General features: G+C 43.4%; 69 protein-coding genes. 31 read left to right on the forward strand and 38 right to left on the reverse strand.

Annotation, left to right across the window (positions count from 1 at the left end; genetic code table 11):
* Nucleotides 1-347 precede the first annotated feature (347 nt).
* The 4 genes from msrAB to JMW94_RS08905 all read right to left on the reverse strand — a co-directional run bounded on the left by msrAB (nucleotide 348) and on the right by JMW94_RS08905 (nucleotide 7,220).
* Nucleotides 348-2,162, reverse strand: coding sequence for a bifunctional peptide-methionine (S)-S-oxide reductase MsrA/peptide-methionine (R)-S-oxide reductase MsrB (gene msrAB, locus JMW94_RS08890; RefSeq protein ID WP_201604050.1), 1,815 nt, complete (start codon nucleotides 2,160-2,162; stop codon nucleotides 348-350).
* A 289-nt stretch (nucleotides 2,163-2,451) separates the two neighbouring features.
* Nucleotides 2,452-3,360, reverse strand: a complete 909-nt coding sequence (locus tag JMW94_RS08895; RefSeq protein WP_201604052.1) for an ATP-binding cassette domain-containing protein — start codon at nucleotides 3,358-3,360, stop codon at nucleotides 2,452-2,454.
* 75 nt (nucleotides 3,361-3,435) lie between these two features.
* Nucleotides 3,436-5,367 carry a glycine betaine ABC transporter substrate-binding protein gene (locus JMW94_RS08900; RefSeq protein ID WP_201604055.1) on the reverse strand — a complete coding sequence of 644 codons (1,932 nt, stop codon included), beginning with the start codon at nucleotides 5,365-5,367 and terminating at the stop codon, nucleotides 3,436-3,438.
* A gap of 368 nt (nucleotides 5,368-5,735) precedes the next feature.
* Nucleotides 5,736-7,220 carry a coniferyl aldehyde dehydrogenase gene (locus JMW94_RS08905; RefSeq protein ID WP_060490881.1) on the reverse strand — a complete coding sequence of 495 codons (1,485 nt, stop codon included), beginning with the start codon at nucleotides 7,218-7,220 and terminating at the stop codon, nucleotides 5,736-5,738.
* Between the two features lie 602 nt (nucleotides 7,221-7,822).
* On the opposite strand from JMW94_RS08905, the gene lipB reads away from it, so the two are divergent.
* The 3 genes from lipB (at nucleotide 7,823) to JMW94_RS08920 (ending at nucleotide 9,973) form a co-directional block, all read left to right on the forward strand.
* A complete protein-coding gene (gene lipB, locus JMW94_RS08910; RefSeq protein ID WP_201604057.1) occupies nucleotides 7,823-8,605 on the forward strand; it encodes a lipoyl(octanoyl) transferase LipB in 783 nt (260 codons plus the stop codon).
* A 208-nt stretch (nucleotides 8,606-8,813) separates the two neighbouring features.
* Nucleotides 8,814-9,344 carry an inorganic diphosphatase gene (locus JMW94_RS08915; protein WP_010198287.1) on the forward strand — a complete coding sequence of 177 codons (531 nt, stop codon included), beginning with the start codon at nucleotides 8,814-8,816 and terminating at the stop codon, nucleotides 9,342-9,344.
* A gap of 161 nt (nucleotides 9,345-9,505) precedes the next feature.
* A complete protein-coding gene (locus JMW94_RS08920; RefSeq protein ID WP_201604059.1) occupies nucleotides 9,506-9,973 on the forward strand; it encodes a hypothetical protein in 468 nt (155 codons plus the stop codon).
* Nucleotides 9,974-10,515: 542 nt separating this feature from the next.
* On the opposite strand, the gene JMW94_RS08925 is transcribed toward JMW94_RS08920, so the two are convergent.
* From JMW94_RS08925 to JMW94_RS08940, 4 genes are all read right to left on the reverse strand, one after another.
* A complete protein-coding gene (locus JMW94_RS08925) occupies nucleotides 10,516-11,262 on the reverse strand; it encodes an SDR family NAD(P)-dependent oxidoreductase (RefSeq protein ID WP_201604061.1) in 747 nt (248 codons plus the stop codon).
* 440 nt (nucleotides 11,263-11,702) lie between these two features.
* Complete coding sequence (locus JMW94_RS08930; protein WP_201604063.1) at nucleotides 11,703-13,148, reverse strand: dihydrolipoyl dehydrogenase family protein; 1,446 nt, start codon at nucleotides 13,146-13,148, stop codon at nucleotides 11,703-11,705.
* Nucleotides 13,149-13,810: 662 nt separating this feature from the next.
* Nucleotides 13,811-14,203: a Cu(I)-responsive transcriptional regulator gene (gene cueR / locus JMW94_RS08935; RefSeq protein WP_201604065.1), complete on the reverse strand. Its 393-nt coding sequence runs from the start codon at nucleotides 14,201-14,203 to the stop codon at nucleotides 13,811-13,813.
* Between the two features lie 65 nt (nucleotides 14,204-14,268).
* Nucleotides 14,269-16,746, reverse strand: a complete 2,478-nt coding sequence (locus JMW94_RS08940; RefSeq protein ID WP_201604067.1) for a heavy metal translocating P-type ATPase — start codon at nucleotides 16,744-16,746, stop codon at nucleotides 14,269-14,271.
* A 151-nt stretch (nucleotides 16,747-16,897) separates the two neighbouring features.
* Between JMW94_RS08940 and JMW94_RS08945 the strand changes: the two genes are divergently transcribed.
* A complete protein-coding gene (locus JMW94_RS08945; RefSeq protein WP_201538998.1) occupies nucleotides 16,898-17,092 on the forward strand; it encodes a heavy-metal-associated domain-containing protein in 195 nt (64 codons plus the stop codon).
* 141 nt (nucleotides 17,093-17,233) lie between these two features.
* On the opposite strand, the gene cadR is transcribed toward JMW94_RS08945, so the two are convergent.
* Nucleotides 17,234-17,644 (reverse strand): Cd(II)/Pb(II)-responsive transcriptional regulator, encoded by a 411-nt coding sequence (cadR, locus tag JMW94_RS08950; protein WP_060490874.1) that lies wholly within the window; start codon nucleotides 17,642-17,644, stop codon nucleotides 17,234-17,236.
* 152 nt (nucleotides 17,645-17,796) lie between these two features.
* Here cadR and JMW94_RS08955 point away from each other — a divergent pair, with 152 nt between their 5' ends.
* Nucleotides 17,797-19,950 carry a heavy metal translocating P-type ATPase gene (locus tag JMW94_RS08955; RefSeq protein WP_201604069.1) on the forward strand — a complete coding sequence of 718 codons (2,154 nt, stop codon included), beginning with the start codon at nucleotides 17,797-17,799 and terminating at the stop codon, nucleotides 19,948-19,950.
* 115 nt (nucleotides 19,951-20,065) lie between these two features.
* Here the strand turns inward: JMW94_RS08955 and JMW94_RS08960 are convergent, their stop codons facing one another.
* Entirely contained in the window at nucleotides 20,066-21,046 is a 981-nt protein-coding gene (locus tag JMW94_RS08960; protein ID WP_201604071.1) for a GlxA family transcriptional regulator, read from the reverse strand.
* A gap of 108 nt (nucleotides 21,047-21,154) precedes the next feature.
* Between JMW94_RS08960 and JMW94_RS08965 the strand changes: the two genes are divergently transcribed.
* From JMW94_RS08965 to JMW94_RS08980, 4 genes are all read left to right on the forward strand, one after another.
* Nucleotides 21,155-21,700 (forward strand): cysteine hydrolase family protein, encoded by a 546-nt coding sequence (locus tag JMW94_RS08965; protein ID WP_060490871.1) that lies wholly within the window; start codon nucleotides 21,155-21,157, stop codon nucleotides 21,698-21,700.
* Nucleotides 21,701-21,793: 93 nt separating this feature from the next.
* Entirely contained in the window at nucleotides 21,794-22,708 is a 915-nt protein-coding gene (locus JMW94_RS08970) for an MBL fold metallo-hydrolase (RefSeq protein ID WP_201604073.1), read from the forward strand.
* A gap of 92 nt (nucleotides 22,709-22,800) precedes the next feature.
* Nucleotides 22,801-23,868: an LLM class flavin-dependent oxidoreductase gene (locus tag JMW94_RS08975; protein ID WP_201604075.1), complete on the forward strand. Its 1,068-nt coding sequence runs from the start codon at nucleotides 22,801-22,803 to the stop codon at nucleotides 23,866-23,868.
* 262 nt (nucleotides 23,869-24,130) lie between these two features.
* Entirely contained in the window at nucleotides 24,131-24,409 is a 279-nt protein-coding gene (locus JMW94_RS08980) for a peptidylprolyl isomerase (protein ID WP_060490868.1), read from the forward strand.
* Between the two features lie 369 nt (nucleotides 24,410-24,778).
* On the opposite strand, the gene JMW94_RS08985 is transcribed toward JMW94_RS08980, so the two are convergent.
* Complete coding sequence (locus JMW94_RS08985) at nucleotides 24,779-25,666, reverse strand: SDR family NAD(P)-dependent oxidoreductase (RefSeq protein WP_045452162.1); 888 nt, start codon at nucleotides 25,664-25,666, stop codon at nucleotides 24,779-24,781.
* 189 nt (nucleotides 25,667-25,855) lie between these two features.
* On the opposite strand from JMW94_RS08985, the gene JMW94_RS08990 reads away from it, so the two are divergent.
* A complete protein-coding gene (locus JMW94_RS08990; protein WP_201604077.1) occupies nucleotides 25,856-26,245 on the forward strand; it encodes a DUF1622 domain-containing protein in 390 nt (129 codons plus the stop codon).
* A 51-nt stretch (nucleotides 26,246-26,296) separates the two neighbouring features.
* Here JMW94_RS08990 and dusB read toward each other — a convergent pair whose 3' ends face one another.
* From dusB to JMW94_RS09005, 3 genes are all read right to left on the reverse strand, one after another.
* Nucleotides 26,297-27,328, reverse strand: coding sequence for a tRNA dihydrouridine synthase DusB (dusB, locus tag JMW94_RS08995; protein WP_201604079.1), 1,032 nt, complete (start codon nucleotides 27,326-27,328; stop codon nucleotides 26,297-26,299).
* A 132-nt stretch (nucleotides 27,329-27,460) separates the two neighbouring features.
* A complete protein-coding gene (locus JMW94_RS09000) occupies nucleotides 27,461-29,506 on the reverse strand; it encodes a BCCT family transporter (RefSeq protein WP_201604081.1) in 2,046 nt (681 codons plus the stop codon).
* 319 nt (nucleotides 29,507-29,825) lie between these two features.
* Entirely contained in the window at nucleotides 29,826-30,266 is a 441-nt protein-coding gene (locus tag JMW94_RS09005; protein ID WP_045452152.1) for an HIT family protein, read from the reverse strand.
* Between the two features lie 258 nt (nucleotides 30,267-30,524).
* Between JMW94_RS09005 and JMW94_RS09010 the strand changes: the two genes are divergently transcribed.
* The 3 genes from JMW94_RS09010 to JMW94_RS09020 all read left to right on the forward strand — a co-directional run bounded on the left by JMW94_RS09010 (nucleotide 30,525) and on the right by JMW94_RS09020 (nucleotide 34,835).
* Entirely contained in the window at nucleotides 30,525-31,286 is a 762-nt protein-coding gene (locus tag JMW94_RS09010) for a hypothetical protein (protein WP_227685472.1), read from the forward strand.
* A 205-nt stretch (nucleotides 31,287-31,491) separates the two neighbouring features.
* Complete coding sequence (ilvD, locus tag JMW94_RS09015; protein ID WP_201604083.1) at nucleotides 31,492-33,378, forward strand: dihydroxy-acid dehydratase; 1,887 nt, start codon at nucleotides 31,492-31,494, stop codon at nucleotides 33,376-33,378.
* 209 nt (nucleotides 33,379-33,587) lie between these two features.
* Entirely contained in the window at nucleotides 33,588-34,835 is a 1,248-nt protein-coding gene (locus tag JMW94_RS09020) for a cation:proton antiporter (protein ID WP_201604085.1), read from the forward strand.
* Between the two features lie 18 nt (nucleotides 34,836-34,853).
* Here JMW94_RS09020 and JMW94_RS09025 read toward each other — a convergent pair whose 3' ends face one another.
* The 4 genes from JMW94_RS09025 to JMW94_RS09040 form a co-directional block, all read right to left on the reverse strand.
* Complete coding sequence (locus tag JMW94_RS09025; RefSeq protein ID WP_201604087.1) at nucleotides 34,854-36,269, reverse strand: serine hydrolase domain-containing protein; 1,416 nt, start codon at nucleotides 36,267-36,269, stop codon at nucleotides 34,854-34,856.
* A gap of 434 nt (nucleotides 36,270-36,703) precedes the next feature.
* Nucleotides 36,704-37,246: a beta-lactamase hydrolase domain-containing protein gene (locus tag JMW94_RS09030; protein WP_201604089.1), complete on the reverse strand. Its 543-nt coding sequence runs from the start codon at nucleotides 37,244-37,246 to the stop codon at nucleotides 36,704-36,706.
* A gap of 176 nt (nucleotides 37,247-37,422) precedes the next feature.
* Nucleotides 37,423-38,340, reverse strand: coding sequence for a MaoC family dehydratase (locus JMW94_RS09035; protein ID WP_201604091.1), 918 nt, complete (start codon nucleotides 38,338-38,340; stop codon nucleotides 37,423-37,425).
* A gap of 360 nt (nucleotides 38,341-38,700) precedes the next feature.
* The gene (locus JMW94_RS09040; protein WP_201501441.1) at nucleotides 38,701-40,101 is read right to left on the reverse strand and encodes a 3-oxoacyl-ACP reductase; all 1,401 of its coding nucleotides are present in this window, start codon (nucleotides 40,099-40,101) and stop codon (nucleotides 38,701-38,703) included.
* A gap of 577 nt (nucleotides 40,102-40,678) precedes the next feature.
* Here JMW94_RS09040 and JMW94_RS09045 point away from each other — a divergent pair.
* Both JMW94_RS09045 and ppk2 read left to right on the forward strand, forming a co-directional pair.
* Complete coding sequence (locus tag JMW94_RS09045; RefSeq protein ID WP_201604093.1) at nucleotides 40,679-42,220, forward strand: acetyl-CoA C-acetyltransferase; 1,542 nt, start codon at nucleotides 40,679-40,681, stop codon at nucleotides 42,218-42,220.
* 248 nt (nucleotides 42,221-42,468) lie between these two features.
* Entirely contained in the window at nucleotides 42,469-43,482 is a 1,014-nt protein-coding gene (gene ppk2 / locus JMW94_RS09050) for a polyphosphate kinase 2 (protein WP_228139068.1), read from the forward strand.
* 301 nt (nucleotides 43,483-43,783) lie between these two features.
* Here the strand turns inward: ppk2 and JMW94_RS09055 are convergent, their stop codons facing one another.
* From JMW94_RS09055 to rsmG, 10 genes are all read right to left on the reverse strand, one after another.
* Complete coding sequence (locus JMW94_RS09055; RefSeq protein WP_045446052.1) at nucleotides 43,784-44,131, reverse strand: PilZ domain-containing protein; 348 nt, start codon at nucleotides 44,129-44,131, stop codon at nucleotides 43,784-43,786.
* A gap of 55 nt (nucleotides 44,132-44,186) precedes the next feature.
* Entirely contained in the window at nucleotides 44,187-45,323 is a 1,137-nt protein-coding gene (locus JMW94_RS09060) for a DNA polymerase III subunit delta' (RefSeq protein WP_201604095.1), read from the reverse strand.
* Nucleotides 45,324-45,407: 84 nt separating this feature from the next.
* The gene (gene kdsB / locus JMW94_RS09065) at nucleotides 45,408-46,220 is read right to left on the reverse strand and encodes a 3-deoxy-manno-octulosonate cytidylyltransferase (protein WP_201604097.1); all 813 of its coding nucleotides are present in this window, start codon (nucleotides 46,218-46,220) and stop codon (nucleotides 45,408-45,410) included.
* Between the two features lie 37 nt (nucleotides 46,221-46,257).
* Nucleotides 46,258-47,409, reverse strand: coding sequence for a tetraacyldisaccharide 4'-kinase (lpxK, locus tag JMW94_RS09070; protein WP_201604099.1), 1,152 nt, complete (start codon nucleotides 47,407-47,409; stop codon nucleotides 46,258-46,260).
* An 86-nt stretch (nucleotides 47,410-47,495) separates the two neighbouring features.
* Nucleotides 47,496-49,283 carry a lipid A export permease/ATP-binding protein MsbA gene (gene msbA, locus JMW94_RS09075; protein WP_227685473.1) on the reverse strand — a complete coding sequence of 596 codons (1,788 nt, stop codon included), beginning with the start codon at nucleotides 49,281-49,283 and terminating at the stop codon, nucleotides 47,496-47,498.
* 94 nt (nucleotides 49,284-49,377) lie between these two features.
* A complete protein-coding gene (locus JMW94_RS09080) occupies nucleotides 49,378-49,809 on the reverse strand; it encodes an ExbD/TolR family protein (protein WP_201604101.1) in 432 nt (143 codons plus the stop codon).
* An 86-nt stretch (nucleotides 49,810-49,895) separates the two neighbouring features.
* Nucleotides 49,896-50,630, reverse strand: a complete 735-nt coding sequence (locus tag JMW94_RS09085) for a MotA/TolQ/ExbB proton channel family protein (RefSeq protein WP_201604103.1) — start codon at nucleotides 50,628-50,630, stop codon at nucleotides 49,896-49,898.
* 85 nt (nucleotides 50,631-50,715) lie between these two features.
* Nucleotides 50,716-51,861, reverse strand: coding sequence for a ParB/RepB/Spo0J family partition protein (locus JMW94_RS09090; protein WP_198330645.1), 1,146 nt, complete (start codon nucleotides 51,859-51,861; stop codon nucleotides 50,716-50,718).
* Between the two features lie 157 nt (nucleotides 51,862-52,018).
* The gene (locus JMW94_RS09095; RefSeq protein ID WP_198330644.1) at nucleotides 52,019-52,798 is read right to left on the reverse strand and encodes a ParA family protein; all 780 of its coding nucleotides are present in this window, start codon (nucleotides 52,796-52,798) and stop codon (nucleotides 52,019-52,021) included.
* A gap of 225 nt (nucleotides 52,799-53,023) precedes the next feature.
* On the reverse strand, nucleotides 53,024-53,740 hold the full coding sequence (gene rsmG, locus JMW94_RS09100; RefSeq protein WP_201604105.1) for a 16S rRNA (guanine(527)-N(7))-methyltransferase RsmG: 717 nt from the start codon (nucleotides 53,738-53,740) through the stop codon (nucleotides 53,024-53,026).
* Nucleotides 53,741-54,102: 362 nt separating this feature from the next.
* Here rsmG and JMW94_RS09105 point away from each other — a divergent pair, with 362 nt between their 5' ends.
* The 3 genes from JMW94_RS09105 (at nucleotide 54,103) to JMW94_RS09115 (ending at nucleotide 58,978) form a co-directional block, all read left to right on the forward strand.
* Nucleotides 54,103-56,958 (forward strand): ATP-binding protein, encoded by a 2,856-nt coding sequence (locus tag JMW94_RS09105; RefSeq protein WP_201604107.1) that lies wholly within the window; start codon nucleotides 54,103-54,105, stop codon nucleotides 56,956-56,958.
* A 165-nt stretch (nucleotides 56,959-57,123) separates the two neighbouring features.
* Nucleotides 57,124-58,242: a helix-turn-helix transcriptional regulator gene (locus JMW94_RS09110; RefSeq protein ID WP_201604109.1), complete on the forward strand. Its 1,119-nt coding sequence runs from the start codon at nucleotides 57,124-57,126 to the stop codon at nucleotides 58,240-58,242.
* Nucleotides 58,243-58,330: 88 nt separating this feature from the next.
* Nucleotides 58,331-58,978, forward strand: a complete 648-nt coding sequence (locus JMW94_RS09115; protein WP_201604111.1) for a TerD family protein — start codon at nucleotides 58,331-58,333, stop codon at nucleotides 58,976-58,978.
* A 114-nt stretch (nucleotides 58,979-59,092) separates the two neighbouring features.
* Here JMW94_RS09115 and JMW94_RS09120 read toward each other — a convergent pair whose 3' ends face one another.
* Entirely contained in the window at nucleotides 59,093-60,076 is a 984-nt protein-coding gene (locus JMW94_RS09120; protein WP_087814355.1) for an ion transporter, read from the reverse strand.
* 841 nt (nucleotides 60,077-60,917) lie between these two features.
* Between JMW94_RS09120 and JMW94_RS09125 the strand changes: the two genes are divergently transcribed.
* The gene (locus JMW94_RS09125; protein ID WP_201604145.1) at nucleotides 60,918-61,559 is read left to right on the forward strand and encodes an OmpW/AlkL family protein; all 642 of its coding nucleotides are present in this window, start codon (nucleotides 60,918-60,920) and stop codon (nucleotides 61,557-61,559) included.
* Between the two features lie 211 nt (nucleotides 61,560-61,770).
* On the opposite strand, the gene JMW94_RS09130 is transcribed toward JMW94_RS09125, so the two are convergent.
* A complete protein-coding gene (locus JMW94_RS09130) occupies nucleotides 61,771-63,504 on the reverse strand; it encodes a 2-oxo acid dehydrogenase subunit E2 (RefSeq protein ID WP_193012834.1) in 1,734 nt (577 codons plus the stop codon).
* A 25-nt stretch (nucleotides 63,505-63,529) separates the two neighbouring features.
* On the reverse strand, nucleotides 63,530-66,343 hold the full coding sequence (gene aceE, locus JMW94_RS09135; protein ID WP_198330638.1) for a pyruvate dehydrogenase (acetyl-transferring), homodimeric type: 2,814 nt from the start codon (nucleotides 66,341-66,343) through the stop codon (nucleotides 63,530-63,532).
* Between the two features lie 630 nt (nucleotides 66,344-66,973).
* On the opposite strand from aceE, the gene JMW94_RS09140 reads away from it, so the two are divergent.
* From JMW94_RS09140 to JMW94_RS09160, 5 genes are all read left to right on the forward strand, one after another.
* A complete protein-coding gene (locus tag JMW94_RS09140; RefSeq protein WP_201604113.1) occupies nucleotides 66,974-68,980 on the forward strand; it encodes a hypothetical protein in 2,007 nt (668 codons plus the stop codon).
* A 273-nt stretch (nucleotides 68,981-69,253) separates the two neighbouring features.
* Nucleotides 69,254-69,718, forward strand: coding sequence for a hypothetical protein (locus tag JMW94_RS09145; RefSeq protein WP_201604115.1), 465 nt, complete (start codon nucleotides 69,254-69,256; stop codon nucleotides 69,716-69,718).
* A gap of 51 nt (nucleotides 69,719-69,769) precedes the next feature.
* On the forward strand, nucleotides 69,770-71,803 hold the full coding sequence (locus JMW94_RS09150) for a DUF11 domain-containing protein (protein WP_201604117.1): 2,034 nt from the start codon (nucleotides 69,770-69,772) through the stop codon (nucleotides 71,801-71,803).
* A gap of 110 nt (nucleotides 71,804-71,913) precedes the next feature.
* Nucleotides 71,914-77,247, forward strand: coding sequence for an SdrD B-like domain-containing protein (locus JMW94_RS09155; protein WP_201604119.1), 5,334 nt, complete (start codon nucleotides 71,914-71,916; stop codon nucleotides 77,245-77,247).
* A 166-nt stretch (nucleotides 77,248-77,413) separates the two neighbouring features.
* Nucleotides 77,414-78,187, forward strand: a complete 774-nt coding sequence (locus JMW94_RS09160) for a hypothetical protein (protein WP_201604121.1) — start codon at nucleotides 77,414-77,416, stop codon at nucleotides 78,185-78,187.
* 141 nt (nucleotides 78,188-78,328) lie between these two features.
* Here JMW94_RS09160 and JMW94_RS09165 read toward each other — a convergent pair whose 3' ends face one another.
* From JMW94_RS09165 to glpK, 4 genes are all read right to left on the reverse strand, one after another.
* Nucleotides 78,329-79,021 (reverse strand): TetR/AcrR family transcriptional regulator, encoded by a 693-nt coding sequence (locus JMW94_RS09165; RefSeq protein WP_055124242.1) that lies wholly within the window; start codon nucleotides 79,019-79,021, stop codon nucleotides 78,329-78,331.
* Between the two features lie 238 nt (nucleotides 79,022-79,259).
* Nucleotides 79,260-80,288, reverse strand: coding sequence for an endonuclease/exonuclease/phosphatase family protein (locus JMW94_RS09170; RefSeq protein WP_201604124.1), 1,029 nt, complete (start codon nucleotides 80,286-80,288; stop codon nucleotides 79,260-79,262).
* A 248-nt stretch (nucleotides 80,289-80,536) separates the two neighbouring features.
* Entirely contained in the window at nucleotides 80,537-81,049 is a 513-nt protein-coding gene (locus tag JMW94_RS09175) for a hypothetical protein (RefSeq protein ID WP_045446919.1), read from the reverse strand.
* Between the two features lie 266 nt (nucleotides 81,050-81,315).
* A complete protein-coding gene (gene glpK, locus JMW94_RS09180) occupies nucleotides 81,316-82,908 on the reverse strand; it encodes a glycerol kinase GlpK (protein WP_201604126.1) in 1,593 nt (530 codons plus the stop codon).
* A gap of 620 nt (nucleotides 82,909-83,528) precedes the next feature.
* On the opposite strand from glpK, the gene JMW94_RS09185 reads away from it, so the two are divergent.
* The 5 genes from JMW94_RS09185 (at nucleotide 83,529) to JMW94_RS09205 (ending at nucleotide 90,091) form a co-directional block, all read left to right on the forward strand.
* The gene (locus tag JMW94_RS09185) at nucleotides 83,529-85,238 is read left to right on the forward strand and encodes a TolC family protein (protein WP_201604128.1); all 1,710 of its coding nucleotides are present in this window, start codon (nucleotides 83,529-83,531) and stop codon (nucleotides 85,236-85,238) included.
* Nucleotides 85,239-85,448: 210 nt separating this feature from the next.
* The gene (locus tag JMW94_RS09190; protein WP_201604130.1) at nucleotides 85,449-86,315 is read left to right on the forward strand and encodes a YihY/virulence factor BrkB family protein; all 867 of its coding nucleotides are present in this window, start codon (nucleotides 85,449-85,451) and stop codon (nucleotides 86,313-86,315) included.
* Between the two features lie 48 nt (nucleotides 86,316-86,363).
* Nucleotides 86,364-87,548 (forward strand): HlyD family secretion protein, encoded by a 1,185-nt coding sequence (locus JMW94_RS09195; RefSeq protein WP_087945569.1) that lies wholly within the window; start codon nucleotides 86,364-86,366, stop codon nucleotides 87,546-87,548.
* 3 nt (nucleotides 87,549-87,551) lie between these two features.
* Nucleotides 87,552-88,889, forward strand: a complete 1,338-nt coding sequence (locus JMW94_RS09200; protein ID WP_201604132.1) for an ABC transporter permease — start codon at nucleotides 87,552-87,554, stop codon at nucleotides 88,887-88,889.
* Complete coding sequence (locus JMW94_RS09205; RefSeq protein WP_201604134.1) at nucleotides 88,889-90,091, forward strand: ABC transporter permease; 1,203 nt, start codon at nucleotides 88,889-88,891, stop codon at nucleotides 90,089-90,091. The genes JMW94_RS09200 and JMW94_RS09205 overlap by 1 nt, the downstream gene beginning before the upstream one ends.
* 129 nt (nucleotides 90,092-90,220) lie before the next feature.
* Here the strand turns inward: JMW94_RS09205 and sthA are convergent, their stop codons facing one another.
* The 3 genes from sthA to JMW94_RS09220 all read right to left on the reverse strand — a co-directional run bounded on the left by sthA (nucleotide 90,221) and on the right by JMW94_RS09220 (nucleotide 93,403).
* Nucleotides 90,221-91,870 carry a Si-specific NAD(P)(+) transhydrogenase gene (gene sthA / locus JMW94_RS09210; RefSeq protein ID WP_045452107.1) on the reverse strand — a complete coding sequence of 550 codons (1,650 nt, stop codon included), beginning with the start codon at nucleotides 91,868-91,870 and terminating at the stop codon, nucleotides 90,221-90,223.
* An 81-nt stretch (nucleotides 91,871-91,951) separates the two neighbouring features.
* Complete coding sequence (locus JMW94_RS09215; RefSeq protein ID WP_045446913.1) at nucleotides 91,952-92,356, reverse strand: DUF4377 domain-containing protein; 405 nt, start codon at nucleotides 92,354-92,356, stop codon at nucleotides 91,952-91,954.
* Between the two features lie 150 nt (nucleotides 92,357-92,506).
* A complete protein-coding gene (locus JMW94_RS09220) occupies nucleotides 92,507-93,403 on the reverse strand; it encodes a pyruvate, water dikinase regulatory protein (RefSeq protein WP_045446910.1) in 897 nt (298 codons plus the stop codon).
* A gap of 593 nt (nucleotides 93,404-93,996) precedes the next feature.
* Between JMW94_RS09220 and ppsA the strand changes: the two genes are divergently transcribed.
* A complete protein-coding gene (gene ppsA / locus JMW94_RS09225; protein ID WP_201604137.1) occupies nucleotides 93,997-96,381 on the forward strand; it encodes a phosphoenolpyruvate synthase in 2,385 nt (794 codons plus the stop codon).
* Between the two features lie 129 nt (nucleotides 96,382-96,510).
* Nucleotides 96,511-97,398: an RDD family protein gene (locus JMW94_RS09230; RefSeq protein ID WP_201604138.1), complete on the forward strand. Its 888-nt coding sequence runs from the start codon at nucleotides 96,511-96,513 to the stop codon at nucleotides 97,396-97,398.
* The last annotated feature ends 64 nt before the right edge of the window (nucleotides 97,399-97,462 follow it).

Raw genomic sequence — 97,462 nt, forward strand, 5'->3', positions numbered from 1 at the left:
CGTAGTTTGAGCGTTTTCATGGGGTAATTATGATCTCAATGTATTTGGTTATCAAGGTATGTTCAATCTTAGGTGACAACGGTTGACGCCTGATATCCACGCCCTAGAAGGACGTGGTTTTACGGCGCTAGATGATAAAAGTATTAATAATAGAAAACGCTCAGCTTTTGAGTATAACGAAGTTTGGTTGGTTTTTCATAACTCAACGGCTATAACAGCAAAAATACAACGATAATAAAACGAACCATAATGCTGTGATAGTAATTATGCTCAAGGCATCAGTCATAAAAAAAACGCTAAGAATTATCTTAACGTCTCTATATAAAGTCGATTATCAGTATTAATAGTTAAGGTTTTGCAGGCTTAACCAACTTCACTAATGGCGCATAGCCTGACTGCGGCATCACATCGACTGGAATGAACTGTAGCGCACCGCCATTGATACAATAGCGCAGCCCGCCACGATCTTTTGGCCCATCAGGGAATACATGACCCAGATGTGAGTCTGCTACTCGCGAGCGAACTTCAGTGCGTACCATATTAAAAGCGGTGTCTTCATGCTGAGTAATGACTTGCATATCAATCGGCTTAGTAAAGCTTGGCCAACCACAGCCAGACTGGTACTTATCGGTTGATAAAAATAAAGGTTCACCGCTCACCACGTCGACATAGATACCCGGCGCAAATAAATTATCATATTCATGGCTAAAGGCGCGCTCAGTACCGGCATCTTGCGTGATATTGTATTGTGCTTTGGTCAAGGTGTTTTTGAGCGCGCCTTTATCAAATCCTGCATAACGCTTAGGGTCTAAAGTCTCAGCAACGGTACTTGCAGGTGCAAGCTTGGTACGCGCAGTGCCTTCTGGTTTATCATCGGCAAGGCTTAAATCAACGTGACAATAGCCATTTGGGTTTTTTGCCAGATAATCCTGATGGTACATTTCAGCTAAGTAGAAATTGTCTAGCGGCTCATTTTCTACCACAATTTTTTGTTTATACTGGCTTTGCACACGTTTGAGGGCAGCATCAATCACTGCTTTATCTTCTTTATCGGTGTAATAAACGCCTGAGCGGTACTGCACACCGCGATCATTGCCTTGTTTGTTGAGGCTGGTTGGATCAATCACGCGGAAGTAGTATTTTAAGATAGTATCAAGATCTGTTTTATCCGCATCGTAAGTGACTTTGACAGCTTCGGCATGACCTGAGCCACGAATCACTTGCTCGTAGCTTGGATTGGCGGTATCGCCGTTGGCATAGCCTGATACAGCGTCGACCACACCCTCGACGCGCTCCATATAAGCTTCTACGCCCCAGAAGCAGCCACCCGCCAAGTAGATTGAGCGTGTATTAATCGCTTTGCCTTTATCGTTATAATAAACGCCCTCTTTTTGTTTGATAGTTTCAATTTTATTGTTGTTGTCTAAGGTTTGCGCGTTTGCTGGTTTAGCACTACCTGTTTTAAGCTCAGCAAAATCATTATTGGCATTTTCAGCGAGAGCATAGGCTTGCTCTGCCGATATATTGCCTTTCACCAAATGCACCAAGTTGCCGCTTTTATCGAGTATCGCCCAGCTTGGATAAACTTGCACACCAAGCTTATTAATCAGCTCGCCTGAAGCGTCAGACAATACTGGTAGCTTTGGATAGTCTGCTTGGACGCCTGCATACCAAGTGCTAAAGTCGTTATCGGCTTTTTCGTTTAGATGACCGGGACTGACAACAGTCACGACATTTAAATCAGCGAACGTGGGATCGGTACGCCATTCTTCGGTTTCTGCCAACGTGCCCAAGCATAATGGGCACCAGCTTGCCCAAAATTTAATCAAGGTTGGTTTATTAGGATCAATGACTGCTGTGCCCGTGTCACCTAAGCCTTTTGTCAATTGCGGCAGCGCTCGCATTTGTCCAAGCATATCGGAAGGCAGCATGTCACGTGAGCTAGTCACTCCACTGTTTTGCTTGGCTGATTTGGTCGTGCTACTTGCATTGCTCTCCGCACTACTCATCTGTCCACAAGCGACCAATATGCCAGCACTCAGTACTGTCGTGACACCAACGGCACTGATGTTCTTTAGCCAACGTGATGAATCACGTGGTGAGTCTGTCGCTAACTTATTAGTATGACTACGATCATTATGGCGAATTTTCTTATGCGGCATGCGAGGTCCTTTTTACGAAGTCTTACGATCATAAACTGAGTTTTTATGCTCGCTCATGGTCTTCTTACGTGGTCAATGAGAGTGGATAAATCGAGACTTTAGCAAAGCTAACACAATATTAGAGTATCTTAATAGTATACATCGATGATGGAGTTTACTTTAATAGTAACTAAGGGGTTGCTACACTTTTTTAACAACAGTGTAAGAATAATGATATAGACAGAAACCTATCATTTTGCAGGTGTAACTTATAAAACAACATTTAAAAAAACGTCGTATTATTTTTAAATTAAATTTTGGCACGCATAAACTGGGCCACATAATCATCAGCTGGGTTGTGGCGCAATTCACTGGGTGTATCCGTTTGTACCAAACGCCCGCCATTTAAAATACTAATCCGCTGACCGACCTTAATCGCTTCATCGATATCATGAGTGATAAAGACGATGGTTTTGTTTAGCCGTGCTTGTAGCTCAAGTAGTTGGTCTTGTAATTGGGCACGAATGAGGGGATCAAGGGCAGAGAAAGCCTCGTCCATCAGCAATATCGGATTATCGGTTGCTAAGGCACGCGCCAGCCCGACACGCTGCTGCATCCCTCCTGACAGCTCATCAGGGTAACTTTTCTCCAAGTTTGATAGCCCAACTTCATTTAGCCAGTGCCGAGCAACCTCGTGGCGTTCTTTGATACTCATTTTTCGCACTCGCAAGCCGTAAGCGACGTTTTGCAGCACCGTCATATGTGGCACCAAACCAAAATGCTGAAAAACCATACTGATTGTCTGCTGGCGATAATGCTGTAGCGCTTTATCATTTAGCTCTAAAATATTAATAGCAGGCGATGATCTTCCATTTTCTAATAAATCAGCAGAGGGTTTGGCATTAGTGGAGGGCTTAGTAATAGTAGACGGCTTAGCATTAATAGAAGTATCAACCCATATTTTACCGCTAGTTGGGTCAATCAAACGATTAATATGGCGTATCAAGGTTGATTTTCCTGAACCTGACAAGCCCATAATACAATGCAGCTCACCTGCTTTAACGCTTAAATTGATGTCATAAAGCCCGACCGAATAGCCTGTTTGTTCCTTTACCTGAATGCTATCCATACCTTCTGCTAGTAATGCCAATGCAGACTTTGCTTGCGAGCAATTGGCATTATAAATCTTGCTGATATTTTCCAATTGAATATGATTCATGATGGCTCTCATTTTTATTTTTCTAGTTATCATTATGATTAGGGCGTGTTGAACATTCGACCATGGCACTGTTAATCAACCAATAGGATGCCTGCCAGCATCGATGGTTTTTTGCCGAGCACGCTTACCTTGACCGAACGCTTGGGTGATACGGTCAATGATAATGGCAACGATGACAATCGCCGTGCCTGCTTGTAAGCCCTGACCGATATTAAGCGTTTGAATCGATTGCAACACATCTTCGCCAAGCCCCGGTGCACCAATCATAGAAGCGAGCACCACCATAGAGAGCGACATCATCACCGCTTGATTCACGCCCGCCATAATACTGGGTAATGCTTGCGGCAATTTAATCCAAATGAGCAGCTGCAAGTGTGTGCTACCGAACGAGCGCCCTGCTTCGACCATCTCGTGATTGACTTGGGTAATCCCCAATGTCGTCAGCCGAATCAGTGGCGGCAAGGCATAAATAATAGTGGCAAATAGCGCAGGCACTTTGCCAATCCCAAATAGCATCAATACGGGTATCAAATAGACAAAACTTGGCATGGTCTGCATCACATCCAGTATCGGCGTCACAACCTTGCGAAGAATTTTACTGCCCGACATAGCAATGCCAATAGGAATACCAATCACGACGGTCACCAACACTGATACGATGAGCAGTGCCAAGGTATCAATCAATGCGCCCCATAATCCAAATGCGCCAATGAGAAACAGTCCGGCGCCACATGCCAGTGCAAACCAGATTTTACGGACGCCAAACCATGCCAATACGCTCACAAGCGCAATGATGAGCCAAGGCGGCATAGTGGTTAATAGACGCTCAATCGGTAGCAATAGATAGGTTAAAGCCATAGTACTGACGGTACGAAACACATCGCCATAATTTTGGACAACGCTTGCCAATGTGTTATTAAGCGGGGTTTCAAGCGACCATGAAGGAAAGCTCGATAATGAGGTCGATCGATTAGTGCTAGAGACGGTTGCATCCGCAGTGATAGCCTCGCCCGTTAAGCTGATGCCTAGCTTAGCCGCAAGGTTACTGGCTGCTTCATCAGACAACCATGCTTGCCAGACGCTCGGATATTTACGCAAAAATGCTAGTGCTTGCTCATCGCCACTACGTTTATTTTCACTCATCTCCAAGATAGCACCATTGAGCTCATCGGAGCTAAACTGAACTTTTTTAAAGACATCAGCAAGCTCTGGATTGGATTCAATGAAGGGGGTAGATACTGCGATACCTAAAGGTGAGACAGGGAATCCAGACACACAATCGGCGGTGCCATCCGCTCGTAATAAGTCTTGCCAACAGGCATCTTTATGAGCAGGAAACGCCAGAGGCGCAAAGTCATATTTTGCCATCAAGCCCGTAGGCTGCCAGTAATAAAACAGTAGTGGCTTATGTTGCTCAAACGCGGAAGCAATCTCGGCATCGAGAGCCGCGCCAGTTCCGGGGTGGGCATTGTTAAAAATACTATCTAAACCTGTATTCTTCAGCAAGCGAGTATTGAAAATCTCACACGTCCAACCAGACGGACAATTCATAAAGCGTGATTTGCTAGGGTCTTCAGGATCTTTAAACAGCTCAGCATATTTAGGCAAATCTTTATAACTGCGTAGACCTGGGTTTTCTTCTAATACATATTTGGGTACATACCAACCTTGAGTTGCACCGCCTTTGAGCGTATTACCGATGACTGCCACTTTATTCTGCTCGATGGCTTGTTCCATAATTGGCGAGCGTCCAACCCACTGCTCGCCAATCACTTGAATGTCGTTTTGTGACAATGCCGTTTCGAGTGCAGGACCAGCACCCGGCACCTCTTCAATTGTACAATCATAGCCATCTTCAGCGATGTACTTAAGCACCCCAGAGATAAATTGACCGCTCTCCCATGTCAGAGCGCCAAATTTGATTGGTGCATCACAAGCTGCTGATGCCGATACTGGCAGTAACAACACGCTCATGCATAGTAAACTTAACGCAATCCATTGGCGCATAAGGTATCCTATTTATAATTTTTATTATGGAAATGAACGCCCAAGTCAATAACATTATTGCTTTACGCCAAGCGTGTACTACTTATGACTCATTCAGTCGCTGATGGCTCATTCAGTCGTTGAAGACTAGACAACGTCTTCATCTAAAACTAATACTACTATCGTTTAGACTCACTACAAAGTGTAGCGATTTATAGACAAGATGACAAATGCTCATTAATTTTTTATCGCTTACTTTTATGCAAAAAAATAGCACCTATTAAGATAGATGCTATTTTTTGACTTTGCTTATATGATTACTCACAATGATTAAGTATTTTTGTTTGCTTGAAAGAAAGCTATGTCAACTTTGCTCGCTTTAGCATTTGTTATTTTAAAAACATTGCCATGGCTTTTTTAAACAACCCGCCATAAGGTGGCAACAACAAATTCAACCCATTTAACTTGGATTGTACAAATACTGGTTTCATATGGCTAAGACGCTCGAATCCCGCTTTACCATGGTAAGCACCGGTTCCTGAATCGCCAACCCCGCCAAACGGTAAGTCATGCTGGGCAACATGTATCAGCACTTCATTAATACATAGGCCACCAGAGACCGTATTGTTACGTACTTTCTCTAGGGCGTTGTAGTTATCACCAAAAACGTATAACGCCAGTGGGCGTGGTCGCTCGTTGACAAAATGAATGGCATCATCAAGCGTATCGTAATGCATCAATGGCAAAATCGGCGCAAAAATCTCGTCCTGCATCACATCACTATCAGGGGCAGGCTCACTCACGATGACAGGCGGCATTAGACGCGTTTCGATATTAGACTCAGCATCAGTGAGCTTATGAATCCCGTCGCTCGATAATGCATCTAGATAGCCTTTGACACGCTTAAATTGCTCGCCATTGATAATACGTGAGTAATCTGTATTGCTCTCAATATTTGGATAGTGCTTTTCCATCCACTCTTTTGCTAAACGGATAAACTCTTCATGATATTGGCGTTGAATCAGCACATAATCAGGGGCAATACAGGTCTGACCCGCATTTAGTGTTTTGCCCATCATCACACGATTGACGGCGTTTTCTAAGTTTGCGCCCTCTAACACGACGACCGGTGATTTACCGCCCAGCTCGAGCGTGACGGGTGTTAAGTTAGGAGCCGCCGCCGCCATGACTTTTTTGCCCACAGCTGTAGAGCCCGTATAAAGCAGATGATCAAAAGGCAGCTCACTAAAAGCAACCGCAATGTCTACCTCACCCAGTACTACACAAATCATGTCTGGTGAAAAATAACGAGCAATCGCACTGGCAAATGCTTGGGCGAACTGCGGTGCCGCTTCACTCATCTTGATCATAACTCTGTTGCCAGCAGTGAGCGCATCAATCATCGGTCCTACTGCTAAAAATAACGGATAGTTCCAAGGCACCATGATACCAACCACGCCCAATGGCTGAGGCTGAATTTCATTATGAGCTGGCATATACAGCGCTGAAATAGAAGCCCGCTGAACTTTCATCCATTTTTTACCGTGCTTTTTGGCATGACTGATACCAGTAAAGCTAGGAAACAACTCGGCAAACTGGGTCTCTGATTCGCTACGATAACCAAAGTCGGCACTGATCGCTTTGGCGAAACTGGCTTGGTTATCGCTAAGCATAATTTCCAGACTGTCTAGTTGGGTTTCACGAGTGGCCCAGTCATTGATTGGCTGCGTGCGACTGAGTGTTTGTAAGCGTGAAAATTGCGCTCGCATCTCATCAACCGTATTAGCAATACTAGGCGATTTTGGCACTGGTTGCTGCAACATATCCGTGTCGATTGAGGTCTGCTCATTCATGTTTTGATTATTATCTGTCATTTATCTTCCTTGTCATCTGCGTTGGAGTCAATATACTCTATTGGGTTAGAGACTCTGTATTTCTAGGGCTTGTCCTCATTTTAAAAATGGTGATAAACATGAGATAAATTGCCGTCAAACAAGAAAAGTAGCGCAAATAATATCGAGATATTAATAAGCTATTTGACGATGTTTGGCAAAATTTAGCTATTTTTAGCCCATTTAGAAAGTAATCGATTGAATTGAGGACACGCCCTAATCAGCGGGTTACATTGATGGCAACCCCGGAACATAAGTAATGCGATTCCATTCATTGCACTTTAATGTAGCGCATCAACGAATCAATGAACAGCACATTAAGTTGACTACTGCGTCTGTATGAAATAAGTGTCTATAAACACGCATCACAATGCTAGAAATTTCATATTAAGCACTGAGAACTTTTGCTTATTATGGCTACTCCGTTAGGGCGTTTATCAGTGTTTTGATTGTTGAGTTTTACAGCGTGACCAGAGATAATCTTGGGTACCAATCGCAAAAACTGCTACACTCACTATCGATATCACGACTGAATATCAGTGATACACCTCTTCGAACCAGACCACAATAAGACTGCGACTCTCATGCAAAACACTACGCAACAGCTTAATGACACACTGATCAGCAAATCTCTAACAACAGCCGATTACGTTCCCACTCTCGATGCGATGCTAGCACGTACACTTACGCGTATTGACTTAAAAAAACAGCAAGGACTGCGCACACCTGACGAATTATGGATTGTCGATCACAATGATGTCTATACTTTAGGGCAAGCAGGTAAAGAAGAGCACATCTTGCAACGTACCAATACGCCTATTATAAAAACGGATCGCGGCGGTCAAGTGACATGGCATGGTCACGGGCAGCTGGTTATTTATTGGTTGTTCGATTTGAATAGCTTGGGCTGGAGTGTGCGCAACTTGGTCTCGCATGCCGAGCAAGCAATCGAAGACGTCATCAATGACTGTTTGCAAAATCCTGCTTCATCAGACACAACAGCCATCAGCGCCCATGCGCGCCGTGACGCACCCGGTGTTTATCTATATGCTGATACATCTGTAGCGGATGATAAAATTATGCTTGGAAAAATGGCATCGTTAGGCTTCAAAATTAAACATGGATTTAGCTATCACGGTATCGCGCTTAATTTAAATTGTGACTTGTCCGCATTTAATGCGATTAATCCGTGCGGCTATGCGGGGATGCAAATGTTACGGTTATCCGACTTTACGGCTATGCAAAAAGAGTCAGATGAACAAACTGGTGAAGCCTTAAGCTATGAGCAAGTGACCCAAAAACTTATTGATAACATTGCTAAGCGTCATGCTGGACTCATTGAGCTACGCGCACTCGCACCCAAGTGAGGTCTTTGAGTCCGTTTTTGCATAATCTTTTTTTGCATAATATCGTGCACGCTTAGACTTAAGCATTGTGAGAAAATTTGAGTCAAACTTGTTATAATCGCAGGCGGCACATATTGGGCACAGTGATAATATCGCAGTGCCGCGACGTTATTCTTTTATCATCACTTATTATTCAAGCACTTAAAACAAAAGCAAATTGGAGTACTTTATGGCAGATTTTAACAAAATTTTGGACGCAGGCGATGTAGACGGCGGCATTATCAACGTAGTAGTAGAAATCCCAGCTGGTAGCAGCCATAAAATTGAGTGGAATCGCGAACTGGCAGTATTTGAGCTTGATCGTATTGATCCACAGATTTTTGCCAAGCCTTGTAACTATGGTTTTATCCCGCAAACGCTTGACGAAGATGGTGACGAGCTTGATGTATTATTACTGACTGAGCAGCCGCTACCAACTGGTATTTTCTTAAAAGCCAAAGTCATTGGTGTGATGAAGTTCGTTGATGATGGCGAAGTCGATGACAAGATCGTCGTCGTACCTGCTGACGACCGTGATACAGGCAATGCTTATAACAGCCTAGCGGATCTACCAAAGCAGCTAATCAACCAGTTAGAGTTCCATTTCAGCCACTATAAAGATCTGAAAAAACCAGGCACTACGGTCGTTGAATCTTGGGGCGATGTTGCAGAAGCAAAAGAAGTCATCAAAGAGTCTATCCAACGCTGGAAAGACCTATAGGCCATCAAAAATTGGCAGAAATGCTAATAAAGGATAGCTATTAAAATGCCGCAGTCATTATCGTGATTGCGGTATTTTTTTGATTGAATATTACTGCTGTAAAATGGTTATAATAATCAAAACTATCGATGCCTATTTTTCATATCGCCATAAGGACAGTCATGTTTAACCCCGACCCTAGCTCAAAATCAGTCAATCCAAAGCTGCCAAGAGACGTCATCATGATGATCGAAAAAAACAATTTAGTGATGGCGATCAAAACTTTGGCGGCAGACGAAGACATTAGTATGGATGATGCCAAGAATAGGATTGATGCCTATGAGACACAACTAAAGATGAAGCAGCAGCAAAAACTCAACACTATCGCCAGCAAGCAAGGCATTCCTAACCATGCTATAAGCTTTGATAGAGAGCAAGGTGCTGAGGATGAAACTGGACAGCTGATCAAAAATCGCGTCAAAACAACTAAGCAAAGTCGAGGATTCAAGAGCCTACAAAATGGTGTGGACAGCCAGCTTAATGATTTAGGCTATAAAAAACCGCTGATGCCTTATTGGCTGAAACGGCTATTGGTGATTGCCATCATTATGGCTGGATTATTTTGGATATTATGGCGGGTATTTGGTTAACTAGGACAGGATATCGTCGTGTTAAATTTTTTATAGTCTGTTATAAGTGGTCTGTTAATAGGTTTGAAGAGTAAGATAGCTGGTTCCCTTGGGGTATAGGCTAATAAAACCTACCAATATTGACCCATATGTATGAAAGAACCATCAAATCCAAAACAAATATAACAGCAAGGATTTTTTATAAAACTTTAATTGTCTTAACAATATTTTTGTTTGTCTTAATCGTATTCATCGTGATAAGTACGATTAAAAGTATAATTAAAACAGGCGCTACGTAAATGCTAACTATCACTAGAGTCACAAACATATAAGAAGCAATCATATTTTTTCAGATTAAAAGTATCTTGGTTAGACCGAGACGAGAACTTTAGCATATAAAATTCTTAACTCCTATTGAGCTTGAACACACTATCATAACCAGTAAGCAAGCCTCAAAAGAGTCAGTTTTTTATTTATTAAAGAGTGATGCCGTGCTCTAGATTACAAAAAAAAGGACAAACGACTGCTTGATAATCGTTTGTCCAATATTAGTTATACAACTTTTATCTTAATTTAATATCACCACCATCTGCCATCAGCGTTTGACCAGTCATATATTGACTATCCTCACTTAAAAGAAACGCCACTACTGGTGCGATATCTGTTTTGGGATCGCCAAAACGATTCATGGGATTCTTTTTAGCGATTTCTTCGTACTGGTCAGGATGGGCTTCCTTCCAGTTTGCAACACCTTCGGTTAATGCCAATGGACAAACAATATTGACACGAATGCTCTCTTTCGCCCATTCGTTTGCCGCAACTCGTGACAATCCTCGAATCGCTTCTTTAGCAGCAGCATAACTGCCTTGGTTTTCTTGACCATTAAGCGCGGCACCAGAGCCAAAGTTAACGATAGCACCTTTTGTTTTTTTAAGTTCTGGATAGGCCGCTTTCATAAAGTTCAAAGTTCCTTTTAAGCCGGTATCCATAGATAAAGACCAATCTTCTTCGGTAAGCTCCATTAAAGGTTTTTGTCTGGAGGCATGTGCATTATTTACCACACCCGTAAGTTTTCCAAACTTTGAAACAGCCATCTTTACCGCTTCTTCAGCAACTGAGGGTTTAGAGATGTCGCCCTTAAGAAATGCAATATGATCAGGATTACTGTCAACTTTCTGCTGACCGGCAGCGTCATCAAGATCTACCGCTATAACAGATGCGCCTCTTTGGGCTAGCACAGTGGTTATTGCACCACCAATTCCTGCCGCCCCACCAGTAACAATAATGACATGATCTTTTAAATTTTTCATAATAATCCTTTGTTGTTTAATTATAAATTTTTATTGAATTTAAACCAAAGCACCAAACGCTTGCTCTTATAGTAGGCTTAATTTATTACACACTTAAAAGTTGAAAGAACTTAAAGCAAGTTGCTTATGAACTTAATGGCCATAGTAAATCTAACTTTAATAATTTCTTAGTTTAGTAGCTTCCGCTTTTATATCTTTCTACTTTTTATATCTTTCTACGAAAGTACATGCACGCGGCGTTAAATAATTCACCACTCCTAGAACCATAACAGCGATCATACCGATGATGACTAAAGCTGAAACTAAAGAGACTTCGATCTTACCTACCACCTTTAGTTTACCGCGTTGAAAGCCTTATTTTAGTGAGTATTTGTTTGAGTGATATTGTTTGAGGTTATTGAGAGTATCGCTATTATTGCTATAGAAAAGTAAATAAAGAATTATTCTTTAACTTCTTTATTCTCTACACGCAAGTCTCTACAGATGCGTTGAGCGGCCATACCCAAGGCTTCTGTAAACGTCGGAAATGCCAATTCTAAATTGGCTATTTCGTTAATTTTCATTTTAGCCGCCAGACAAGTGGCTGCAACCTGAATCACCTCGGCAGAGTAAGAGCCGAGGACATGCGCGCCCAATAGCTCTTGTGTCTCTTTATCGATGATAATTTTACAGAATCCGTCGGTTCGCGCATCCATAACGGCGCGCGGTAGCGCAGTGTAATCTATGATCTCAACAATGCAGTCATGACCTTCTTCCGCTTGAGCTTGGGTCATACCTACGGAGGCATATTCTGGCTCGGTAAAGCTGCCGGTGGCAATCGCTCTTGGGGCGTATTTTTCTGCTGTATCAGAGATAGCATTTTGTGCGGCAACTTTGGCCTGATGAGCCGCGCTTTGGACAAACATGCTGATACCGTTTGCATCTCCTGCAACGTATACCCCTTCTGCATTGGTTTGCAAATAGTCATCGACTTCGATATACGGGCCGTCTACTTTAATATCAGTGGCCTCAAGATTGAGTCCCTCTAAATCTGCAGACCAACCCACCATCAAGAACACCGCATCGGTCATTAATGAGTCTATTTGGTCGTCATGCTTATAGGTGACTTTTAACTGACCGTTTTCTTTCGCGATGGATTCACACCCTGCACCAGTCAGGACGTTCATACCGCGTGAGGTAAAGGCTGCTTCAAGCTTACGCGATATATCAATGTCGCTTTGCGGGGTCAAGCGATCAGCGAATTCAATGATATCGACCTTTGCGCCAAAATCAAGGAGAATGGAGGCAAGCTGGCATCCGGTTGCCGATCCACCGACTATGGTTACCCTTTCTGGAAGCTCTGTCATTGACCATAGGTCATGAAAAGAAAGTACTAATTCGTTGCCCGGAATAGAGAGCTTTCTGGGTTTGCCGCCAACGGTTATAATGATTTGGTCAGCACTAAACTGGCGTCCGTCACCGATTTCTAAAGTTTTGTTATTCATAAAGTGGGCTGGACCAACCTCGTCTATGACCTCTATACCTTGATATTCAACTATTTTTGTCAAATGCCACACCTCATTGGCATGCGCGGCAACGCGATTGGCATTTTCGATTGCCGCCTTAAAATCGACAGCGGGCGTCTTCCCTATTAATCCAAATTGTGGGTAGAGCGCCGTATCAGTACGCAGACGTGCAGCTCGAGCAAGCGTTCGCACTGGTGCAGGACCTTCATTAAAGGCAGTACCACCCAGTTTATTGGCTTCAAGCAGGGTAACTTTTGCGCCAAGTTCATGCGCACGCAGGGCAGCCTGTACACCCGCTGGACCGCCACCAACTACGATGACTGTCTTTTTATTATTTTTATTTTCTGAATTGTTATTTTTTGATTGGTTATCTTGTTTCATATATTTCCCAGTTTAAGGCATTAATGAATATATATCGCCAGCTAACGCCTATTTCTTTCAAAACAAACATATCGAAGGGCATAATTTAAGTGTTTAATTGAAACATACAACAACCCTGATTTTTGTACCGTTAGTGAACGTTTCTGTTGGCGGACGTTTGCTGTATTTGCGGTAACTAAACTGACAGTGGTGTCGAGGTAGCAGGAACATTACTAGTTTTAATCTCAGCTAGAGTCGCCTCTATAATCGACAGACACGATAATAAAGAAAAGCGAGCGTAGCGCCAAAAATTTAGTCAAAGAAACACCCTACTTTTACCACTATAAACTATAGTAAATCATCTCCATATTGGAGTTTTGAGGAAGCTTTAAAGGATTCTTTTTATCAGTTGGTAGAATAACCTCTTATAGTGCACTTAAAGCTTCAGCAATAGTTCTATCCAAGGCTTCTTAAACTTGAAAAACTAACGCTCTGTACACTATAAAGTACACTGTGACTATTTCAGCGATTTGAAACGTTAATATCATTAGCCTATAGCTATAGATTCAAGTCCTCACTAGGGAACCATAGCCTTAATTTTTTCTGAAAGTATTCTTTTAGACACATGTTTTTTTAGACTGAAATATGCAGAAAAAAACAGATAACACTATATGTAATTTACTTTATTTGCCCTGTTCAAGATCTTCTAGTATGGCACAATTTGCGTTTATATCACCTGAGCAATGATCAGCAGAAATTTGTAATAAGCTTACCATATCTTGCAATTGAGCTATTTTCTGATTTAAGGTTTCTATGTGTTTCAGTGTCAATTGTTTAACATCAGCACTCTGCCGATCTTTATTTTTCCGTAAATCAAGCAACTCTTTCATCTGTTTGGAGGAAAAACCTAAATCACGAGCCTGTCTCAAAAAGCATAAGTCTTTTATATCTTGTTTAGAATAGATTCGATATCCTGAATTTGAGCGTTTTGCGGCATCAAGCAACCCGATTTGTTCATAATAGCGGATCATTTTGGGAGAGATTCCTGATTGCTCTGACGCTTGACCGATATTCATAACTTTCCTCCTGATATAAAAAGGGTTAAAGCCAAACGGCTACTTTGACCCTATCTTAATATAACCTAGGCTTTAATCGTTGGTACCTGAAAATACTTTAAGCGTAAGGCATTACCTAGCACAAAAACAGAGGATAGCGCCATTGCGCCTGCTGCAAAAATAGGTGACAACAAAATTCCAAATGCTGGATATAAAACCCCTGCGGCAATTGGAATTAAAGCAATGTTATAGAAAAATGCCCAAAATAGATTTTGTCGAATATTTTTGATGGTGGCCTTACTTAAAGCAATCGCATTAGGAACCCCTTGTAAACTACCTGACATCAACACCACATCTGCAGCTTCAATGGCCACATCTGTCCCTGTCCCAATCGCTAGACCGACATCAGCTTGAGCGAGAGCGGGCGCATCATTGATACCATCACCAACAAAAGCCACTCGTCCATATTGTTGTTGCAGTTGGCGTATTGCATCTACTTTTCCATCAGGCAACACTTCTGCGATCACTTGATCAATATGTAATTTTGCTGCAATCGCTTGCGCTGTATGCCGATTGTCCCCTGTAATCATTGCTACTTTTAATCCCAGTTGATGTAAACCTGCAATCGCGGCATAAGTGGTGTCTTTAATAGGATCTGCAACGGCAATAATAGCAGCCAATTTCTGATCAATCGCGACATATATGGGGGTTTTAGCTTCTTGTCCTAAGTGCGCGGCTTCGTCTTTAAAGGGAGTAACATCAAGTCCTAATTGCTGCATATAACGATCAGCACCAATATGAACGGCTTGACCTTCAACTTCTGCTTTGATTCCAAATCCCGTCACAGAATCAAAAGTGGTAATCGGTAATAAGCTAATATTCTGTTGCTCTGCGGCCTGAACAATGGCTAGGGCAATGGGATGTTCAGATTTTGCTTCAACCGATGCCACAATGCGCAAGACTTGGTTCTGTTCGAACCCTTGTTGGACATGAAAATCTGTTAAGGTTGGTTTGCCTTCAGTCAATGTACCAGTTTTATCGACCGCAATGACTTTCACTTCCTGTAAAGCTTGTAATGCTTCACCTTTGCGGAATAAGACGCCCATTTCTGCACCGCGACCTGTGCCAACCATAATGGAGGTAGGTGTTGCCAATCCCATTGCACAGGGACAAGCAATGATTAGGACGGCAACGGCGTTGACGAGACTAAACGTCAAAGCAGGGTCAGGACCAAAAATAAACCACACAGCAAAAGTCAGAGTGGCTAAGAGCATGACCATGGGGACAAACCACATAGTGACTTTATCGACCAATGCCTGGATCGGTAATTTAGACCCTTGAGCCTGTTCAACCATGCGAATGATTTGTGCCAATACTGACGATTCCCCGATAGCAGTCGCCCGAAAATTCAAGGTCCCATTCTGATTGACCGTGCCTCCGACCACTTGATCACCCACTTGTTTTTTGACAGGCACGGGTTCACCTGTAATCATGGATTCATCAATATAACTTTGACCTTCAACGACTTCACCATCGACTGGAACACGCTCACCGGGACGAATCTCAACAATCGTTTCTGTGGTCACTTCTGCAATCGGCACTTCAATCACTTGCCCATTGTGGTGAACACGTGCTGTTTTTGCTTGCATACCCACTAGGTGTTGAATGGCTTGAGAGGTACGTCCTTTGGCTTTTGCCTCAAAATAACGCCCTAATAAAATTAAGCTTACAATCACAGCGGCCGCTTCGTAATAAACATTCACAGTGCCTTCAGGTAGAACTTGTGGAATAAATGTTGCGACTAGCGAAAGACTATAAGCCGCCAGTGTTCCAACAGCCACCAATGAATTCATATCTGGAGCAAAGCGCCATAATGCTGGAATACCTTTTTGATAAAAACGTCGGCCTGGAAAGATGAGTACCAGCGTGGTCAAAACACATTGAATCAGCCAGCTTTGTTGCGTGCCGATATTGCCCATGACCCACATATGAAAAGCTGGAATCATATGTGACCCCATTTCTAGAATAAAAACAGGCACGGCTAGAATTAAAGAGATCATCAAATCTCGTTTCAACTGTTGCTGCTCCGTGGCTTTTTTATCCTGTTGAACACTTACACTCTGCTCAATCTGCTTAGCCGTGTATCCCGCTTTTTTAACGGCTTGAATCAAATCACTGCTCTGTACTTGAGCGTTGCCTTGTACCCATGCGCGTTCAGTAGCAAGGTTGACGTTTGCTTGTTGTACGCCCTCGACTTTTTTTAATGCTTTTTCTACCCGTCCAACACAGGAAGCACAAGTCATACCTTCTATCGACAACTCAATCGGCTGAGAGGTCAAGACCTTATAACCGGCTCGTTCTACGGCTTTGGTTACTGCAATTAGATCTAAAGGTTGAGACGAGGAAATCATGGCGTTTTCAGTCGCTAGATTCACCTCAGCATTTTCAACACCTTCAACTTTTTTTAATACTTTTTCCACTCGTCCCACACAGGAAGCACAGGTCATACCCTCAATTGGCAATGTTTCATTGTAAAGATAAGACTTATTATTTTCTGAGTTCATAACACCCTCTATCATGTTCAATCTGTTATCAACAGCATAGAGGTTGACATGATGGTAAGGTCAAGCCTGTTTTTTTAAAATGTGTTTGACCTTACCATCATGACAAGGCTTAAGCTTAGTGATGAAATAAAAACTTATTTGGAGAAAGGCTATGAAACTATGGATTGTAAATATGAAATGTGGCGGCTGTGCTCGTGGTGTGACAGCAACCATTCACGATATCGACTCAAACGCCAAGATTGACATTGATTTAGCAGCCAAAGTGATCAGTATCGAAACCATCGCAAGTGTTGAGCAGATGACGGCTGCTTTAGCAAAGGCTGGCTTCCCTGCACAAGTGCAATGAATCAGTCTGATAGACGCGCAGTCTATACGATTAACAGAAAGGATTATGGGCTGAATCATTTTGAATTTATTGACCACGCGCGTTTGGTGATATGTCTACTTTTACGTATGAAAAGTGGATAATGTTACCAAAATGAATACTTTATTTATGACAGGAGTTATCGGCAAGCGCATGCAATATTCCGCAGGATTCAGCTAGCGCTTCACTTGCGCATTTTTGCCGCAACGCTAGTAGATGTTGCTTTAATTGTACCAGCTCTTCCATACGTGTTTCTACCGCATCGATATGCTCATCCAATAGCACATTGACCTCACCGCAGTTTTCCTCAGGTTTATCTCTATACTGAAGCAGGGTTCGTACTTCATCCAAAGTCATATCGAGCGTACGGCAGTGCAGGATAAATTGTAGACGCTCAAAATGCGCCTCATTGTACAAACGATAATTGCCTTGGCTACGCGCAGGCTCCGGTAATAACCTCTCTTTCTCATAATAGCGAATGGTTTCGACCGTCGCCCCTGTGCGCGTGGCAAGCTCACCAATTTTGATTAGCATGTGTATCTCCTTAAATAGTATTTTCTATTATCTAAAACAATAAAGTAACTATAAGGTTTGCTGATAAAAAATCAAACCCCTTTGTCGTTAAAAGCCTTGACCCTGAAGCTACTATAGGGTCCATAATGTCTTTAATAAGAGGATAAATAACTATGCAATATCATATTGAAGGTATGGACTGTGCCAGTTGTGTTGGCAAAATTGAGCGGGCACTAACACGTATGCCTGGTGTCTCTGAGGTTCAGCTAAACTTTTCGACTCAAAAGCTAGAGTTAACTCTAGAACCTGATACAAGTACTGACGTTAAAGATATCGAAAAGACTATTAAGCGCCTAGGGTTTGGCGTATCAGCGTTAACGAGTCAACAAAATGAGATGGGTATTGATGGTGGTCAAGCAGCGGTAAACGATCAGCGCTGGTGGCAAACCATAAAAGGCAAACAGGTTATTGGTACTGGGCTTTTGATGAGTGCCGCATATATGTTGTCTTTAATTTTCCCTGAATATGGCGCATGGGCTTTTATTGCCGCTGTGGCTATCGGTGTCCTACCATTCGCCCGTAAAGCTTTTGCATTGGCGTTAGTAGGTTCGCCTTTTTCAATTGAAATGCTCATGTCTGTTGCGGCTATCGGCGCCCTTATCATTGGAGAGGCAGAAGAAGCTGCTGCCGTGGTGTTCCTATTTTCGGTTGGTGAGCTATTAGAAAGCGTCGCAGCTGATCGTGCGCGCGCTGGCATCAGAGCGTTATCATCACTAGTGCCAAAGACTGCTATTCTATTGGACGCGCAAGGACAACAATGTCAGGTGGCAGCGACTGCATTACAGATTAACGATAAGGTGCTTGTGCGTCCCGGTGATAGAGTTTCTGCTGACGGAGTGATTGTTCAAGGTGTTTCTAGCCTCGATGAGTCACCTGTAACTGGAGAATCTGTTCCTGTTGCCAAAACCATAGGCGCTGAGGTCTTTGCTGGATCTATCAACGTTGATGGGGTACTACAAATACGCGTAGAAAAAACAGCGGCAGATAATACGATTGCGCGTATTATCGAACTTGTAGAGCAAGCGCAAGCGTCTAAAGCACCGACTGCACGATTTATTGAAGCCTTTAGCCGCTACTATACGCCTATCGTGATGGCGATTGCGGCTTTAGTGATTATTATCCCACCTCTACTGATGGGAGCAGAATGGGGAATATGGCTATATCGTGGTTTGGCGCTATTATTGATAGCTTGTCCTTGTGCCCTTGTGCTGTCAACACCTGCCGCTATTGCCTCAGGTTTGGCGGTCGGCACGCGCCATGGACTGCTTATCAAAGGCGGTAATGTCATGGAGTTGGTGGGTCAGGTCAGTACCGTCGCTTTTGATAAAACGGGTACTTTGACTGAAGGAAAACCACGCGTAACCGATGTTATTGGTTTTAAAACAGCGCATACCGCTGCTGAGGGTCACGATAAACTACTGTCACTGTTTGCGAGTGTCGACTCCGTCTCTAGTCATCCACTTGCTAGGGCTATTGTGGATCATGCCAAAGCCGCTAAGGTAGTAATACCTGATGCCTCTAATGCCTTTGCTACGGCAGGCAAAGCCGTTCATGCCACTGTCGCTGGACGCTCTTTGGCCATCGGCTCACCAGTCTACGTCGCTGAGAAAGTGATGTTGCCAGCTGAGCAGCAGATTCAAATTGAGATGCTACAAAATGATGGTAAAACGGTTTCTATTTTGTTTGATGAGCATACGAGGGATGCGCTCGGATTGGTCGCTTTACGTGATGAGTTACGAGAAGATGCAAAGCAGGCCATTGCCCAGCTTAACAAGATGAACGTGCGCTCCGTCATGCTCACAGGTGACAACAGTCGTACGGCAAAAGCGCTTGCCAGTCAGTTAGATATAGAGTGGAAAGCTGAGCTGTTACCTGAGGACAAGCTGCGTCTACTCAGCGAGATGCAAAGCAGTAGTAAAATAGCGATGATTGGTGATGGTATCAATGATGCACCCGCTTTGGCAGCGGCAGACATTGGCATTGCGATGGGAAGTGGCACGGATGTGGCTATCGAAACGGCTGATATTGCCCTATTAAAAAGCCGCGTGATGGACGTTGCTAACCTTATTGCCTTATCCCGCGCCACCATGAGAAATATCCATCAAAATGTCATATTTGCACTTGGGTTAAAAGGCATATTTCTGATAACCACTGTGCTCGGCGTGACAGGACTTTGGATTGCTGTGCTAGCAGATACTGGTGCTACGGTACTGGTCACGCTGAATGCATTGCGTTTACTGCGTTTTAAAGGAGTGTCTTCCCGTTAATGACAGTTAAAAAATAAAACGGTTATGGCTACATCAGTGGCCGTTTTATTACATCTAACTCTTATCTATAAGCAGTCAATGTGCCTACCTTTAAAAAAATCATTACCTAAACCTATCACGCCTTATTCGTATTAAATCTGCGCCGATACTCACTTGGCGTCAAACCAACAAGGCGCTTAAATATTTTACGAAATGCACTGGCATCACTATAACCAACTTTCCACGCTATTTGCTCAACAGGAGACGACGAGAACTGTAGAAAGTCTTTTGCTTCTCCGATGCGTAATCGCTGACAATATTCTGTGGATGTCATCCCCGTTGCCTTATGAAAGCGCCGCAGAAAAGTACGCTCTTCTAACTGCGCGCAATTGGCTAAGGTAGATAAATCAATATCTTGTGCATTGGTTCTTTGTAACCAATGCTGCACTTTTAATATGGCTGTGTCTCCATGGGTGAGGTTGGGTGAGAAAGCACTGTAATAACATTGTTCACGCCTTGAAGGGTCGATTAACAACATACGAGCGGTCTCATTCATCACCTGAGAACCAAGAAAGCGATCCACCATCCTAAGCCCCAAATCTGTCCAAGCCATTGCGCCCCCAGCGGTCACAATATCACCATCCTCAATAATAATACGATCCACATCAAGATCCACATCAGGGAAACGCTGCTTAAAATCCTCTACATAGCCCCAATGTGTGGTTGCCTTGCGTTTGGAGAGTAGTCCTGTTTCGCCCAATAAAAAAGCACCGGCGCAGACAGACGACAGTATCACCCCTGTCGAATGCTGCTCTTTTAGCCATTCTAGCCAAGGTTCTGCCGCTTGCTTTGCAATCGGTGCTTCTAACGTGGGTGGAATGATGACGGCTATTAATTTTCCTATGCTATCAGGATTGCTCGAAAAAGTGCGCTTAGGCTGCTGCTCAGCACCCTTAATTTCCCAGTGGCTGACTTGTAAAGGCAGATCAATTGTATCTTGACGTTTGGCGGCGAGTTTACTGGCCACCATCAGTAAGTCAGTCAGCCCAAGGATGGCCGCCATTTGTGCTTTCTCATAGATGACCAGCCCAATTTCAATAGCATGTTTATGACTCATATGTCGTTATTAACCTCTTATGTGTCGATGTAGCCACTCGTTAGTGTAGCATAGTACTTGTAAAATATACGCCTATACAGTCACTTCCATAAACAAAAAGGAATTATCATGAACACACAAGCATTGATCGTTGTCGACATTCAAAATGAGTATTTTCCACAAGGTAACTTATCACTTGTAGGTATTAACGAAGCCGCTGATAATGCCGCTTTGGTGATTGCGTCTGCCAGAGAAAAAGGTCATACCGTCATTCATATCCGTCATGAAATGCCTGCTGACGCACCACTCTTTACGCCGGGCAGCGATGGTGTAGAGATTAATGAAAAGGTAAAACCAATAGAGAATGAAGCCGTCATCACTAAGCATTACCCCAATTCGTTCCGTGAAACCAATCTGAAAGAGCTATTGGATAAAGAAGGTATCAAAGAAGTGACTGTGATTGGCGCCATGAGCCACATGTGTGTCGATGCCACCGTTCGTGCGGCAGTAGATTTTGGTTATACAACCACTACGGTTCATGATGCCTGTGCCACGCTTGATCTTGAGTTTAATGGCACAAAAGTACCTGCTGCTCAGGCTCATGCCACTATCATGGCAGCGATTGAGTTTCTATATGGCGAAGTGATTGATACTCAAACGTGGATTGCGCGTTAATCCAGAGTTGTTAATCAAATCATGATTTAGTCATGAAATAGACTTTTAAACCCTATTCCGATTAAGAAGGATTTCCTCAATAAGGTAACTATTATGAATATCGTAAAATCACTGACTGGCACCACACTGTTAAGTGGCGTCATGTTGTTAACGGCATGTACCACCTTTGCCAGTCCAGCAGCAAATTCTAACGCGGTAAAACAGACAGCGACCAATACCGTTGAATTTCAGCAAATCCGTAATGCCACAATTAAGCTTGATTATGACGGCACCACGTTTTTAGTGGATCCGATGCTAGCGGTTAAAAACGCTTATCCAGGGTTTGATGGCACAGTAAATAACCAAATACGCTATCCAATGGTAGATCTGCCGATGTCTGTTGACGAAGTGCTTAAGGCTGATGCCATTATTTTGACCCACTTACATGACGATCATTGGGATGAAGCTGCACGTAACCTTGTGCCTCGTGACATGCCAATTTTCACCCAAGATGCAGCCGATGCGGCAATCGTACGTAAAGATGGTTTTACCGATGTCAGAGTATTAACCGAACAAGGCGTTGTGTTTAAAGGCGTTACAATTCATAAAACCATCGGACAGCATGGTACTGATGAGATGTACAAAGTGGCACCATTAGCTGAACTACTGGGCAAAACGATGGGGATTGTATTCCAGAAACCAAACTACAAGACCGTTTATGTCGCAGGGGATACCGTTTGGAATAAGGAAGTGGAAGATGCATTCACTCGCTATAAGCCTGATGCGGTCATCCTTAATACAGGCTATGCGAAGTTAACTACCTTTGTTGATGACTCTATCATTATGGGTAAAGAGGATGTATACCGTGCGTATAAATTCTCTCCTAATGCTCAGATCGTGAGCGTGCACATGGATACGGTCAATCATGCCACCCTCACCAAGGCAGAGCTGCGCCGCTTTATCGAAGAAAAGCACTTAGACAAGCAGCGTGCGCTTGTCCCTAATGATGGTCAAACCTATAAATTCTAGTGCCTGATGGTTGGGTCTTTAAATCTTCCCTGTGTGGCAATACCCAAAGTGTGTTGCTATGCATCGTTAATACGGTAAAAATGAGATCGTTTATGAATATGCCAAATCATTCAGGTAGCGCCCCTTTCGTTCTTTCGGTGCTCGACAATGCCTTCACCGGCGTTGGTCACACGGCAGAGGACACCTTTCAAGAGATGATTGCGCTTGCGAAATTGGCTGACAAAAGAGGCTTTCAGCGGTTTTGGATGTCTGAACATCATGCCATGCCTGGTGCTTCGGTGCCTTCACCGCAGATGATGGTGGCTCGGCTTACTGGGGAAACTGAGCGAATTAGACTTGGTGCAGGCGGCATCATGCTACCGAATCATGTGCCTTTGGTCATTGCTGAACAATTTGGCATGCTCGATGCGATGGCGCCAGGACGAATTGATCTTGGTTTGGGACGGGCACTGGGTACGGATGGTGCAACGGCTTCCGCTTTGCGTCGGCATAAGGCAGCAAACGATGAATTTCCTCAGCAAGTCGCAGAGTTGTTGGGCTTTTTAGAAAACAGTTTTCCAAAAGACCATCCTTATAATGAGGTTCATGCGGTGCCAGGTCCATGGCAAGCCGAGCAAAACCGAGTACCCCCATCGAAGACCGCTGCTGATGTTTGGATCTTAGGGTCATCGACTTACTCCGCGCATCTGGCAGCAAAGCTGGGTAGACCTTATGCATTTGCTCTACAGTTTGGCAATGCTGATGTCTTAAGTGCCATGCGCATTTACCGAGAGAATTTCCGTCCTTCAAAAATTCTAGCCAAGCCATACTGCTTAGTCAGCATTGGCGCGATTGCGGACGAAGATCCTGTAGAGGCACGTCGCCAGTCAACATCGTCTGCCATGGCAATGTTGAGAATGTTTCAGCGCAAGCCTTTTGCTTTACTGCCTCCTGATGAAGTAGCCGCTTTTCAAGGCAATATGCAAGAGCGCCAGATTATTGAACAGTATACCGATCAAACCCTGCATGGCACTGCTGCCGAGGTCGCAAAAGGTTTAGAGGATCTTCAGGAGCAGACAGGTGTCGATGAGGTAATGATGGTGGTTCAGGGCTATTCGCGCCGCGCCCAATCGCGCACTGTTGAGCTAATCGCAGATCATTATGGTATGCCAAGTCACTAGATCCTGTTGGGAATAACGATATTAAAAAGTTAGCAAAGCGCTTAATGCCTAACCATTAGGCTTGATTGGGCTCGTAAGCTACCCAAATGCATTGCACCGATGTAATGACAGCGACACTCAAAAGACACTGATTCTCATCCAAATAGTAGTCCCTGTGTAGATAATGGCTTTTGAAGAAGTAGCGCATACAAGTGAAGTTAGCAACCAAGATAAGCCGTGATATAATGCCCCGATAATTGATATTTTATGAAAGGTTTACATTATGGCTCGTACAGCTAGCGCATTACACATTTTAGTAAAACACAAAGAGCAGGCTGAAGACATTATTGCCAAGCTTCAAAAAGGCGCTAAGTTCGATGTGCTGGCGAAACGACATTCAACCTGCCCATCAGGTAAAAAAGGCGGTAGCTTAGGTGAGTTTCAACAAGGCGACATGGTACCAGCATTTGATAAAATCTGCTTCAGCGGCAAACTCTTCACCCCACATTTGGTAAAAACCAAATTTGGCTGGCATGTGGTTAAAGTACTTTACAGGACATAAGTGTTAAAGGCGGAGATTTAATGATTAGCCAACTGACATATCATTAAACATTATCCTGACTCATACAGGACCTAACATCATGGCAATCACGATTTGAGCTGCCATGATTGACTCATTTATGACCCAAAACGACTTATGATCTAATGTCCGTGTCATATCTAAATTTGAGTTGAATAAACTTTAGTTCCCCTAAAAGTGATGATGGTAGACAGTTATAAATAGGTTTTGAGCATAATAAAGCGTTAAGAACAAAAGGCTGCTACTGCCCTCTCTCCTCTTTTGTATCAACATTAATAATTTTTAAGGTATTAAAAAAGGACACCGCAGCGTCCTTTTTTATTCTAAATCAAGGCTCATACAAAGCCTATTCTAATGATGCTCGCCAGGAAGTATTCTGGCAAAGGCACGCTGAGCAAGGTTTGGCTTCTTATCGGTAGTCAGTCCAGCGCGAGTGCTTGGAAAAATACGATAACCCATCGACTGAATACCAACGTTGATTGCTGGTGCCAGTGAATAAGTAGCTGACGCAAATTTACCCATGTTGCTAGCAATACTGTTTGGTTTATGGACAATCGCTTTGGCAACCATCATCGCCGCTTCATCAGGCATAAGCGCAGGCATGTAGCGGTATAATTTAGTAGGCTCAATCATCGGCGTGCGTACCAATGGCATAAAAATATTGGTAATCGTCACATTATCGCCCTTCACTTCAGCAGCTAAGCAGCGGCTAAAAGCATCCAATGCCGATTTTGAGGCAACATAAGCGGCAAAACGCGGACTGTTTGCCAGTACACCAATCGATGAGATATTCACAATTTGACCAGTCTGACGTTCAATCATCGTCGGCAAAAACCCAAGAACTATTTTAACCGCGCCAAAGTAATTGATATCCATAGTACGCTCAAAATCATGAAAACGATCAATAGACTCGTGAACCGAGCGCCGAATTGAACGACCAGCGTTATTGACCAAGACATCAACATGTCCGAAATCTGCCAAAATTTGCGTGCTAACTTTTTCGATATCATCCATATTGGTCAAATCACAAGGGTAATAACTGGCATTGCCACCAAGCTCCTCGATACTTTCTTTAACGGCTTTTAGTTTGTCTTCGGTACGTGCTAATAAGATAACATGCGCACCGCATTCACTAAGTAAATACGCTGTACGCTCACCAATACCGCTTGATGCCCCTGTGATAATGATATGCTTATCTTTGACCGCTTTGTTGATTGCTTTTTTTGAGGGATTGGCCATAAAAAATCCTTTTTGTTGTTTCTATGCCTATGAATGTTCGATTACAGCATAGCAAAAAATTATGGCTTAAAGTGAACAAAACCGCCGTCTCAGCCAGATAATTTGACGATTATAAGAATCGATAAACGTATAATCGCAGTATTGCTTAGACTTACGCTTTTCACCGAGCATCGATAAGGAGTATCTATTTTGATTGCAACTCTAGCTCATTACATTGATTTAATTGCTAAGATAGTCGAGGTCATTGGCGTACTTATTATGTTTTTTGGATTGTTTTTTGCTTTTTATCGAGGGATTCGCCTAACCAGTGGTTTTAATCACGAGACCTATATCGAAATCAGACAAACCGTCGGTAAATCTATTTTGTTAGGATTAGAAGTCCTCATCGCCGCTGATATTATGGCGACTGTCGTCACAGAACCGACGTTACGCAGCGTCCTAGTACTAGGTTTTATCGTACTCATTCGGACTTTTTTGAGCTTGTCACTACAAGTAGAATTAGAAGGCAAATTTCCTTGGCAAAAAGAAAATACAGTGCTCAAAAAAGAACCACATACCGCTAAAGTGGACGAGCTTTAAAGCTTTTTTTGTCATTTAACAAACGCTTAGCATGAGCCGTTTGCTCACTTACTATTCGTGCGCCTGCAAAAAATCTTCGACCACGCGAAACTGTCCAGCGGTACTTTCTTCGCCATACATCGCTTGGCGAAAAGCATTAGAATTAGGAATGCCTGTGGTATACCAAGCAATGTGCTTGCGAGCGATACGGCAGCCAGAGTACTCACCATAAAAGTCATATAGCTCTTGCAAATGCGCCAGTACGATCTCTTTTATCTCACTGACGCTCGGTGCGTCCAAACTATCGCCAGTGCGTAAGAAGTGCTCGATATCACGGAATATCCACGGTTGTCCTTGAGCAGCACGCCCAATCATCACCGCGTCACAGCCTGTCAACTCATAGACACGCTGGGCTTTTTGCGCGCTATCGATATCGCCATTGGCAATGACGGGAATATTGATGCTTTCTTTAACTTCGCGTATCAGCTCATAACGCGCCTCGCCAGTGTACATATCCTCGCGCGTGCGTCCGTGAATGGCAATCGCCGCAATACCTGCTTGCTCAGCACGCTTCGCCACACGCAAGATATTCTCACGACCATTTTCATAACCCAATCGCGTTTTTAAGGTCACGGGGGCATTTACGCTATTTACCGCCGCATCTAACAAGCGCGCAACCAAATCTTCGTCTTGCAATAGTGCAGAACCCGCCAGCCTGCGGCAAACTTTTTTGGCAGGGCAGCCCATATTGATATCAATAATTTGCGCGCCATTATCAATCTGATAACGTGCCGCCTCTGCCAATTTATCAGGCTCAGCCCCTGCAATTTGCGCTGATATAGGCGCAATTTCATTGTCAAAATTGGCACGATACAAGGACTTTTTGCGCGCGTAAAGCGCCGTGTCAGCGATAATCATTTCACTCACCGCATGACCGGCACCAAAGGATTTACACAATCGCCGAAAAGGATTGTCCGTCACGCCCGCCATAGGAGCAACCATGAGGCGGTTTTCAATCGTCAAGCCACCAATGACCAATGGCTGCAATAAAGGATGATCAGATACTGGTAAAGACGACGGTAAATCAGGAGAATCAGTAGACATAAAAAGCGGCTTGCCATTAATTAAAATAAGATAATAAAAACAAGCCGTTATTCTAAGGAATCGCACACATATTGCAAGCTATTAACGTGAATAACTTGCATTAAGAAACACGACTTTTTCAACAGTACACCCTTACTTATCAAACACACTGCCCTGCTCTAGTGTGATGTCCTCATCATGCTCCTGCATACGCCACGGCAAACTATCTGGCGACACATTTAAGAAGTGTAGATATTTTTCGAACTGATCAATAATATCGTTAATCACCGACTCTGATTGATAGCCATATAAATCATAGGTTTGGCCGCCACGACGCAAATATACCTCAGCACGATGATGGTGCTCTTGTGGTAATTCATTGGCCATATCTTCGGTATAATAATCAGGAATTTCATGCTCTGACAAACGAACTTCATACCAGAACTCTACATTATCACCGCGTCTCAATTCCAATACAGCACGGTTATTGACCTCATCATAGTTTACATCAGGCAACCAGCCTGTTTCGGCAAACTTCTCTGCCACCTCATGCATCGATGATAAAACCGTACCTTTGATATAACCCAGCACTTTTTCGCGCGTTGGTTGATTGGTGATATAGTCAATACGATCACGCCATGCGTCAAGCTTAAGTAGATGTGGCGGCAGATGGTTGTCATTGGCTAGGCTTTGATTGCGATGTCCTTCAATACGTAGTGCACGCCACATACCAAATGTCGAAATTAATATAATGATTGCAAACGGTAAAGCACTAACGATAGCCGCTGTTTGTAGTGCACTTAGACCGCCTGCGATAAGTAGAACCGCTGCGACCGCCCCTTCAGTTACCACCCAAAACGAGCGCTGCCACCAAGGCGTATCACTACGTCCACCCGCAGCGAGCGAGTCAATCACTAATGACCCTGAATCCGATGACGTCACAAAAAAAGTAATAATTAACAGTACTGTCAATGATGAGACAATCTGCGTGAATGGTAAATTCTCTAGCAATTTAAATAACGCAATTGCTTGGTTGTTTTGCACTTCGCTAATCAGCGCGTCGTAACCATCGACCATAATCATATGCAGTGCCGTATCGCCAAACACCGAAAACCAAAAGAAGGTAAATAGCGTTGGTACTAACATGACGCCCAATACAAACTCACGAATGGTGCGACCGCGACTGATTTTGGCAATGAACAGACCCACAAAAGGCGCCCAAGCAATCGTCCATGCAAAAATAAATAGTGTCCAACTACCGATCCAATCACTCGATTGATACGCTTGCAAGCTAAAGGTACGCTCAACGATATTGCCCAGATAGCTGCCCGTGTTTTCCATAAAAGCATTGAGAATAAAGATCGACGGACCAACGATAAAGACAAATAACATGAGTGCCGTTGCCAATACCATGTTTAAAATAGACAAGCGCTTGACGCCTTTATCCATACCTGCCAACACAGATACCAAGGCAGCTGCTGTTACTAAGGCAATGATAATAACCTGCACGGTCGTATTAACTGGCACCATCTCTGGTAGCAAATAATTTAGACCTGCGTTAATTTGCGCCACCGATAGACCCAAGCTGGTGGCGATACCGAACATCGTGCCCACGATCGCAAACACATCAACAGTATGTCCGATAGGGCCATAGATTTTGTCACCGATTAATGGATATAGCGTTGAGCGTACCGACAATGGCAAGCCATGACGAAAAGAGAAATACGCCAGCGACAAACCTACTACGCCATAAATCGCCCAAATATGAAAACCCCAATGAAAATAGGCAATTTGCATGGCTTCTTTAGCAGCTTCAATCGTCTGCGGCGTGGAAAGTGGCGGACTGGCAAAATGCAATACAGGCTCTGCTACGCCATAAAACAATAGCGCGATACCGTAGCCTGCGGAAAAAAGCATGGCGAACCATTCCAGAAACTTATACTCAGCCTCCGCATGGTCAGGGCCCAATTTAATACTGCCATAAGGCGAAAATGCCAAGGCGATAATAAACATCAAAAATATGGCGACTGCCAACATATAAAACCAGCCGAAAGTGTCGGTGGTAAATGCCAGCACTTTGCTGAACAGCTCGCCAGCAGCGTCAGGGTTGATGGCTGTGCCGATCACCAATAACAGCATAATCGCTGCTGCCGGCAAAAAAACCGGCAACAAAATAGTGGAGCGAGGTAATTTACTCATAGAAAGTGATATCCCCAAAAAGTAGCAATGAAAAATAATCTTCGATATCAAGATTAATAATCAGAAGGAGCAGTGCCTTTTTTATAAAAAGTGACTCACAAAGGCGAAAATGCATCAGTTATTATTAAACAAATACAATTTTTATCACACTATGCTCAAAAACCCCAGACAAGCGCCCAACTTGTAACATGACTTTAACGATTGTTACATGACTATTACCAAGTAATAAAAAAGGCCGCTTGTTAGCGACCTTTTTATTTTATTCTGGAACAATTTACGTTTTGCTTGTTAATTCGACAGCCATCTCGTTTTTTTATTACTAAACAGTAATGGTGGCAGCAAGTTGCTTAGCCGTTTCAGCCAGTTCTGTGTGATCAGCTTGGGTCACTGCATGTCGACCGAGCTCATGAATACTCGATGGAATGAGATGCACGTGATAATGAAAAACGGTTTGACCCGCCTCGCTACCATTTAATTGCATCTGAATAATGCCTTCACGCGCAAATACTTGACGCTGTGCTTGCATGACTTTTTTAGCGGTCATTAACACCGCGGCGGCATACTCTGGTTCAAGATCCGCCAAATCAACGGCTTTTTGCTTAGGAATCACCAGCACATGCCCCTCTGCTTGTGGCATGATATCCATAAAGGCAAGGGTTTTATCATCTTCATAGACTTTGTGATAGGGAATGTCACCGTTTAGCATTTTGGCAAAGATATTGTTATCGTCATACGCGGCTTGCTCATTGGCTTGGGTCATTATTTTTTCCTTTACTTATTTGATTATTGGTTGCTCGACAGCTTTTAGAAGGGATGGAATAGCCTGTAATATAGTGGACGAAATGTCGTTTAAGCACAAGTTGCGATAGCACTCGTTATTAAAAATTAGCAATACATAAGCTAATCGCGGTAGCTCACCAATTTGGTTGGCGAGTTAGGCGCTTTAAATGTTATATTAACCCTCTACTTTAACAACACTACGTTTATGGATTCGTCTATTTTGCCGACTCAATCAAATATGAGTAACATTTATACAGAACCTGCTCAAGCAGCGCAAACGTCTGTCACAGCTGGCTCTGTATTCAATAATGAAAAACAACCAAGCAGCGCTGAGACTGAAAATGAGACTCAAGCCCCCACTCAAAGCATTGAACCTAACGCGCTCATTCTGGCCGAAGCACTAAGCGACAAGACGATTGGTTGGAAAATACACAATTGCAAAATCACTAAAAAGACGGTCACACAGGATTTACCACTACCGTTCTTATATCATTACGACAGTTTAAATGATGCGATTAAGCAAGCGAATCCGCTCACACCCGCCCTCCTGTCACAGTTCAATACGCCCATGAGCGCTCATGAAGCAGCCAAGCTGATTGGTATTAACGAAGCACTAATAAGCAGCCCTTGGCATGTCAAAATCATCGGGTCATTGGTAGTGTTTAGCGAAGCGCTGCAGTTAGCCGTACGCTTGCATTGGACCAATACGGGCAAAGACACCCAACAACTTTATACCCAGAATGAAGCAGACGCTATTACAGCCGCTTTTAAAGATTGGCAGTTTTTTGGTCGTATCGATGTACTCTACAAAAATAATAAGCAAACCTTAATCAGTATAGATGAACAAGCTGAAGGTAATGAGCAACTACTTCGTATTGAAGCAAACGCTGATTATCAATGCTTGCCAGCGACTCATGCGTTAGTGGTTATCGCTAAATTGGAAGCGGACAAAACAGAGCTACCTTGGTTTGAGGCGGCGATAGTAGAGCGCGTCGAATAACACCTTATCTTCCAAATACTTACGATGTTATGACTACTATTGACTTGGCATTATCAATGAGTAGTTTTCAGTGACTCATATCTAATGGTATGGTAACGACCTAGTATTATTCACTAGTCCTCGCATTTTATAAAAAGCACACTATCAATATTAAAATTGAGGGTGCACATTTTCACAAACCTCGCCTATTTGTAAGGAATATCACATGGATTATCGCTCAAAAACCTCTACTGGCGGCCGTAATATGGCAGGCGCGCGCGCATTATGGCGTGCGACTGGCATGACCGATGGCGACTTTGGTAAACCAATCATTGCGATTGCCAACTCGTTTACCCAGTTCGTACCCGGCCATGTGCATCTAAAAGACTTGGGGCAACTGGTCGCACGTGAGATTGAACAAGCAGGCGGCGTGGCTAAAGAGTTCAATACCATTGCGGTCGATGATGGTATTGCCATGGGTCATAGCGGTATGTTGTACTCACTGCCAAGTCGCGATTTGATTGCCGACTCTGTAGAATACATGGTCAATGCCCATTGCGCAGATGCCTTAGTTTGTATCTCCAACTGCGATAAAATAACGCCGGGTATGTTGATGGCAGCCATGCGCCTAAATATTCCAGTAGTGTTTATTTCAGGTGGCCCAATGGAAGCGGGCAAGATTTTAGCCAGTACAGTTGGTAAGAGCCATAATACCGATGGTAGTGACAGTAGTGCCATTCGTAAGCTTGATCTTGTTGATGCGATGATGGATGCCGCTGACGACAGCATTAGTGATGCAGATGTAGCCGCTATCGAAGCCTCAGCCTGCCCAACTTGTGGTTCATGCTCTGGTATGTTTACTGCTAACTCAATGAACTGCTTGACCGAAGCGTTGGGCTTAGCACTACCAGGTAATGGCTCACTACTAGCGACTCACTCGCTGCGTCGCGAGTTGTTTTTAGAAGCGGGTCGTACCATTGTATCGCTTGCCAAACGCCGTTATGAACAAGATGACGATTCAGTATTGCCACGCTCAATTGCTAGCAAAGCAGCTTTTGAAAACGCGATGACCTTAGATATCGCCATGGGCGGCTCAACCAATACTATTTTGCATCTGTTAGCGGCTGCCAACGAAGCAGAAGTCGATTTCAAAATGTCAGATATCGATCGTCTAAGCCGCGGTGTACCTTGCCTTGCAAAAGTCGCCCCTGCCTCGCAGAAATACCATATGGAAGATGTGCATCGTGCTGGCGGTGTCTTTGCGTTATTGGCCGAGCTTGATCGTGCTGGGTTACTGAAGACTGACGTACCGACCATCCATAGTCCAACGATGAAAGCCGCGATTGATAAGTGGGATATCATGAACCCTGATAATCAAGAGGCTCGCGCACGCTTCCTTGCAGCACCGGGTGGCATACGTACCACTGAGGCATTTTCACAATCAAAAGAATGGTCGAACCTCGACGTCAATCGCGAGTCAGGTTGTATCCGTAGTGCCCAACATGCCTATTCTACAGATGGTGGATTGGCCGTATTGTATGGCAATATCGCTGAGCGTGGCTGTGTAGTCAAAACCGCAGGTGTGGATGACAGCATTCTAGTATTTACTGGACGCGCGCGCCTATTTGAGTCACAAGATGATGCTGTCGCTGCGGTATTGGCTGATGAGATCGTGGCAGGTGATGTGGTCATTATCCGCTATGAAGGCCCTAAAGGTGGCCCTGGCATGCAAGAGATGCTATATCCGACCACTTACCTTAAGTCTAAAGGCTTGGGTAAAGAATGCGCCCTACTCACTGATGGTCGTTTCTCGGGTGGAACATCAGGTTTATCCATTGGTCATGCAAGCCCAGAAGCAGCGGAAGGTGGCGCCATTGGCTTGGTTGAAGAAGGCGATACCATCCATATCGACATTCCTAATCGTACGATCAACATGCAAGTCAGTGATGCCGATTTGGCCACTCGCCGCGAGGCGATGGAAGCTCGTGGCCGCGATGCGTGGAAGCCTATAAGCCGTGACCGTCATGTGACCCCTGCGCTACGTGCCTATGCTGCTATGACTACCAGTGCCGATACTGGTGCGGTACGTGACGTGAGTCAAGTTGAGCGTTAAGCCTTCAATTATTAATCGTTAAAGTATATTGGTAAAAATCTATTAAGCCTGCGCTATGCAGGCTTTTTTTTCACCAAAAAACAACGCATATGTCGTTTTGATAACGATTTTTTGCGGTAATCATTATTTTTTAGCGTCATTATAATGGACTAGTAAATATGACCTCACTCTAACTTTTTAAGATAAACATAACAGCGTGCACCTACCTTATGATTGAAAACTACAATTTATTTTTATTGGTCTGCGGTATCGCTTTTTTACTGGGGGCGTTATTCCCCATTATATTTAAGCGCACGCCTATCTCTTTGCCTATGTTGCAGGTCAGCTTTGGGCTGCTGATGGGGTACTGGTGGACGACCTTATCATTTTTAGACCCTATGAATAACGGCTTAATTATCGAAAAATTAACCGAAATTGTGGTGCTCGTATCCTTGGTTGGTGCTGGTATCAAAATTGATACGAAGCTGTCTTGGCAATTGTGGCGACCGACCGTGCGTCTGTTGCTTATTACCATGCCGATTGGCATCTTTGCGATGGCGGTGCTAGGCTACTATGCATTTGGTCTCAGTCTGGGAGCCGCTATATTGCTGGGCGCAGTACTGGCTCCAACCGATCCTGTATTGGCTTCTAGTATTCAAGTAGGGCCACCCAATACAGGTCGCGAAGACACACCTCGCTTTACATTAACGTCAGAAGCAGGATTGAATGACGGACTGGCTTTCCCATTTGTTTATTTGGCCATAAAAATAGCGGAAGCCTTTAGCCAAGGCAATTCCTTTACCCTCGAGATGCTCTGGTCATGGTTCACTCATGATGTCTTATGGAAAATTGGTGCTGGGCTGGTGGTGGGAATTGTCGTTGGTAAAATTATGGCCAAGCTGGTATTTTCAAAATACAGCCAAAACACCACTATTTCTCAAGGCTATGTGGTCATTGCACTAACGTTAGTGGCTTATGGACTTGCCGAATTTGTACATAGTTATGGCTTTATCGCCGTGTTTATCGCGGCATTTGCCTTTCGCCGCTCAGAGCATGAGCACAGCTATCACCACAAGCTCCATGATTTTGCAGAACAATCAGAAGGCTTACTCATGTCTCTAGTGCTGGTCACTTTCGGCATGTTTCTTGGTCAAGGATTGCAGTCGGGTGTTGAGCTGACATGGCGTGTTTACATCGTCAGCTTCACCTTCCTCTTGTTGATACGTCCCATTGGTGGGTTTATTGCTTTATCAGGACTAAACATGCCACACACTGAAAAATATGCCATTTCTGCTTTGGGCATCCGTGGCATTGGTACGCTATATTATTTATCTTATGCACTCAACCAAGGTTTTTTCGGTGATGAAGATGCGCTTAAGCTATGGGTTGTCTGTTCGATTGTCATTTTGGCGTCAATCTTTATTCATGGTCTTAGCGCCACAAGGTTGCTTAAAATGACGCCGAATAAATCACATTAACCATACTCATAGAGCTATCTAGCGTTTTGAAAGCTCCGAATCGATTAAGTTAAGTACCGCTTCCGTTAGTGCAAACTGACGGACATCATTCAGCATCGTGGTGTCAAAATTATGGATAAAGGCAAATGACAACTGACGCTCTGGGTCACACCAAGCCACCGAACCGTTATAGCCCATATGCCCAAACCCTTGCTTGTTTGCATCAACTTTTTCATTGTCTATATGCTGACAAAGACTAAATAGCCGATGATAACCCAAGCGCCAATCCATGTTTGCTGGCATGACGGCATCTATCCCTGTGACTTGTGGTTTGGATAGTTGCTCAAAAGTGGCGCTATTAATAAACGTGTGTCCTTGCCATGTTCCGCCGTTGGCTAACATGGCATAGATGGTGGCCAATGCCTGAGCTGAAGCGACACCATTTGCTGCTGGAATAATCGCCTGTAGTGTCTCACGACTGTGATAATCGATTGCTTGTTTGCCAGCAGGTATGAGTGCCGCCTTATAGTTTTTTAGATTAAGCTGACTGGTATTGAAGTACAAACTATTAATATGAGCCGTGTCTAGTATCGGTAAAGTGTTCTGCTCATCATCTGAACTTAGGTCTGCCGCTTGTATATCAACTAAGGCTAGCTGCTGCCAGCAAGCATAACTAGGCAAATTGGCATAAGTACGTAAAGTACTTTGTGAGTCGGCTTTTAGCGTTGGTTTATGACGTTTATTACGCAGTTGTGAGCCAGCCTCATTTGATACTTCGAAGTCTTTGGCCAGTCTTACGACTTGATTGACTTTATTTTCTGGTACACCAAAATAGCAACTATCGGCAATACCTAAAGGCTCAGTGAGATAATGGCGCAATGCCTCAGCTAAAGACATTTCCGTAACGGCTTCTATCAGACCGCCCAACACCCAACCATAGACCAGAGCACTATAAGCGCTGTCATATAGCTCGCCATGGTCTGGTGCTGTGATTGGCATGGCAGCAACTTTATTGAGCATTTGATCCCAATCAAGTAAAGTTTCGCTATCCGCATCGATACTCTGAATTGAGAATAAGTTGGCTTGATGCGACATCACGCTACGTAGCGTAATATTCCCTTTATTCTGTGCAGAAAATGCAGGCCAATAATGGGCAATAGGTTGGTCATAATCAAGCATCTGCTGCGAAACCAATATATGTACGAGCGTCGCCAATACACCTTTACCCGTCGAAAAGTTAATCGCCAAAGTATCAGGCTGCCACGGCATCTCTGGACGTGCCATCCCCACACTCGCCTGTGCAATGCATTCTCCTGCCTGACAAACAACCACGGCACCACCAGCTGGTGCATCATCAAGCTGTAAGTCGGTGAGTATTTGCTGCAAGCGTTGTTGCAACGTTATATTTATCTGATGATCAAAAATCTGCGTGGCTTTATTATTATTGTCAATCATGGCTACCCTGCTCCATTTCTATAAAACAGCTAAACGGTAAAAAACTATTTAGCCCCTAATATTAAGTGTTCATATGATAAAAAATACATTATTTGCTAAGGCGTAACTGTTCAATATCTCAATATTAGCAATTTATCTTTTCGTTTGCTTAGAGCATGTCCTCAATTCAATCGATTACTTTCTAAACGGGCTAAAAATAGCTAAATTTTGCCAAACATCGTCAAATAGCTTCTTAATATCTCGATATTATATGCGCTACTTTCCTTGTTTGACGCCAATTTATCTCATTTTTATCACCATTTTAAAATGAGGACACGCCCTAGAACTTTTATCCTCATTTTTAAAATAACAACGCGCCTTAATAAAAAAGGCAACCTAGTGGTCGCCTCTCTGTCATTCAACACTTCTCAATAATACGTTGTCATCTTTATGTCTTAGCGCGGTACCAACAGACGATTATGAACTTCTTGCTCAAGCTTCGTTAATCCATGACTGCGCCCACGTTCCATAGCGGTGTCCATTTTACGTCCACGTAGCCATCCTGCGCGTAGCGCCATTGCGGCACCCACTCTATTGCCTGAGCCACAATGCACTGCTGTTTTTTTGCCATGATGTTGACGCAATATGTTATCAAATGCCAATATATTAAGCTGCTTTAAGTCTGCAGCACCATTAATAGGCAGATGCTCATAGTGCATGCCAGCTCGCTCGACCGCGGCGGCTTCATCAAAGCTCAATTCATCATCTGGCTGTAAGTTAATCACTAACTCAACCCCAGCTTTCGCTAAGGCAACCACTTTTTCGTCATTGAGTGCACCGCATACAATAGTAGTGTCATCAGGACGAAAATAAGGCTCAAGAATAGTACTAAGATCAACATCATTGTCTAAAACGCTATTGCCAGCATTCGATACTGTGTCAATAGCTACTGAATGATTCAGTTGATCTGGGTTTGGTACGGCGGTATGTGAAGTCATAATTATAAATTTGTTCGTTATATTTACTATGGTCAATTCCAGTTAAAATAAGTACAAAGCAACCGCGTGTCGATGTATAAGCAATACTTCAAGCGAGGTTAACGCTATTACTTTTCTATCACGAATCGACCATATTGAGATATTTTTTAGTTAAATGACAGTCGTTCTACTGGCTTTTACTCATTGCCACTCTGTAATTTAACCGTACCTGCCAAATGCGGCTTGTCATTTTTAGAACTAAATAAGCCAAACTCACAGGTATCGTCTGTGTCTTCAAGTACAGCCACCGGATCAGCGATAAGCTCTACTTCGGCTGGTAAAAAGATAGGCAGTTTAAATGACACATCAACCGTACACGCATCTGGCAACTCGTCCATCATAGCAAGGCATTTGGCCTTTGACCACATGCCGTGAGCAATCGCTTTAGGAAAGCCAAACGCACGCGCAGATAATGGATGAAGATGAATGAGGTTAAAGTCACCTGAAACAAAAGCATAACGACGACCGATATCTTCTGGCACTTCAAAGATACTATGCACGCCTTCTGGGTTGACTAATGGCTTGACCGTTATTGGACGTGGAGTGCTTTTTTTGTCTTTGCTGCTGATGGGTTTTTTGCTGCGTGACAGATACGTCGAAGTACCTTCCCAAATCACCTTATCTTCTGACTTGACCGTCGTCACAAAATCAAACTGCTGACCCTGAGCATGGTCACGCAAATTATCAAAGGTGACTGACATAGCAACCGTTTCACGCTCACCGATAGGACGATACTGAGTCACACTATTATCGACGTGCACTAGACCCAACATAGCAAATGGAAATGGCTCTTTAACCATCATATTCATCTGCAGCGTTTGAGACAGCACTGAGAAGTAAGTAATGGGTACTTTGCCATTATCTGCAAAACCACAAATTTTACGATAATCGTTTAAGTTACTTTGGTCAATGTGCAAATCGTCCACATAGTAAGTCGCCTGCGGCAATTGGTCTTTACTGATTTTGCCGTTATTACCAATAGGCAATAAACTTTTAACGATATTGGCATAGGTCGTATGCGCTTTCGGCAACGCATCATAATGTTTGTCTGACATAATAAATCCTAAGTGGGGCTTGAGCAAATTTTCTTGGTGTATCTAAAGATGCTATGACATTATTGGTTACAGCCTATCATTGAGCAATGCCACCAGTATTATGCCTAAATTAGGCACAATTCATAGGCGTGGTTTTAGACAATGTAAGCAACTCTCACAGCAAAAAACAATTTGGCTACTGGTTCTCTGTGTTTTTATCATAAAAAAGCCACCCTTGGGCAGCTTTATTACGATTTATGAGCAATTTTTTCGTAAGCATATGTGAGGAAAATTAAAAATACTGATTAATATCAACCATTTATTATCATCTAAATCATCACTTATACTTACTTATAATTGACACTTACTTATAAAGTAATATTAAGCACCCAATAAGCTTTGACCACAAACGCGAACGATGTTGCCATTTAAGCCACCAGAAGCAGGTGATGCAAACCATGCGATGGTCTCAGCCACGTCTACTGGCAAGCCGCCTTGGCTCATAGAGTTCATACGGCGACCCGCTTCACGAATAGCAAATGGAATAGCTTCGGTCATTTGCGTTTCAATAAACCCTGGAGCAACGGCGTTGATTGTCATGCCTTTGGCGTTGTCTTCTAACTGCTTGGCAGTGGCATTCACCAAACCAATTACCCCTGCTTTAGAGGTGGCATAGTTGGTTTGACCCAAGTTGCCAGCGATACCTGAAATCGATGACACACAAACGATACGTGCATTGTCTTTTAATACATCGTTGTCTAGTAAATAGCGGTTCAGCCTAGCAATACTACCTAGGTTAATATTAATAACCATGTCCCACTTTTTCTCGTCCATGTTTGCCAATGTCTTATCACGAGTGACGCCAGCATTATGGATGATTGAATCTAAGCCGCCACGCTTTTGTGCAGCTTCGGCGATTTGTTTGCCAGCGTCATCACTGGTGATGTCGACGGTCAATACTGAGCCACTAATTTCGCTAGCGACTTTTTGTAGGTCTGCTTGCTGCTGCGGTACATCAAGGCAGATAACGTGAGCGCCTTCGCGAGCCAATACACGAGCGATTGCTTCACCAATACCGCGACTTGCGCCAGTTACCAGCATGGTTTTGCCGCCAAGAGGCTGTGTCCAATCGACATCAACATTACTGCCTTTACTAACGCGTACGACTTGTCCTGAGACATAAGCTGAACGAGCAGAGGTGAAAAAGCGTAAAGTTGAATCTAGGTTTTGCTCTGCGCCGTCTTCCACATAAATAAGCTGTGCAGTAATACCGCGTTTGAACTCTTTACCGACAGACTTCACAAAGCCTTCAAGCGCACGCTGAGCCAAAGCTGTATCAATGTCAGTGATATTTTCTGGTGGGCGGCCAATGATAATGACGCGACCAGACTTTTCTACACGACGAGCCACAGTATGGAAGAACTCATACACTTCTTTTAATTGATCGGCATTGCTAATATTGCTGGCATCAAACAACAAAACTTTAAATTTATCATCACCGCCAGTATTGGCTTTTGCTTCCACGCCTGCATCAGCAAGGGCATCTTTGATATCATCACTGCTGTTTACATAAACATCAGCATGTACGTCTGACAAAATTCGCGCCACAGACTCACTGACGCTTTTATCATCGCCATTAGCACGACCAACCAATACGCTACCACGTACTAAAGGCTCACCGCTTTCGAAGCGATCAAGGGTAACAGGTAACGGTAAACCCAAATTTTTGGCCACTTTTTTGCCAATAGAAGACTGAACAAAATCACCATAACGGTCTGACATAATATAATCCCTATAACGAACGGTTAGAATAATAGTAATAAATGTAATGTGCCTATTATATAGACTCAATAACCTCATAATTATTGATATTTAGTAAATGAGTCTAAAGCTGGCCTAACTATACACTGCCATCTTAAACAAGTCCAAAAACCGATAATGTCTACAACAATCTGTAAACAACTCAGTATACAAGACGGTCACTTTTTCTGGATTTAAAAATCACCACATTGTGCTAAAATCAGACCTATAAGTTATAGCAAATGCAATTATCGATAACAATATATTATCAAATCTATCGTTATGCAATGCCAATAATCGATACTAGCCAGTCTACGAAAGTCATATTGATGTCTTTCAAAGCTGATACCGACCTTAGATAAGCGTCACATAGTTTGCCAAAGATATACAGTAAGGTCGTAAAAACGTCTTATCATAAACAGTTATGCTGCGTAATAAGTGATAATATTTGCTTCTTGTTTATTTTCGATTATTGAATTATTTAATGTAATCATTTTTATTATTAGTTTTACTATTGTTACCCTCTTTTCTTCTGCCCATATTTTTTAAGGATAATATTATGAGTAATAAAAACAATCACCCTGATAGCCCTGTTGTTGAAAGCACAGTGGTAAAAGCCAGTGCGTCAAAATCTACTGATAATAAATCAGACAGCGCCAAAACAGAAACGGCTGTTAAAAAAGCTAAAAGCACGACAGCTACAGACACGTCTAATAAAGAGTCTTCTAGCACCACAGAAGCAAATGATAAATCACCAGCTTCTACTACGAAAAAGCCAGCATCTGCTGCCAAAAAAACCAGCAAAACCAAAGCCGTTGCTGGTCAAAATCGTGTGGCTATCTTAGGTGGCAACCGTATTCCGTTTGCACGCTCGAACGGTTCATACGCTGACGTTAGCAACACCGACATGTTGACAGCTGCATTAGATGGCTTGATTGAACGCTATAACCTACAAGACGAAGTGTTGGGTGAAGTGGTGTCTGGTGCCGTCATGAAACTAAGCCGTGACATCAACCTAACTCGCGAAGCCACGCTTAACACAGCGCTCAACCCACATACGCCAACTTATGATATCTCACAAGCTTGCGGTACTGGCTTGCAAGCGACTTTTGCTTCTGCCAATAAAATTGCACTTGGTCTTATCGATTCAGCGATTACTGGTGGCGTAGATACGACCTCTGATGCACCGATCGCGATTGGTGATGGTCTACGTAAAGTACTGATCAAACTGGGTGCGGCTAAAGACAACAAACAACGCCTAAAAGCGTTAATGGGGCTAAATCCAAAAGACTTAATCGATTCGCCACAAAACGGTGAACCACGCACTGGTCTATCAATGGGCGACCATCAAGCCATCACCACACTTGAGTGGAATATCAGCCGCGAAGCACAAGATGAGCTTGCTTTTAACAGTCATCAAAACCTAGCGCGCGCTTATGATGAAGGGTTCTTTGATGACCTTATTACTCCATACAAAGGTCTGACGCGCGATAACAACTTGCGCCCTGATACCACTTTGGAAAAACTGGCTAAATTAAAGCCTGTGTTTGGTAAAAAGAACGCCAACCCAACGATGACAGCAGCCAACTCTACACCGTTAACGGATGGTGCCTCTTGTGTCCTATTAGGAACCGATGAGTGGGCAAAAGAGCGTGGTCTTAAGCCATTGGCTTATATCGTTCATCAAGAAACGGCCGCCGTTGATTTCATTGGTAAATCTGGCACCACAGAAGGCCTATTAATGGCACCTGCTTATGCCGTACCGCGTATGCTTGAGCGTGCAGGTCTAACACTACAAGATTTCGATTTTTATGAAATCCATGAAGCCTTTGCATCACAAGTGTTATCAACACTAGCTGCTTGGGAAGATGAAAAATTCTGTGAAGAGCGTCTAGGACTAGATGCACCACTAGGCTCTATCGATCGTAGCAAGCTAAACGTTAATGGCTCGTCGTTAGCTGCGGGTCATCCATTTGCCGCAACGGGTGGTCGTATCCTAGCCACTGCAGCGAAGCTATTGGATCAAAAAGGCTCAGGTCGTGCACTAATTTCTATCTGTGCAGCTGGTGGTCAGGGCGTGACTTGTATCTTAGAGAAATAACTCTTTGACTGCTATTATTTGATTGGTATTATCAGTCAATAGTTAGCATGAATACTTTAAAGCACTCTTTAATCGATGGATTAGAGGGTGCTTTTTTATGCCCATTCACTACTCAAAACTGGATGTTAGTCATGGTCTGGCTAACAACACAATAATGAAACGTAGCCAACGCATAGCTCTATCGGTAGTTATGCTAAAGTAAGAGGATAACCAATAAAAATCATAACAACACTGATTAGGAGTTTTTTATGGGTAAGATACCTTCGTCCATCAATCCCAAATCCCTCACGCCACAAGAGCGTCAGGAACTTAGCTCACCTGAGCAACACAGTTTTATCGAACGTATGGATAAAGAGGTTTTTAATGATCAGTTGCGTCGTAAGATGCACGAAGACCTCATCGATACTTATGATGAAGAGCTAGAAAACGAGATAGATGATTATGTGCGTGACTTTCGTTTTGATGGGCGCGAAATGAGTGAGCAAGAAAGACTTGATCGTCGTATGTACTTTCAAGAGTTGGTAAGGCTACAGCGCGAGCTTATTAAGTTGCAAGACTGGGTCGTTGATCGTGGTGAGCGTATCGTCGTCATATTTGAGGGTCGTGACTCAGCGGGTAAAGGTGGCGCTATCAAGCGTATCACGCAGCGCTTAAACCCTCGTGTGTGTCGAGTGGCTGCCCTACCTGCACCGACGGAACGTGAGCAATCACAATGGTATTTTCAGCGTTATGTCGCCCACTTGCCTGCTGCTGGTGAAATTGTTCTGTTTGACCGCAGTTGGTATAACCGTGTGGGAGTTGAGCGTGTGATGGGTTTTTGTACCGATGCACAGTATGAAGAATTTTTTCAGTCGGTGCCTGAGTTTGAACGTATGCTAGTACGCTCAGGTATTCGCTTGGTGAAGTATTGGTTTTCGATCACTGATGATGAGCAGCATTCACGCTTTATGAGCCGTATTCATGACCCACTCAAGCAATGGAAGCTCTCAGCCATGGACTTACAGTCACGCCGCCGTTGGGAAGACTATACCAAGGCTAAAGAAACCATGTTTGAGCGAACGCATATTCCTGAAGCACCTTGGTGGGTGGTTGAAGGTAACAATAAAAAACGCGCAAGGCTAAACTGTATTGCTCATCTACTTGAACAAATTCCTTATAAGGAAGTGCCACGTGATGAAGTAGAATTACCCGATCGTAAACGTGATGACGAATACTACCGTGAGCCTATTCCAGATGATATGTATGTGCCACCGCGCTATTAAAAGATATGGTGGCTTTACTTAGGCTGTGTCCTCAATCCAATCGATTGTCCTTTAAATGGGCTAACAATGGCTAAATTTTGCCAAGGATAGTCAAACAGCTTATTGATATCTCGATATTATTTGCATTACCTTTATTGTTTGACGGCAATTTTTATCACCATTTTTAACATGAAGACACGCCCCAGTCTTATACTCATAAAAAAAAGCCGCCTTATCGATATATAAGGTGGCTTTTTTTATACTGTTTATTTAATAATAGTCGTCTAACACTCATCAAAACCATTACAAGTACAATAAATAATTACATGGTATACGTGGACTGCAAACCATCTATTTTACCCGCCAATAATCGCTCAACTTCGTTTTTGATTCTTTGACCTGCAATATCAGTTCCAATCTGTACCGCAAAACCTGCCGGTCGACCACCTTGAGTTTTGGCGTTAATCCAAACCACTTTGCCATTCATAGGCAAACGCTCGCTAGAATTGGGTAAAGTGATGGCGATAAATACCTCGTTACCTAGCTGCTGAGCGTCATTGGATGGCACAAATAATGCGCCATTACTGACAAAGGACAAGTAGCTGGCATATAACATTTCGATATTTTCAATGTGGCAGGTTAATATCCCGCCGCGTCCTGGCATGGCCATAGTCAGCTTCCTTCATTAAGTTTGGTATTTTTATTTGCTATCGAGGCAGATTTTCTTATAAACAAGCCAATTCTTGCATTAGCTTATCATAGGCAAATTTTTCTTGCACATTTTGTTGCAGAGCGATTTTTGTCTGCTGTAAGCTATTAGAAAAAAGTGCTAGGCCATTATTATCAGGTGGATACTGTTCTAAGGCAGCGGATAGATTGACGTCTTTTTGAAGCTCATTAAGCCCTAAGCAAACACGGCGCATATCAAGTAGCATCAGCTCAGACAGCTGAATAAATTCTGTGATACTCAGTTGGTTTTGCCAATAGTCACTGGCTGCCACACTACTACGTTTACCGCTCCGCAATGCCTGCCACGTCGTCAACCATAGTGCACGTTTGCTATACCATGGCGCTTGTGCCATGGCTATCGCTGCCAAAGGTGCGCCATTTGCCAATTGGATAAGCTGCTCAATCGCAGCCGTACCGACCGCTTCACGATTGACCGTAGAGCCAAGTGCCTGTGTCACATAGTCAACGGCGATCACAGGCTGAATGGTCTGTAATGGCAACTGCTGCACCCGACTTTTAATGGTGGGCAGTAATTGTGCTGGAGTATCGCTGATCAAAAATAAATGGACTTGAGCTTGTGGTTCTTCCAAGGTTTTGAGTAGCGCGTTGGCCGCGGCAATCGTCATTTGCTCTGCATGGTCTAACACACAGATACGCATTCCTTGACCACCTTGGTAGATAAAAGGCTGCAAGTTACGGATATCATCCACTTTAATCTTAAGAGCACTATTATTAGCTGTTTTGGATGATTTTTTATCCTTTGCAGCGTTACTTAATTTCTCTTTATTATCAGCATTGTCTGCACTGATTGGCATACTGATCAGTGGCAATACCTGTAAGCTTGGATGCGTGCCAGATCTTAGCCATTGGCAACTTTCGCACGCGCCGCAAGCCCCTGTGGGATGGCTATCACGCTCACGGCATAACAACCAAGCGACCAAACGCCATACAAAAGCCCGCTTGCCCATACCTTGCATACCAGCAGCTAATAGTGCATGTGGCAAATTTTGCTGTGATGTCAAAACTCGCTTGGTCAATTGCGACCACAGATTTTGCTGCCATGGCAATAACGCGGCGAAATAAATGTGGTCTGTAGTATCCATTGTGCCTGTATTTTGCGTCTTATCACTCATAGCTAACGTCCTATCACTTCGCTTGATTATTCAGGATATAGCGTATTTATGACGCTTTAGATAAAATATTTTTTCTTAGGCTATTTATCCAATGGGATTCTGAAATTCAGTCAAGCTCATGGCGTTTAAGCGGTCTAAATCTTCTTGGGTATCGACCCCTGCAGGTAGATGACAAGCGGCAACTGCAATAGCAATCTGCGCTCCATTTTCTAAAACGCGTAACTGCTCTAGGCTTTCAAGTGTCTCAAGTGGCGTTTGCGGCCAGTGCACAAACTGCTGTAATAAACGGACGCGATAAGCATATAACCCTAAATGACGATAAGCATTTTTTGGTGGGTTTCTATGATTATCATCGGACAATATGACATCACGATCACAAGGAATGGGTGCTCGGCTAAAATAAAGCGCACGTTGCAAGTCATTAGCGTGTTGACTGACAACCTTGACCACTGATGGACGCATAAAGGTCTCATAGTCGTCGATAGGCTCACACAAAGTCGCCATCACGCTATCACTGTCTGCGACCAAAAGCGCCTTTACCTGCTCCAATAATAACGGTGGCACTAACGGTTCATCGCCTTGCATGTTGACCACGATATCATGGTCAGCCCACCCTTTGATGGCGGCAACTTCTGCCAAACGGTCAGTGCCTGAAGCATGCTCGCTACTGGTCATCACCACATCAAACCCTGCATCCATGCATATCTTGGCGATATCATCATCATCCGTGGCAATACACATATCATCAGCGAAGTGCGCTGTTTGCGCCTTTTCAGCAACCCAAAGAATCATCGGCTTACCATGTATCTCTAGTAATGGTTTGCCGGGCAGCCGCGTGCTCTTAAAACGAGCAGGGATAACAATATGAGTTTTGGCGGGCATAATCACTGACGACATGGGGTTTCCTATAGCAATTTTTATACGGTTTAAAGCATCATCTATTATTTGCTTTGGTATTATTATTGGCACTGTTATTGGTATTGTCATTGTTTGCGATATCAATACCTAGCTTTTTTAGCTGTTGCTGCAGATTATCATAACAGCTATCAGAGAGTTCGGCGGTTACTGGCAGCACCCATAGTCTGTTTATCAGCGTTTGATACTCATTATTCAGCGCTTTATCAGTAGTGGCTTTCGATAGCAACGCTCTTATTTTTACCGCATCTTTACTGGTGACTACGATTGGATATTCGGTATACTGCAATAATTCCGCCAACTCAAAATCATGATGATCAGGATAAGGATGTCCAACGACATCGAAGCCTAGCGAACTTAAAGTATCAAAAAACCGCTGCGGATAACCAATACCGCTCACCGCATGCACTCTACAACCCTTTTTAGGCGCATCAATTTGAGAATAGGATAAAGTAGGTTGCCATAAGAGTTGCAGAGCATTCGCCTCTAAGTGCATTGTCAAACGATGGGCTCGGTACAGATTGCTATTATCTTTGTTATTGTCCACTGAATCTGTTGTTAGTGGTTCATGGTAGATGACAGTTGCACCTTGCAACCGCGACATGGGTTCACGTAAAAACCCTGTTGGCAGGAGTTGCTGATTACCAAAGCCCCGTGCTGAATCGACCACAATCCATTCAATGTCACGTTGCAGTGCATAATGCTGCAAGCCATCGTCGGCAATAATGAATTGCAAGTCAGGATGGGCAGCTAACAAGGTCATAATCGCTTGCTTACGATCAGGACATACTGCCATGGGTGCATTTGTCATATTGACAATCAAACAAGGCTCATCCCCTACCACGTTGGGCAAACTGGCGGCATCGACCAAAGCGGGCATTTGACTGGTGTCGCCACCGTAACCACGGCTGATAACCCCTACCTTTATTCCTCGTTCTTGTAGATAATCAACCAAGGCAATAATCAATGGTGTTTTGCCACTACCGCCCACGCTAATATTGCCGATCACCATAACGGGAACAGGCGCACGATAACTTGCTAACAGCCCAGCTTTATAAGCTTGACGACGCAGCGTGGTGATAAGTCCGTACAACCAACTAATAGGTAGCAATAGCCATAGCCAAGCGGCTTGACGTTGCCAGGCACGCGTCACTGTCGTTTCAATACTCATGATAATTTGACCACTTACCTATTCAGCTAAACTTTAACTTAGCACGATTTGAACGTCAAAGCTGCTCAAAGAATAGTCCGATAATTTTATTCAAAGTCGCGTTCATACATTTGCGCATAATGACCTTGCAATTGCATAAGCTCATCGTGCGTGCCTAACTCGACGATTTGACCGCTGTCTAACACGGCGATACGATCGGCTGATTCAATGGTGGTCAGTCGATGTGCAATGACTAATGTGGTACGATCTTTCATCACATTATCAAGCGCTTGCTGAATGTAATACTCTGATTCATTGTCTAACGCACTGGTTGCTTCATCTAAAATTAAAATCGGCGCATCTTTTAATAGCGCACGAGCAATCGATAAGCGCTGACGCTGCCCGCCAGACAGCTGCAGACCTTCAGCACCGATTTCACTTTGATAGCCGTTTGGCATTTTCATAATAAAATCATGAGCAAAGGCATCTTTTGCGGCACGCTCAACCTCAGCCTGGGTTTTATTGGCTAAGCCACCATAAGCAATATTGTTAAATACCGTGGTATTGAACAGGACTACTTGTTGATTGACCATCGCAATCTGCGCCCGTAAGCTCTCAAGCTTAATGTCTTCAATCGGTATACCATCCAAGGTAATTTGCCCAGAAGAGGTCGATAAGGTGCGCGTCAATAAATTTACTAAAGATGACTTACCAGCACCACTTCGCCCTACCAATGCAACCGTCTCACCCGCTCTTACATCTAACGTAAAGTCACGCAAAGCAACCGTTGAGTCAGGATAAATCAGGCTGACATTGTCCAGCTTGATTTCGCCCGTCAAAGCAGGGCTAAGCACACCAATATCTGTTTCTTCTGGCTCATCTAACAAGGCAAAAATCGACTCACCTGCCGCGATACCTTTTTGTAGTTTTTGATTGATGTCAGTCAATGAGCGTACCGGCTTGCTGAGCAAACCTGCAGCCGCGATATATGAGATAAACTCACCCGCTGAGATATTGTCTATCACCGATGGGCGTAGTGCGAGCCACACCACAACTGACATGGCGACAGCCATTAGCAGCTGTACTGCTGGCGTATTGATACTGTTGGTCACCACGACCTTCATGCCTTGGCGTAAGTTCTTTTTTGATGTTTTATCGAAGCGTGCGGCTTCGTATGCTTGACCGCCATAGTTTTTGACAACCTGATAGCCACCAATCACTTCATTGGTAATATGGCTGACATCACCCATCGTCTCCTGAATACCTTTGGACAATTTTAGATAACGCTTTGAGGCGATGCGAATAAGCCACAATATTGGCGGTAGCACAACGAATAAAATCAACGTCAAACGCCAATTGCTATAAAGCAAGAAACCTATCAAAGCGACGACTGTCAGACCATCCCGCAGTAGCGTCTTCATAGAGTCTGTACTAGCTGCGGTGACTTGCTCAACATCAAATATCAGCTTGGATGAAATGGTACCAGCAGGATTGGCTAAGTAAAAAGAGCTTGGCAGACGAAGCAATTTATTAAAGACTTCCACTCGCAGCTCATATACCAAATTACGTGAGACCAGAGCAGAATAATAATTACCCAAAAAGCTACCAACACCGCGGACAAAAAACAGACCAATGATCAATAATGGAAATAAATCCTGTTTGCTTTGATCGTTCTGATTAATGGCATCGGTGATGTATTGAAGTAATTTGGCAATCCAAATCTCTGTCGCCGCATTAATCGCAAAGCCCAACACAGTAAGCATTAATGCCCACCAGTATGGTTTTAGATAACTCAGCAAACGCAGCAAGGTCTTATGCTTAGGTATGTTTGACGGCTCTGCTGATAGTTTTTTAGCAGCAGTTTTTGCAGAGTAAGGTTGATATGCTTGGCTCATAAAAGCCTCAATTTAGGGGTCATAACATGAATGGACTGCGTTAAAATCACAGTTTTATAAGAACATCTATCAATGGCACTAAAGTAACTATAGGTTACTGCGGTAACGGCTGACCAAGTGGCACGACCGTACTGATATTAAGATTCAAAAATCCCAGTTTACCCGCAATGTCCATCACTCGTACAACCGATTGGTGGGTGGCATTGGCATCCGCAGCAATAACAAATAGCATTTCACGATTACCGCCAGCTTCTTGTTGTAGCATACTGGTCAACTCTGCCTCATTACTACTGGCAAGTGTAATACCGTTCACCAGATAACTGCCATCTTCTTGTACCGCCACTTCGATACTGTTTTTCTCTTCTGTCAGCGCGACACCTTCAGCTTCAGGAAGAATAATATTTAAACGACTAAAATGATTAAACGACGTTGCTAACAGCAAAAAAACAATCAAAAATAACAAGCAATCAATCATCGGGGTCAAGTTAATTTCGAGCGGCTCAACAGTTGGTTTTCTAAAGCGCATATCACTCTCTTTAATTTACTGGATACTCATGTGCTTGATAGATTATTATAGCGTGCTGAACAGTCACAAATACTAAGAAATAAATGCTAAGAAGTGACGGCAACACCATTATTTGAGCTTAATCCATCCACTGCATACTCGTGATCTACAACGTCAGCCGGTGGCGCACGATGTGCAGGCACATTCAAGCCAGCAGTAGACGTATTTTCCAGCAAATGATAATCATACAACTCTTGAATCATGAGCCCCGCTTGCGTCTCAAACTGGGCATTAATATCGATAATACGGCGCTGAAAATAACGATAGGCAACCAGTGCTGGAATAGCCACGATCATACCAGCAGCAGTCGTAATCAACGCTTGTGACACACCAGCAGCAAGCATCGTTGGGTCTTGCATCGCCCCATCGGTAATCGCCAAAAACGACGAAATAATGCCTAACACCGTGCCTAACAAACCGAGTAGTGGCGCAATCGCTCCTATGGTCCCAAGCATATTGATGTTTTTTTCTAACTGATGCACTTGTACGCTAGCGCGGTTTTGCATATGCATCGTCATCGAGTCTAAGCCATATTGACGATACAGTAGCCCTGTCGCTAAAATATCTCCCAAAGGTGTTTTTTCTTTGACATTCATCAACTGTGTACGACCAATATCCCCATTCTCACGTAAGCGCGTGATTAGCTGTTCGCGCAATCTACTCGGAGCAACTTTATTAAACTGTAAGGTATGACTACGCTCGATGATGATAACCAATGCCAATATTGAGCACACCACGATAGGTGTCATCAACCAACCACCCGCTTTTACCAACTCCCACATATTGACTCTCTTTTATATTTTTATAAAAATAGCGGTTATCAAAATATCTTAAATTTACAGCATCATGACAAACTCGTTAGCGATATCAAGCCTGTGCTTCTATGTGCTTAATCAAAGCTGCTAACTGATCTTGGTTATGGAAAAATATCTCAACACTACCTTGACCATCTTTTTTGTGTTTGAGTTTGACTTCAGCCCCTAACATATCTGTCAGTCTTTGCGTCAAGCGCTCAACCTCACGAGATTGCGTTTGCTCAGCACGATTGGCTTTAGGCGCAGGCTGCAAGATCGATTTAACCAACTTTTCAGCGTCGCGTACCGTCATACCGCCGTCGATAATTTTTTGCGCGATAATCGGCTGCTGCTCAGAGGATAATGCCAAGAGCGTGCGCGCATGACCCATATCTAGGGCGCTATTTGCCAAATGATCTTTGACCGTATCATGCAGCTGATTGAGGCGCAGCAGGTTTGATACGGTGGTGCGCGCCTTGCCAACGACTTCGGCAATCATCGCATGACTCATACCAAATTCAGTATGAAAACGTTGTAATGCGGCGGCCTGCTCAATCACAGACAAGTCTTCACGCTGGATATTTTCAATCAAGGCCAGTGCGATGGCAAGCTCATCCGATAAAGCACGTTCAATCGCTGGAATGACAGATTTACCTGCCATTTTTGCCGCTCGCCAGCGGCGCTCGCCAGCAATGATCTCATGGGTAACGAATGCTTCACTCTTGTCTTCATTAGCTAACAACGGACGGATAACGATCGGTTGCATGACACCGTGCTGCTCAATCGAAGACGCCAGCTCTGCAAGCGCTGTTTCACTCATATCACGGCGTGGCTGATACTTACCCGCTTGCAAACGCGTGACATCTATTTGCACCAAGCTGATCTGGTCTTCAGAGGCAATGGCATCTGTTCCATTAACACGACTTTTATTAGCCGTACCTTTGTTTATCGTGCGCGGCGACCGTGTGGTTCGACTGCTGGCAGTGGTGTCAGAGGCAATAGGTTTGGTCGTTGGTTTTTCACTGGTCTCATTACTATCAGATTTAGCAGGTGTGCTAATATTTAATCTATCAGCGTTAAGCGTTTCAGCTGGCAAAGTACTCTCACGCGCCGCCATGTCGTCTTGCAAGGCAGAGGCGGTGATTTGCTTTTCTTTTTTGATTGACCCCAATAAGGCATCTAAGCCTCGATTGGCAGCCAACCCTCTTTTCTTCGCCATGATTACCTATCCTCTAACGCTAAAATAAAAGCCAAATAATTATTAATACAGCTTACTCATTACTCATAAATACAATATTCAATGTTCAATATCTGTTTGCACGCTTTTTCTTGCAGTCTATCATTGGTGCTAAAAAACATGCATACATGCATGCATATTAGTCACTTTGTTTCATGACTTCAGCCGCCAATTTTTGATAAGCGCGCGCACCTTTTGACCATCTCTCATAAGCGATAACTGGCAAACCATGTGCTGGCGCTTCTGCCAAGCGAATATTTCTTGGAATATGAGTTTTATACATAATATCGCCAAAGTGTGCTTCCAGCTCGGCAGACACGTCGCGAGCTAGTGTATTGCGTGCATCAAACAATGTTCTCACCACGCCGCGGATATATAGCTTTGGATTCAATTCCGTCAAGCGCTCAATCGTCTGCGACAAATCAGCCAAGCCTTCTAGTGCATAGTATTCACACTGCATCGGAATAATGACGCTGTCTGTAGCAACTAACGCATTAATCGTCAGTAAATTCAAGCTGGGTGCACAGTCTATAACCACATAATCGTAAGCAGGTTTGTTAGCAGCTAGCTGATCATTGACCAATGCCACCATTGCTGTCTTAAACAGCTCATGACTATTGGTCTTGTTCATTAGGGTGATATCCATGCCTGCCAAATCACGATTGGCACCGATCACATCAAACCCCGCCGGACTGGTAACAATAGCATCAGACAGCGACACCCCATCCAATAATACGTCAGCGATAGTTAGCCCAAGCTCGTTTTTATCAACACCCGTACCACTGGTCGCATTACCCTGTGGGTCTAAGTCAATCAGCAGTACATGCTTGCGCTTCGCAGCCAAGCTGGCGGTCAAATTTACTGCCGTCGTGGTTTTGCCCACGCCGCCTTTTTGATTCGCAATTGCTATGATTTCCATACACTCACTCAATTTAATTAGGGTCTATTACTGTTATTTTACTTTTGGCTTACACAATCAATTTTTCGCTAAACTTTGCATAGCATCATACTCATAAGCGTAAATAATATGAGTATCTCTATATAATTAGCGCGATTTGCATCACTATATTTTGAATATTATGCCATTCAAATATCCACAAAATCATGTGATACCGACACGTATCACTTAAAAGGTGTTCATAGCTTAGACATTTTTATAGGACAATTCAATTAAATGACGACTATCATGTAAACGAGGCACTTTAAGCTTAATTGTCTTAATATGCCAGTCATTGTCTAGTGCTTGTAGCTCTTCATCGCTTGGCGCTTTGCCTTTCATCGCGCATAGGTAACCATTATCTGCTAAGCGCGGCTGAGCCACTTCGACAAAATCGATCAAACTGGCAAAGGCTCTAGAAGTCACAACGTCATAGCTGGCCTCATGCGCCTCGATACGAGAAGCAATTGGCTGCATATTATTCAAGCCAAGCTCGCTGCTGATTTGCTTAATAAAGCGAATTTTTTTCTGATTACTATCAAGTGCGGTGCATTGACGCTCTGGCTGACAAATCGCAATAATAACCGCTGGCATCCCTGCTCCTGTGCCAATATCTAACAGTGACCCTGACGGTAAATGCGTTATAATAGCCAAACAATCAATTATATGTTTGATTAAAGCCTCTTCTGGATCAGTGATGGCGGTCAGATTATACGCTTTATTCCACAACAAAAGCTGGTCTAAGTACAATAATAATGTGCGCTGCTGCGTCTCACTCAAGGATAACTTAAGCTCATTGATCGCTTGTGCCAAGGTATTCGCCAGCGCTGGCAACTGTGCGCCAAGCTTTACAAAGCCAGTCGGATCAATACGGATATTGCCCGTGTTAGCAGAGGATGAAGATGTTTTAGTAAAGTCTGACATACAACGAGTTATCCAGTTTTGACATGTGAACCGTCTATTTTATCATGCAGTCTGCCCATTGAATAGTTGCAGATTGCGCCAATGTGAGACATCTTATACTATCTGAGCCTATATTGAGGCGTTATTGTTCTTTAATCGCTTTAAATGGATGATGAATGATTGCTTATATAGGCGTTTTTAACAGAGCCTGCTAATGATACAAAACTGCTTTTAATGATTTATTCAAAACACCGTTTTATCTTGTAAGATGTTTTTATGAACGATGCAAATTAACTAGAAAAAACCAAGTATTAGCACTCATTAGTAAACTTAATAGCACTTAATAACCACGCCACTTTCCACAAACGATATAATTTATACCTATGACCAAACAGCCACACATCCCTACCTCTCAATTATCAAGAGACGCTAATAAAAAAGACGCTAATAATATGGCAACACCCATCATTGAATTAAAAAGCACCCAACCAGCAACAGCGAATGCACCGCATCCATGCTTTATTGATATCAAGCAGCGCTGCCTTGTCACCGCTGAGCAACTAAAACGCTATAGCGATCCTGATGAATTGCCCTCGGATACTCGCACGGCACCAGATCTAGACGTTGGCTTTGGTCAGCAGCGTGCACTAAAAGCCTTACAAACAGCTTTGGATATCAAAGCCAGTGGCTATCATGTGTTTGCTGCTGGTGAAAATGGCTTGGGCAAACGCACCGTCATCAGCCGCTTGCTAACGCGTATTGCCGCCGATGCACCCACACCTGACGACTGGGTATATGTGCATAATTTCACCGATCCACGTACCCCTTTAGCGCTGCGACTACCTGCGGGGCAAGCCTCCTTATTGCAGCAGCAAGTCAATCAATTATGGCAACAAGCCAAAAAACGATTGAGCCAACGCTTTCGTAGTGATCAATATCAAAGCAAAATCGAAGCCATCAAAAATGACACGCATCAAAAAGAAAGTCAGGCTTATGATGTGCTCAATGCGGAAGGCAAACAATATGATTTGGCGTTGACGTTTCGCGCATTTGATAATAAAGCGGTGTTTGTACATCCCAGTCAACTCGCGACAGAAACTAGTGGTGGTGATGATAAATTATCTGCTAGCCATAAAAATAAATCCGTGAGCGATAATAGTAGCAAAGCGAGCATTTCTAACACCGAGTATAACGATCCTACGAATGCAGAGCAGAATGAAAGCAATACTGAATACGGCAATAGTGAATACGAAGCTGAGTTAAATAACTTTGTTCAAAAAAACCATATGCAAAAACGCTTAAGTCAGTTGACCATCGCGTTAGAGCAGTTAGAGGACGAAGCCAATGATGCGATAGAAGCCCTGCATCGCAATATTGCACGTCGTGCACTGCAACCGTTATTTGCCCCTGTTTATGAGCAATTTGCCAGTCACCCATTGGTCATTGATTATCTCAAGACCGTATTTGCCGACATGGTTACGCATGTCGAGCGCATCGTCAATGGCGATGACGAAGAGTTTGTAACGGCAGTTTTGGCCACAACCCCAAGTCGCTATGCGGTCAACGTCATTGTCAGCCACACGCCGGACGACGGTGCACCCGTCATCTTTGAGGACTTGCCAACGCATTTGAACTTATTGGGTCATGTCGAGCAAATCACCCAATTGGGCACGGTCACCACTGATGTCAGTATGATTCGAGCAGGTGCTCTGCACCGTGCCAATGGTGGTTATTTACTATTAGAAGCGAGTCACTTACTTGAGCATCCGTATGCTTGGCAGGGTCTCAAGCGCGCGCTACAATCACGCAAAATCAAACTCTCAAGCCTTGAACAAATGCTGACCTTAACAGGCAGCTTATCGTTAGCACCTGCCCCCATTGACCTTGATGTTAAAGTGATTTTGCTTGGTGAAGCAGACTTATATTATGAGCTGTTAGAGCTTGAGCCTGAGTTTGATGCGGTCTTTAAAGTACGTGCGGATTTTCACGATGATGTGCCTCGCAGCAGTGAGCACGAATTGGCGTTAGTCGCAAAAATGGCTGACATCATTGACTATGCCAATCTCTATCCGTTTGATCGTAGCGCGCAAGCTGCCCTACTTGAGCATTTAAGCTTACAAGCAGAAGACCAAGACCGCTTAAGCTTGCACAGTGATTTATTAATCAAGCTATTGCATGAGTCTAACCGCCACGCGCATTTAAGCGGAAAAAACATTGTTAATGCCTATCATGTCACACAAGCCATCGATGATATGGACGAGCGTTCAGGATACCTGCGTGACCTCTATTGGGATGAGCTAAAAAACGGTCAGCAGCTTATTCAAACTCAAGGCAGCGCGGTCGGACAAGTCAATGCGCTGACAGTGGTCAGTTATGCCGATAGCGAGTTTGGTATGCCCGCCCGCCTGACTGCCGTCATTCAACCAAATATTGGTACGGGTGAAATTCTCGATATCGAGCGTGACGTGGATTTGGGCGGTAGTTTACACGCCAAAGGCATGCTGATTATGACCAGCTATTTGCGCGCCTTATTTAGCCAACATCATGCGCTCAACTTTAGTGCTTCACTCGCTTTTGAACAAAGCTACGCCCATATCGATGGTGACAGCGCCACCGTCAGCGAAGGCTGTGCGCTGCTATCTGCCTTAGCAAACGTCCCGATTGATCAATCATTTGCCATTACTGGCTCTATGAACCAATTGGGTGAAGTGCAAGCGGTTGGTGGCATCAATTCTAAAATCGCCGGATTCTTTGATGCATGCCGCGAGCAAGAATTGACTGGGCAGCAAGGCGTGGTCATTCCAATGGCCAATGTCAAACAGCTCATGCTGCGTGACGACATCATTGCTGCCGTCAAAGCGAACGAATTTCATATTTATGGTGTCTATACACTGAGCGAAGCATTGACGCTGATGACTGGTTTACCTATCGACACCATGAACAAAAAAGGTCGCTATCGTAAAGACACGTTGTTTGGTAAAGTCTTAAGTCGTCTGATGTTATGGGATGAAAATCAAGATAACAATGACGATGGTATGGATGATAAAAAGTCCAAAAAGAAAGATAAAAAAAAGCAGAAAGCAAAGCGTCAAAAAAAACGGGGCAAGCAAAAAAAAGAAAAATGTAAAGACAAGGCGGAGCACAACGAAGTCAGTATAAATGAGGATCAAGGCATCGACAAAAGCATCAATCAAGGTATCGATAACAATGACACTAAAACACCCATTGATGCCATATAAGCTGATTTATAGTGGAATTTAGCTGTATCAAAACCAATCAATAAGTCAGTGTGCTAATTGAAGACATGCCCTAGACGCTACGATGCTTTTCTGCGATGATGAATGGTTAATACTCCGCTAAGCTATACAAAAGCCAACTCGTAATTTCATAAAGGTTATCGCTCAATGACTGTACATTCTACTGACGCCGACCACTCCCATGCTCAAACGAGCTCTGTTGAGCAAGCTAATACTGTAGCGGCAGCGGACAGTCATGTCTCAGGAGATAACAACGATAATCGCCATGGCGCGGCGACGACGGCGCGCCAGTGGCAAGTACTATCGCAACTACAGCGCAACCGCTGGGTGGGCACAACCCATATCTACGAGCAGCTGATGATGGCAGGCTTTGACATCAGCTTGCGCACTGTTCAACGCGACTTAAATGCGCTGGCAAAACGCTTTCCCATAGAAAAAAACAACGCCAACCCACAAGGCTGGCGCTGGCGTGATGATGCACCACTACAAAGCTTACCGCACATGAATCTATCGCAAGCAGTCGCCTTTAACATGGTTGAAGCCAATCTAACTCAGCTACTACCACCTGTTATTTTAGATGAATTATTTCCATGGTTTGACTTGGCAAGGCGGCAGCTAAAAAACAGTAAAGTCACCCATTCATGGATCGACAGAGTGCGTATCGAGCCTGCCACTCAGCCACTAATCGCGCCGCATATTGACTTGGATAGCAAAGACAATATTTACCATGCGCTATTTTATCAATTACAAATCAAAGCCTGCTATACCCGCAGTAATAAATCACAGGCCAGTGAATATCTTTTAAATCCCATCGCTATTATCCAGCGCGGTGTGATTATTTATCTGCTGGCAACTCGTATTGATGATCCAAACTTTACCATTCGTACCTTTGCCCTACATCGATTTGCTAGCGTTGACATTCTCGAAAGCGCCGCACAAACACCTGAGAGTTTCCAACTCGATAATTATTTGGATGCAGGTGGTATGGGCTTTAGCCACCCCTTATTCGGTGATCTGCCTAATCATGGCAAAAACACCGCTATTGAGCTACAATTCACCAAACAAGCGGGCAAAAGCCTGACTGAGAGCAAGCTCAGTGACGATCAAACTGTTACGTTGGATGATGATACGCTGACCATTCAAGCCACTGTCAACCTAACTTCGCAACTGGTTTGGTGGTTACGTGGTTTTGGCAATGGTTTATTGAATGCCAAACCAGAATTGTTACATCAAGCCGTATTGGATAAGTTTTTTGATCATAAATAACAACTGCGAGTAATGACGCTAAAATTTAACCGTATTCAGACGATTACCACTATTTAAAAATGAAGAACGAAAGTAGATAAGGAATGTTATGCCGACCACTGCCTCATTGCCATTACTGTCAGACAGTTTAAGAGGACTGGGCTTAGACGCGGGAACCTTATTTTTTGCGCTAAACTATGAATTTACCAAGATTGAGCCAAAAGGCATGTTTAAGCGCTTTAAAAAAAACCGGAGCGCTATTGATATTGATTTGGCTTGCGTACTATATGACAACAATTGCACCATCAGTGATATCGTTTGGTTCAAACAATTGCGCGATAAAGCGGAATCAGTGAAACATCAAGGCGACAGTCTCAATGGCAAAGATCGCGGCGAACAAGCGATGTATTTGGCACCTCTTGATCAAGAGCAAATCAGGCTTTACTTAGATAAAATTCCAGCACACATCACCCACATTGCTATGATAGCCAACTCTTACCACGGTCATCCGTTTTCAAGAGTCAACAAAGGCGAGATTCATCTAAGCGATGATGAAGGCAATCGTTGTTTTGAAGTCAATCTAAAGCAACTACCACGTGATTGTACGACGCTGTGGGTGGCACATTTACGCCGAGAAGTGGATGATTGGCATCTCACGCTGCAAAATTTACCCCTTCCTGCCGAAGATTTAGCAACGGCGGCGCAGCAAGTCGCCCATGAATTGGCACGTGCGCTACCCATTCCACAAGCTATCTAAATACCGTAAAATATCCGTTTATTGCTAATAAAAAGGGTGCAACGTTCTGATAACGTTGCACCCTTTTCTTACATATCCATTTGTTTGAAACCTAAAGTAACCATTATAAAAGACTTACAGTGGCTCACCGCAATGTGGGCAAAAGTTCTTTTGTCGTTCTTCCACTTCTCTTTCGCGGCGCTCAAGCTCTTGTTCGCGTAATACCTGTAATACGATATTTTGCGCCTGCTCTTTATCCAGTCCCAGCTCACGGCGAATTTTATCGATCATCATCTGATTTTTCACCAAATCAAAATCACTGTCAATCAGCTGCGCTCGAAAGTCCTGTTCAAGCTCTTCACGGCGCTGAGCAAGCTCATTTGCCAAACCAGTCGCTAAAATACCTGCAGGTAATGCCGCCAGACCCACACCTAATATGGTAATAACCGCACCCAATATTTTACCCGCATTGGTAATCGGCGTAACATCGCCATAGCCCACCGTCGTTAGCGTCACTACCGCCCACCACATCGCTTTAGGTATCGACTCAAATTCTTCTGGCTGGGCGTGGTTTTCAACCAAGTAAATGCCACTAGAGGCCGTCACAATCATAATTATTAAAATAAAAATAACTGCTTGGAACGAGCCTTTTTCTTTGCTGATGACCACCAATAAGATGCGTAACGAAGCAAAATAGCGTGTCAGTTTGAGAATTCGGAATAAACGTAAAATACGTAAGAAGCGTAAATCAATCGTAACAAAGAAATTCAGGAAAGCTGGCGCAATGGCAACTAAATCAATCAACGCAGAAGGACTTTTCAACCACTCCCAACGCTGACGCCAAGTGGTGTCATCTGGCTTTTCCTCGGCCACACTCCACAAACGCAGCAAATACTCAATAGAAAACACCACGATAGAGAAATTTTCAAACCAGGTAAAATACTCCTGATAAGGGTAATACCAACTGTCAACCGACTCAGCAATGACCGCTGCTACATTGGTCATGATTAGAAATATTAAAAAGTAGTCAACGCAGCGGCTAAACAGCGTATCGTGCTCATCATTTTGCAGAATATCGTAAACGAAAAGACGCAAGCGCCGTATAGATTGGAATAGCATGCCGTCCCTATGCGGTGAAACACCGGTCTTATATTAGTATAATAAAGCAGTCATCACAGAATATGACATTAATGCTCGGTCACCATCAGTATTTCATAACCATCACTACTTAGCGATATAGTGCTCTCAGAGTATTACTAATGAAAGGACTGGCTTATTTAGTATGAATCATGATCGGTGATTATACTAAATTTAAATAATACATGTAGGCAAACAAAATTAGCACCAGCACAATGGCGATGATAGCGAAGCGTAAGAATCGTTCGTCAGCACGTAATTGCTCACTGATATCTTGAGCAGGCAGCAAAAATAAGTTGCATTCAGGACAGCAAGAGTCCATCCGATCTAATATCGTTACAGAACGTGCGTTTGTGCAGCGTAGAGGAGAATTACTACAATAGCCAAGCATAATATATTACCCCTCTTTTCCCACTCTCATTATTCATCCGAAAAGTAATGAGACTATCATTACCGGCTCTAAGTTTTTGACATTTTAATACTCTAAAAATATCAAGGAGAGTTTAGCATCATTGACTATCGACCAAATTCTAGCGCCGTGCCTCTGTATAACATCGTATAATAGAACCTAAGTCCTGCCTCACAAATACTAACTGTCCTAAGTAATGTTTAATTACCTCAACAAATATACCTTTAACGGTAAATTTATGCCATAAAAGCCATTAATATGCGTTTAAAACCTTACAGTAAATATGGTTTTGTATTATAATGGCGTTGTAATGTTACAGGTTAGTCAATAATCATAACATTGTGTATCGGTACCTAATGTCATCCCTCGTTAGATAGCCACCGATAATCTTCTATCACGTTAAGGAATCAAATGATGAAACTACAATCCCTAGTTTTAGCCACTGCTACTGCACTTACTATGACCACAGCATTTGCTGTACCAGCTGGTACTTGGTCTGTCGCTGCTGGTGCTCACATGGTTGACCCAAAGAGCGATAACGGTACACTTGCAGATGGTGCGTATTCTGTAGACGTAGACAGTGATATTCAACCAACCATTAGCGGCGAATATTTCGTTGCCAATAACATTGGTATTGAATTACTAGCGGCTACACCATTCCATCATGACATTACCTTAACTGCTGGCGATGCTACTATCGATGCTAAAACTCAGCATTTGCCACCGACTCTATCGGTACAATATCACTTCGATGGCTACAACATGCCTATGAATGTGAAGCCATTTGTTGGTGTTGGTGTGAACTATACGACTTTCTTTAAAGAAAAAATCTATAGCGATGCTTTCGAAAAATTAGAACTTGATGATAGCGTCGGCGTTGCTGGTCACATCGGTCTTGACATACCTTTTGCCCCAACTGAATACTTCCGTATTGATGCTCGCTATATGGACATCAAAACAGACGCCAGCGTAAAAGCTAATGGTGAGACCATTGAACTTGGTGAAGTTGACATCAGCCCTTGGGTATATGGCGTTGCTTTTGTTAAGACTTTCTAATATAACATAAAGTAATATGAATAAAAAAAGCTGGCTTAATCGCCGGCTTTTTTGTATCTAAAGTTTAAGCGGCAATGATTATAGATAAAAACGATTGTGCTAAAGTCATTAACCGCTAAAAATCTGGCGACCATTAGCAACAAATTTTAAGCATAAAAAAAGACCATCCTAAGACAGTCTTTTTTTCAGATCCTTTTAGTACAAACGATTCTTACAGCAAAATACGGCGCGGATCAGCCAGCAATGTTGCGATATAGCGGGTAAATACGGCAGCATCTGCCCCATTAATCACACGATGGTCATAAGATAGCGACAATGGCAACATGAGACGCGGCTCAAAGCTTTGCTTTTTAGAATCCCAACGTGGCTGCATGCTTGCCTCAGACACGCCTAAAATACCCACTTGAGGCCAATTTACTAATGGCGTAAAGGCAGTGCCACCCAAGTTGCCTTGGCTTGATATGGTAAAGCTTGCACCTTGCAAATCTTTAGTAGTGAGTTTTTTGTCACGTGCTTTTACCGCAAGCTCACCAATTTCAATGGCGATTTGCTTCAAGCCTTTATCCTGCACATTCTTGATAACAGGTACGATGAGTCCATCATCCGTTGCCACCGCGATACCCATATTGACGCTTTTACGTAAGATAACTTGCGTATTGTCGTCGCTTAAATGACTGTTAAAGCGTGGATGCTGCGTTAAAGCATAGGCCGTCGCTTTGACCACGAACGCTAAAATCGTGAAGCCGATACCTTCAGCTTTCATGCTACCTTTTAGCTCGCCGCGCAGTTTTTCTGTCTCAGTGATATCAGACAAATCAAACTGGGTCACTTGTGGCAACAAGGTATTGTAGTTGAGCTGCGGTATCGAGACTTTTTGTAGACGGCTAAGGTCTTGGGTTGCTGTTTCACCCCAAATCTCAACGTTGCTCATGTCAGGTAAGCTTGGCAGGCTAGCGCTGGCTACATTGCCACTGGCAGGTGCCGCTTTTTGAGTGCTTAAGCTTTCTTTAACATGCGCAAACAAGTCTTCTTTTAGAATGCGATCATTTAGTGCCGAACCATTCACTTGGGTGATATCGACACCTAACTGACGCGCCAGCTTACGTACGGCTGGACCTGCATATACGTCAACCAACTTTTCATTGACCTGTGCTTCAGTCAACTTATCAGCTTGCTTACTAGCGACCGCATTAGGCGTTGTAGATTTTTCTGCCTGTTTTGGCTCACCCGTTGTTTTAGCAGCAGCTTTTTCTTCTGCTTTGGCTGGTGCTGAAGGCTTTGGCTCAGCGCTATCTGATGTAGACTCACTTTCATCAGCAGCATCTGCACCACTACTTATGATAACGATAAAGTCTTGACCATTGGCAACCATATCACCAGTCTGAACTAAGATTTTTTCAATCTTACCAGCGACTGGTGCGGGTACTTCTACCGATGCTTTGTCAGATTCAATCAATAGGATTGATTGATCTGCAGTCACGATGTCACCAACACTGACCATGATTTCAGAAACTTGCGCTTCATCAACACCTAAATCTGGCAATGCATGAGTGGTCGATTTACCAGCGTTAGACGCAGGCTTGTCATTAGAGTCAGACGAGGCTGATTCAGTTGCCGCAGGCTCAGGTTTTGTTTCTGGTTTAGCAGCAGCGGCTTCTGTATCACTCGCTTGTTGATTGTCATCAGCAGCGCTATCGTCATCACTTTCCACACTGTCTTCTGCACTTTCAAGCTCGATAAGCACCATACCTTCACTGACTTGATCACCAACAGCAACACTGATTTTGGTGACTTTGCCAGCAGCGGAACTTGGTACTTCAACCGAGGCTTTGTCAGATTCTAATAGAATGATGTTGTCATCTTTTGCGATGACATCACCCACTTCTACCATAATTTCGCTGACTTCGGCGCTATCAACACCCAAATCGGGGGCTTTAATATCCATGATTTATCTCCTAGTCTTATGATTATTATTCTTTGACATCACCGTTATTAAGTAAAGTCGCATCCGCTTGATCTTCAGCTCGACCCTCATTGCTGATTTCATCATCATCTTCAGCGACAAATTCAGGGACAGGATTTGGATTGACATTACCAGGTGCTGGTGCATCGGGAGAATGATCATAATAAGGCTGTTGTTGCCATGCAGGTGGCTGATCCACATCAATGCCTAAACTTGAGATGGCATCTTTCACCAAACGCATCTCAACTTCACCCTCATCCGCTAGGCGTTTGAGCGTCGCAACCACGATATGAGCCGCATCAACGTTAAAGAAGCTACGCAGATTTTCACGAGTATCAGAACGACCGTAGCCATCTGTGCCTAGCGTAGTATAAGGACGATTATCTGGCAACCAAGCACGGATTTGCTCTGAATAATTACGCATATAATCTGTCGCAGCGACGACGATACCTTCATGCGGCGCTAACTGCTCAGTAACCCAAGGCACTCTCTCTTCATCCATTGGATGCAAGCGGTTGTAGTCATCACAGACCATGCCGTCACGAGTCAACTCGTTAAAGCTGGTCACGCTCCAAACGTTGGAGGTGATATTGAACTCATCTTTTAGAATCTGCGCCGCTTTTTGTACTTCACGTAAAATAACGCCAGAGCCTAATAGCTGCACTTGAGTTGAACCATTGTCTTCGAGCAAATACATACCGCGCTTGATACCTTCTTCGGCACCTTCTGGCATCTCAGGTTGCTCGTAGTTTTCGTTCATTAGCGTTAAGTAATAATAAACGCGTTCGCCTTCACCATACATACGGCGTAGACCGTCGTGCATGACGACTGCTAGCTCGTAACCGAAGCAAGGATCATAAGTCACACAGTTAGGCACAACGTTAAATAGAATCTGTGAATGACCATCTTGATGCTGCAAGCCTTCGCCGTTCAAGGTGGTACGACCAGCTGTTGCGCCTAGCAAGAAGCCCTGTGCTTGACAATCGCCTGCCGCCCAAGCCAAATCACCCACACGTTGGAAACCAAACATCGAGTAATAGATATACATCGGAATCATTGGTAGCGCGTTCACAGAGTAACTGGTTGCAAGCGCAATCCACGTACTCATTGCGCCTGCTTCGTTGATACCTTCTTCTAGCATGTGACCGTCGATGGCTTCTTTATAGCCCATTAAAGCTTCACTGTCTTCTGGCGTATATTTTTGACCAACAGCTGAGTAGATGCCCAATTGACGGAACATACCTTCTAAACCAAAAGTGCGTGCTTCATCAGGTACAATCGGCACGACGCGATCTTGGATGTCTTTATTTTTTAGCATGGCTGACAATAAGCGTACGAACACCATCGTTGTCGATTGCTCTTTACCATTGCTGCCTTTTAGCACTCGATCAAACATTGACAATTCAGGAATATTCAATGGGATATGACCACTGCGGCGATTTGGCAAATGACCACCTAGCGCTTCGCGGCGACCTTTAAGGTACTTCATCTCCGCTGAACCTTCTTCAGGGCGATAGAATGGTAGCGTCTCTAGCTGCTCGTCAGTAAATGGCAAATCAAAGCGATCACGGAAATACATCAACGCTTCTTGATCGAGTTTCTTAATCTGATGTGATTTATTGACCGCTTGTGTTTGAGCCGATAAGCCATAGCCTTTAACGGTTTTGACTAAAATAACGGTTGGCTGACCTTTGGTTTTCATCGCTTCACTGAATGCGGCATAAACTTTCATTGGATCATGACCACCACGATTCAAGCGCGAGATATCCTCATCAGATAGCGCATCAGCCATCTCTTCCAACTCAGGATATTTACCAAAGAACTCTTTGCGAGTGAACTCAGCTGTACGGGCTTCGTATAGCTGATACTCACCATCGACCACTTCTTCCATACGATGTTTGAGCACGCCCGTTTTATCATTGGCAAGCAAGCTGTCCCATTTACCACCCCAGATAACTTTAATCACCCGCCAGCCAGCGCCGCGGAATACAGACTCTAGCTCTTGGATAATTTTACCGTTACCACGGACTGGACCATCAAGACGCTGTAAATTACAGTTGACGACCCAGATTAGGTTATCTAGCTTTTCACGACCAGCGAGAGAAATAGCCCCTAAACTTTCTGGCTCATCCGTTTCACCATCACCCAAGAATGTCCAAATCTTACGACCTTCTTTCTCTAGCAGACCGCGGTTTTCCATATAGCGATGTACATGGGCATGGTAAATCGACATGATCGGACCAAGTCCCATCGATACGGTTGGGAACTGCCAATAATCTGGCATGAGATATGGATGCGGATAGCTTGATAAGCCTTTGCCGCCGACTTCACGACGGAAATTATCAAGCTGATCTTCGGTCAATCGACCTTCTAAATAAGAACGTGCATAAATACCGGGTGCTGAGTGACCTTGATAATAAATCATGTCACCACCGAAATGATCGCTGGCAGCACGGAAAAAATGGTTAAAACCTGTCTCATATAGCGTGGCACTAGAAGCGAATGTTGCTAAGTGACCACCCAAATCGTCGTCATTTTTGTTCGCGCGCATGACCATGGCCAATGCGTTATAGCGAATCAAAGCACGAATTTTGCGCTCAATGGTTAGGTCGCCAGGGTACATCGGTTCATCTTCAACGGCGATAGTATTGATATAAGCGGTATCGAGACGATTGAACGGCAAATCTTCTTGAACTGCCATATTGTATAAAGCTTTTAGCAGAAACTGAGCACGATCTTTGTCTGCATGTTTGATAACAGATTCAAACGCTTCCAGCCACTCTTGGGTTTCGGTGCTATCAGCATCCTTATAATAATTCATCACTATTGTCCTTTTTTATCAGTCAGTCCTGCCCGAAGACAGGATATTATTAAATCAAAGTGTTACTTCAATATTGTCGTGCGGGAATAATTTTCTCAATGACTTCCTTGTTAATTTTAAGAAGTGAGATTTATAGTAGGGTGCGGTTATGCAGCAGTATTTGACCGACTCATAATCTGGAGCAGCCTCACATAGCCAAAATAAAAACAGCGCTACTATCTATCGCATATGAACTGAGTATTTAAAAGTGGTTAGATAATAAAATGCTAACCCAACTTTTATAGTCAATTATCAAATGATAATAACTCTTTATTATAGGCTCTTATGCTGCAGTTGTTTATAGCTGTAAAGAAATGGTGATATGACAAGTATTTTTGAAATAAATAATGATTAGTTTTTTCAGAAATGTTTCAAAGAAATATAAGGATTGTTTGCTAACGAGCTAACATCTACAACTAGATACTGTAGCTGGTCATGAAATATCTGCCATTCATCTACTTCGTAGGACTTTTACGAAATTATTGCTTAATATGTTAAGTTACGTAATATATACATTAGTTTAGTTAGTGAAATAATTTAGAACTAGTTAAACGCTTATAGCAAGTTTTAGCTTCTTATAGGAATAATCATATGCATAAAATGCCATACGTTCTAAATTCAATAATTTCACAACTATTCAGTGAACATATATATCGGGTGCTGGCATTGATAGCTGCTACGGGCTTGATGTTGGCAAGTAATGTCGCATTTTCGGCTGAAGCTAGTCCCACCTGCCCCGCAGATCATGCAATGTATTATGTAGGGTCCAAAAATTTTAGCCCTGCACCTGCGGCAGCTAATAAATTGGCATTGAGTTGGACAGGAGGTGCGGGAAACACTAGCACTACCTATAACTTCAACAACAATCTCGAATTCAAACTGTCTTTTTCTGAGACTAATTTTTTAGCTGCTGGTTATCCAGAAGCCAGTAGTTTCGGTGGCGTAACTACAAATGCTATTAATATGCGCCATAGCAGCCAGTACCTTAATATAAATCACAAACTTACTGCTACTATTAACAAGCCAGTATCGAAGTATGGGTTTGTTGTGCAAGATTTAGACTCAAATGAAAATGGAAGATATACTGAATCAGTATCCCTCTTTAGCGCTGGCGGTGCTTTTAGTAACATTCTTACTGCAAACCACACATTATCAAATTCGAACCGCACCATTACAGGCAATCAATGGCCGAACTGTAGTCCTACTAATCCATGTAATTTCAATGTTGATTGGGGCTCTCAATCATTAAACACACCTTTTGTTATAACTCATGGGAACACTTATAGGTCTGCATCTACTACGACATCTACTGGCGACCATGTAGTGGGCTACTCAGACTTTTATTTTTGTCTAGCACCACCGAAACTCATTGTGAAAAAAGTATTAACTGGTACTCGTTTTAACGACAGTGATACTAAGCGTGACCAATTCAATATTAAAGTAGCTGGTGGAAAATTAACTCCTGATAGTCAAGGCTCTACAGCGTCTTTTACAACAACAGGGGCAGGTTCGACCATAACTAATGGAAGCACTGTTACCCCATTGGAATTAGCCCCAAGTACAACCTATACCATATCTGAGAATATAATAAATGGTGATGCTACTAACTATAATACTAACTATGTCTGTAGCAATGCAACGACTGGTAGCAACTCAAGCACGCCTTCTGGAAACACAAGCTCTTTTACGTTATCAAACTTAAACTATGGTGACGAGGTTACTTGTATTATTACCAACACACCAAAATCTTATAGCTTTTCAGGCATCGTGTTTAACGACAATGGTAAAATCACAAACCCCACTAAAGACGATGTATCCGATAAATATCTAAATAACCGTCTTTACTTCAACGGTAAATACGATTCACCAACTGAATCTGGTATTCCTTTTACTACGGGTCATACCATCACCCTAAACAAATGTGCAGATGATACGAGTACAAGTACGTTTACATCTCAAACTGTGAATATAAGTGATGATGGAACATATAGTTTCACTTTGACGCCTGCGCAGCTTGGAAGCAATACGAAGCTCTGTGCTACTCAGAATGAACCTAATAATTATACATACTCTGTGGATACTACAAGCAATTTGCGACAAATAAATATTACGACTAATACATTTAACTATCCTGATAATAACTTTGGTGATGTTATTCAAGATAATGCAGCTTTAGTGCTCTTCAAGAGTCAATATACTCACAACTGTAGCTTGACCGACCTCACGACCATTAATGTTAATTATACGGGTAGCGCCAGTACTGCTTATAGTACAAATTCCATATCTGAGATCATACCAGGACAATGTATCGCTTATAGGATTGAAGCGGTTAACCGTGGTAATGTGCCTTTGACAGATATCATTATTCGAGACACCTTACAGAAAAAAGGAGAAAATGGTGCTCTTGTAACGTCTACTTTAGCCACGCCTACACCTATCGGAGAAAACAGCGGTGTACCTTCTTTTTCTAATAGTTCAGTATCGATTGGTAATAATGGTCAAGTGCTAACTAATGGCTTCCCGCTAGGAATTACTAGCTCCGATCGCCGTCGAGCTATTCGCTTCAACACCAAATACGGCACTACTGTGAATCCTTAGTAACTATTCCCCCTTGCTATATTATCAACTCTAAAGAATATTTTTTACTGACAAAAGCCCTATCTCTATAGATAGGGCTTTTACCGTTTGTGTACTCCAAAATACCATTTGTCGTTTTTGTGGTGAATATTTGTATTGTTTGCGTGACAATCATATTAAGGAACAATTCTAACTTTATCAGCATCTCTTATTCATAGTTGATTGCAGTTTTTACGTTGCATGGGACGAAGTCAAGATTGACTTGATAATAATGGTTTAAGCAAGGAATACGATATGAAAGGTTTTAATTTTTTACGCAGTGCCATATTAGCAAGCTTAGCGTCGGTAATAGCACTAAGTGCTGCTCACGCCAATGATGCCTTAAAAATGGATCTAACAGCCAATCAAGTCACCAAAAACGCTGAAGGTAAGATCTCTTATCTACCAGTTCGTAATGCTCCAGCGGGTACGGTCATTCAGTACAAAGCAACCTATAGCAATATTATTAACAAAGATATCCAAGATCTGGCGGTCGTATTGCCTATCCCTGCCAATATGGCTTTCACTGGCGAAGCTAATCCTACTAGTGCTCAAGCCAGTATCGATGGCAGGAACTATGCCGATATGCCACTGATGCGTAAAGTCAATGGCAAAATGGTCAAAATTCCGTTTTCTGAATACCGTACCCTGCGCTGGAATATCAAGTTATTACCAGCACAGAAGTCTGCCGCCGTGGCACTTAACACGATTGTCAACTAGACCTCTCCTTCAACTCACAAAATCTTGCTCTTCTAATTTTAGGATATCTCTATGAAATCAAATAATTTTAATTATAGCCTGTTAGCCGTTGGTGTTGCTGCGGTAATGGGTATCTCTACTGGGGCTACGGCTGCCGTTAGTGGCACATCAACGAAATCTCCTACTATTGTTAACGTAGCTGAAGCTACCTATTCTGTTAACAACGTTGAACAGCCTAAAGTCAAATCTAATGCTGTTACTGTTAATATCTCAGAGCAGATTTCATTCTCACTTTTGGCGCAAAATTCTGGTAATGCGGATGATATAAATTCTGGTGGCAACGTAACTCCTGAAAAGGTGGTAGCGTTTGTACATAGATTAGAAAATACTGGTAACCGTACTGATGAATACACGGTCAATTTAAGCAATATCACTAATGGATCTGGTGATCAGGCTGATTACGACCTTGGTGCTTCTACAGTTTCATACCAGTTATTTGAAGCTGGTGGGACTGCGGCTACTGGTTCAGGGACATCTGGCACTGATATTCCTGTTAACTCAATACTTACTGGCACCAATAATGTCTTTACACTGACAGCTGGTCAGTATGTTGTATTCACTATCAATGCTAAGACGAAAGGCAATAAAGGCGGAGATACTCAAAAACTCACTTTGACCGCTACGAGTACGGCTCTATCAACGAATACACCAGCAGGCGTTAGTAAGACATTAACCAATACAGATACATCAAGTACAGTTTTGCCTGTTTTTGGTATCGTAAAGTCGATAACTGACACGCTTAACCTTAATGACTTAGATGATACCGCTACCTATAGTATCAAAGTCACTAACGATGGCCGTGCAACTTATGCTGCTGCTGCAACTGGTATCACCGTGCGTGATACATTACCTGCTGGTCTAATATTAGTAGCAAGTTCTGTAAAATCAACGGATGCTACTAGTGGTGCTTCTGTTGTAGAAACCACAACTGGTACTAATCAAGGCTTTGTGTATTCAGGTATTGATCTAGCTGTTGGGGTTAGTGTAACGATCACCTTTGATGTCCAACAAGACCCTAATGTAGCGCCTGTCAATGGTGTGATCAATCACGCGCGCGTTGAAGACACTTTAGATAGTGGTGTGACTATTATTGATAGTACCAATAAAGACGATGCTGCTGAAAATACGAAGACTTATTACCCTGCCGATGATGATACAGAGTATACCAATACTGCTGAGCCCGGTACTAAAGGTGGCGATTCAGCTGCGGCTCTAGAAGTCAATAAACGTAGTTTAACGATCTCTAATGGTGTCGATAATAAAGGCACTTCTAAAGAGATTGCTGTAGACGGTACTACTATCTTCACTAATACCCTTACTAATACAGGTGATGCACCTGAGGGCGGCACCAATCGTCCTATTACCATTAAAATTACTGATCCTGATGCTAAGACACCACTTGGCATCATAACTGACACAGCTGCCACTAATCGTCCTAGCTATAAATTAGCTGATGGCACAACAGGATATTTAGAACCTACTAGCACTGCTGGCGAATATCGTCTTCCAAGTTCAGTGATTATTGCATCAAAGGGCACTGTTGATATTATTTATACAGTCAAGTCTGATGGCACAGGTGCGCTAAATAAGACTGAAAATAATATCGTCACTATCACACCTGCTGGTAATGATCCTTCAGCGCCAGCCATTGCTACTAATACCACAACCATAAAAGGCTTAACGCTAGCTAAGTTACAAGTACTTGATGCTAATTGTGATGGTACTGCTGAGGGTACATTTGTAAATACTGCTATCGATGCTGAACCAAACCAATGCGTTATCTATAAGATTGATGCTACCAACACATCCACTACCGCACTAGGCTTTGATATTACAGGATTGACCATTTTAGATCCTAAATCTAAATTCGCAGCCGCGGCAGACTATGTAGCAGGATCTGCTACCACACCTGGAGTGCAAGCCACTAATATCACCACAGCAGCAAATGATGATGGTACTAATATCAATACAACAATCACTACTTTGTCACCTCAAAGTACTGCAACTCTCCAATTTAGAGTCAAGATAAAGGACGCTCCTAAATAATCTCAACCTTAATAAAAATAACTATTTATCGTTCCACTGATTCTACAAGTACATCAAGTGCTTGTAGAACTACCCTTACCCTCACTGATATTTTATTGGATAAGCGACATATGACTCTATCTACCATGACACCGTCTAATCGTACTGCATTGTGTTCAGCGAAGATCTCTGCGCTGTCATTGGCAATGTTGCTTATGCAATCAAATATCGCGATTGCAGCTGATGCAGCAAACCTTAATCTGCAAATCATCAACAATATTGCAAATGCTAGCTATAACGTCAATAACCAGACTGACGTCACAATATCTAGCACCTCAAACCAAGTACAAGTCAAAGCCTCAGACCTTCCTGAATACGGTATTGAACTTACTCAACAGCCGTTACTTACCGTTATGCCTAACGCCTTGGTTAACTGGGTAAATGTCCTAAGCAATACCAGCTATAGCAATCAGACTGTTGAGTTAACATTGGCTGTATCTCCAACGCTCTCAAACTTAAAAGTCTATCAAGATCTAAATAAAAACGGCGTCGTTGATAATGGTGATACTGAAGTTATTTTCGATAATTTAAGCGCACAAATCAAACTTGGACACAGTGAAAGTATCCAGTTTATCGTGCAAGCTTTATCAGATGCTAACGGCAAAAGTGGCGATACTGCAGATATTAAAATTGGCGCTGTCGTTCTAGAAGACCCATCCGTATCGAGTGTCAACGCGATTGATAGACTAATCATCGTTGAGCCTGAAATCAAATTTACAACGCCTAAGTTTGACGAAAACAAAACCACCTCACAAATCGAGGAAAACGTCTATATCGATGCCAGCTATGCGCAGTGTAACGTTCAGCTAGATAAGCCAGATCAAGTATGGGTCACGATTACCTCTTTGTTGACGGGTGACAAATACGCATTGAAAGCGATTGAGACGGGCAATAGTACTGGTAAATATCAGCTATCAGCACCAACACAAAACAATGCCAACGCTGTCAATGACAAATTTATTCAGACTCTAGCAAATGATACGTTGACTGCAAGTCTAGACGCCTGTATCGCGCCTTCTGTCGGCACTGGCGCTGAGCAGCTACCAAGCGAAGGTGACTTCACCGTACGTATCGATGACTTAGATACACAAATCAATATCGTCGATGATAGCCCAAGCTTAGTCGTCACCAAAGAAAGCGACGTTAAAAGCGCTGAATTTGGTGATTATGTTAGCTACACCATTAATATCACCAATAGTGGCAACTCTACCGCTTATGATGTGCAACTAAAAGACGCCCTACCACGTGGTTTTGCTTATGTAGATGGTAGTGTACGTGTCAACCAAACTACTGATATCAATATCGACCAAGCGCAAACCACTGAGTTTAAAGCTGATGGTAAATATCAGGTGCTAAATTTAGGTAATATGGCAAATGGCGAAAGTAAAAAAATCACGTATCGTGTCTTAATCGGTGCCTCATCATTAGGCGGTGATGGCATCAACCGCGCGACTGCTGTTGCTAGCAATGAACAAGGTAAAAGCTTAGTTTCAAGAGAAGCACAGTGGAAGATTGAAGTAGAGCGCGGCGTCATGAATACTGATGGCATCATCATCGGTAAGGTCTACCACGATATCAACCGTGACGGCATTCAACAAAAAGAAGATGGCGAACTTGGCGTTGCAGGCGTGCGTATCTACATGGAAAACGGTAACTTTGTCGTGACTGATCCTGAAGGTAAATATAACTTTTATGGTGTCAGTGCCAAAACTCACGTCTTAAAAGTTGACCGCACCACCATCCCTCACTCAACCGAGATGGTCACCCAAAGTAATCGCAATGCGGGCGATGCTGGCAGCCGTTTCGTTGACTTGAAATATGGCGAATTACATCGTGCCGATTTCGGTATCGTTGTCGGTATGGGCGATAGCACTGAGCGTTTGAATACGGAGCTTGTCGCTCGTAGCAAATCAGTGAGCGCTAAGAATGATAGCCTTGAGCAAGCAGTAAAAACTGAGCTAACCCTAGATCCTGACTACAATCGTGACTACGATGATAATGTAGACGCCAGTGGCTGCAACATCAATGGCGACTTAGATCTGGGCAGCAACTGTGACTCTGCTATCGTCAATGAGATGATCAATCCAGCCGCCAATCGTGTTGATATGACCGTAACTACGGTAGCACCGCCAGTAGAAAAAGAGCTGGAAGAATATCTCAAAGAAGTGGCTAACAATGACGTGGCTTTTATCAATTTAAACGAAGGTCAACAGCTCAGCACTTATAAACAAATGGTACAGGTGCAAGCGCCACTGGGTTCAATATTTACACTATATGCCAATGGAAAAGCAGTATCAGAACAACAAATCGGCAAAACTGCTGAGCAAGAAAAACAGAATGTGACTGCCTTTGATTACTATGCGGTCGACTTAAAACGCGGCAACAATATCTTGCGCGGTGTCGCTACTGACGTGAATGGCAAAATTATCTCTGAGCAAACCATTAAAGTATCAACGCCGAACAGTTTACAAGCCATTGACTATCGCACTCAAGCGCAGCTAGTACCGGCAGATGGTGTTAGCGATTATCAAGTCGTTATTAGCCTAAAAGACCGTGATGGCCGTCCTTATATCGCCTCAACACCTATCACTATCGATACCAATATCGGCCGTATCAATCTTAATGACAGCAGTAAAGATCAAGCTGGTACGCAAGTTATTGTCTCAGGTGGCGAGCTACTCATACCCGTGACTGCACCAAGTGTACCGGGTAAAGGTGAGTTGGTCATCGACACTGGTAGCAGTAAACAGATTATCCCGTTACAATTTACCGCGCAATTACGTCCTCTCATTGCCGTCGGCATCGTCGAAGGCGCGATCTCACTTAAAGACTTTGATGGCAGCAGCATTACTGACGCCCAAGGCGCTTTTGAGCAAGAGCTCAATGATTTCGCTGGTAACGATGACTATACCGCTTCTGGTCGCGCCGCGATGTTCCTTAAAGGCAAAGTACGTGGCGATTATTTGCTCACTTTGGCTTATGACAGCGACAAAAAAGGCGAGCGCCTGTTCCGTGATATCGAGCCTGGCGAATACTATCCTGTCTATGGTGATTCATCAGCCAAAGGCTTTGATGCGCAATCTACCAGCAAACTCTATATGCGCTTGGACAAGGGTCGCTCATTTGTTATGTATGGCGACTTAAAAACTCAAATCGATAACGATGAAGGTATTAAATTAGGTCAATATAACCGTACGTTGACTGGCCTAAAAGCCCAGTATGAAGATAGCAATACTCGCATTACCGCCTTTGTCGCGGAGACGAGTACCAGCCAGCGCGTCAATGAGACTCGTGGTCTTGGTATCTCAGGCCCTTATCCATTGGCTGAAAACTTTGATGCCGTATTAGAAAACTCAGAAACTGTCGAAGTGATCACTCGTGACGCCAACAATCCAGGCTTGATCATTAGCCGTGAGACCCTTACCCGCTTTGCCGATTATGAAATTGACCCTATCAGTCGCAGCTTATTTTTAAAAGCCCCTATCGCTAGCCAAGACATCGATGGCAACCCTATTTATCTACGAGTCACTGTAGAAGTAGATGAAGGCGGCGAAAAATACTTGGTCGGTGGCATTGCTGCCAAGCAGCAGTTGACTGATAAAGTCGCCATCGGTGGTAGCTATGTCAACAGTGATGACCCTCTTAACAAAGAAGAGCTGGCTAGCGTCAACAGCGTTATCAAGTTTAACGATAATCTAAAACTGGTCGCTGAATACGCGATGAATAAAGCTGAGAATCCAAATTTTCAGCCAAGCAATCAAATTAATGCGACAGAATTAGACGGTCAGGACGCAGAAGGTAATGCCTTGCGTATCGAGCTTGACTTTGATAACAAGAAAAACACTCGTGCCAAAGCTTATTATAACGATACTGACGAAGGTTTCGTGACTGGTGCCTCGCCGCAGACTGCTGGGCGCGCTGAATCAGGCGTCGAAGTCACTCATTTAATTAATGACAAAAAGACCGCGCTAAAACTAGAAGGCGTGCGCACTAAAGATCATACCACTGATGCTAGCCGCCAAGGTGTCTTAGCCAGTATTGAACAGCGTTTGAGCACCAACATCATTGGCGAGATTGGCTTACGTTATTATAAGCAAGATGCAACGGCAGCTTCACGCAATATCCAAGCGGTAACAGACGTCGTAGATGTGACTGACAACACTCTCTTTAATGACGATATTATCAATCAATCGGCGCTAAATAATGTCAGTGATTCTGAAAAAGATATTGGAGGTACTACCGCCCGCGCTCGTATCACGGCACGGTTACCCAAGCTCAATGACTCTTTAGTATTTGCAGAATATGAGCAAGATATTGATAACAGTAATCGTAATGCCACCTCCATCGGAGGCGAGACGCCGCTAGGTGGTTTAGGCCGCCTATACGCCCGTCATGACTTGATCAACAGTCTATCTGGTAGCTATGGTCTTGATGATACTGAAGAACGTCAGCGTACCGTATTTGGTTTTGATGCCGCTTATATGAAAGATGGCAAAGTCTATAGCGAATATCGCATGAGTGACGCCATTAGTGCTCGCGAAGCGGAAGCGGCCATTGGTCTAAAAAACAAGTGGTATGTTCAAGAAGGTCTGACTTTAAACACCTTATTTGAGCGTGTTGAATCATTAGAGGGCGATACCGAGAACACCGCAACGGCAGCTGGCATTGGTGTAGAGTATCTTGCGAAAGAAGATTACAAAGCCTCAGCGCGTTTTGAGAAGCGTTGGGGTGAGACTAGTGACACATTGCTAGGTAGCGCTGGTATTGCTTATCGCTATACCGATGATGTGACTCTGTTGGCCAAGGACATCTACTCACGCGTCGATTATGACGATGGCAATCGCACGATTAATCGTTTCCAGCTAGGAGCTGCCTATCGTGATTATGATAGCAATCAGTTAGACATGTTAGCCAAGCTTGAGTATCGCTTAGATGATAACAGTACTGGCGATGACGCCTATCAAAAAGATGCCGTTATCTGGTCATTGAGTGGTAACTATCATCCAACGCGTCCGTTGACGTTGTCAGGTCGTTACGCGGGTAAATATACTCAGCTTGATGCTGATAATATCAGTAGCGACAATACAGCCCATGCGCTTTATGCTCGTGGTCTATATGACATCAGTGAGCGCTGGGATGTGGGCTTGCAAGCAGGCACTTATTGGAACAAACAAGCAGATGATATGTCTTATATGCTGGGTGCGGAAGTAGGCTATAGCCCGATGACCAACCTTTGGTTGTCACTAGGTTATAACTTCATGGGCTTTGAGGATGAAGACATCGCTTATGACGATAGCACTATGGAAGGCGCTTACTTTAGATTACGTTTCAAGTTTGACGAAGACCTATTCAAACGTGATGATCCACGTAAGAACCAGCGTTTGACGACTCACTCTACATTGTAATTTATCCCCATTGTCGTGTTATCATCTGACGACAATGCGGGCGTTAACGCGCTGTTCATCATATTATATGACAGATATATTTTAATAAGCGATGAGATCAGCGCCGAAAACCGCAAGTACCAATACCAATATTGATACTGATCCGCTTAATATGAGGTTTTGCATCATGCCTAATCCTGCCAACAAAGCAGCCCATTATAAACAGCCCATAAAGGCTTTATTATCAACCGTTTTTTTCCTGACAATGACCTCGGTTGCATCGGCGAGTCATCATACTCCTGAAGTGGCAGTAACCCGTGACGCTACTCACTGTGCCAATGAGGTTCAAACTCAGTCTCACCACCCAAAATACCAAAGTACGCGCCAACGTGCTATGAACTGTATGTTGACAGAGTTACAAGCATATCAACAAGAAAATATGAGCGCACGTCAACAATACTTTGCCTATAAAGCTCAGGCTTGGCTTAACTACGCCATCCATCAAGACAGCATAAATAGTCGTTCACCTGCTGGGCAGCAAGCCGCACAGGCAGCAGAGACGATTTTGACCACCTTGAAAAATGGCAAGGAACAAGATCTCAACCTTATTCAAGACATACCATCAAACTCTGCTCTCATGCGCCCCGATCTATGGGCAACCTTAAGCGCGCTAAAAGATAGCGGTGGTATCGAGTCAGCACCACGAGAGATAGCCTTCAGCGAGGTCGCTTTAATTTGGGCTGCTACGAACCAGTGCGAGCGCGGCTGGCGGGAATCAGGCATCCATTTTCGAATGGCAGATCGTTGGCTTGAACAAGCCCGCGAAGCTTACGTCAATACCCATGATTCACAGACTAACGTCGCTTTGGAAGAATTGATCGTCAGCTATTATAAGCAATATGAGACATTAGATGCGAGTACTGATAGTTGCCGTGGGCAAGTATTAACGCTTATCCGTTAAGTCCATTATTATCACTGCTCATCAATGCAGTAAATACAAAAAAGCCGACATATAATGTCGGCTTTTTTGTATTTACTTAACAGATATTAGAGCATGTTAACCATGCCCTAATGTCTATATATCATCTAAATAGCGAAAAAACTAGCGATTCTTACGCGGTAGCTTTTCTGGTAGATAGCAACGCAAATAAGCGATAAACGCAGTGTTTGCTTCTTGGATATATTCATTGGTAATGCTTTGGTGACGACGATAAGACAATGTGAATATCGCATTAATAATGCTATAAGCAATCAATAGCGTGTCTTGAATATCATGGAAACTCGGCATCTCATAGCGCTCTGATAAACGCTTATAAACCAAATCGACGATTTGATGATCGATATCTTCACCAAAACTATCACCTTCAAAATCAGGCGTGTTCGTGTCATAAATGAGCTTGGCTTTGGTTTCGTCGTTATGGAATATCGTCACACAATTATCAATAAGCGCCGTCAAATAGCCCTGCCATCTGTCATAATTACCAATATCGACTGTTTCTACTATTTCTAATATTTCGATAGCATTCAAAAAACGCAATGCTAAAAATATCGCTTCGATGTTAGGAAAAAAGTGATAAGCAGAAGCTCTTGGAATGCCTGCTTCTTCACATACAGCCGCCAAAGTAATGTCATTGATAGGTTGGGTTTCACTTAACTTCTTGGCACCAGCCAAAAGTTTTTGACGGCGCGCACGGCCTTGTTGGCTGGTAAACTTGAACTTATTCGGGACCAGTTTTTTTGCCAGTTCCGAATCTACCAACACATCTTCAATCTTTTCGTCTTTATTTTCGCTCATCATAAGTCTCTTAATGTTACACCCTATTTTATAAATATAATCTTCAATAGATAGTATTCGCCCTAAATTGAAGAATTACATCCTATTAGCTAATAATGTAGCACTGATATTAGCGCTACTATGTCTAATGGAGAGGCATCATAAACGCTTGTACACTATCAAGCAAGGGAGATAAATGGGTTAAAAATTAATGTATAGGTCAACCATTTAATAGCGTTAACCACGTAATGTAAAAAATTTAATCATTGAGTTTAATTTTCGCTCTTATAATACCATGATCGATGACTCTATCTGCATAGTCCCACTTTAAATGGTCATTGAAATAGTCTACTCTTTCAACCTGACCCAGTGAAAACTTGCTATCAGGAAGAAACTCTTCTGAAACAAATAATTGATCTATCACTTCTGGCATACCTTGATATATATGGGTATATGCCACATCTTTCATCCATCCATAGCGTGCTTGGATACGCGCAGCATCGAATAATGCAACATCGCGCATGCCTTTATCGTAATTAACTTCACCAGTCTCAGCCATCAATTGGGTAGTGACGCTACCAGTGACATCGTTCATATCACCTAACAAAATCAATGGCTCACGAGTATGACGTAAGCGCTCTATAATAGACATGCGAATAGAAGCTGCTTCTGCGGCGCGCATACATAAACTACGGAGCTTGGCACGGACTCGAATATTTGGATCGTCCATGTCTTCTAACAAATTGCCACTTTCATCACGCAAGAAAAATGCCCGTTTACTTTTTAGATGCGCCGTAATAATCGTTATCGGTTGACCAAAGGCATCGACCCGTACTACTAATGGTGGACGATTAAAGCGCTGGTAAGGACCAATATCAGGGATATCAATCACCGCTTTTGGTGCAATCTCTTCAAGCAAGCGGCTTTCTAATTGCTCAAAGCGACTAATAATACCAACGGCAGGAGTATTTTGTGCCCCTTTGCCATGGGTATAAGGGCTTGAACGGTCGTTGCTTGCCAACGGAACAACAACATGCTCGGGCTTAAATCCCAACGACACCGCCAACGCTTCAAGCGCATTACTATCCCAGACTTCTTGCACCGCAATAATATCAGCATGTGCTTTTGCTAATAAATCGGTGATGCCGCTTAGCTTGTGCTCGTATTCATCGTTACTGTAAGCTGGCGCATTGTCATAATAAATTCGGTTAGGGTTGGCAAAATTGAGCAAGTTAGCAGTGGCGATATAAAATTGTCTGGCGCTTTTAGCTTCCGCATTATTGTTCATAGATTACCTATTATTTTTATTCTAGAATATTGCTTCCAAAGATGATTGGCTGTTTAATATATTCATAATTAGTAATATACAGCAAAAAAGCCTCCAAAGAAATCTTTGAAGACTTTAAAATAGCATAAATTGAAAGTATTTAGTCTATCAGCAGACCCAAGTCTACAATCAGACTAAGCCCAGTGATAAGGTAGTAAGCTTATATACTGTCTACTTACTTAAATAAAATGTGCTGTTAGTTTCGCTTATTACGATACACGATTCCATGCGTCATACGATGCTTTGCGTGCTTCTTCCCACTCCATGCGTGATTCACCTTTTACTTCATGCCATGAGCGCTCTAATTCAGCTTCATGGTCTTCAAAACGTGCATCCGCAGGATAACGAGCACGGTTGGCGTACCCTACTGCATAAGCTGGATGTAGATCACGGTCGAAGTCATAACCTTCTTTGTAATAATCGACATTTGCATATTCTGCACGCCAGTAAGCTTCTTCACGTGTTGGATCAATCGCTTCTGCTGCTGCATGTCCTGCACCGCCACCAACGATAGCACCAATCGCACCGCCAATGAGTGTGCCAAGTGGTCCTGCCATTGTACCGATTGCTGCACCCGCTGCTGCGCCGCCAAGACCACCAATAGCTGTGCCTACTGGATGCGAACCTGGCTCACCTGTGATGATATCAGCATTCAGATCCTGCTTAGCTTCTTTTGACATATGCTTTACTTCACTGCGATCAATACCGTCATAGTTACTCATAATTTTATCCTTAAATTAATTTGTTATATTTTAGATTTATTAAGTGCTAAAAATTAGCGGTCTTACTCGAATCATGTGTTACTTGAGTCGCCTAAAGTATAGAAATTTATGGATAACAACAGATAGATAGGTTGTGTAAATTGTGTCCAGATTGCGATTGCCTTGCGTTACAGCCTGTATCTTTATAATGATTTTGTAGGACAGTGAAGCGTTTTAAGTAATTTTTCATTGAGTTGTTACAATATTTTTATGTGTCTGTTCAATATTTATAAGGATGTCAGTGCTCTATCGATGGCTCGTTGCCACTTATTAAGATGCTGTTCACGGATATCACTGGACATTTGGGGTTCAAAAATACGATCGACTTGCCATGATGATTGCATCGTCCCTTCATCATATAGCCCCGTTTTTAAACCTGCGAGCAATGCTGCACCTTTGGCAGTGATTTCTGTATCTCTCGGACGCAGGACAGGCACATCGAGTAAATCAGCTTGAAACTGCATCAATAAGTCATTATTGGCTGCGCCGCCATCTACTCTTAGCTCAGTTAATGGATGAGGGCTGTCTTTTTGCATGGCAATGAGCACATCATAAGTTTGATAGGCAACCGCCTCTAACGCAGCACGAGCAATATGGGCTTTAGTCGTGCCGCGGCTCATACCATTAATACTGGCGCTGATATCGGAGCGCCAATAGGGTGCTCCTAGTCCTGTGAATGCAGGCAATAACACCACCTCTTCACTACTATCAACTTGGCAGGCTAAATCCTCGACTTCACTGCTGTGTTGAATCATACCCAGATTGTCCCGTAGCCATTGGACAATAGCACCTGCCATAAACACACTACCCTCCAAGGCATAAGTGACTTCCTTTCTGGGTGGCTGCAACATGCGTTTGCCTGACTGTACAATTTGATCGAAAGATAAATTGTCTGGACGAGTTGGTGTAGATTTTCGTTGCCAAGCGATTGTCGTTAGTAATTTATGCTCGCTAAGTTTGGGTTTTTGACCAATATTCATCAGCATAAAACACCCAGTGCCATAAGTGTTTTTAGCCATGCCAGCATCGAGGCAGCCTTGTCCAAAAAGTGCTGCTTGCTGATCGCCCAATACCGCTTGAATAGGAATTTGTTTGGCAAATAGTCCTTTTTTGGTTTTACCAAAGTCACCATCAGATGCTAGGACTTTAGGCAAAATATTCATGGGTATCGCAAAACGGGCGCACAGCTCTTCTGACCACTCAAGCTTGTGGATATCATATAATAAAGTACGGGAAGCGTTGGTCACATCAATGACATGCTCGCCACCAGTTAGCTTATATATGAGCCAACTGTCTATAGTACCAACCGCTATTTCTCCTCTGCTGGCTCGTACGCTCAATTTCGGATTGTGCTCTAGTAACCAAGCGATTTTGCTGGCACTGAAATATGGATCTAACCGTAGCCCTGTAATGCGTTGCACCTCGCTTGCCACATCATTATGGCTGCCATTCATCATGCTGCTGGCACTCTCAGCTGTGAGTGTTTTACAGTAGTTCGCCGTACGGCGATCTTGCCAAATGATGGCAGGGGCTAAAGGTTTACCCGTTTGCTTATCCCACATGACAATAGATTCACGCTGATTGGTGATCGCGATACTGGTGACGTCGGTAGCAAGCAGCCCTGCTTGATTAATCACATCATGGGCACAGCTAATCTGCGTTTGCCAAATTTGTTGCGCGTCTTGCTCGACAAAGCCCGCTTTTGGGGTTTGTAAAGTGGTGGGCTGCTGTGCCATTTTTATCGGACGCGCACGATCATCGTACAATATCGCTCGACTCGATGTCGTCCCTTGATCCAAAGCCAAAATATATCCTGCCATTACTCACATCCTATTTTGTCGCATTCATTTTTTACAATTATATTTTATAGCCGAGTCTTTATTGATAGCACGTACTTTTTGGGAGTAACGCTTATCGCAATAGCCAGTTATTTACATTAGCACTGCGCCAATGAACAACTGCCGACAGTTAAAATAAATGCCGTTCATTTTAATCTTGCTCAACGCTATAAGGTGCTGAAATATAGCACACACCACTATTATGTATAGTTTATAAGCTGCTTTGTAATACAACAATCATCACTAACCATCATTTTCGCTAAAAGCTTTTAAAAGTGATCTAAAATCGATTTAAGTGCTAATGACTTGATAAACCTTTTATTATTAATTAACAAATGATGTTATTATTTGTCTTAACACCCGACCTCTAACATAAAATCACGGCTTATTCAACGCACAGTAAGCAAATACTGAGCATTGACCCGTCACCATTGTGCCACTACAGTGTAGCGCTTGTTACCCATAACAAAATATTGGCTTCTGTTAATGGTTGCCCATATTGAACTGTTTGGACAGGGTTTGACCATAACAGTTGATATTTTTGATACTTTTTTGCCTGACTCTAAAATACTTTGCATTCTAATTAATGGCTTATGTGACTTATGAAATTTGCTTTATCGACTCTGTCTACTGCGGTGATGACGATTACGTTCATGGGTTTAGCGGCGCCTACTTTTGCAAGCGCTACTGATCATAATATCGAGTCACCGAATGAGGTCACAGCCGTTGCAGTGACGCAAATTATCGACGCTGACACTCAAAAAAGTACTCAAAGCAGCGTTCAAGACAGCGTTCAAAACAGTACTCAAAAAAATGAGATTCAAAATAGAAGGTCAACGACAGATACAGACATGGGTCAAGCCGAGCAAAAAACTGGCTTAACAACGCTTATCGATCCCATTACCCATAAAAGTATTGATAATAGTTATCCATTAGCAGTATCTAGCCTGTTAAGCCTTGAGCAAGCTCAAAATATTTTATTGCAAGTGTCACCGAAACTGGCCGCGAATCAAGCGGCGATTGCTGCTAGTGAATACCAAACGGATGCGCTTAAAACCTTGGACAATCCATTGGTGTTTGCCCAATTATCAGCCAACGCTTACAACTTAGACGCGGATCTTGACTTATCATCATTGAAAAACGGTATTGTTAATGACGTTAACAATGGTATCGATAATGTGATTCCGCCTATTCCACCGTTACCAGATTTGCCAAATTTTGGTGAATTGGTCGGTGAGCGTATCCCAGATTCTTATGAGTTAAAGCGCTCAGGCTCAACGGCTGGTGCAGGTCTGGGCGTGGTTTGGCCCATCTATACTGCTGGACGTACCAACGCTTTGACAGGTGCTTCCAATGCCCGTACCCAAGAAGCCGTCGCAGACAGTCTATTGGATAAAAACGAGCTTTATAACACCCTGATTGAGCGTTACTTTAAAGCACAGCTGGCCATCATTGCCGCTTATTTACGTGAAGATGCTTATGATACCTTGCAGCAGACTGACCATATGGCGCAGCGGCTTTTTGAAGAAGGTTTTATCTCACGTGTTGATCGCTTAGAAGCACAATCTGCGCTTGCCGATGCAAAAAGTGAGTCCGTCAATGCCAATAACGATGCTCGTCTTGCGATGATGGCTTTACAGCGGCTATTGCGTACCGACTATCGTATCAAACCCACGACACCGTTATTCGTCTCTAGCCGTCCTTTACCCGATGTAAACTATTTTCAGAATTTATCACTCACTAATCACCCAGGTCTACAAAAAGTCGCCGCCAAACGCGCACAAGCTGAACAGCTACATGCGCTATCAGATACTGGTCACAAGCCTACCGTCATGCTCTATGGCTACGGACAAATTGAAAAAGACCCCAGTTGGGTAGCCGGTATATCAGCCAGCTGGAAGCTGTGGGGTGGTCTTGATAAAAATGCATCACTCGCATCGAGTAATGCCAAAATACGCCAAGCGGATCTGTCTGAAATCGAAGTCAGTGACAATTTATTATTACTGGTCGAAAAAAACTGGCACGATGTTAATAATGCCCAATCTCGTTATCAGGCATTACAAAGCAATGTAGATCTGGCCGCAGAAGTCTTACGTTTGCGCCAGTTGGGGCTACAAGAAGGTGTAAATACACCGATTGAGGTAGTCCAAGCACAAACGCAGTCGCTTAAAGCACGTACTGAACAAGCGCAAGCGGCAAACAGCTATGTACAATCGCTGGCCGCACTCATGCAAAGCTGTGGTACACCTCTTGCCTTTAACGCCTATCTTAATGCTGCTGATATTCGATTACCGACTTTGTATACTGAGTAATGATTTAATTTGAAAATGATAGATAGTGTGGATAAGCGTTTATATAGTTGATTCGATTTTAAAGTATGACAAGGCAGCTGAGCGAAGAGGTATATTTGATGCCTCAAGCGAGGTTAACGCCGCAATACTATTACAGTAGCCTGACCATACTAATTATCATGAAGCTGTCAATAACCATACTATTGCTAACTCTATTGTGAATACTGTTTTATGAAAAACCCGACTTCTAAATTAATAAGTAACTGGCTGCAGCCTTCATTAAAGACGTGGCGTATTGCGAACAACTCTAATGTTTGGGCACATTGCGCGAGCGTGGGATTTTTTGGTTTCTTATCAATTTTTCCAGTAATGGCGGTGTTTGTACTGCTTTATGGTCTCGCGTTTTCACCAGCTGAGATGCAAGAGCAAATCTCGGTTTTGCGTCCTTTCATACCTGATACGGTGTATGAAGTCCTCAATTCACGCCTAAGCGCATTGGTCTCCAATACCACATCCGCGCTCACGTTCAGTCTTGTCTTATCGACCTTACTCGCCCTTTATGCTGGCTCTAAAGGTGTCAAATCTTTAATTATTCTGATCAATCTTGCCTTTCATATTACTCAAGAGCGAAGCTTCATACAAGGTAACATTTTAGCAGTCAGCTTGACCTTTGGCGCGGTAGTAATATTGATTATAGCGGTCTCTTCTATTGCTATTATTCCTTTAGGGGCAGCCTATTTCCCCTTCCCGCAAATAGCTAAAACGATTGCGCTTTGGAGCAGGTGGCCTATATTGGCTGGTATCATATTTTTAAGCTTTTTAAGTCTCTATCGCCTAGCCCCAAACCGTGACGCCGTCGCGCTAAAAAAACTGGTGCCAGGAGCAGCTCTGGCGACCATTCTTTGGATTGTATTGTCTGTGCTATTTTCGATTTATGTGCAAAATTTTAATAACTATAGCGCTGAGTTTGGCGCGCTTTCAGCTGCCGTGGTCATTATGCTCTGGCTTTATTATTCAGCATTTATCGTCGCCTTTGGTGCGATTTTTAATTCTGAAGCCTTAGAAAGCGCCAAACCTTATGCTGTCCGAATGTACTAATAACATACCCTTTATCCTCAATTTTGCTGCTTTAGGAATCTCACTGTCATGACTGAATCTACCAACGAATCAGACGACTCGCGCAAGTTAAACGACTCAGAGCAATCTACCGACTCAGTCAATAACCATAACGATCAAGCAACTGATGCTGAAAATGAGCAAGCAGTGCCTACTTATAAGCGTCATGCAGAAAAAGCGGATAAATCTGCCATGATAAAAAAGGCACTTCTGGCGCTATTGGTTCTGATTGTATTAGGTGTTATTGCCTATGGTCTATATAAAAGCAATCAGCATAGCGAGCCTGAAGTCGTGACTTTGCAAGGGCAGATGCAGATGCAGCAAACCTCCATCGCGGCAAAAGTGCCGGGGCGTATTGCCAAAATCCTGGTCACAGAAGGTGATGCAGTGACAGTCGGGCAACAGCTGATTGAAATGGACTCGCCTGAGATTAACGCAAAGATCAATCAGGCTCTAGCTGGCAAGCAAATGGCACAAAGTCAGTTAGATAAAGCCGAAAATGGCGCCCGTCCACAAGAGATCGCTCAAGCAAAAGCGGCATGGCAAGCCAACAAAGCTGCTTCTGATTTGGCAGAGAACACTTACCAGCGTGTCAACCGCCTGTATGAGGAAGGCCTTATGGCACGGCAAAAACGCGATGAGGCATATGCGCAATATCTGGCCACTCAAGATCAAACTGAAGCGGCGCGCTTACAATACGACTTGGCAAAAGAAGGCGCACGCAGTGAAGATAAATCAGCGGCGACAGCACAAGTAGCACAAGTCGATGCGCAACTAGAAGAAGCACTGGTGGCAAAAGAAGAAGCCAATTTAAAAAGCCCTATTGCAGGCATTGTGGACAATGTCATTGTCAGCGCGGGTGAAGTCATTGGACAAGGCGTGCCTATCTTGACGTTGGTCAATACCGATGAGCAATGGGTCGTACTTAATGTCACCGAATCCTACTTAAACCAGTTTGCGATTGGTCAGAAATTTACTGGTACGATTCCTGCGCTGTCATCAGCAAATAAGCCTTATACCAAACAGTTCACCGTTTATGCTACGTCAACATTGTCTGACTTTGCCACTTGGCGCCCGACCAATAATGATGATGGATTCGATGTACGTACCTTTGAAGTAAAGGCACGTCCGACGACTCCCGATGCACGTATTCGCTCAGGTATGAGCGTTATTGTACGCGTCAATCCAGCACTTACTAATGCAAGCCAAGAGTAAGCCATGCACCCGATGAAGTTAAGTAAGGCTTTTTTGCGTAGTGCTGCCTATGAGCGACGGTTTTTGACCAAAAATCCGTGGGACTTTAGTATGGTGGTCTGGATACCACTGGCAACCGTCCTACTGATTTGGTGGATATTTTCACAAACACAGATTACGGATTTGCCCATTGGGGTGATAGACCAAGACAATAGCCCGATTGCCAATACCGCGGTACGCTATTTGGAAGCCAGCCCTACTCTAACGGTTAGACAACTTTATTACTCAGAGGCTGAGGCAAAAGCGGCTATTTTGCAGCGTGATATTTACGCTATTGTCATTATCCCTGAAGATTTTTCTCGGCATATTTTATCTGCTGAGCCTGCTCCATTAATTTTACAAGTAAATGCTCAGTACGGTACACATTCGGGCATTATCCAAACCAGCGTTCAAGCGGTCGCTGGGACGTTATCGGCAGGCGTTGAGATACAACGCTTGGTCAAACAAGGCATGGCACCGTCGCAAGCTGCGATTGCTTACTCACCGATTGGCATACAGCGTATCAGCCTGTTTAATGCAGCCACCGATTATCAGCAGTTTTTGGCTTCAACGGTCATACCCGCGCTGCTGCATATTTTAGCGATGGTGATCGGTGCAACGACGATTGGTCGTGAGCTGCGGGATAAACGACTCGGCCATTGGTATCGCTTTATCAGTACAGGTCATCCTGATTTGACGCGAACCACACAAAACGAGTCAACATCAGGGCAAATATTAACTGCCGTAGAAAACAACCAATACTTGAGCAAAAACGATCAAATCTCAGTCTCTAGCCATGCGAATAAAGATATGACGGAAAGGGCAAACGTTTTAGTCTTATTGTTTGGTCTGTTCGGCAAATACTTTTGGCCGACATTGGCCTTTAGTATTTGGGCGATGTTGGCTCTATGGCTTGCCACGCCGCAAGAATCCGTTGCCATGAGCTCAGTGCTTGCAACTTATGCTGGTTTGATATTATTAATAATGCTATCGTTTTGGCTGGGTGCTATCTTTACCTTAGGCTCATTTTCATTACGCATGGGCTTGTCTGCTACTGGTTTTATTTCAGCACCTTCTTATGCCTTTGCTGGTGTGACCTTCCCTTATATTGCTATCAGTGACAGTGCTCGGCATTGGTCAGATGCACTGCCACTCACTCACTATCTAAAACTACACATTGCACAATTACAGATGCAAGCACCTGTTGCTGTGTCATTGCCGATCGTCTATGGTCTGGCTATTGCCACGACGATTGCGATGAGCTTGACTACTTTATTAACCAAACGCGCGCTGGCGCATCCTGAACGTTGGGGGGCGCGCTAATGTCATTACCACCAAAAGACCATTTATCTTCGACAACGTCAGATTCAACCAAGCAGTCCTCAACACCTAGTTTCTTAGGTAGTTTTTTACAGACCATTAAGGACATCTTTTCTGATAAAGGTGTGCTATTACTCTTACTGATTGCCCCTATTATTTATGGTTTCTTTTATCCTTGGCCGTATTCGACAGAAGTGGTCAACCATGTACCTGTTGGTATCATTGATAACGACAATAGTAATCTATCACGAACCATCATTCGCTATGCGAGTGCCAGTCCGCAGTTAGACACACAGCTTTTTCTCAACGAGCAGCAGGCTAAAGAGGCCATGTGGTCAGATGAAATCGCTGGGTACATGGTCATTCCAAGTGGGCTTGAGCAGCAAGTACTATCGGGAAAAGCGGCGAGCGTCAGCGTATTGGGTAATGGCGGCTACTTTCTGCTAAATAAAAACGTACAGATGGGGTTTTTAAAAGCAGTCAGTACGGTATCAGCAGGGATTGAAGTCAAAAAAAATGTGGCACAAGGTGCTTATTCAGCAACAGCGGCTGCTAATACTCAAGCGGTGCCATTAGTAATTATCCCTTTATACAATCAAACAGAAGGTTATGGCGCTTACGTGGTGCCAGCGGTCTCTATTCTAATTTTGCAACAAACCTTATTAATCGCCACAGCGATGCTGATTGGTACGTGGTATGAGCAGCGGCGACATGCGACGAGTATCCGTGGTTGGCTTGGGCGAATTGCTGCGCTCAGTATGTTTAGCTTCATTATTGGCTGCTTTTATTATGGCTGGACATTTGAGCTACACCACTATCCGCGCGGGCAAAACATGCTTGGCAGTTTACTGTTCCTTCTGTTATTTTGTCCAACCGTAGCGACACTTGGCTGTGTGCTTGGACTCTGGTTTCGCCAGCGCGAACGTAGTATGCAAATCCTAATTTTTAGCTCACTACCGATGTTTTTTGTCAGTGGTTATCCGTGGCCAGCAGATCAGCTGCCCACAGTTTTACAAATCATACGTTGGTTCGTACCCACGACACCGGGTATCAATACCTCCGTCCAGCTTAATCAAATGGGAGCTAGTATCTCCCAAGTTTCTATTGGATTTTATGCACTAGCCGCCTTATGGGTATTTTACTTTGCGCTACTTATGTGGGTGCGCTGGCATGACGCGAATAAAGCACTTAAAACAGTGTCCTAAAGCAAAAGACGATTGCATGTCATTAGCGCCTGCCATCAATAAAAGCCAAATCGATGCGCCTGAATCAAAAAAAGCGCCTGCTAATATAGCAGGCGCTTTTTTATTTATAACGTTTTAATATTCTATCACTTAAAAAACACGATTAAGACCATTTAGTGCCGCCACGCGATACGCTTCTGCCATCGTTGGATAGTTAAAAGTAGTATTCACAAAGTACTCAAGTGTATTATTGCTCTTACACTTCATCACGGCTTGTCCAATATGAATAATCTCTGATGCATGGTTACCGTAGCAATGGATTCCTAAAATCTCCAACGTATCACGATGGAACAAAATCTTTAGGACACCTGAGCGTTCACCAATGATTTGTGCTCGTGCCAAATGCTTAAAGAATGCTTGACCCACTTCGTATGGGACTTTTTCGTCGGTTAGCTCTTGCTCAGTTTTACCGATACAAGAAATCTCAGGAATCGTATAGATACCAGTTGGCACGCTTGACACTGGTTCCGCATCGCTATCACCGACCATAAAGGCCGCCGCACAGCGTCCTTGGTCATAAGCGGCAGAAGCCAAAGATGGCCAACCAATCACATCGCCTGCTGCATAGATATTTTCTATTTCGGTACAATAGGTATCATCAACTTTTAATTGACCACGGCTGTTTGCTTTTAGACCAATCGCTTCTAAGTTTAAACCTTCCGTATTACCTGAGCGACCATTTGACCAAAGAATGGCATCAGATTTGATGCGCTTACCACTCTTTAGATGCAAGACGACATAATCATCATGCGTTTCAAGATGATCAATTTCTTCGTTACTACGAATCAGTACGCCAAATTGCCTAAAGTCATGCGCGATAGCATCGCTAATCTCGCTATCGAGATAACTGAGCAATTGATTTTGGTTATTAATCAAATCAACCTTATAACCAAGACCCGTAAAGATAGAGGCATATTCACAACCAATCACGCCCGCACCATAGATGATAATTTTTTTGACCACATAATCCATTTGCAAAATTTTATCAGAATCAAAAACGCGCGGATGGTTAAAGTCTAAAATTTCAGGGCGATAAGGACGACTACCAACCGTTACGATGGCTTTATTAAAGGTAATGGTTTCAAAGACATTGTCATCGGTTTCAACACGCAAAGTATGAGCATCAATAAAACTTGCCCAACCTTGAATCACTTCAATGCGATTGCGTTCATAGAATCGTGTGTGCGTACTAACCTGATTGCGAATGACTTTTCGGGCATTGGCAAGCACTCTATTTAGAGGAACTTGCTTGTACTCCATCGCCTTGGTAAACATAGGATCACGGCGAAAGTTAATGAGGTTAAATACCGATTGGCGCAGTGCTTTACTTGGAATCGTACCCACATGGGTAGAGTTACCACCTACCTGATCACGTGGATCAATGACCACCACTTTTTTGCCAGATTTAGTCAATTTCATAGCCGCCGCTTCGCCAGCAGGACCTGCTCCTAAAACGACCGCATCATACTCATACTCGTGGTTATCGCCTTTTAAGCGACGTGAATCTTTTGTATAACCAGACTTGATATCGATTCGCGTATCATCGAGCGGATTAATAAGATCAGGATGGTGCATGACATCATCAGTGACCTGCTCATGGGTTTGTTCAATATTTTGTTTTTTATTTTTGCCTTCAGTATGTTCAGGATTCGGCACGCGACCGCTTTCTTTATTCGATACTTCGGTATGAATGTCTTTACCAATATCATTGGTCGCGTCGCTTGGTTTTTTAGTTCCCATCGTGTCCTCTTTACATTTACTTATTTATTTGATTTTTAGACTGTGTATGAATCAATAATTGCTTGAGTCAAAATCACACGACTAAGGCGTGCCCACCATACGTTGTGACACAATATTTTGTAGTGTCCAATGCCCAGTCGCGCTTTTCTGTCCCTCGTCAATCTGCGGACGCGCACTTATCACATATTCTGTGCCAAGGCTTGGTTTAAAGTCATCAATCCAATCATAAGGTACCTGAAACACGCTGCCATCTTTACTTGATTTGGCCAGTAAACACTGCATCGGTAATGCAGAGGCACAGGCCACACGATTGGGCATGATTGTTAGCGTTTGCGCTTCACCCAATACAATGGTTGGGATATAACGTGGCTCAGGCACTGGCTCACGTGAAAAAGGTGACGTTTGGCAAGCACTCAGTAAACTGACCGCACTCAGCAAGCTGGCCAATAATAAAGGGGTCTTGCTAGACTTATAAGATGAACTCATAATATTCTCTATGTGATAATGAGATGGTATTAAATGATTATTAATAGTGATGCTTTAAATAATGGTTCTTTTTTGAACAATCGTTATTGCTAAATCGTTATTGCTAAATAATTAATTGATTCAAGCCATTCATTGATAGCTCATATTTTATTAGCCGATACGGCGTTTGAGACCCGTCATCTGCAAGATGCGCGTAGCGATTTCTTCAACGGACATCTCAGAGACATCAAGGCTTGGAATACCATGCGTGATATAAATCCCTTGTATTGCCCGCTGCTCTTGCTGACATTGCTGATAGCTCGAATAACGACTACCCGCACGGCGCTCTTGACGGATTTTCACCAAGCGATCAGTATCGATCAATAGACCGAACAGCTTGTCTTTGTGCTCGCGCAATGCTTTTGGTAATTGATTATCGTACAAGTCATCTTCGGTCAAAGGATAATTTGCTGCTCGAATACCGAACTGTAAGGCTAAGTATAAAGAAGTCGGTGTTTTTCCTGAACGCGATACGCCCACCAAAATAATATCGGCCGCATCGTAATGACGCGTACGCGCACCATCATCATTGTCTAAAGCGAAATGCACCGCATCGATACGTTCTTTATAAGTCTCAGAATCCACATCGTCGTGTGCATGACCAGAGTGTCCGTCAGGCTCCACACCCGTTTCTTCAGCGACGCGACCTATCAAACCCTCATACATATCCAAGTTACAGCTTTGGGCAGAATTGATCTTTTCACGAATATCAGGGTTAACAATCGTATCAAAGACCAATGGCAACAAACCATCTCGTTGATACGCCATGTTGATTTGCTCAACGGCGTCTTCTGCACGCTCTAAGCTATCGACATATGGCAACACTCGTGTTTCAAAAGGTACTGAAGCAAACTGACTCAAGATAGCGCGGCCAAGCGTCTCCGCCGTAATCGCTGTGCCATCTGAGATAAAAAACGCGGTTCGAACGGCTTGAGAGCTGTCTAAGTTTAACGCGTTGCGATTTTGAATAGTGGGATTCAGTTGTTCAGCTGGATTACTTGAGTACATAACGTTGGCACCTCGATTGAAAACACAATGGTAATCTTCATTTGGCTTTTATTTTTGATCGGCTTAGACTTGATTTTCAGACGTAATTTTCGTTTTGTATAAGCGCTAATATTGCACATTTATATCAGGATAAACCGCTACTATTTATGCTCTACATTATACGCATAATAGCGACCTAATAGAAATCAATGTTACAGGCGTACACTTAGAAAGCCACAGTGCCCTTAATCTTATCATGCCGATTAATAACCATTATTGTGATGACTGGTTACTCATACTAGCGCAGCTTTACCTGCTATATATAAAGGCAAATATTATAAGAATATCCTAATACTCTTCTGTTATTTATTTTAAACCCTCTATTTATTAACCGATTTATAGGTATATTTTGATAATTATAGTGATCTTTACTCGCATTTTTACGTCATCTCAAAAATAGAAAAGTGAATAGCCTTCTACTAATTATGTAGCAAAGCCCACAATTTGTATCTTTTTGACAAAAATATTGGTTCAACCCCTCGAAATTCTCCAAATATAGCGGTATAATTCACCGTTATAATCTTTACTAAATAACCTTATTTTCTGGAGTTATCATGGCAGCGCAATCTACAGCACTTGTAATCAATCTTGATCAGCTAGGAAAAGACGACATTGAAATGGTCGGCGGCAAGAACGCCTCATTAGGTGAAATGATCAGCCATTTGTCTGATTTGGGTGTTAGTGTTCCAGGCGGCTTTGCCACCACGTCAAATGCATTCAACCGTTTTTTGAATGAAACTGGCCTGCTTGACAAAATCAACAACGAACTAAAAACATTAGATGTTGATGATGTCAAAAAACTTGCAGAAACGGGTAAAAAGATTCGTACTTGGATTATTGAGCAAGATCTGCCAAGTGATCTTGAGCAAGAAGTGCGTCAATCGTTTGAAACGATGAGCGGCGGCGAAGACATCGCGGTTGCTGTGCGTTCTTCTGCGACTGCCGAAGATTTGCCAGATGCCTCGTTTGCTGGTCAGCAAGAGACATTCCTAAACATTCGCGGCATTGATAACGTTCTGATTGCGATTAAAGAAGTATTTGCATCTCTTTATAACGACCGTGCCATCTCTTATCGTGTACACAAAGGTTTTGAGCATGAAGGCGTTGCCTTATCTGCTGCTGTACAGCGTATGGTTCGCTCAGAAACTGGCGCGGCAGGTGTGATGTTCACGCTAGATACTGAAAGCGGTTTTGATCAAGTGGTATTCATCACCTCAAGCTATGGTCTAGGTGAAATGGTTGTACAGGGAGCGGTTAACCCAGATGAATTCTATATTTCTAAGCAATTGCTAGCCAATGGTAAACCATCGGTGATTCGCCGTAACCTAGGCAGCAAGCATAAGAAAATGATTTATGGTGATGAAGGTAGCACTACTAAATCAGTAAAAACTGTCGATGTTGAAAAACAAGATCGTATGCAGTTCTCATTATCAACTGAAGAGCTAACCTCTCTTGCCAAGCAAGCCGTGACGATCGAAAAGCATTACGGTCAAGCAATGGACATCGAATGGGCAAAAGACGGCGATACCAATGAAATCTTTATCGTTCAGGCGCGTCCTGAAACGGTTAAGAGCCGCCAAGACAGCAATGTCATGGAACGTTATATCATCGACACGACTAACGCTAAAGTATTGTGTGAAGGTCGTTCAATCGGTCAGCGTATCGGTTCAGGTAAAGTCCGTATCGTTAGCAACTTAAATGAGATGGATAAAGTACAAGAAGGCGACGTACTAGTATCAGACATGACGGATCCGGATTGGGAACCAGTCATGAAGCGTGCTTCTGCTATCATCACTAACCGTGGTGGTCGTACGTGTCACGCAGCGATTATCGCTCGTGAGCTAGGTGTTCCAGCCATCGTTGGTTGTGGTAATGCGACTGAGCTATTGGTTGATGGTCAAGACGTCACTGCTTCTTGTGCCGAAGGTGATACTGGCTTCATTTATGAAAGCCAAATCGACTTTGAAGTACAGACCAACTCTGTTGAGTCTATGCCAGAGCTTGCATTCAAAGTAATGATGAACGTTGGTAATCCAGATCGTGCCTTCTCATTCACGCAAATGCCAAACGAAGGGATTGGTCTTGCCCGTCTTGAGTTCATCATCAACCGTATGATTGGCGTGCATCCAAAAGCCTTGCTAAACATGAACAGCCTGCCACGCGAAATTGCCCAAGCCATCCAAGAGCGTATTGCTGGTTATGCGTCACCGGTAGATTTCTACGTGGATAAGTTGGTCGAAGGTATCTCAACGCTAGCCGTTGCCTTTATGGATCAGCCAGTTATCGTTCGTATGTCAGATTTCAAGTCGAACGAATATGCTAACTTGCTTGGTGGTAAATTATACGAGCCATCAGAAGAAAACCCAATGCTTGGTTTCCGCGGTGCCAGTCGTTATGTGTCTGATAACTTCCGTGACTGCTTTGAGCTTGAGTGTAAAGCACTAAAACGCGTACGTGATGAGATGGGCTTGACCAACGTCGAGATTATGATTCCATTCGTTCGTACCGTTGGCGAAGCCAAAGAAGTCATCGAATTACTTGAGAAAAACGGTCTAAAACGTGGCGAAAACGGTTTACGCGTTATCATGATGTGTGAGTTACCAACCAACGCCCTATTGGCAGATGAATTCCTAGAGCACTTCGATGGTTTCTCAATCGGCTCTAACGACTTGACTCAGTTGACACTTGGTCTTGACCGTGACTCAGGTATCGTCTCACATCTATTTGATGAGCGTGATCCTGCGGTTAAGAAACTATTAACCATGGCGATTGATGCGTGCCGTAAAGCAAACAAATATGTCGGCATCTGTGGTCAGGGTCCATCAGACCATCCAGATCTCGCGTTTTGGCTCATGGAGCAAGGTATCAGCTCAGTGTCGTTGAACCCTGATTCTGTACTAGATACTTGGTTCTTCTTAGCTGGTGAAGAAGCGAAGTAAGCCCTAACGTTCAGTCACAGCAGTAATTCACACAGTCATTAAAGAAACAATTATTAGGGTCTATTTGAAAAATATTAAATAGACCCTAATATTATGTATCATATATAGTGACTTAAGATATGACTAACTATGCAGGCAATTATGCAGATTTTCCTTGCTCGAAATAACGTACAAGCTGGTCCTTACAATTTGGAGCAGCTGAATATCATGTTGGCATCTGGTGAAGTACTGCTGGATGATTTGATGTGGCATGAAGGCTTAGACCAATGGCAGCGTGTCGGTAACTTGACCAATAATCAAACGGTTTATCGACCTACCAACCTTGGCAAGCCTCAGGTTAATGACTCTATTATCAATAATGTAACTGTTTTTCCTGAAGACAACGCTAGCAATAGCTCGGATAGCAAATCAGTTTCATTAGATAGATTGTATGGCAAGCCTGAACGTCCGAAAGACACGGATAAAAGTGTGAAAGCTGACATGACCACCAATCGTCAGCAAACACCGCACAATAATGTGTCACTAAACAAGTCTAATAGCAATAAGGCTGCGTCTAGTAAAGACAAAGTCGTCGGCAATGTGGTACTTGCACCGATTATGTCGCGAGTATTAGCAACAGCCATCAATGGACTACTCTATCTACTGGCTATTTTTCCGCTAGTGATGGCATTGACCAAAATGGATGTGGATTATACCAAATTCCAAAATATCCAAGATATGGATGCGGCTTATCAGTATTCAATGACACTGATGGAGAGTCTTCCTAGTAGCACATTGATGATGTCGCAAGTGATGGTATTTGGCTTATTTGCGCTGCAATTGGTATTTATCACACTGCGTGGTCAGTCACTCGGTAAGCTGATTACGGGTATTCGCGTGGTGGATCAAACCACCCATCGGTTGCCCTCTTTTACCAAGCTTATTGGTGTGCGTACTTTGTTATTATTTATTATTTCTCTGCACACGACAAAAAAACAAAAAAGTCTGTTAAAGCAAAGGCATAATAGTAATTTTTAAGACGAATCAGACCATGCCAAACTTTAACAGACTTAGTGAAACTTTAACCCAAAACCTGAGTATG

The sequence above is a fragment of the Psychrobacter immobilis genome, from assembly GCF_904846185.1.
GTDB lineage: Bacteria > Pseudomonadota > Gammaproteobacteria > Pseudomonadales > Moraxellaceae > Psychrobacter > Psychrobacter immobilis_B.

What these genes read in the sequence shown, in the direction of transcription:
- lpxK (WP_201604099.1), bottom strand. Translation starts at nt 47,409, where the DNA reads ATGAGTATTGAAACGACAGTGACGCGTGCCTGGCAACGTCAAGCCGCT.
- JMW94_RS08940 (WP_201604067.1), bottom strand. Translation starts at nt 16,746, where the DNA reads ATGAACTCAGAAAATAATAAGTCTTATCTTTACAATGAAACATTGCCA.
- aceE (WP_198330638.1), bottom strand. Translation starts at nt 66,343, where the DNA reads ATGAATTATTATAAGGATGCTGATAGCACCGAAACCCAAGAGTGGCTG.
- JMW94_RS09150 (WP_201604117.1), top strand. Translation starts at nt 69,770, where the DNA reads ATGAAATCAAATAATTTTAATTATAGCCTGTTAGCCGTTGGTGTTGCT.
- rsmG (WP_201604105.1), bottom strand. Translation starts at nt 53,740, where the DNA reads ATGTCAGACTTTACTAAAACATCTTCATCCTCTGCTAACACGGGCAAT.
- msrAB (WP_201604050.1), bottom strand. Translation starts at nt 2,162, where the DNA reads ATGCCGCATAAGAAAATTCGCCATAATGATCGTAGTCATACTAATAAG.
- JMW94_RS08960 (WP_201604071.1), bottom strand. Translation starts at nt 21,046, where the DNA reads ATGAGTCATAAACATGCTATTGAAATTGGGCTGGTCATCTATGAGAAA.
- JMW94_RS09090 (WP_198330645.1), bottom strand. Translation starts at nt 51,861, where the DNA reads ATGGCGAAGAAAAGAGGGTTGGCTGCCAATCGAGGCTTAGATGCCTTA.
- JMW94_RS08920 (WP_201604059.1), top strand. Translation starts at nt 9,506, where the DNA reads ATGTTTAACCCCGACCCTAGCTCAAAATCAGTCAATCCAAAGCTGCCA.
- JMW94_RS08955 (WP_201604069.1), top strand. Translation starts at nt 17,797, where the DNA reads ATGCAATATCATATTGAAGGTATGGACTGTGCCAGTTGTGTTGGCAAA.
- JMW94_RS09230 (WP_201604138.1), top strand. Translation starts at nt 96,511, where the DNA reads ATGCAGGCAATTATGCAGATTTTCCTTGCTCGAAATAACGTACAAGCT.
- JMW94_RS09085 (WP_201604103.1), bottom strand. Translation starts at nt 50,630, where the DNA reads ATGTGGGAGTTGGTAAAAGCGGGTGGTTGGTTGATGACACCTATCGTG.
- kdsB (WP_201604097.1), bottom strand. Translation starts at nt 46,220, where the DNA reads ATGTCGTCAGTGATTATGCCCGCCAAAACTCATATTGTTATCCCTGCT.
- JMW94_RS09040 (WP_201501441.1), bottom strand. Translation starts at nt 40,101, where the DNA reads ATGTCAGACCGTTATGGTGATTTTGTTCAGTCTTCTATTGGCAAAAAA.
- sthA (WP_045452107.1), bottom strand. Translation starts at nt 91,870, where the DNA reads ATGGGAACTAAAAAACCAAGCGACGCGACCAATGATATTGGTAAAGAC.
- JMW94_RS09165 (WP_055124242.1), bottom strand. Translation starts at nt 79,021, where the DNA reads ATGAGCGAAAATAAAGACGAAAAGATTGAAGATGTGTTGGTAGATTCG.
- cadR (WP_060490874.1), bottom strand. Translation starts at nt 17,644, where the DNA reads ATGCTAATCAAAATTGGTGAGCTTGCCACGCGCACAGGGGCGACGGTC.
- JMW94_RS08980 (WP_060490868.1), top strand. Translation starts at nt 24,131, where the DNA reads ATGGCTCGTACAGCTAGCGCATTACACATTTTAGTAAAACACAAAGAG.
- JMW94_RS09105 (WP_201604107.1), top strand. Translation starts at nt 54,103, where the DNA reads ATGACCAAACAGCCACACATCCCTACCTCTCAATTATCAAGAGACGCT.
- JMW94_RS09010 (WP_227685472.1), top strand. Translation starts at nt 30,525, where the DNA reads ATGAGTAACATTTATACAGAACCTGCTCAAGCAGCGCAAACGTCTGTC.
- JMW94_RS08925 (WP_201604061.1), bottom strand. Translation starts at nt 11,262, where the DNA reads ATGAAAAATTTAAAAGATCATGTCATTATTGTTACTGGTGGGGCGGCA.
- cueR (WP_201604065.1), bottom strand. Translation starts at nt 14,203, where the DNA reads ATGAATATCGGTCAAGCGTCAGAGCAATCAGGAATCTCTCCCAAAATG.
- JMW94_RS09170 (WP_201604124.1), bottom strand. Translation starts at nt 80,288, where the DNA reads ATGAACAATAATGCGGAAGCTAAAAGCGCCAGACAATTTTATATCGCC.
- JMW94_RS08915 (WP_010198287.1), top strand. Translation starts at nt 8,814, where the DNA reads ATGGCAGATTTTAACAAAATTTTGGACGCAGGCGATGTAGACGGCGGC.
- JMW94_RS09125 (WP_201604145.1), top strand. Translation starts at nt 60,918, where the DNA reads ATGAAACTACAATCCCTAGTTTTAGCCACTGCTACTGCACTTACTATG.
- JMW94_RS08975 (WP_201604075.1), top strand. Translation starts at nt 22,801, where the DNA reads ATGAATATGCCAAATCATTCAGGTAGCGCCCCTTTCGTTCTTTCGGTG.
- JMW94_RS09020 (WP_201604085.1), top strand. Translation starts at nt 33,588, where the DNA reads ATGATTGAAAACTACAATTTATTTTTATTGGTCTGCGGTATCGCTTTT.
- JMW94_RS09115 (WP_201604111.1), top strand. Translation starts at nt 58,331, where the DNA reads ATGCCGACCACTGCCTCATTGCCATTACTGTCAGACAGTTTAAGAGGA.
- JMW94_RS08895 (WP_201604052.1), bottom strand. Translation starts at nt 3,360, where the DNA reads ATGAATCATATTCAATTGGAAAATATCAGCAAGATTTATAATGCCAAT.
- JMW94_RS09130 (WP_193012834.1), bottom strand. Translation starts at nt 63,504, where the DNA reads ATGGATATTAAAGCCCCCGATTTGGGTGTTGATAGCGCCGAAGTCAGC.
- JMW94_RS09045 (WP_201604093.1), top strand. Translation starts at nt 40,679, where the DNA reads ATGAGTAATAAAAACAATCACCCTGATAGCCCTGTTGTTGAAAGCACA.
- JMW94_RS09185 (WP_201604128.1), top strand. Translation starts at nt 83,529, where the DNA reads ATGAAATTTGCTTTATCGACTCTGTCTACTGCGGTGATGACGATTACG.
- JMW94_RS09160 (WP_201604121.1), top strand. Translation starts at nt 77,414, where the DNA reads ATGCCTAATCCTGCCAACAAAGCAGCCCATTATAAACAGCCCATAAAG.
- JMW94_RS09205 (WP_201604134.1), top strand. Translation starts at nt 88,889, where the DNA reads ATGTCATTACCACCAAAAGACCATTTATCTTCGACAACGTCAGATTCA.
- msbA (WP_227685473.1), bottom strand. Translation starts at nt 49,283, where the DNA reads ATGAGCCAAGCATATCAACCTTACTCTGCAAAAACTGCTGCTAAAAAA.
- JMW94_RS09195 (WP_087945569.1), top strand. Translation starts at nt 86,364, where the DNA reads ATGACTGAATCTACCAACGAATCAGACGACTCGCGCAAGTTAAACGAC.
- ppk2 (WP_228139068.1), top strand. Translation starts at nt 42,469, where the DNA reads ATGGGTAAGATACCTTCGTCCATCAATCCCAAATCCCTCACGCCACAA.
- lipB (WP_201604057.1), top strand. Translation starts at nt 7,823, where the DNA reads ATGCAAAACACTACGCAACAGCTTAATGACACACTGATCAGCAAATCT.
- JMW94_RS09000 (WP_201604081.1), bottom strand. Translation starts at nt 29,506, where the DNA reads ATGAGTAAATTACCTCGCTCCACTATTTTGTTGCCGGTTTTTTTGCCG.
- JMW94_RS09175 (WP_045446919.1), bottom strand. Translation starts at nt 81,049, where the DNA reads ATGAGTAACTATGACGGTATTGATCGCAGTGAAGTAAAGCATATGTCA.
- JMW94_RS09035 (WP_201604091.1), bottom strand. Translation starts at nt 38,340, where the DNA reads ATGTCAGACAAACATTATGATGCGTTGCCGAAAGCGCATACGACCTAT.
- JMW94_RS08970 (WP_201604073.1), top strand. Translation starts at nt 21,794, where the DNA reads ATGAATATCGTAAAATCACTGACTGGCACCACACTGTTAAGTGGCGTC.
- JMW94_RS09025 (WP_201604087.1), bottom strand. Translation starts at nt 36,269, where the DNA reads ATGATTGACAATAATAATAAAGCCACGCAGATTTTTGATCATCAGATA.
- JMW94_RS09120 (WP_087814355.1), bottom strand. Translation starts at nt 60,076, where the DNA reads ATGCTATTCCAATCTATACGGCGCTTGCGTCTTTTCGTTTACGATATT.
- JMW94_RS08945 (WP_201538998.1), top strand. Translation starts at nt 16,898, where the DNA reads ATGAAACTATGGATTGTAAATATGAAATGTGGCGGCTGTGCTCGTGGT.
- JMW94_RS08985 (WP_045452162.1), bottom strand. Translation starts at nt 25,666, where the DNA reads ATGGCCAATCCCTCAAAAAAAGCAATCAACAAAGCGGTCAAAGATAAG.
- JMW94_RS09055 (WP_045446052.1), bottom strand. Translation starts at nt 44,131, where the DNA reads ATGGCCATGCCAGGACGCGGCGGGATATTAACCTGCCACATTGAAAAT.
- JMW94_RS09030 (WP_201604089.1), bottom strand. Translation starts at nt 37,246, where the DNA reads ATGACTTCACATACCGCCGTACCAAACCCAGATCAACTGAATCATTCA.
- JMW94_RS08900 (WP_201604055.1), bottom strand. Translation starts at nt 5,367, where the DNA reads ATGCGCCAATGGATTGCGTTAAGTTTACTATGCATGAGCGTGTTGTTA.
- JMW94_RS09215 (WP_045446913.1), bottom strand. Translation starts at nt 92,356, where the DNA reads ATGAGTTCATCTTATAAGTCTAGCAAGACCCCTTTATTATTGGCCAGC.
- JMW94_RS09155 (WP_201604119.1), top strand. Translation starts at nt 71,914, where the DNA reads ATGACTCTATCTACCATGACACCGTCTAATCGTACTGCATTGTGTTCA.
- glpK (WP_201604126.1), bottom strand. Translation starts at nt 82,908, where the DNA reads ATGGCAGGATATATTTTGGCTTTGGATCAAGGGACGACATCGAGTCGA.
- JMW94_RS08930 (WP_201604063.1), bottom strand. Translation starts at nt 13,148, where the DNA reads ATGAAACAAGATAACCAATCAAAAAATAACAATTCAGAAAATAAAAAT.
- JMW94_RS09095 (WP_198330644.1), bottom strand. Translation starts at nt 52,798, where the DNA reads ATGGAAATCATAGCAATTGCGAATCAAAAAGGCGGCGTGGGCAAAACC.
- dusB (WP_201604079.1), bottom strand. Translation starts at nt 27,328, where the DNA reads ATGTCTACTGATTCTCCTGATTTACCGTCGTCTTTACCAGTATCTGAT.
- JMW94_RS09200 (WP_201604132.1), top strand. Translation starts at nt 87,552, where the DNA reads ATGCACCCGATGAAGTTAAGTAAGGCTTTTTTGCGTAGTGCTGCCTAT.
- JMW94_RS09140 (WP_201604113.1), top strand. Translation starts at nt 66,974, where the DNA reads ATGCATAAAATGCCATACGTTCTAAATTCAATAATTTCACAACTATTC.
- JMW94_RS09145 (WP_201604115.1), top strand. Translation starts at nt 69,254, where the DNA reads ATGAAAGGTTTTAATTTTTTACGCAGTGCCATATTAGCAAGCTTAGCG.
- JMW94_RS09080 (WP_201604101.1), bottom strand. Translation starts at nt 49,809, where the DNA reads ATGCGCTTTAGAAAACCAACTGTTGAGCCGCTCGAAATTAACTTGACC.
- JMW94_RS09190 (WP_201604130.1), top strand. Translation starts at nt 85,449, where the DNA reads ATGAAAAACCCGACTTCTAAATTAATAAGTAACTGGCTGCAGCCTTCA.
- JMW94_RS09005 (WP_045452152.1), bottom strand. Translation starts at nt 30,266, where the DNA reads ATGACCCAAGCCAATGAGCAAGCCGCGTATGACGATAACAATATCTTT.
- JMW94_RS09110 (WP_201604109.1), top strand. Translation starts at nt 57,124, where the DNA reads ATGACTGTACATTCTACTGACGCCGACCACTCCCATGCTCAAACGAGC.
- JMW94_RS08965 (WP_060490871.1), top strand. Translation starts at nt 21,155, where the DNA reads ATGAACACACAAGCATTGATCGTTGTCGACATTCAAAATGAGTATTTT.
- ilvD (WP_201604083.1), top strand. Translation starts at nt 31,492, where the DNA reads ATGGATTATCGCTCAAAAACCTCTACTGGCGGCCGTAATATGGCAGGC.
- JMW94_RS09060 (WP_201604095.1), bottom strand. Translation starts at nt 45,323, where the DNA reads ATGAGTGATAAGACGCAAAATACAGGCACAATGGATACTACAGACCAC.
- JMW94_RS09220 (WP_045446910.1), bottom strand. Translation starts at nt 93,403, where the DNA reads ATGTACTCAAGTAATCCAGCTGAACAACTGAATCCCACTATTCAAAAT.
- ppsA (WP_201604137.1), top strand. Translation starts at nt 93,997, where the DNA reads ATGGCAGCGCAATCTACAGCACTTGTAATCAATCTTGATCAGCTAGGA.
- JMW94_RS08905 (WP_060490881.1), bottom strand. Translation starts at nt 7,220, where the DNA reads ATGACAGATAATAATCAAAACATGAATGAGCAGACCTCAATCGACACG.